Source organism: Streptomyces sp. NBC_01176 (genome assembly GCF_045039825.1).
In the GTDB taxonomy this organism is placed as follows: domain Bacteria; phylum Actinomycetota; class Actinomycetes; order Streptomycetales; family Streptomycetaceae; genus Streptomyces.
In genome coordinates this window covers 5340021-5455363 of sequence record NZ_CP108600.1, presented here as the reverse complement: position 1 = coordinate 5455363, position 115343 = coordinate 5340021, and the positions used below count along the sequence as shown (strand labels likewise).

Below are 115343 nucleotides of genomic sequence, written 5' to 3'. Positions count from 1 at the left end.
GACAAGCACGGGATCGAGCCCGGCGAGGCGGCGCTGGCCTGGCTGCTGACCCGGCCCGGCGTCACCGGCCCCATCGTCGGCCCGCGCACCGCGCAGCAGCTCGACTCCGCCCTGCGCGCCGTCGAGCTGGAGCTGTCGCCGGAGCTGCTGTCCGCGCTGGACGAGATCTTCCCCGGCCCGGGTCCCGCGCCGGAGGCCTTCGCCTGGTAGCACGCCCCCACAGGGCGTCCAGGGAGTCGTCAGGGGTGCGGGAACCATGCGGCCTGTCCCACGGGACCGGGGCGCGCGGTTCCCGCGCCACCCGGCGGGTCCGGGCTGTCCCTGGTTCTCCCGGGGGGTGCCCGGTTCTCCCGGGTGCTCCCCGGTACTCCCGGTGGCTCCCCGGTGGAGCGCGCCGATCGCGGGCGGGCCGCCTACTTGACCGCCGCCGCCAGCGCCACCACGACGAACATCAGCACGAGCACACCGGCCATGATTTGGTTTCGGGTCTTGGGATTCACGCCATTGAGGTTAACCGGCGGTCCCCGGCCCCCTTCAGCCGCCCGCCCCGGCCAGCGCCCACCGCGCCACCGTCTCGTAGCGCGGCTGCTCCCCCGGGACCCCCGACCTCGGCAGATTGCTGCGTACGAGACACAGCTCGCCCGCCGTCCAGGGATGCCCGGCGAAGTCGTCCAGGGCGGTGACGTACGCCTCGAAGTCCGCGGCCTGCCTGCTGCGGGCCACCGTCAGATGCGGGCGGTAGCGGCGGTGCTCGCCCATCGGGACGCCCGCCCTGCGCGCCGCCGCCTCCGCGCGGTCGGCGAGCAGGCGCAGGGTGGTGACGTCTCCCGACACTCCGGCCCACAGGGCCCGGCCGCCGAAGTGGCCCCCGCCCCGGAGGGCGAGCGGGACGGGCGGCGTGCGCCGGGCGGCCCGGGACAGCCGGTCCGCGAGGGGACCGGTGAGCTCCTCCTCGACCTCGCCGTAGAAGGCGAGCGTGAAGTGCCAGCCCGGACGGCCCGTCCACCGCAGACCGTCCGCGCCCGGCAGCCGGTGCAACGCGTCCACCGCCGCGCCGAGTTCACGTACCGCTTCCTCGGGTGGCAGCACGGCCGCGAAGAGTCTCATGGCCCCACTGTCCCAGGATCGGGGGCCACGGTCGCCGGTCAGACCGCCGTCGCCAGCCGTTCCTTGGGGACGAAGCGCACCTGCGGATGGCCGCGGTGCCAGCCGACCGACAGGCGCAGCCCGCCCACCCGGGCCAGGACCAGGCCGACGGCCGTCGCGGCGGCGGCCGAGACCAGACCGCCGAGAGCGAAGCCGACGCGCGGACCGTAGGCGTCGGTGACCCAGCCGACCAGCGGCGCCCCGAGCGGCGTACCGCCCACGAAGACCATCATGAACAGCGCCATGACACGGCCGCGCATGACGGGGTCGGTGGCCATCTGGACCGTGGTGTTCGCCGTGACGTTGACCGTCAGGCCGAAGACCCCGATCGGGACCATGAGCAGCGAGAAGAGCCACAGCGACGGCACCACGGCCGCCACCGCCTCCAGCAGACCGAAGGCCAGGGCCGCCGCGATCAGCACGCGCAGCCGGGCCGTGCCGCGGCGGGCCGCGAGCAGCGCGCCGGCCACCGAGCCGACCGCCATCAGCGTGTTGAAGAGGCTGTACGCGCCGGCGCCCGCGTGGAAGACGTCGTCCGCGTAGGCGGAGAGCCAGACGGGGAAGTTGAAGCCGAAGGTGCCGATGAAACCGACGAGGACGATCGGCCAGACCAGGTCGGGGCGGCCGGCGACATAGCGGAGGCCCTCGCGGAGCTGCCCCTTGCCGCGGGGCGCCCGCTCGACCATGTGCAGGTCGCGGGAGCGCATCAGCAGCAGACCCGCGATGGGGGCCACGAAGGACAGTCCGTTGAACAGGAACGCCCAGCCGGTGCCCACACCGGTGATCAGCACGCCCGCGACGGCGGGGCCGACGAGGCGGGCCGACTGGAAGTTGGCGGAGTTGAGGCTGACCGCGTTCTGCAGCTGGCCGGGGCCGACCATCTCGGAGACGAAGGACTGGCGGGCCGGGTTGTCGACGACCGTGGCGAGGCCGACGGCGAAGGCCGCCAGGTAGACGTGCCAGACCTGGACGTGGCCGGAGAGGGTCAGGAAGGCGAGCGCGAGCCCGGTGAGGCCCATGGCCGTCTGGGTGGCCAGCAGGGTGGGGCGCTTGGGGAGCCGGTCGACCAGGACGCCGCCGTAGAGCCCGAAGAGCAGCATCGGCAGGAACTGCAGCGCGGTGGTGATACCGACCGCGGCGGAGGATCCGGTGAGGCTCAGCACCAGCCAGTCCTGGGCGATGCGCTGCATCCAGGTGCCGGTGTTGGAGACGACCTGGCCCAGGAAGAACAGCCGGTAGTTCCGGATCTTCAGGGAGCTGAACATCGAGGACGACGAGGCCGCCGAGGGCGCGCGGGGTGCCGGGGGTGCCTGGGGTGCCGGGGTCGGCGAAGAAGACGGGGAGGCCGCCGTGGCCGAGGGGGTCCGGGATCCGGGTGTGCGGGACGGGCGGGTGGCGCCGTCAGGGGTGGGCGGGGAGTCGTGGGTGGCTGGTGCGGGGGCGGAGTCTGCTCCGGATCCCGTACTCAAAAGGGCTCGCCTCCTTGGGGGCACGGACGACGGTGTCCAGGGTGAGGGCGTGCCGGCCGGACGTCGGTCGGCACGCCGGGCGGGGCATCAGATCTGCGCGAGTTTCTCCAGGACGGGAGCGGCCTCGCGGAGCTTCGCCCACTCGTCCTCGTCCAGGGCCTCGACCAGGCCGGCCAGCCACGCGTTCCGCCTGCGGCGGCTCTCTTCGAGCATCGCCTCGGCCTTGTCGGTCTGCGTGACGACCTTCTGTCGCCGGTCCTCGGGGTGAGGCTCCAGCCTGACCAGGCCCTTGGCTTCCAGCAGCGCGACGATGCGGGTCATCGAGGGCGGCTGCACATGCTCCTTGCGGGCGAGTTCACCCGGCGTGGCGGAGCCACAGCGGGCCAGGGTGCCGAGCACCGACATCTCGGTGGGGCTCAGCGACTCGTCGACCCGCTGGTGCTTGAGTCGACGTGACAGCCGCATCACTGCGGAGCGCAGGGCGTTCACGGCGGCAGCGTCGTCGCCATGGGTGAGGTCAGGCATGTATTTAGCTTAACTCATTACTCTCGCTAAAGAGCATCGGGGTGCCCGTGACACGGACCACTGAACCCTTACGTCACTCATACGAGTGAGTCCCGTGCGGAAAGTGACCCGTTCCGCGGCGAAGTCCGGCGACCCTCGACTCCATGGGGACCACTGTGCTCAGCCTGCGGATAGACGGGGAGCTGCTCGACCGGCTCCGAGACCACGCCGCCAAACGCGGAATGAGCGTCCAGGACTATGTCGTCCGGACGCTCATTCGCGATGACTTCGACGAGCGGTTCCAGACCGCGGTCGAGGAGACGGAGAAGTTCTACGGGGTCACGTGAGCCGGGGAGCCCGGGAGATTCCGGGAGTGCCCGAGGACGGGGACGCCGGGACGCGTGGCCCCGCCCGTCAGGTGAGGCCGAGGGCCGGCATGAGGTAGTAGAAGGCGAACACCGCCGACACCACGTACATCGCGACCGGGATGTCGCGGCCCCGGCCTGCCGCCAGGCGCAGCACCACGAAGGTGATGAAGCCCATGCCGATGCCGTTCGTGATCGAGTAGGTGAACGGCATCATCACCATGGTCACGAAGGCCGGGATAGCGATCGTGTGGTCGGCCCAGTCGATCTCACGGACCGAGCCCGAAAGGATCAGGAAGCCGACCGCGAGCAGCGCGGGGGTGGCGGCCTGGGACGGGACCATCGTGGCGATGGGGGTCAGGAAGAGCGCCACGGCGAAGAGCGCGCCGGTGACGACGTTCGCGAAGCCGGTGCGCGCGCCCTCGCCGACGCCCGCCGTGGACTCCACGAAGCAGGTGGTGGCCGAGGAGGAGCTGGCGCCGCCCGCGGCGACCGCGATGCCGTCGACGAAGAGGACCTTGTTGATGCCGGGCATGTTGCCCTGTGCGTCGGTCAGCTTGGCCTCGTCACTGACGCCCATGATCGTGCCCATCGCGTCGAAGAAGCACGACAGCAGCACGGTGAAGACGAAGAGGATGCCCGTCAGCACGCCGACCTTGCCGAAACCGCCGAAGAGGCTGACCTTGCCGACGAGTCCGAAGTCCGGGGTGGCGACCGGGTTGCCCGGCCACTTCGGGGTGGTCAGACCCCAGGACGGGATCGTGGCGACGGCGTTGACGATCACCGCGAGCACCGTCATGGTGACGATCGAGATGAGGATCGCGCCCGGCACCTTGCGCACGATCAGCGCGAGGGTGAGCAGCGTGCCGAGGACGAAGACCAGCACCGGCCAGCCGTTGAGGTGACCGTCGGAGCCGAGCTGCAGCGGCACGGTGGTCTGGGCGACGTCCGGGATGCGGGAGACGAAGCCGGAGTCGACCAGGCCGATCAGCATGATGAACAGGCCGATACCGATCGAGATGCCCTTGCGCAGCCCCAGCGGCACGGCGTTCATGACGCGCTCGCGCAGCCCGGTGGCGACCAGCAGCATCACGATGAAGCCGGCCAGCACGACCATGCCCATGGCGTCCGGCCAGGACATCCGCGGGGCGAGCTGGAGCGCGACGACCGTGTTCACACCGAGGCCGGCCGCCAGCGCGATCGGCACGTTGCCGATGACGCCCATGAGGAGGGTGGTGAAGGCCGCGGTCAGGGCGGTCGCGGTGACCAGCTGGCCGTTGTCCAGGTGGTGCCCGTACATGTCCTTCGCGCTGCCCAGGATGATCGGGTTCAGCACGATGATGTAGGCCATCGCGAAGAAGGTGGCGAGACCGCCGCGGATCTCGCGCGGGATGCTGGAACCGCGTTCGGAGATCTTGAAGTAGCGGTCGAGGGCGTTCCGCGCGGGCCGGGACTCCGGCTCCTGCGGGGCGGGGGCCTTGGTGGCGGCCGAGGTGGACATGCGGGTCCTCAAGCGTGCGGGGGGGACGGGGAACATGATCGAGTCCGGCCGGCGGTCGATCGCCACCAACGGGATTCCCCGGTCGCTGTTGGTGTTTCCTACGAATACAACTGGCCAGACTCGGACTGTTTCAGTATGAACATATGAATCGGAAATCGCTATCTCCGCGCGTAGACCGTTGGTAGGCCACGGGAACACGGGTGCGAGCATCGTCCGGTCCGCGGCCTCGTAAGCTGTGCCCATGGCGAAGTGGACCCCCAAGCACGAGGCGCCGGAGCCCCTGGAGGGGCCCGTCGTCGCCACCATCACGGGCGGCACGATCCTCTGGTTCGTCCTCTTCCTGGTGCAGCTGCCGTTCTACGGCTGGTACGACGACCACGGGCACACCTGGTGGGTGTGGACCTGCCTGGCCGGCGCGGGCCTCGGACTGATCGGCATCTGGTACGTCCGCAGGCGCGACGCCGCGATCAAACGGGCCGCGGCGGCCGGCACCGCGCCGTCGTCCACCGCCGCGGAGTAAGCGGCCCCGCCCGGCACCCTCCGCCCTCCGGCCCGCAGACTCCGACCAGGGCATCACGGCCCGCCGTCCCCCGTCCTCCCCTGGTCGGATCTCCGGGGCACTCGGCAGGTGAAGCCCCCCTTCCGCACGTACCGTCGAATGCATGACGCACATCGACGCGGGCGCGGAACTGGATCCGGTGCACCCCGTGCCCCTCCCCGCCCCCGGGCGGGCCAAGGGGCTGTCCGCCGCCGAAGTGGCCGAAAGGGTGGCGCGCGGCGAGGTGAACGACGTCCCGGTGCGCAGCAGCCGCTCACTGGGCGAGATCGTCCGCGCGAACGTCTTCACCCGGTTCAACGCCATCATCGGTGTGCTCTGGCTGATCATGCTGTCCGTGGCTCCGTTCCAGGACAGCCTGTTCGGGTACGTGATCATCGCCAACACCGGGATCGGCATCATCCAGGAATGGCGGGCCAAGAAGACCCTGGACTCGCTCGCGGTGATCGGCGAGGCGAAACCGACGGTGCGCAGGGACGGGGTCGCCGCCGAGGTCAGCACCTCGCGGATCGTGCTCGGGGACGTGATAGAGATCGGCCCCGGGGACAAGATCGTCGTCGACGGCGCCTGTGTGGAGGCCGACGGCCTGGAGATCGACGAGTCGCTGCTCACGGGTGAGGCCGACCCCGTGGTCAAACGCCGCGGCGACAAGGTGATGTCGGGCAGCTTCGTGGTGGCGGGCGGCGGCGCGTTCACCGCGACGAAGGTGGGCCGGGAGGCGTACGCGGCACAGCTGGCCGAGGAGGCGTCGCGGTTCACGCTCGTCCACTCCGAGCTGCGCAGCGGTATCTCCACGATCCTCAAGTACGTGACGTGGATGATGATCCCGACCGCGATCGGTCTGGTCATCAGCCAGCTCGTGGTCAAGCAGCACGGCTTCAAGGACTCCGTCGCGCGGACGGTCGGCGGGATCGTGCCGATGGTCCCCGAGGGTCTCGTCCTCCTCACCTCCGTCGCCTTCGCGATCGGCGTCATCCGGCTCGGCCGGAAACAGTGCCTCGTGCAGGAACTTCCGGCCATCGAGGGCCTCGCCCGCATCGACACCGTCTGTCTCGACAAGACCGGCACCCTCACCGAGGGCGGCATGGACGTCACCGAGCTGCGGCCGCTGGGAGGTGCCGACGAGTCGTACGTACGCAAGGTCCTCGGCGCGCTCGGCGAGTCCGACCCGCGGCCGAACCCCTCCCTCCAGGCGATCATCGACGCCTACCCGGACAGCGAGGACTGGCGCTGCGTCGAGTCGCTGCCCTTCTCCTCCGCCCGCAAGTACAGCGGGGCGTCCTTCAGCGAGGGCAACGGCGAGTCCGGTACGTGGCTGCTCGGCGCCCCCGACGTGCTGCTGCCCGCCGGGGACCCGGCGCTCGCCGAGACCGATCGGCTGAACGAGGAGGGGCTGCGGGTCCTGCTGCTCTGCCGGGCCACCAGGGACCTCGACGATCCCGAGGTGAAGAAGGGCGCCCGGCCGACCGCGCTGGTCGTACTGGAGCAGCGGCTGCGCCCGGACGCGGCGGACATCCTGCGCTACTTCGCCGAGCAGGACGTCAGGGCGAAGGTCATCTCCGGTGACAACGCGGTCTCGGTCGGCGCGGTGGCCGGGAAGCTCGGTCTGAGCGGCGAGGTCGTGGACGCGCGCCGGCTTCCCGACGAGCGGGAGGAGATGGCGAAGTCACTGGACAAGGGCACGGTGTTCGGGCGGGTCACCCCGCAGCAGAAGCGCGACATGGTGGGCGCGCTGCAGTCGCGCGGCCACACGGTGGCGATGACGGGCGACGGCGTGAACGACGTCCTGGCCCTCAAGGACGCCGACATCGGCGTGTCCATGGGGTCGGGTTCGGAGGCGACCCGGGCGGTCGCCCAGATCGTGCTGCTCAACAACAGCTTCTCGACGCTGCCCTCGGTGGTGGCGGAGGGCCGCCGGGTCATCGGCAACATCACCCGGGTCGCGACCCTGTTCCTGGTGAAGACCGTCTACTCGGTGCTGCTGGCGGTGCTGGTGGTGTGCTGGCGGGTCGAATACCCCTTCCTGCCCCGGCACCTGACCCTGCTGTCCACCCTGACGATCGGCATCCCGGCGTTCTTCCTCGCGCTCGCCCCCAACACGGAGCGGGCGAGACCGCACTTCGTACGGCGGGTCATGCGCTACTCGATCCCCGGCGGTGTCGTCGCCGGGGTCGCCACCTTCGTGACCTATCTGGTGGCCCGTCACCACTACACCGGGCCCGACCAGTTGAACGCGGAGACCAGCGCGGCGACGCTGACACTGTTCCTGATCTCGATGTGGGTGCTGGCGATCATCGCCCGGCCGTACACCTGGTGGCGGATCGTCCTGGTGGCCTCGATGGGGCTGGCGTTCCTCGTCGTACTGATCGTGCCGTGGCTCCAGCACTTCTTCGCGCTGAAGCTGGTCGGCACGCAGATGCCGTGGATCGCGGTGGGCATCGCCGCGGTGGCGGCGGCCTGCCTGGAACTGCTGTGGAGAGCGGTGGACCGCCGCATTCCCACGTGAACCACCCGGTGGGTCACGCGGCGAACCACACGGTCCCCGCACCCCTGGCGGGGCGGCGCGGGGACCGCACGGTGGAGTACCGCGAGCCGGTTACTGCACGTCGACGTAGTCACCCGTGGCGCTGACGCCCGGGGTGGTCGTCGTGCCCGCGAAGGAGTAGCGGTAGGTGCCGTCGACGGACGCCGTGACCGTCGTCTTCAGCGCGCCACCCGTGGTCGTCTTGACCGTCTTGACCGTGGTGTAGGTGCTGGCGCCCTTCTTCTTGAACTGCAGCTTCACCGGCTGGCCGGTGTAGCCCGGGTACTTCCCGGTCTGCCAGCTCGCGCGGGTCAGGGCGCCGGTGACCGTGATGGTCTTGCCCTTCTTCACCGGCTCCGGGGCGGCGTTCACCGTCAGCTTGGAGGCGCGCTGGATGTAGAAGCTCTTGGCGTTGTCCTTCTGGACGTAGTTGGCGTCCTTGCCCTGCGCGATCGCCCAGACCTTCCAGGTGCCCGCGTGCGCGTCGAGCAGGTCCTGGTTGGCCTGGACCGTGAAGGTCTCCTTGCAGTTCGAGGTCGTGCTGCTGACCGCGGTGCAGGAGGCCTTCTGGCCCTCGTTCGGTACGGCGCCGTTGTCGGCGTCGTCGATGTTCGCGCCGTGGTACAGCACGGCGAGCGCCATGGCGATGCCGGAGTTGTCGGAGGCCGTGAAGGTGACCGTGAAGGTCTTCTTCGTGGTCGGGCCGAGGACGATCGCCTTGCCGCCGTTGACGACGACGTTGGAGATCTTGGTGTCACCGTGGGTCTCGTCGGTGGGTGACTTCACCGTGTTCGTCTGGACGCTGCGGGTGAGCGCGGCGGCGCCCGGGGCGTCGGCGGCCTGAGCGGCCGGGACGACAAAGGCGGAAAGGGCCAGGGCGCCGGAGACGGCGGCCACAGTGGCGCGTGTGCGCATGCGATCCCCAAGTGGAGAAAGGGGCCCCGGTGGTGAGTGATCGTTCCTCACGGCTCGTCTTCCCTTGGGGCCCAAGTGATCGTGGAGTCTGTTGACTCGGGTGATCAGATTCGCGGCGGTGACGAATGGTTGTACGGGTGGTGAAACTTTTGTGCGGTCATGACGCAGGTCGCGCCGCGGGACCGCCGGAGGGGGCACGGACGAGCGCGCACACCCTCCGACGGGCCGGTACCCGGCTCCCTCCGACGGACCCCGTATCCGGCCTCAGTCGAACCAGCGGTCCCGGGCCAGTTCCGCCGTGCGGGACGGGTCCTCCAGCAGGGCCGCGACCTCGAAGCGGCGCGGCCACTGTCCGGCCGCCCAGGCGAGGCCGGCCGCCACGCCCTCCAGGGTGGACGCGTGCAGCACCCCGTCCCGGGTGCGGCGCCAGTCCAGCTCGGTGCCGTCGACGACGAGTTCCTCGTGCTCGACGTACGAGGCGGGGGCCGAGGGGCCCAGCAGGATCCGAACGGACTCCGGTACGTCGTGTTCGGCGCCCTCGGAGGTCACCTCGCCGGTCACCGACTCGCTGAGGCGTCGCACCTGGAACAGTTCGGCGAGGTCGGCGGCGCGGGACGGGCGGACCGGGAGCAGGGGCATCCCGCCGGTGAAGGGCAGCAGGTCGGGCGAGTCGACGACCACGGCGTCGGCGGCGTCCACCACGGTCACCCGTCCGTCCAGCACGGCGCGCAGTTCGTCCGGCAGGGTCACGCGCTCGGGCTCCAGATCGGCCAGGGCGCCGTACAGGGCGTGCAGTTGGGCACCCGAGACCTCGCGGTCGGGGTCGGCGAGCCGTTCGAGGAGCTCGGCGGCGCCCCCGGGTTCGTCCAGCAGGGCGGCGACGGACGTGCGGACGCCCAGCGCCCGCAGCACCTGCTCGTCGTCGAAGCCGGTCGCGTCGGCCTCGTCGTAGAGCCCGCGCAGGAGCGGGTCGCCGCCCGCGGCGAGCAGCCCGGCCGGGTGACGCCCGTCCAGGACCGGGTGGCCGCGCAGCCACCACGCGGAGTACGGCCGGACGATCTCATGGGTGCCGTCCGGGAGCAGGATGCGCACCGGCTGGGTCAGCGCGTCGCGCAGCGGCGGACGGGACAGCAGGGCGAGCGCCTGCGGCCACCGCTCGTCGTCCACCAGGTCCAGGTCCCGTACGGCGACGATCTCGGTGGCGACGGGCGGTACGGGGGTGTCGGGCAGCCGGTCGAGGACGTCCTCGCACCACACGTCGACGGCGTCCAGCAGCCCCGCGTCGTCGGGTTCGGCGAAGTCGGTGTCGCGGGGCTCCAGTTCGTCCGGGTCGAGGACCACGTCGGTGGCGCGCACCAGGGCGAAGTCGGCCAGCACGCCACAGGCGGCGAGCGGCTGCTCGCTCCACCGGTCGGCCCATTCCGAGTCCACGAAGGCGAGTTCGCCCTCGCGCATGACCTGCGCGAACGGGCTGCCGGGCAGCACCAGTTCACCGGCGGGAGCGAGTTCGCCCTCCTCGTCCGGCAGGGCGAGGGCGCCGAGCCAGGGCTCGTCGCCGGGTTCGAGCGCGGCGTCACGGACCAGGGCGAGGACCAGTTCCGCCACCTCCTCGGCGTCCGGCGCCTCCTGGTCCCAGCCGACCCCCTCGTCGTCGAGCGAGGCGGCGACGGCGGCGCGCACCTGCGGGGTGGTGAGGACCGCGCGGGGAGTGGCCGGGAGGGCGCCCAGCTTCTCCAGCAGCGGGTGGGCGGCGTCCGAGTGGGCGACCTTGAGGCCGAGGCGGGCGAGGGTGTCGGGCGCGGCGGCCCGCATGTCGTCGGAGCCGGGCAGCAGGATCTGCCGGGGCCCCACCGCCGTCCGGCCGTCGGCGAGCGGCACGGGCAGCCCGGACAGCCGGTCCGGGTCGACCCCGGCCAGGCTCTCGTACAGCCGCCACCACCAGCCCGGGTCCTTCTCCAGCCCGGCCAGCCGGTCCACCGCCTCGGCGAGCGGGACGCGGGCGACGCCCAGCGTCCGCAGCTCCACCCGGCGCTCCAGGCCGGCGGGCAGCAGGCTGGGCAGCACCTCGGCGAGCACCCGGACGGTCTCGGCACCGGCGCCCTCGACGACCTCGGCGTCACGGGGGCGCAGGGCGGCCGGGTGCTCCGTGGCGCTGCTCTCGGGCCAGTCGGCGACGTCGTCCTCGCCGGTGTTCTCCGGCGGGGCGGCCGGCGGCAGGAAGGCGGTGCGCGGCAGCCGGTCGAGGATCGCGCGGCGCAGCACGCCGTCCAGCTCGCCCTTCCCGAGCGGGCCCGGCACCAGGTCGATGATCCCGGAGTCCACCGGGCTCCAGGCGGCGAGCAGTTCCGCGTACGCGTCCGCCGCGCGCTCCACCAGGAAATCGGTGAGCGGGCCCGGGGCGGCGTGCCGCCGGCTGGTGTCGAGCGGCAGGGAGGCGATGAGCAGGGCGGGCACGCCGAGCGGCTCGTCACTGGGGGTCGGCGCGTGGACGACCGGGCTGGTGCGGGGGCGGCCCGGGGTGCCGTCGGTGTCGACCGGGACGGCCCAGGTCACCGACCAGTGCGGACGCAGCCGTTCCTCGACCGGACGGTCGGCCAGCAGGGCGGGGTCCAGGGGGCCGTGGTGGGAGACGGTGCGCCAGCGGGTGGCGCCGTCCCGGGAGTCCTCCAGGGTGACGCCGTGCTCCTCGGTCCTGCGGCGCAGCGTCCGTACGTCGCCGCCCGTGCCGCCGTCGCCGATCTCGACGACCACTTCCTCCAGGCCGGGCAGGGCGAGCAGGAGCGCGTCGTCGAGCCCCCGCAGCAGGCGCTCGGCGAGATCCTCGGCGGCGGTGTCCCGCAGCGGCAGGATGACGGCGGTGTCGTACGGGTCGGGGGCGGTGCCCTCGGCCGCGAACGGCAGCCGCAGCAGGGGCACATGGCCGTCGCGGCGACGGATCTCGTCGCCCAGGCCCGGACTGTGGCGGGCGGTGTCCGCCGCCAGTTCGCGGGCCTCCGCGAGGGACCAGCGGATACCGCCGTGTCGGCCGACCACTGCGGGCTCGTCGGTGACCGCGACGACCGCGGCGAAGCCGACGCCGAAGCGGCCGACGGCGGTGTCGTGGGCGTCGCGCTTGGCGGAGGCGCGGAGGGTGGAGAGCGACTCGACGCCGGCCGCGTCGAGGGGGGCGCCGGTGTTGGCGGCGACGAGGACCCCGTCGCGGAGGGTGAGCCGGAGGCGGCCGGGGACGTGGGCCCGGGCCGCCGCGTCGGCGGCGTTCTGGGCGAGCTCGACGAGGAGACGGTCACGGTATCCGCCGAGGACGAGGTCCTCCTCGGCGTTGGCGTCCTCGCGGAACCGGGCCGGGCTGGTGGCCCAGGCGTCCAGCACGCCGCGGCGCAGGCGGGCCGTGCCGAACGGGTCCGCGCCCTCGGGTGCCGGTTGCACGAACTTGCTCACGGTTCACTCTCCCTCTCGCTTCGCGCGACCGCGAGCGCTGGGCTCGGTCGCGGCACGAAGGTACCGTGCGGGGCGGTGGGGGGCGGTCGCGCGTTGCCCTGCCGGGGGCGCCCGGGGTCCGGTGGTGGGCTGTGCGACGGGGCCGGCTGCGGGTGGGTGGGGGTTGAGCGCGCAGTTCCCCGCGCCCCTTCAGGGCAGCACCCGGCAGGCACGCCACAGGGGTGGCCGGGAGCCGATGGCGGACTGCACCACGTGCCCTGCCTGCGGGCCCGTGAGGGCTGAGCGCGCAGTTCCCCGCGCCCCTTCAGGGCAGCACCCGGCAGGCACGCCACAGGGGTGGCCGGGAGCCGATGGCGGACTGCACCATGTGCCCTGCCTGCGGGCCCGTGAGGGCTGAGCGCGCAGTTCCCCGCGCCCCTTCAGGGCGGCACCTCAGGAGGTCGTCTTCAGGGCGGCGCCTTCAGGCGGTCGTCTCAGAGGGTCGCCTTCAGGGGGTTCTCCGAAGGGGCGGTGCGTGGTGTCAGCCCGTCCGGCGTTTGAGGACGAGGCCGTTCAGGCCGGAGCGGGGGGCCGGGGGCGGCGGCCCCCGGTGACGGGACACCGGGGTTACGAGTGGCCCAGTTCGGACGACGGCTCGTCCGGGGTGATCGAGACCGAACCGGAATCCGGCGAGGGCCGGAGCGGGAAGGGATCGACCCGGGTCTCGTCGATGACCGGCGGCGCCGGCCGCGGCGGCGTCGGCATGACCGCGGCCTCGGAGTGCCCCCCGCACCCGTACGAGAGCGCCACGACCCGCCCGTCCGCCGGCGAGAACTCATTCGCACAGACACCGAACGCCTGTCCGAGCGAGCCCCCGATCGGATTCAGGAAGCCGCAACTGACGCACGACGCGGGCGCCGCCTGCGCCATCGCCGTCTTGGGCCCGTACGACTCCTCCCACCGGTCGGCGGCGACATGCAGCCCGTACCGGGAGAGCACCCGTGCCCGGCGCAGCCCGAGCTCCTCCGCCACCGCCGCGATCGAACCGCGGCGCGGCGCGAACGGAAGGTGCGCGGGAACGCCCTCCGTCACCTCCGCGTCCTCCGCCTCCACCAGCTCGGCCATGTCCTGCGAGACGGCGGAGTTCGGCGCGGGCTCGTCCTCACCGGAGAAACCGGGCTCGAGCCGCAGATCCTCGGCGTCCGTGGGCAGCAGGTCACCGGGGCCCATGTCACCGGGCCGCAGCCGCTCGCTCCACGGCACCCACTCGGGCGCGAGAAGGGCGTCGGCACCGGGCAGCAGCACCGTCTCGTCCAGGGTGACGATCTTCGCCCGGGAGGCACGGGCGACCGTCACGGCCCAGCGCCAGCCCCGGTAGCCGAACTCCTTGCACTCGAAGTAGTGCGTGACGACACGGTCCCCCTCGGAGACCACCCCCACATGTTCGCCGACGACGCCGGGGGCGGCTGCCTCCTCGGCGGCGGTGCGCGCGAGGTCGACGGCCTCGGCGCACAGACGGTCGGGGGTGCGGCTTCGCGTGGTCGCTGCGCTCACAGGTATCGCTTCTCTCCTACGCCGTCTCACGGGTGCGCCCTTCCTCGGCGGCGGTGCGGACGGAGCGGACCGGTGGGCCGCGTCGACGTCCGCGCCCGATCGCGCTCGGGCGCACCTACGCCATCCATTCTGCGGGATGGCCGAGAGGCGCGCGGCCGAGAACAACCGCCGCAGGCGCGTTACGCACGCTACCTTCTCCTGAGCCCTGGGCCCACACCGGCGGGGCGCTTCCGCACTCCGCGCCGGTGTTCTTCGCCGCCGCGAGGCGCCGTTTTCCCACCCTCCGCCCCATCTCGGCCGGACCGGAAGGGACATTCGCCGCGCCGCTCCCGGTCGGCCGGAGAGCCCGCCCGGCCCCTTCACGGGCGGCCCGGCACGGGCCCGCACCGGCCCCACTCGGCCTCTATACGCGCGGTAACCGCACTACCCACGCCATTCTCGGGGCACTATTGCGGAGTGGCAGCCGCGAGGTCGCCCCAAGGAGCCGCCGGAATCGGCAGCGCCAAGGGGAACATTCGAAGCGGCGGATCGGGCCGGATGAGCGGGTCCGTCCGCGCGGTCGGCCGTGCCCTGCACTTCCCGTTCACCGGCACGGCCCGCGGAATCCGCAAGGCGACGCACGCGCACGGGGCGGGCGAGTCGGGCCTCGGCAAACTGATCGAGCTGCACGCGGTCAACGGCGCCGGCGACGTCATGATCACCATCGCCCTCGCCTCCACCGTCTTCTTCTCCGTGCCCACCGACGAGGCCCGCGGCCGCGTCGCCCTCTACCTCGCCATCACCATGGCGCCCTTCACCCTCCTCGCCCCGGTGATCGGCCCGCTCCTGGACCGCCTGCCGCACGGCCGCCGGGCCGCGATGGCCGGCGCGATGCTCGCCCGGGCGATGCTCGCGCTGCTGCTGTCGGGCGCGGTCGTGAGCGGCAGCCTGGAGCTGTATCCCGCCGCGCTGGGGGTGCTCGTCGCGTCCAAGGCGTACGGGGTGGTGCGCAGCGCCGTCGTGCCCCGGCTGCTGCCGCCCGGGTTCTCCCTGGTGAAGGCCAATTCACGGGTCACCCTCGGCGGACTCCTCGCCACCGGCGTCGCCGCGCCCGTCGGAGCGGGACTGCAGGCCCTCGGTCCGCGCTACCCGCTCTACGGCGCCTTCGCGATCTTCGTCGCGGGGACGTTCCTGTCGTTCACCCTGCCACCGAAGGTCGACTCGGCCAAGGGCGAGGACAGGGCGCTGCTGGCCGCAGACGAGGACCATGTGCGCGGGCCGCAGCGGGAGAGGGCACCGCGTCCGGGGCTGCGCACCGTCGGTACGGCCGTCACCCACGCCCTCGCCGCCAACGCCGCCCTGCGCTGCCTCTCCGGCTTCCTGATCTTCTTCCTCGCCTTCCTGCTGCGCGAACATCCGCTCGCCGGCGAGAGCGCGGCCGTCTCGCTCGGGATCGTGGGCGTGTCGGCCGGCGCGGGCAACGCGCTCGGCACCGCGGTCGGGGCCTGGCTGAAGTCCCGCGCCCCCGAGATCATCGTCGTGACCGTCGTGGCGTGCGTGCTCGGCGCCGCGATCACCGCCGCCCTCTTCTTCGGGGCCGTCCTGGTGGCCTGCCTCACGGCGGTCGCCGGGTTCTCGCAGGCGCTCGCCAAGCTGTCCCTGGACGCGCTGATCCAGCGGGACGTGCCGGAACTCGTACGGACCTCCGCCTTCGCACGCTCCGAGACGCTGCTGCAGGTGGCCTGGGTGTTCGGCGGCGCGATCGGCATCGTGCTGCCCCTCAACGGCACGCTGGGCCTCTCCGTGGCGGCCGCGATCGTCGCCGTCGGATGGCTCACCACCGTCCGGGGGCTGATCGGCGCGGCCCGGCACGGGGGCACGGCGCGGCCACGCGTGGCATGACTGCGGCACGCCGCACCCCACGTGGGGAGAGCGGTGGACGTGCCCGATAGCCTTCGGCCATGACCTCCCTGCCCCGCGGCAGAGCCGCCAATGGACATCACCGTCGCGCCGTTGCCGCTCTCGGCGCCGTTTCCGCCGGACTTCTCGTCCTGTCCGCCTGTGACAAGCCGACGCCGCTGGCCACGATCACGGTCGGCAAGAGCTCGGTGAGCTCCGAGACCGACTGCTACAACGACGGCAAGGCGGTGAGCAGCGCGGACCTGGCCAAGTGCCTCAAGGCCAAGGACATCAAGTCCATCAAGGTCGACCCCGACGACACCGTGCGGTTCGGCGTGGACCCGAAGATCGCGGACAACGGCTGGACGATCCTGATGAACGGTCAGCCGCTGACCGAATCCAGCAAGAAGACGTACCGGACGATCCCGGGAAGCGTGTTCTTCAACGCCCAGTACGGAGCCAGCGGCAACTCCACGCTCGTCTCCGTCAAGGAGGGCGACAAGACGGTGACCGGACTGTGGTCGTTCAAGCTCGAGAAGGACGCCTGATCGCGGCCGCTGGGCCGAAGGTGCTGGTGGCCACCGCCGTCCCGGTCGAACGGGACGCGGTGGCCGGGGCGTTCGCGGGCCCGCACCATGAGGTGCGGCTGCCCGGGGTGACCCTGCACCGGCTGTCGCCCGCCCTCGTCGTCACGCCGCCCGGCGCCGCCTCCGCCGCCGGGCCGACCCTCGATCTGCTGGCCGCCGGTGTCGGCCCCGCCCTCGCCGCCGCCTCCACCGCCGCCGCGCTCACCGCGGCCGCCCTCGAAGGCGCCCCCTACGACCTGGTCGTCTCCGCCGGGATCGGCGGCGGTTTCCAGCCGGACGCACCCGTCGGGTCCCTCGTCGTCGCCGACGAGATCACCGCCGCGGATCTGGGCGCCGAGACCCCGGACGGGTTCCTCCCGGTGACGGAACTCGGCTTCGGCACCGTCACTCACCGTCCGCCGGAAGCACTCGTACGAGAGCTCGTGGCGGTCACCGGCGCACGCGCCGGGGCCGTACTGACCGTGTCCACCATGACCGGCACCGCCGAGCGCACCGCCGCGCTGCGCGTCCGGCATCCCCATGCCCTCGCCGAGGCCATGGAGGGCTTCGGTGTGGCCGAGGCCGCCGCCGCCCACGGCGTGCCCGTACTGGAGCTGCGCGCGGTGTCGAACGCCGTCGGCCCGCGCGACCGCGCCGCCTGGCGCATCGGCGAGGCTCTCGCGGCCCTCACCGAGGGTTTCGGGAAGCTCGCGCCCGTCCTGGAGAGTTGGAACCCACATGAGCCCTGAGAAGCTGCCCGAGCCCCTGCGGATCGCGTACTCGCCCTGCCCGAACGACACCTTCGTCTTCGACGCCTGGGCCCACGGCCGCGTCCCCGGCGCGCCCGCCCTCGACGTGACCTTCGCGGACATCGACATCACCAACGGCATGGCCGAGCGCGGCGAGTTGGACGTACTGAAGGTGTCGTACGCCGTGCTGCCGTACGTTCTCGACGAGTACGCGCTGCTGCCCTGCGGCGGCGCGCTCGGCCGGGGCTGCGGCCCGCTGGTGCTGACCCGGGAGGCGTCGGGCGGGGACACCACCCAGCCCGAGCGAAGCCGAGGGCTCGGGGGGCTCACGGGCGCTACGGTCGCCGTGCCGAGCGAGAGGTCGACGGCGTACCTGCTCTTCCGTCTGTGGGCGGCGGACCAGGTGCCGGGCGGCGTGGGCGAGATCGTCGTGATGCCGTTCCACGAGATCATGCCCGCCGTACGGGACGGGAAGGTCGACGCCGGACTCGTCATCCACGAAGCCCGTTTCACGTACCAGAACTACGGCCTGCACAAGCTCGCCGACATGGGGGAGCACTGGGAGCTGACGACCGGGCTGCCCATCCCGCTCGGCGCGATCATCGCCAAACGCTCGCTCGGGCAGGAGCGCCTGACCGAACTCGCCGACGCGACCCGCGCCTCGGTCCGCGCCGCCTGGGACGACCCCGAGGCCTCCCGCCCGTACGTCCTCGCGCACTCCCAGGAGATGGATCCCGCCGTCGCCGACCAGCACATCGGCCTGTACGTCAACGAGTTCACCGCCGACCTCGGCGAGGACGGCTACGCGGCGATCCGCGGCCTGCTCACGCGCGCCGCGGCCGAGGGACTGGTGCCGCCCCTCGGCCCGGACGCGCTGAGGTTCCCGTAGTCCGGCGTCGCCGTGACCAGGGGTTCCCGTGACCGGGGCTATACGTCGAGTTGGTCGGCGACCGCCCGCAGCAGGCCCGCGATCTTCTTCCCGGAGGTCTTCTCCGGGTAACGGCCCTTCTCCAGCATCGGTGTGATGTTCTCGAGGAGGGTCGTCAGGTCCTGCACGATGGAGGCCAGTTCGTCCGGCTTGCGGCGCTGGGCGGCCGCGACGGAGGGGGTCGGGTCCAGGATGGTCACCGAGAGCGCCTGGTCGCCGCGCTGACCGGCGACGACACCGAACTCCACACGCTGGCCCGGCTTGAGAGCATCGACTCCGGCGGGCAGGACCGAGGAATGGACGAAGACGTCGCCGCCGTCGTCGCGGGAGAGAAAGCCGAAGCCCTTCTCGCTGTTGAACCACTTGACCTGGCCAGTCGGCAAGGCACACGCTCCCTCTATCGGTCCCGGACGCTCCTGGGCGCCGGTTGAACTGCCGTTGAAGCAGCCTACCGGGGGTCTCTCCAACCGAACACGCCTTAAAACGAGAGTGAGCCCCTGCCGTGATGACAGAGGCTCAAAGTGGTGCAGGAAGCGGGACGGCCACCGCTCCAGTCGCAGATCATGATCTTCATACGTTGATGACGGCGCTGTCGCCGGACGGACGAGCCGAGGTGATGCGGCGGGGCGGGCGAGGGTGGTCAGCGCGGCGAACAGGTGCTGGATCCCGTCGCAGGTGAGCGGGATCAGGGGGCTGAGCATGTGGTCGACCACTTCACGGCCAGTGTGCCGGCGCCAGGGGCTCTCTCGTGTTGTCAGCGGCCCACAAGAGCTTCCACAACCTCACGCCGGCACCCCTCCGGGGCGTTGTGGCTGAACACCCTTGTGATCCCGGTCTTTCCAAGGCGGTCGGGGAAGAGCTCTTCCGCCATGGTGCGGATATCTCCCAGGTCCATGACCATTCCTGCCGCGCTCTCGTCCCTTCCCTTGCCCCAGGCCCAGACCCTGACTTGATAGGTGCGCAGGAACTCCCTACGGTCCTCCTGGTCCTTGACCGCCCAGACTTCCCCGTACTTCCTCCCCGTGGCCTTCAGATCCGGGTGCGCCCTGTCGGCTTCCTGCTTCGCCAGGAGAGCGACCCTTCCAGAAAGGCTCTTGTGCATACGACGGTAGGACTCCTCCTGTCCCTCTCCGTCGTACTCTCCTGACAGGAATTCAGTTTCAAGCTTCTCCAGACGCGCCTTTGCCGACTGCAGTTCCCCTGCCTGAGAGGGTCCGACTCCCGCCCTCTCGTACATGTCCCACGTACCCACGCTTCCCCGGATCTCCTGGTCGACCCATGCATCCAACACATCCGCACGGACGTAGAGACCCTGCACACAGGCTCCGCCCTTGAACTTGTTGGAGCAGCGGTAATACCTGTGACCAGGAACCTTCGTACCGTCTTTCCTGGTATGGCCGGAGCCCAGCAGAGAGGTGACCGGCGCTCCACATTCTCCACAGTGGGCAACACCGGAGAGGAGACTCTTAGCGCCGTTACGGCTTCCCGTGGAGACTCTTGCGGGATTCCCCGCGGGCTTGATCCGGTCCACCAGGTCTGTCCATTCATCCATCGTGGCCAGAGGGCGTACAGGGAGGATCACAGGCTCTCCGTCATCGCCCAGGACGGCTTCTCCCTTGTAGGTGTAGAACCCTGGCACCCAAGGGGAACGGATGAACTTGTTGATGATGGTGGACTGCCACTGAGTTCCTTTGGTGGCTTCCCCCTTCGACTTCCGCAGATGGTCACCCCACGTGAGGATTCCACGGGAGTTGAAGTCACGTGCGATCCGGTGTGTGGACTGACCCTCTCGGATGCGGGAGAAGATCTCTTCCACGTAGGGGGCGAACTCCTGGTCGATCTCCAGAATCTTGCGCTTCCCGCCTTCAACTGCCTTGATTCTGTAGCCAGTCGGCGGAGCACCTGTCAGCCACGAACGGTTCTCCAGGCGTGCCTGTACGCCGTTGATGATCCGGGCTTGGATCGTGTCCCACTCGGCCTCGGCGAAGACGGCCGTCATGCGCGCCATCATCTTTCCCGGAGGAGTGGAGAGGTCGAACCCCTCCTCCACGCACACGACGAACTTGCCGTTCCGCTGCGCCCACTCCAACAGTTCGCTGAAGTGCATCGAGCGTCGGGTGAGCCTGTCCATCCTAGCCGCGATCAGGACGTCGAACTCATCAGCCCTGGACGTGAGCCACCTGCCCAGCTTCGGACGCCTGAACGGGGAGACGGACCCTGAGATGTCCACGTCCTCCGCCTCCCCCACCAGGACACCGGACAGGAGCGGAGAGGCCACGTGGTGGCGGATCACGCCACGCTGCCACTCGATGGAGGTGGAGCCGTCCGCGTCGCCGGAGAGCCTGAGGCAGGAGAGGTAGCGCAGACCAGGTGTCATGGCAGCGAGGTTAGCCACCCTGTGCTTGATCGACCACCGACTTCGGACCGGTAGGCACGCCTGTCTGCTGATCGCTCGTACGCGTCGGGCAACCCCTGGGAAACTGCTCCGGACAGCACTGCGGCGGGCCGTCCGACCCGCCGGTACCAAGGCTGATGGCCCGGGGGCCACTGACAAGACGTCGCCTGACTGTTCCTTCGCGCTGGGAACTACCCTGGTCCGGTGCGTGACAAAACCCAACCGAATTCCGCGGAACCGGGTGACCGGCTGATCCGCGCCGGTGCTCTCGTGTTCTTTGCCGGTGCCGTGGCCACACTCGTCACCGTGGCCCCGCTGCTTCTCGACACCACACCCTTTCCGACCTACATGTTCGGATTGAGCATGCTCATGGGCGTCGGTTTCCTGATCGCCGGAGCCGGGGTGTTCCGGTCGGTCGCGGCCGGCCGCCGCCGGGCCCGCGCGGTTCAGGCGGGCGCGGCCTCGCGGTAGCCGCCCAGCCACGCCGGGAAGTGCGTCAGGTCGGTGAGGACGACGTCCGCGCCGGCCGCGCGCAGCTCCGCCGCGTCGCACGGCCCGGTGGCCACGGCGACGGAGTACGCGTCCGCGGTGCGCGCGCCGCGGACGTCGCCGGTGTGGTCACCGACGTACACGCCCGCGCCGTGCTCGCGCAGGGCCTCCGCCTTCCGCTCGGCCCACAGGTTGCCGACGACCGCGTCCGCGCCGATCCCCAGGTGCCTGAGGTGCAGCCTGGCGTTGGGCTCCCACTTCGCCGTGACGACGACGGCACGCCCGCCCGCCGCCCGCACCGCCTCGACGGCCTCGTGGGCACCCGGCATGGCGAGCGTGCCGGTGATGGCGTACTCGGGATACAGCTCGCGGTAGAGGTCGGCGACGGCCGGGACCCGCTCCGCCGGGAACCAGTTGACGAGTTCCTCCTCCAGCGGCGGTCCGAGCCGGGTGACGACGAGGTCGCAGTCGATGTACGTGTCCGTGCGTGCCGAGAGCGCCTGGTAGCAGGCGTGGATGCCGGGGCGGGAGTCGATCAGGGTCATGTCGAGGTCGAAGCCGACGGTCAGCCCGCGCGAGGGCATCGGTGCTATCTGCATATGGACCATTGTGCCCAGGCGGCCGCGGAGCGGTCCGGGGCGGCCCTGGGGTCCTGGGCTCCTGGGGCGGCCCGAGGCGCGGTCCGGGGTGCGAGGCCCTTCAGCGGCGGCGCTGGGAGCGCCACACCAGGTACAGCGCCGAGGCGACCGCCGCGCCGCGCACCACCCACGGCCAGGTCTCCGCGAGCGCCTCGTCCATGTGGCCCGCGGCGATCGGATCGCCCCAGCGGCCGTCCGTACGGCCCCACAGCCAGACGATGCCGGCCACGGCCACCAGGCCCGGCATGCCGAGGACGGCCCACTTCGACTCGTGGGGGCTCAGCCGGCGGGACGCGTAGGCGATGAGCCAGCCGAGCCCGAGCGCGAACCAGTTGCCGAGAGCGGCGCCCGCGACGAGGAGGACGGCGGCGAGCAGGAGCAGGGGGTTGCTCCACGTACGCGGGCGGGGGAGCCGCACCCGGGGCGTGCGGCCCTCCGCCTCGGTGACGGGGACCGCCTTCCCGGCCTTCGGCGCGCTCGTCGCCCGCACCGGTTGCGCCCGTGCCTTCCGCCACCGCCACGACGAGGCCGGTTTCGGCGCGGCGTTCGCCTCTTCACCGGAATCGGCGTCCGCTTCGACGCCGGCATCGGCATCGGTGGCGGAATCGGTGCCGGTGCCGGAATCGGCCTTCCGGGGCCTCGGCGGTGGTTTGAGCAGTCCGGGGATCTCCACGCCGCCCACGAAACCCGGTACTCCGTCCCCGAGTTCGAACGTCTCGCCCTCCACGCGCCACCAGTCCTGTGGGGTGGAGGCGTCGCCCGGTGCGTAGGAGCCGGCGTGGTGGGGCGGTGAGAGGCTGTCGCCGGTGGCGGCCTCGGTGCCGTCCGCGTCGGAGGTGCGCCGCGGCCTCGGGACGACCCTGCGCAGACCCTTCGGGCGGGACTCCGGTTCACCGGCGCGCTGGGTGGGCACGGCGGCCTGGGAGTCCGTGCCCGCCTCGGACGCGCCCTGACGGGCCGAGGTGACGATCTCGTCCGGTGTGCCCAGGCGGGAGAGGATGCGGCGGACGGCCGCCGGGTTGTCGACGGGAGCCTTCGACCGGCGGCGGTCGATCTCGTTGCGCAGCTCCGAGACGAGTCGCATCCGGGTGGCCGAGGGCAGCTGGCGCTGCTGGGCCAGGTCTCCGACGCGGCTCAGATAGTCGAATACGAGCTGGTCGCTCTCAATCCCCACGAAGTCCCCTCCGGGGCGCGTGCGTTGGATACCCCGTGGCCACGACGGTACCGTGTCGGGCCCCGTTCCCGGGGGCTGCCGCCCCCGGACCCCCGCATCGGCCTGGACGGCCTCGTCCTCAAGCGCCGGACGGGCTGGAGACGCGGGCCCGCGCCGAAAGGGTGCTGGAAGGCCGACGCCCGGCGTCATGTATTGCCGGGGCCCCGGGGTCACGTATTTCCGACGCCGGGGGTCATGTATTGCAGCCCGTCCGGCGTTTGAGGACGAGCCCTTCGGGCGATGCGGGGGTCCAGGGGGCGCGGCGCCCCTGGCGGGGGTCCGGGGGCGGAGCCCCCAGGGACGGGACGGGACGGGACGGGTCGGGTAGGGGCGGCGGGGGCGAGGAACCACTACCGTTGAGCGGATGAGGACAGAGGAGCAGCGCGACCCGGACCCCGCCCCGGCGGGCAACCCCCCGCGCTCACTGGCGGAAGCCCTCCGCACGAGGGACGACACCTCCCTGTCGACCCTCCTTCGCATCCGCCCGGATCTCATCACCCCCGTCCCCACCGACCTGACGCAGCTCGCCACCCGCGCCGGCACCCGCGCCTCGGTCGTCCGGGCCCTGGAGCGCCTGGACCGGTTCGCCCTGCAGACGGCGGAGGCACTGGCGGTGGCGTCGGACCCGGCGACGTACGACGAACTGATGGGCCTGATGGCGGGCGACGACCGCGACCCCGCGGTCACGGCGGCGTTCCCGCGCGCGCTCGCCACCCTGCGCGAGCAGGCCCTCGTCTGGGGCACCGACGACCGCCTCCGGCTCGTACGCACGGCGCGCGAGCTGCTCGCCCCGGCCCCCCAGCACCCCTCCCCCACCGGCCTCGGCCCGACGGTCGCCGAGGCCACGGCGGGCATGTCCCCGGGGCGTATCCAGGAGATCGTGGCCGCCTGCGGTCTGCCGACCACCCACGACTCCGTCTCCGCGGTGGCCTCGCTGGCCGCCCTGTTCACCGACCGGGAGCGGATGCGGGTGCTGCTCGACACGGCGCCCGCCGAGTCGCTGGAGGTCCTGTCACGGCTGGTGTGGGGGCCGCCGTACGGCCAGGTGACCGCCGATCCGGCGCGCCATCTGCGCTGGTTGATCGACCGTGCGCTGCTGCTGCCGACGGCGCCCGGCACGGTCGTCCTGCCCCGTGAGGTGGCCCTGCATCTGCGGGCGGGCCGCGCGCACCGGGAGACGGACCCGGTGGCACCCGCCCTCGAACCGGCCCGCACGCACCGTCCGCAGATGGTGGACACGACGGCGGCCGGCCAGGCCTACACCGCGCTCGCCACCGTCGAGGAACTGCTCAAGGACTGGCACGAGGGCGGGCCGTCCGTGCTGCGCGCGGGCGGTCTGAGCGTGCGGGACCTGAAGCGGACCGCGGTGGCGCTGGACGTGGTGGAACCGGTGGCAGCGTTCTGGGTCGAGCTCGCCTACGCGGCGGGGCTGCTGGCCTCGGACGGCGAGGCCGACGAACGGTACGCGGCGACGCCCGGTTACGACGAGTGGCTGGAGCTGCCCGCCGGTGAACGCTGGGCGCGGCTCGCCTCGGCGTGGCTGGCCGCGACCCGCACGGCCGGCCTGGTCGGCGGACGGGACTCCAAGGACCGTACGTTGTCGGCGCTGGGGCCGGGTCTGGACCGCTCCGCGGCCCCCGAGGTACGCCACCGGGTCCTCGCTCTCCTCGCCGGTCTCCCCGAGGGCTCCTCCGCCGTCCCGGACTCCGTCATCGCCCGGCTCCACTGGGAGCGTCCCCCGCGCGGCCCCCGGACCGCCGCCGGCGACGACCTGCGCGGTCGGCTGGCCCGCTGGACCCTGTCCGAGGCGGAGCTGCTGGGCGTCACCGGCCGAGGCGCGCTGTCGGCGCAGGGGCGGGCCCTGGTGGGCCTGCCGCCGGCGCCGGACCACGACACGGCGTCCGGGTCCGGGTCCGTCGGAGCCGGAAGAGGGGCGGGAGCAGGGGCCAAGCTTCCCGTCCACAGGCACCACCGCCCGGTCGCCGAACCGGCCGCCCTTCTCCCGCGCACCCCGGCCGAACAGGCCGCCGCCGCCGCACAGGCCGCCCGGATCCTCGGGCCGCTGCTCCCCGAGCCGCTGGACCACGTCCTCCTCCAGGCCGACCTGACCGCCGTCGCGCCCGGCCCCCTGGAACGCCCCCTGGCCGACACCCTCGGTGTGCTCGCGGACGTCGAGTCGAAGGGCGGGGCGACGGTCTACCGCTTCACCCCGGGGTCGGTACGGCGGGCCCTGGACGCGGGCCGTTCGGCCTCCGACCTGCACGCCTTCCTCGCCGCGCACTCCCGCACCCCGGTGCCGCAGCCGCTCGCCTATCTGATCGACGACGTGGCCCGCAGGCACGGCCATCTGCGGATCGGCGCGGCGTCGGCGTACGTCCGTTGCGACGACGACGCCCTGCTGAACGAGATCCTCGCCGACAAGCGTTCCCAGGGGCTGCGGCTCAGACGCCTCGCGCCCACCGTGCTCGCCGCGCAGGCCGATCCGGCGGCCCTGCTCGAGGGCCTGCGTTCCATGGGGTTCGCGCCGGCCGCCGAGTCCGCCGAGGGGGATGTGCTGATCACCCGCGCGCACGCCCACCGCACCCCGCCGCGCTCCGCCCCCGCCCCCGTCCCGGACGGCCCGCCGGTGCCCGACACCACGCTCCTGGACGCCGCGATCCGTGCCATCCGCGCCGGTGACCTGGCCTCCACGACCCCGCGCAAGGCGGCCCAGGCCGATCTGCCGGGCACCGGTGAGCTACCGCGCACCAGCTCCGCCGAGACCCTCGCCACCATGCAGGCCGCGGTCATGACCGGCGAGGCCGTGTGGATCGGGTACGTCAACGCCGAGGGCGCCGCCAGCCAGCGCGTGATCGCCCCGATCCGCGTCGAGGGCGGCTTCGTGACGGCCTACGACCACACGGCCGACGAGGTCCGCACCTATCCGCTGCACCGCGTCACGGGGGTCGCGGAGCTGGCGGACGACCAGCGGTGATCACCCGTTCGTAAGGCACACTTGAGGTTTGGCCGTGCGGAAGGGATAGGTACGTACGTGAACGGTCCCCTCATCGTCCAGTCCGACAAGACCCTGCTCCTGGAGGTCGACCACGAGCAGGCAGACGCCTGTCGCCGGGTCATCGCACCGTTCGCCGAGCTGGAGCGGGCGCCCGAGCACATCCACACCTACCGGGTGACACCGCTCGGGCTGTGGAACGCGCGGGCCGCGGGCCACGACGCCGAACAGGTCGTGGACGCCCTCGTCGAGTTCAGCCGCTACCCGGTGCCGCACGCGCTGCTCGTCGACATCGCCGAGACGATGGACCGCTACGGCCGGCTCACGCTCAGCAAGCATCCGGCGCACGGTCTCGTCCTGACCAGCACCGACCGGCCCGTTCTCGAAGAGGTGCTGCGGTCGAAGCGGATCGCGCCGCTGGTGGGCGCCCGGATCGACCCCGACACCGTGGCCGTGCACCCCTCCGAGCGCGGGCAGATCAAGCAGACGCTGCTGAAGCTGGGCTGGCCGGCCGAGGACCTCGCCGGGTACGTGGACGGCGAGGCGCACCCCATCGAGCTGGCCGAGGACGGATGGGCTCTGCGGCCGTACCAGAACCAGGCCGTGGAGAACTTCTGGCACGGCGGGTCCGGGGTCGTGGTGCTGCCCTGCGGTGCCGGCAAGACGCTCGTCGGCGCCGGGGCCATGGCGCAGGCCAAGGCCACCACCCTGATCCTCGTCACCAACACCGTCTCCGCCCGGCAGTGGAAGCACGAGCTGGTGAAGCGGACCTCGCTGACCGAGGACGAGATCGGCGAGTACAGCGGGACGCGCAAGGAGATCCGGCCGGTCACCATCGCGACCTACCAGGTGCTGACGACGAAGCGGAAGGGCGTCTATCCGCACCTCGAGCTCTTCGACTCCCGCGACTGGGGCCTGATCGTCTACGACGAGGTGCACCTGCTGCCCGCGCCGGTCTTCAAGTTCACCGCCGATCTCCAGGCGCGGCGCCGGCTGGGGCTCACCGCCACCCTGGTCCGTGAGGACGGGCGCGAGTCGGACGTCTTCTCGCTCATCGGACCGAAGCGGTTCGACGCGCCGTGGAAGGAGATCGAGGCGCAGGGTTACATCGCACCCGCGGACTGTGTGGAGGTGCGGGTCAACCTGACCGACTCCGAGCGGCTCGCGTACGCCACCGCCGAGGCCGAGGAGAAGTACCGCTTCTGCGCGACGACCGCGACCAAGCGGAAGGTGACGGAGGCGCTGGTACGGAAGTTCGCCGGGCAGCAGATCCTGGTGATCGGCCAGTACATCGACCAGCTCGACGAGCTGGGCGAGCATCTGGACGCGCCCGTCATCAAGGGCGAGACGAGCAACGCGCAGCGCGAGAAGCTGTTCGACGCGTTCCGTGAGGGCGAGATCAGCGTGCTCGTGGTCTCGAAGGTCGCCAACTTCTCCATCGACCTGCCGGAGGCGACCGTCGCCATCCAGGTGTCGGGCACCTTCGGGTCGCGCCAGGAGGAGGCCCAGCGGCTGGGACGGGTGCTGCGGCCGAAGGCCGACGGCCACCAGGCCCACTTCTACTCGGTCGTCGCCCGCGACACCATCGACCAGGACTTCGCCGCCCACCGGCAGCGGTTCCTGGCGGAGCAGGGGTACGCCTACCGGATCCTGGACGCGGACGAGCTGCTGGCCGACAGCTGAGCCAGCACCAGCAGCCCCAGCAGCGGGTACGGCGAGGCCAGCGGCTGCTGCCACCAGGGGAGCCGGAGGTCCAGGTCGCCCTGGTGCGGGATCAGCCAGAGGGTGCGGGCCGTGAAGACCGCGGCGACGGCGGCGGCCGGACGCGGACCGTGTCCGGCGTACAGCACGGCGATCAGCGGCACGCACCACACCCAGTGGTGCGACCAGCTGATGGGTGAGACCAGAAGGGCCGTGAACGCGGTGCCGAGCACCCCCCAGCGGTCGGGATGCGGACCGGCGGCCGGGGCGGGCCGTCCGCCGCGCACGGGGACGCGATCCGGGGCGTACGTGGTCCTCGACCCGTAGGTGGCCGGGGAAACGGGCACGGTCTCCGGGGCGTGCGGGGGCCGCGACATGTGCGGGGGGCCGGAGGTGTACGGGAGCCCGGACGTGCACGGGATCCCTGAAGCATGCGGGGGCTCGGAGGCGTACATCGTCGCGGAGGTGTGCGGGGCCTTCGCGGCGCGCTGGGCCCGGGCCGCGTACGGGCTCTGCTCGGGGGACGGGTCCCTCTCGGCGTACGGGCTCTGCTCGGCGTAGGGGCCCTCGTCGGCGTGCGGCGCGCGGGCCGCGTGCGCGCTCTTCGCGGCGGTGGTGGTGCGGGTGCAGGACAGCCAGAGGCCCGCGCAGCCCACGGCGGCGGCCGGCAGGGCCCACGCCGGTCCCGGTGACGGCTCTCCCAGCATGCGGGCGATCAGCCCCTGGAGCGACTGGTTGTCGACGATCCACGGCTTGCCGACGCGGCCGGTCTCGTAGAGCCGCCGGGTCCAGAAGTCCACGCTGGCTGCGGGCAGCACGAACGCGCCCAGCAGCACGGTCCCGGCGAAGGTGCCCGCGGCCGTGCCCGCCTCCCGGCGGCGGCCCGTGCACAGCAGATACGCGATGAACGCGACGGGGGTCAGCTTCACCCCGGCCGCGATCCCGAGCGCGACACCCTTGCCGCGGGCGCCGGGCGGCCGGGACAGGTCCCACAGGATCAGACAGACGAGGGCGAGATTGATCTGGCCGAAAAGGACGCTCTGGAAGACGGGTTCGAGCCACAGGGTGAGCGCGGTGGCGGCACAGACCGCGGGGAGCCGGGCGGAAAGGCCCGCGAGGCGGAAGGAGAGCCGTACGAGCACCGCCAGCAGGACCGCGTTCCCGAGGACGAAGACCACCTTCAGGGTGGGCGGAGCGAGCCAGGCGGCCGGGACGAACAGGAGCGCCGCGAAGGGCGGGTACGTGGCGGGCAGCCGCCACTCGGTGACGGTGAATCCGTAGAGGTCCGTGCCGTGCGCGACGGCCGCGCCCTCGGCCCGGTAGACGAGCGCGTCGGCCATGGGAGCGCGCTGGAGGACGCACAGCGCGGCGAAGGCGGCGAGGGAGACGGCGAGCAGGGCGGCCGCGGCGGCGCTCGCGAGCGGGCGGCCGGCGTCGGCTCCGGTGGGTGAGCGAGTGATCACGTTCCGCTGAAGCACGGGGTGACCCTAGTGCCGCGGCACTTCGCTCCGGCGTACGGCTCACCGCGGTGGGCGGGGCGTACGACAGCGGCGGTGGCCGCGGCTCAGTGGCGCCGTACGCCCGCCTCCTCTCCGTACTCGCCGAGGATGACCACGTCGACCGCCGCGCCCGCGAAGACCTTGACGGCGCGCAGGGCGTCGCCGAGGAGGTGGCGGTGATGACCGACGGAGAAGGCGGTCGCACCGCGGGCGGCGGGACCGTGCTGGGCTGGACCTGGGGTGAAAGTGGCTGCGCTCATGTATCCATCATGGGAGCGTCCGCCCCTTATGGCGTCGGTCCATGGACCGAACCTCGGCGCCCCCTCGTACGCCCCCGGGCCTCCGTGTGTCCGCCTCACGACGGACGGCGACCCCTAGGGATCCGGGCTCCGCGACCCTGACACCGCCGGCCCACGCCCCCGGCGCCGTGGAACCCGCCGCCCCGGCGCCACGAAAAAACCGGTTGGCCCGTGTCCGCCCCCCTGACCTAGAATCTCCGCTCTTGCCCGCCTCCCTCGACGGAGTGCCGCCGCCCGGACGGAAACCGGCCGGCTCCCAGGAACATCCAGGATCCAGTCACGCCGCAGGTCTCCGGAGGCAGCCCCCGTGTCCACCCCGCCCGCCGACCCCCACGCCGACCACGCCGACCACGCCGACCGCTCCGGCCGTGGTCCGGACACCCAGGACGATCCCCTGCTGCGCGAGCGCACCCACCTCGGAGAGTCCCGCGCGGCGCTGCGCGCGATGCGCGAGGACGTGGAGAACCTCGACATCCGCGACGTCACCGCGAACTGGGTCAACGCCGCGGTGCTCCAGCGCCAGATGGACGAGCGGATCAGGGCCCTCGCCGATCTCCGTCACACCCCGCTGTTCTTCGGCCGTCTCGACTACCTGCATGCGCCCGGCGCCGACAGGGCGGAGGGTGCCGAGGGTGAGCGTTTCTACATCGGGCGGCGGCATGTGCACGACGCCGAGGGCGACCCGATGGTCATCGACTGGCGCGCCCCGGTGTCACAGCCGTTCTACCGGGCCTCGAAGAAGGACCCGATGGACGTCGGGCTGCGCCGCCGCTTCGGGTACACCGGCGGCGACCTCACGGCGTACGAGGACGAGCACCTCTCCGACCCCTCCGAGACCGCGGCCACCAGCAAGCTGCTCCAGCAGGAGATCGAGCGGCCGCGCGTCGGCCCGATGCGCGACATCGTGGCGACCATCCAGCCCGAGCAGGACGAGATCGTCCGCAGCGGGCTGAGCGGAAGCGTGTGCGTCCAGGGAGGTCCCGGCACCGGGAAGACCGCCGTCGGCCTGCACCGCGTCGCCTATCTCCTCTACGCCCACCGGGAACGGCTGGCCCGCACCGGCACCCTCGTCATCGGGCCGAACAAGTCCTTCCTGCACTACATCGAGCAGGTGCTGCCCGCCCTGGGCGAGCTGGAGGTCAAGCAGGCCACGGTCGACGACCTCGTCGCCCATGTGGAGGTGCGCGGCGCCGACGCGGCCACCGCCGCCGTCATCAAGGGCGACGCGCGGATGGCCGAGGTGCTGCGGCGCGCGGTGCGCGCGCACGTGACAGCGCCGAGCGAGCCGGTCGTCGTGGTGCGCGGCTCCCGGCGCTGGCGGGTACCGGCGTACGAACTGGAGGAGATCGTCCGGGAGTTGCTGGACCGCGACATCCGGTACGGCGCCGCCCGCGAGGCCCTTCCGCAACGGATCGCGCACGCCGTGCTGGTGCAGATGGAGCGGGCCGGGGAGGCACCGGACGACCGGGTGCAGGACGCCGTCGCCCGTGACAGCGCGGTGAAGGCGGCCGTGAAGGCGATCTGGCCGCCCGTCGACCCGGCCCGGCTGGTCCTGCGGCTGCTCACCGACGCGGACTTCCTCGCCCTGCACGCCGAGGGTGTCCTCGACGCGGACGAGCAGAAGGAGATCCTCTGGGCGAAGCCGGCCCGGTCCGTGAAGGCCGCCAAGTGGTCCCCCGCGGACACCGTGCTGATCGACGAGGCGACCGACCTCGTACAGCGCACGCACTCCCTCGGACACGTGGTGCTCGACGAGGCGCAGGACCTCTCCCCTATGCAGTACCGCGCCGTGGGCCGCCGGTGCACGACGGGTTCGGCGACCGTGCTGGGCGACCTCGCGCAGGGCACCACCCCCTGGGCGACCCGGAGCTGGGGCGAGGCGCTCGCCCATCTCGGCAAGGAGGAGGCCGTCGTCGAGGAGCTGACGGCGGGCTTCCGTGTCCCCACCGACGTCATCAGCTACGCCTCCCGGCTGCTGCCGCACATCGCGCCGGGGCTGACCCCGGTGGCGTCGGTCCGTGAGAACCCGGGCTTCTTCGAGCTGCGGGCCATCGCGACGGACCCCGAAGTGGTCGACTCCTGCCGGGAGTTGCTGCGCCAGGAGGGCTCGGTCGGGCTCATCGCCGCCGACGCCCGCGTGCCGGCGCTCGCCGAGGCGCTGACCGCCGCCGGTCTGACGTATCTCGGTCCGGGCGAGGAGACGACCCCGGACACCCGGCTGACGCTCGTCCCGGCCTCCCTGGCCAAGGGCCTGGAGTACGACTACGTGGTCCTGGACGAGCCGCGGGCCGTGGTCGACGGCGAACCGGACGAGCGGACCGGGCTGCGCCGTCTGTACGTGGCGCTGACCCGCGCGGTCTCGGGACTGATCGTGACCCACGCGGCGCCGCTGCCATCCCAACTGAGCTAGCCCGGCGGGCCTCGGGAACGGGAACGCGGGGACGGCGGGTCCCGGCGCGTCCGACGCCGACCGGGGGAACCGCCCCTACGCGTCCAGCGCCGCCCGCCACTGCCGTACCGCGTCCGCGGACACCGGGGTCTCCCACCCGCCGGGCCGGGCCGCTCCACCGATGTGGAAGGCGTCGACCCCCGCGGCGCGCAGCCTGGGCACGTGGTCGAGGCGCAGGCCGCCGCCGACCATGACGCGCGGCTCGTAGCCGGGCTCGCCGGCCCGGGCGGTCTCGGCGAGCAGGGTGGGGAACCCGTCGTCGACGCCGTCCGGCGAACCCGCCGTCAGATAGGCGTCCAGGCCCGGCAGTTCGGCGAGCTGCTTGCGCAGCGAGTCACGGTCGGCGGCGCGGTCGATGGCGCGGTGGAAGGTCCAGGGGCAGCCGTCCAGTTCGACGACGATCCGCTCCACGGCGGACAGGTCGGGTCCGCCGTGCTCGTCGAGGAAGCCGAGGACGAACTCGTCGGCCCCCGCGGTCCGCATCTCCCCCGCCACGCGGACGAGCGCGTCGACGTCCCCGGCCGCGAAACCGTCGGCCAGTCTGAGCATCACGCGCAGCGAGATGTCGACGGCGGCGCGGATCCCGGCGAAGGTCTCCACCGCCGGGGTCAGCCCATCGGCGGCCATGTCGGTGACCAGCTCCAGCCGGTCCGCGCCTCCGTCCTGGGCGGCGACCGCGTCCTCCACGCCGAGGGCGATCACCTCCAGGGCCGCACGCCTGTGCTCACTCATAGGACCTCTTCCCTCGGACGGCTACTACAGGTCTAGTCCAATCCCAAGCGTACGCCGGGAACAGCCACCGCCGCGAGAAGATCCCCCGAGGGCGTCCCCGCCGCACCCTGTGGTCCGCCGCCCCGGCGCGGGAGAATGCGCACATGCCCGACCTCGACGCGTTGCGCGCCCGCTGGACCCATGCCCTGGAAGGCGCCCGCCCGCCCGGCGGACCCGACCCGGCCCCGTACGCGGACAACCTCCTCGCCCGCTGGCAGGAGCCGCAGCGCCGGTACCACTCCATCGCGCATCTCATGGCGGTCCTCGACCACATCGATCTGCTGGAGAAGTACGCGGACGATCCGGACCTGGTACGCCTGGCCGCCTGGTTCCACGACGCCGTCTACCATCCGGACCGCTCCGAGAACGAGGAACGGTCCGCCCGGCTCGCCGAACGCGCCCTCGCCGAACTGGGCGGCGACGCGTCGCGCACGCGGGAGGTCGCCCGTCTCGTCCGCCTCACCGTCACCCACGACCCCGCCCCCGACGACCGCAACGGCGCGGTCCTCTGCGACGCCGACCTCGCCGTCCTGGCCTCGCCGCCGGGCGCCTACGCCGCCTACACCGCCGCGGTCCGCGAGGAGTACGCCTTCGTCCCGGACGAGGCCTTCCGCGTGGGCCGGGCGGCGGTGCTGCGCGAACTCCTCGACCTGCCACAGCTGTTCCGGACGCCGTACGGACAGCGGGAGTGGGAGGAGCGGGCCCGGCACAACGTCGGGCACGAGCTGGGCCGGCTGGATCCGGCCGCGCCCGGCGGGGCCGGCGCATGACCGGCGCGCGTACCCGTATGCCGCTCGCCGTCCACATCCTCGCCCTCTCCGTCTTCGCCCTCGGGACCAGCGAGTTCATGCTCTCGGGGCTACTGCCGCCGATCGCCGACGACATGGGCGTCACCATCCCGCGGGCGGGCCTGCTGATATCGGCGTTCGCCGTCGGGATGGTCGTCGGGGCGCCGCTGCTCGCCGTGGCCACCCTGCGGCTGCCGCGCCGCACCACCCTCGTCGCGCTCCTCGCCGTGTTCGGTCTCGGGCAGGTCGCGGGGGCGCTCGCTCCGACGTACACCGTGCTCTTCGCCTCCCGCGTGGTGAGCGCGCTGGCCTGCGCGGGCTTCTGGGCTGTCGGCGCGGCGGTGGCGATAGCGATGGTCCCGCGGACCGCCCGGGCCCGCGCCCTCTCGGTGATGATCGGCGGGCTCTCCATCGCGAACGTCCTGGGCGTCCCGGCCGGCGCGTTCCTCGGGGAGCACCTGGGCTGGCGCTCCGCGTTCTGGGCCGTCGGCGCCGCCTCGGCGATCGCCCTGGTGGGCGTCGTCACCCTGATCCCGCGCATCCCGCCGCCGGCCGAGAAGCCACGGCTGCGGCGGGAGGTGGTCGTCTACCGCGACACGCAGGTCTGGCTCGCCGTCTCCGTCGTGATGCTCTCCGCGGGCGGCGTCTTCTGCGCGTTCAGCTATCTCTCGCCGCTGCTCACCGACGTCGCCGGGCTCGACGACGGCTGGGTGCCCGGCGTCCTGGCGCTGTTCGGGGTCGGCGCGTTCATCGGTACGACGATCGGCGGCCGGATCGCCGACGCGCACCTGTTCGGGGTGCTCCTCACCGGTATCGCCGCCTCCGCCTCCGTCCTCGTCGCGCTCGCCCTGCTCGGGCAGTTCGCGATCGCGGCCGTCACCCTCTCCTTCCTGCTCGGCGTCTCCTGCTTCGGCACCGCCCCGGCGCTCAACGCCCGCCTGTTCGACCTCGCCGGTGCCGCCCCCACCCTGGCCGGCGCCACCACGACGGCCGCCTTCAACCTCGGCAACGCGGGAGGCCCCTGGGTCGGCGGCGCGGTCATCGACGCGGGCCTCGGGTACACCGCGACGGCCTGGGCGGGCGCCGCGATGACGGTGGCCGGGATGGCCGTGGCGGCGGTCTCGCTGCGACTGCACCGGCGGGGCGGGCCGTCCCGCGTGGTGGCGGCCGGAAACGCGAACAATCCAGTACGCACACAGGCCTGAGCGCACTTATCCTCACCCGCATGCGAGACATGGGTGGGGACCAGGTGCAGGAAGCCGTCGCCGGGGCCGTGGCACTGCTGCGGACGGTGACCGGACAGGACTGGGACGGGGTCCGGGCGGGCCGTCTGGAGTGGAGCTGCCGCAGGACGGCCGAGCACATCGCGTCCGACCTCATCGCGTACGCGGGCCAGTTGGCGGGCCGCGCGACCGGGGCCTATCTGCCGTTCGAGATCGTCATGGACGACGGCACCGACGCAGCGGCCGTCGTCGACGTGATCGAGGCGACCGGCACGCTGCTGGCCGCCGCCGTCCGTACGGCACCCCGCGAACTGCGCGCCTTCCACCCGTACCCGTTCCGCAGCGCCGGCCGCGAGGGCTTCGCCGCGATGGGCGTCACCGAGGTGCTGGTGCACACGCACGACATCGCACAGGGGCTGGGGGTCGCCTACGAGCCCCCGGCCGAGCTGTGCGAGGACGTCCTCGCCCGGATCTTCCCGCAGGTGCGGCCCGGCCACGCCCCCTGGCCCACCCTGCTGTGGGCGACCGGCCGCGGCGGACTGCCGGACCGCGCCCCGCTCACCGAGTGGCGCTGGAACAACAACCTGGTGATCGAGGCCGAGCGGCTCACCCTGCAGGGCGTCACGCCCGCGGCCGCCGCCGATCTGCTCGCCGGCGGCACGGGCGGCTTCCGGTGGATCGAGGGCGGCCCCTTCGAGGGCACCCGGGACGCCGCCGGGATGATCGTGAAGGGGTACGAGGCGGGCGTGCACCGCCCGGAGTGGGGCATGTTCGTGCTCGTACGGACCGCGGACGGCCTGGCCGTCGGCGCCCTGGGCTTCCACGGCGCACCCGACGAGGAGGGCCGCGCCGAGGTCGGCTACGACCTCACGGAGGGCGCCCGCGGTCACGGCTACGCGACCGAGGCGCTCGGCGCCCTCGCCGCCCAGTACCTCGCCCGCGACGACGTCAAGGTCCTCTTCGCGGTCATAGACAGGGACAACGCCGCCTCCCAACGGGTCGTCGCACGCGCCGGTTTCACCCGGGTGAGCGAGGACGCCGGTCAGTACGCGTACGAGCTGGCCGGCCCCGACCCGGCCCTGCGGGTGTACGCCCGCGAGCACTGACCCGCGCCCACGGACGCGGTCCCGTCCGCCCCGCGTCATCCGCCGCGCCCGGCCCACGCTCCTCCGGAACACCGGGGCCGGCCCCGATGACGGTCACCGGCCGACGGCACACCCGTGGACCCGCTCCTCACCGGCCGGCGTGCTTGCGCCGGCGCAGCCCCGCCCCGTGCAGCAGCCGCACCACCTCGCGGCTGCCGACCTCCACCGCGCCGGCGCGCACGGCGTCCGCGTAGCGGTGTGCCGGGAGGTCGTAGTGGTCGCGTTCGAAGGCCCGCGACGGGACGCCGAGTCCGGCCGCGAACCGGTGCAGTTCGTCGTACGACAGGTCGCTGATCAGGTGGGACCACAGGCGGCCGTGGCCCGGCCAGGTGGGCGGGTCGATGTAGACGGTCACGAGGACGGGGTGTCGCCGGCGGCGGATCCCAGGGTGCCCACCGAGGCGACCTTCACACCGGCCTTGTGGCACACCCAGTGCGGGTCGGGCCCCAACTCGGGCTCCACGTCGAGCGCGTGCGGGTCCCCGGAGCCGCAGACCGGGCACAGCGGCCACCGCCCGTAGCGCTCCAGGAGCGCGTCCTGGACGTCCTGGGCGACCAGCCCGGCGACATAGCCGACGCCCTCCGGCCACTGCTCGACCCACCAGCGGCGCTGCACCACCGAGTCCTCGACGAGCGAGACGACGTCCGCCTCGGCCACCTCCCCGGCGACCAGGTCCGCCAGGACGAGGGCACGGGCCGCGTGCAACGCCTGCTCCAGGGGGCTGATGGGATCACTGTGGGGGGGCATGCACCCATTGTGCGCACTCTTGACCGGATACCCCAGCAGAAAATATCTTTCAGAGGTGACCCAAGAAGTGAAGGAAATTTTCGCCGGTGAGGCCCCGCCCGCTCCGGCCGCCCTCGCGGCCAAGGTGCGGACGCTGGCCCCGTCGATGACCCGCTCCATGCAGCGGGTGGCCGAGGCCGTCGCCGCGGACCCGGCCGGCTGCGCGTCCCTCACGGTCACCGGCCTCGCCGAGCTCACCGGCACCAGCGAGGCGACGGTCGTGCGCACCGCCCGCCTCCTGGGCTACCCCGGCTACCGCGATCTGCGCCTGGCGCTCGCGGGCCTCGCCGCCCAACAGCAGTCGGGCCGCGCCCCCGCGGTCACCGCCGACATAGCGGTCGACGACCCGATCGCCGACGTCGTCGCCAAGCTCGCCTACGACGAGCAGCAGACCCTCGCCGACACCGCGGCCGGGCTCGACACGGTCCAGCTCGGCGCAGCCGTCACCGCGCTCGCCGCCGCCCGCCGCGTCGACATCTACGGGGTCGGCGCGTCCGGCCTCGTCGCCCAGGACCTCGCCCAGAAGCTCCTGCGCATCGGGCTGATAGCCCACCCGCACAGCGACCCGCACCTCGCCGTCACCAACGCGGTGCAGCTGCGCGCCAAGGACGTGGCCGTCGCGATCACCCACTCCGGCTCCACCGGCGACGTCATCGAGCCGCTCCGGGTCGCCTTCGAACGCGGGGCGACCACGATCGCGATCACCGGCCGCCCGGACGGGCCCGTGACGCAGTACGCGGACCACATCCTCACCACCTCCACGGCCCGCGAGAGCGAGCTGCGTCCGGCGGCGATGTCCTCGCGCACCAGCCAGCTGCTGGTGGTCGACTGCCTGTTCGTGGGGGTCGCCCAGCGGACGTACGAGACGGCGGCGCCCGCGCTGGCCGCGTCGTACGAGGCGCTGGCGCACCGGCACACCCCCAGGGGGCGTACGCGGTAGCGCGCCACCGCAGGCCGGGAAGGACCGAAGGCCGTACGAGAACCCCGGACCGTTCCCGCCCGGCCCGCCCACGCGACCGAGCCGCACGAGTCACAGCCCAGCGCCCCCGAAGGGCACCCCCTTGTCACCCCGCACCGGAAAGAGCCGCTCCACATGACCTCCACCGCCGACGCCTCCTCCAACTACCGCGATCTGCGTGCCGAGCTGGAGACGCTGACCACCGAGGCGTTCCGCCCCGAACTCTCCGAGATCGACCGGCTGCCCACGCTGGAGATCGCGCAGCTCATGAACGCCGAGGACGCGACCGTGCCGGCGGCCGTCGCGGACCGGCTCCCCCTCATCGCCGCCGCGATCGACGACATCGCGGAGCGGATGTCCCGCGGCGGCCGGCTGATCTACGCGGGCGCGGGCACCGCGGGCCGCCTCGGAATCCTGGACGCCTCCGAGTGCCCGCCCACCTTCAACACCGACCCGTCCGAGGTCGTGGGCCTCATCGCGGGCGGCCCCGGCGCCATGGTCACCTCGGTCGAGGGTGCCGAGGACTCCAGGGAGCTGGCGGCGGCCGACCTGGAGGCGCTCTCCCTGACCCCCGACGACACGGTGGTCGGCATCTCCGCCTCCGGCCGCACCCCGTACGCCGTCGGCGCCGTCGAACACGCCCGCGCACGCGGCGCGTTGACCATCGGCCTGTCCTGCAACGCGCACAGCGCCCTCGCGGCCGCCGCCGAACACGGCATCGAGATCGTCGTCGGCCCGGAGCTGCTGACGGGCTCCACCCGTCTGAAGGCGGGCACGGCCCAGAAACTCGTCCTCAACATGTTCTCGACGATCACGATGATCCGGCTCGGCAAGACGTACGGGAACCTGATGGTCGACGTCCGCGCCTCGAACGAGAAGCTCCGCGCCCGCTCCCGGCGCATCGTCGCGCTGGCGACCGGCGCCTCGGACGAGGAGATCGAGCAGGCCCTCGCGGCCACCGACGGAGAGGTGAAGAACGCCATCCTCGCCCTCCTCGGCGGGGTGGACGGACCCACGGCGGCCCGCCTCCTGGAGGAGAGCGACGGCCACCTGCGCGCGGCGCTCGCGGCGGCACCCCGCTGAGCGGCACCTGTCGCACCGGCCTCACCGAGTTGTCGGTGCGGCGTGGCAGGGTGGACGCATGAACCACGCACAGCTGACCGCCCTCGGCCGGGCCCTGCGCGTCCTCGGCGAGCACGGCGACGCGCTGAACGCCGACACCCCCGACGCGAAGCTGCACGAGGTCAAGGCCGACCTCAAGCGGGCCCTGGACCTGCTGGAGGAGACGGTCACCACGGCGGTGCCCACGACCCGCTGCGCCGAGCACCCGAACGGCCCGGTGGACGAGGGTGCCACCGACCTCTGTCTGCTCTGTGAGACGCGCCGTCGCGCCGCCCGCCGCACCGAGGTCAACGACGCCTACGGGCACGCCCGCACCGCCGGCCCCGACGAGTCCCCCGAGCGCACGATGTCCCGGTACGGCGTGCGCGCCGACCGCCCCCAGCCCCAGCAGCGCTGGCTCCCGGAGGTGTGGACGGGGCAGGCCTGGGCGCTGTGCGGCACCCCGCGCCGCGACCGCCAGGAGGCCGAGCGCTATCTCGCCGCGGAGCGCCGCACCCCCCGGCCGGGGATGGCCTACCGTCTGGTCCACGAGTTCACGGACTACGAGGTGCTGCGCATCTGGGGCACCCCGGTCAAGGTCGACATCGAACCGATGGGGAACCTGTAGCGGCCCGTCGAACACCTGTCGCCGCCACCCTTCGCGGCGTGTTGCGCGGCCCGCGGCGGCGTGAAGCTGGCTGGTCAGGAGGTCGAGCGCCTCCCGTAGCACCGCGCGGTACACCGGACACCCCGGTACGTCACGGGTGGCACTCCCCTTGCGAGGGGTGCCACCCGTGACCCGCCGCTCACCGCGCCGACGCGGCACCGGGGAGCGCGCCCCTGGGCGGGCACCAGCGCGCCGGGGTCCCGGCCCGGCCAGGGGAACGGGGTCAGCTGAGCGTCCGCAGCGCCGCCGGGTCGTACGCCTTCAGCTCGTCGAAGCGGCCGGCGAGCACCTTCTGCGCCCACTCGGGGTCCTGGAGCAGCGCGCGGCCCACGGCGACGAGATCGAACTCGTCGCGCTCCAGACGGTCGAGGAGGTCGTCGATGCCCCGCACGGAGGAGCCCTCGCCCTGGAAGGCCTTAAGGAACTCGCCGTCCAGGCCGACCGAGCCGACGCTGATGACCGGCTTGCCCGTCAGCTTCTTCGACCAGCCCGCCAGGTTGAGGTCGGAGCCGTCGAACTCGGGGAGCCAGTAGCGGCGGGTGGAGGCGTGGAAGACGTCCACGCCGGCCTCGGCCAGCGGGGTCAGGATCGCCTCCAGCTCCTCCGGGGTCTCGGCGAGCCGGGCGTCGTACGCCTGCTGCTTCCACTGCGAGTAGCGGAAGATGACCGGGAACTCCGGCGAGACCGCGGAGCGGACCGCGGCCGCGATCTCCGCCGAGAACCTGGCCCGGGCCACGGGGTCGCCGCCGTACGCGTCGGTGCGGCGGTTGGTGCCCGACCACAGGAACTGGTCGAGCAGATAGCCGTGGGCACCGTGCAGCTCGACGCCGTCGAAGCCGATGCGCTCGGCGTCGGCGGCCGCCTTCGCGAACGCCTCGATGACGTCGTCCAGGTCCTGCTGGGTCATGGCCCTGCCGGTGACCTCGGCGCCCTCGTTGGTCAGACCGGACGGGCCTACCGGCGGGGCGTCGGCGAACGGCGGCTGGCCCGCCTCACGCACCATGCCGATGTGCCACAGCTGGGGCACGATCGTGCCGCCCGCCGCGTGCACCGCGTCCGCGACCTTCGTCCAGCCCGCGAGCTGCTCCTCGCCGTGGAAGCGCGGGACCCGGTCGCTCTGCCCGGCCGACTCGTGACCGACGTAGGTGCCCTCGGTGACGATGAGGCCGACGCCCGCGGCGGCACGGCGCGCGTAGTACCCGACGACGTCCTCGCCCGGAACACCGCCCGGCGAGAACTGCCGGGTCATCGGCGCCATCACGATCCGGTTCGGGACGGTCAGGCCGTTCAGGGCGACGGGGCGGGACAGGATCTCGGCGGCACGGGAGGCGGCGTTGGCAGTCACGTACGGGACTCCTCGGAGAGGTCGGTCGGTCATCGGGCGGACGACTGACGGGCATTCCACTCGGTATGTGCATGCGCATCAACGCCCGTCCCTACAACCGCCGGGTCCGGCGCGGCATTCCGGCGCTCTCCGAGTCCTTGTGTGACCCCGGACACGCCCGAGGGCGGCACCCCCTGGGAGAAGGGGTACCGCCCTCGGAACGTCAGGACAGTGATCAGCCGGAGGCGGATCAGAAGTCCATGTCACCGCCCGGCATGCCGCCCGGAGCGGCCGCGGCGGCCTTCTCCGGCTTGTCGGCGATGACGGCCTCGGTGGTCAGGAACAGCGCGGCGATGGAGGCGGCGTTCTGCAGGGCAGAGCGCGTGACCTTCGCCGGGTCGATGATGCCTTCCGCGATCATGTCGACGTACTCACCGGTCGCGGCGTTGAGGCCGTGGCCGACGGGCAGGTTGCGCACCTTCTCGACGATGACGCCACCCTCGAGACCACCGTTGACGGCGATCTGCTTGAGCGGGGCCTCCAGCGCGAGCTTCACGGCGTTGGCGCCGGTCGCCTCGTCGCCGGTGAGCTCGAGCTTCTCGAAGACCGAGGAAGCCTGGAGCAGGGCCACGCCACCACCGGCGACGATGCCCTCCTCGACGGCCGCCTTCGCGTTGCGAACGGCGTCCTCGATGCGGTGCTTGCGCTCCTTGAGCTCGACCTCGGTGGCGGCACCGGCCTTGATGACGGCCACGCCGCCGGCCAGCTTCGCCAGGCGCTCCTGGAGCTTCTCGCGGTCGTAGTCCGAGTCCGAGTTCTCGATCTCGGCACGGATCTGGTTCACGCGACCGGCGACCTGGTCGGCCGAGCCGGCGCCGTCGACGATCGTGGTCTCGTCCTTGGTGATGACGACCTTGCGGGCACGGCCCAGCAGGTCCAGACCCGCGTTCTCCAGCTTGAGGCCGACCTCCTCGGAGATGACCTCGCCGCCCGTGAGGATGGCGATGTCGCCGAGCATGGCCTTGCGGCGGTCACCGAAGCCCGGGGCCTTGACGGCGACGGACTTGAAGGTGCCACGGATCTTGTTGACGACCAGGGTCGACAGGGCCTCGCCCTCGACGTCCTCGGCGATGATCAGCAGCGGCTTGCCCGACTGCATGACCTTCTCCAGGAGCGGGAGCAGGTCCTTGACGTTGCCGATCTTGGAGTTGGCGATGAGGATGTACGGGTCGTCGAGCGACGCCTCCATCCGCTCCATGTCGGTGGCGAAGTACGCCGAGATGTAGCCCTTGTCGAAGCGCATACCCTCGGTGAGCTCGAGCTCCAGACCGAAGGTCTGGGACTCCTCGACGGTGATGACGCCTTCCTTGCCGACCTTGTCCATCGCCTCGGCGATGAGCTCGCCGATCTGGGTGTCGGCGGCGGAGATGGAGGCCGTGGAAGCGATCTGCTCCTTGGTCTCGACATCCTTGGCCTGCTCCAGCAGGGCACCGGAGACGGCCTCGACGGCCTTCTCGATACCGCGCTTGAGGGCCATCGGGTTGGCGCCGGCGGCCACGTTGCGAAGGCCCTCGCGGACCAGCGCCTGGGCGAGCACGGTCGCGGTGGTCGTTCCGTCGCCGGCGACGTCGTCCGTCTTCTTGGCGACTTCCTTGACCAGCTCGGCGCCGATCTTCTCGTACGGGTCCTCGAGCTCGATCTCCTTGGCGATGGAAACACCATCGTTGGTGATCGTGGGGGCGCCCCACTTCTTCTCGAGGACGACGTTGCGGCCCTTGGGGCCAAGGGTGACCTTGACGGCGTCGGCGAGCTGGTTCATCCCGCGCTCGAGACCGCGCCGTGCCTCCTCGTCGAACGCGATGATCTTGGCCATGTGAAGTGGTCCTCCCGGACTGGGGTGGATTGCTCCGGACCGCGCTGGCGCCCGCGACGGACGGCCTGCCTGCCCCGTGGTTCCTTGCACCACCTGGCCTGCGGGCCTCACCGACCCGGTCCTTCGTTATCACTCTCACCTTCAGAGTGCTAACGCAATGATTAGCACTCGCCCCTGCCGAGTGCAAGCGACTCCGGAGGATCCCCAGGTGGACAGGGGCGGCACGACCGCCCTCCCGAGGGGGTGGCGCGGACGTCCCGAAGGGTCACGCGGACGCCCCGGGCAGACCGAAGGGCTCGCACCCCAGAGGGATACGAGCCCTTCGTCACGTCGAACAGTCAGTCGGCGCGTGCTTCAGCCGGTCGCGAGCCGGACCATGTCCGCCTGCGGCCCCTTCTGGCCCTGCGAGATCTCGAAATCGACCCGCTGACCCTCTTCCAGGGTGCGGTAGCCGTCCATCTGAATCGCGCTGTAGTGGACGAAAACATCCGCACCACCGTCGACCGCGATGAAGCCGTACCCCTTCTCCGCGTTGAACCACTTGACGGTGCCCTGAGCCATGCCTAACTCCCCTATTACTGGCCCTTGCACAGGACCGCACTTCGCGGGCCCGGGTCAGACCTCCACCCCCCAACGGATTGGGGGTGTGCGCCGGAACGCGTCGACCGCGGCTGAATGTATCTGCCCAACTGCCGTCTGCAACAGGTCAATCGGACGAGAATTCTGGGCAGGCCCGATCGGGAATATAGGGAGAATTCGCGAAGATTTAGGGCAACTCGGGCCCCATAAAGGCCACATAAGGCTCAAAAGCGCCGGGCACTTTGGCCACTTCTTATCGCAGGCCGACGCGCACTCATATGCATCCGGCATGGATAAGGCGGCGGGTTCCCCAACTGTACCCCGCTCAACCATGCAGAATTGCCCCCTCCGCTTCTCTCACGGAGGGGGCAATTCGATGAACTCTCAGTGATTGGCATTACCCACGGTAATGATTTCACCGTGGGTAACCGCCCGTCAGCCTCCGGCGACGGCCGGGATGATCGAGACGCCCGCGCCGTCCGGCGTCGCCGTCTCCAGGCCCTGCTCGAAGCGGACGTCGTCGTCGTTGACGTACACGTTGACGAACCGGCGCAGCTTGCCCTCGTCGTCGAGGACGCGCGCGGCGATGCCCGTGTGGTTCTTCTCGAGGTCGGAGATCACCTCGCCGAGGGTCCCTCCCTCGGCGGTCACCTCGGACCGGCCACCGGTGTAGGTGCGCAGGATGGTGGGGATGCGGACGTTGACGCTCATGCGGTGACCTCCCGGTCGGATGGTGGCGTACGGCGGAGAGCGCCCCGGCAGGGGCGCGTGGAACTGCGCGACCAGCCCCCGCGGGCCCGTGGCCGGGGAGGATCCTCCCCGGCCGGGCGGCTACGCGAGGCCGGCCTCGCGGAAGGAGTCCAGGCTGGGGCGGATGGTCGCGGTCAGTCCCGTGCCGGCCACCGCGTCCAGCGTCTTGAGGCCGTCACCGGTGTTCAGCACGACCGTGGTGAGCGTCGGGTCGAGCAGCCCGTTCTCGATCAGCTTCCTGGCCACCCCCACCGTCACACCGCCGGCGGTCTCGGCGAAGATCCCCTCGGTGCGCGCCAGCAGCTTGATCGCGTCGACCACCTGCTCGTCGTTCACGTCCTCCACGGCCCCGCCCGTCCGCCGCGCGATGTCCAGCACGTACGGGCCGTCGGCGGGGTTGCCGATGGCGAGCGACTTGGCAATGGTGTTCGGCTTCTGCGGCCGGACGACGTCGTGGCCGGCCTTGTAGGCGACGGACACCGGCGAACAGCCCTCGGCCTGCGCGCCGAAGATCTTGTAGGGCTTGTCCTCGACGAGGCCGAGCTTGATCAGCTCCTGGAGCCCCTTGTCGACCTTGGTCAGCTGGGACCCGGAGGCGATCGGCACGACGAGCTGGTCGGGCAGCTGCCAGCCGAGCTGCTCGCAGATCTCGTACGCGAGGGTCTTGGACCCCTCCGCGTAGTACGGCCGCAGGTTGACGTTGACGAAGCCCCAGCCCTCACCGGCCGGGTCGCCGATCAGCTCGGAGCAGAAGCGGTTCACGTCGTCGTAGTTGCCCTCGATGCCGACGAGCTCGCCGCCGTAGACCGCGGCCATGACGACCTTGCCCTGCTCCAGGTCGTGCGGGATGAACACGCAGGAGCGGAAGCCGGCACGGGCCGCGGCCGCGCCCACCGCGCCGGCGAGGTTGCCGGTCGAGGAGCAGGAGAGGGTGGTGAAGCCGAAGGCGCGGGCGGCCTCGATGGCCTGGGCGACGACGCGGTCCTTGAAGGAGTGCGTCGGGTTGCCGGAGTCGTCCTTGACGAAGAGCCGGCCGGGGTCGACGCCCAGCTCGCGGGCAAGGTTGTCGGCCTTGACCAGCCTGGTCCAGCCGGGGTTGATGTTCGGCTTGTCGGCGACGTCGGCCGGGACGGGGAGCAGCGGCGCGTAACGCCAGATGTTCGCGGGGCCCGCCTCGATGCGCGCCCGGAGTTCTTCGGTGTCGTAGGCCGAGAAGTCGTAAGCGATCTCGAGCGGTCCGAAACACTCCTCGCAGGCGAAGACCGGACCGAGCGGCACCCGGTGGCCGCACTCGCGGCAGGAGAGCGCCGCGGCGGGGCCCAGATCGACGGTGCCGGTGGAGGTGGTGGAAGCCGACGGGTTCGCGGAGGTCGCGGTGTCCGGAGTGCTTGCAACAGTCTGCGCAGCCATGGAGGCGAGGCCCTTTCTCCTCATCTTCCTCACGACGCACTTCGCCGTGAGACGGATTTGGCACCTTCCCGAGCCGGGAGCCCCGCGACGCGATCGGCAATGATCGGTACAGGACCGGCTGGAGGGTTGCCGGGGCTTCATCGGGCCGTATCCCTCTGCCCCTCTGGATGAGCGGTATTCGGTTGTTGGTCTTCAGTTCGGGATGATCTACGACATGCGATGGTCATCCGCGTTGTTCAAGACTGTAACCGAAGGCCAGGACAGTTGAGATAGTCGTCCGAACCGCGAGATGGATCACACCGTGAGACACCGGGTGATCAGACAGTGAGGAGCCGCAGACTGTGCTGAAGGAAGTCGAGCGCTGGCTGAACACACGCTCCTGGTCCGTGGCCGATCGCCCGCTCCACAGAATCATGTCCGCCAAGCGCGCCTCGGGCTCCACGGTGAGCGTCGTGCTGCCCGCGCTGAACGAGGAGGAGACGGTCGGCGAGATCGTCGCCGTCATCCGCCACGACCTGATGCGGCAGGTGCCCCTCGTCGACGAGATCGTCGTCGTCGACTCGGGTTCGACCGACCGCACCTCGGAGGTGGCCGCCGCGGCGGGCGCGCGTGTCGTGCACCGGGACGAGATCCTGCCCCGCATCCCGGCCGTGCCCGGCAAGGGCGAGGTCCTGTGGCGGTCGCTCCTGGTGACGAGCGGGGACATCGTCTGTTTCATCGACGCGGACCTGAGGGAGTTCTCGTCGGAGTTCGTCTCCGGGATCGTGGGCCCGCTGCTCACCGAGCCGGGCGTGGACCTCGTCAAGGGGATGTACGACCGTCCGCTGGCCGGCGCCGCCGGGCAGGGCGGTCGCGTCACGGAACTCATGGCCCGCCCACTGCTGAACATGCACTGGCCCCAACTGGCCGGCTTCGTCCAGCCGCTCGGCGGTGAGTACGCGGCCCGCCGCTCGCTGCTTGAACAGCTGCCCTTCCCCGTCGGATACGGCGTCGAACTGGGCATGCTCGTCGACGCCCTGCACCTGGTGGGTCTCGACGCGCTCGCCCAGGTCGACGTGGGCGAGCGCAAGCACCGCCACCAGGACGGGCAGGCGCTGGGCCGGATGTCCGCCGCGATCTACCGCACGGCGCAGCTCCGGCTGGCCCGCGGTCATCTCGTCCGGCCCTCCCTCACCCAGTTCGAGCGGGGCGAGGACGGTTTCGAGCCGCGTACGTACTCGGTGGACACGGAGGAACGCCCCCCGATGGCCGAAATCTCCGAGTACGTCGCACGCCGGGCGGCGTGAACCGCGTCCCTGGTGAGGGGGTGGTGGACGGCACGACCGGCGCCACCGCCCCGCGGTTCGTGTCCTTCGTCGCATACGGCCGACGGGAACGTTTGAGCGTTTCGGTGCCGGGCTAGGTTTCGAGGCATGGCTTCAACGGCTTCAACGCATGGCACCCACCGGATCCTCGTCGCGTCCAACCGCGGCCCGGTCTCCTACGAGGTGCGCGAGGACGGCTCGCTCCAGGCCCGGCGCGGCGGGGGCGGGCTGGTCTCCGGCCTCTCCGCGATCGGCCCGGACGCAGGCGCCCTGTGGGTGTGCTCGGCGCTCGGCGAGGGGGACCGCGAGGCGGTCCGGCGCGGGGTCGGCGAGGTCGGCGTGCGGATGCTGGACATCGACGCCGCGGTGCACGCGGACGCCTACAACGGCATCGCGAACTCCGTGCTGTGGTTCGTCCACCACATGCTGTACCAGACGCCGCTGGAGCCGGTGTTCGACCAGGAGTTCCGGCGCCAGTGGGCGTCGTACGAGGCCTACAACCACGCGTTCGCGCGCGCCCTGGCGGACGAGGCGGCCGAGGGCGCCGTGGTGATCGTGCAGGACTACCACCTGACCCTGGTCCCCGGCATGCTCCGGGAACTCCGCCCCGACCTGCGCATCGGTCACTTCTCGCACACTCCGTGGGCCCCGGTCGACTACTTCCGGATGCTGCCCGACGACATCGCGGAGCAGGTACTGCGCGGCATGCTCGGCGCGGACCGGCTGGGCTTCCTGACGCACCGCTGGGCGAACGCGTTCACCGCCTGCTGCGAGGCGCTCGTCGGCGGGCTCGGCGACACCCGGGTCGGGGTGCACGGGCTCGGCGCGGACGCGGACTTCCTGCGCGGGCGCTCCCACGAGGCGGACGTCGCCGAGCGGATGGACGCGCTGCGCGAGCAGATCGGTGAGGGCCCCGACGGCCGCGCCCGCAGGGCGATCGTGCGCGTCGACCGCACCGAGCTGTCGAAGAACATCGTGCGGGGCCTGCTGGCGTACCGGCAGCTCCTGGAGGACCGGCCGGAGTGGCGCGAGCGGGTGGTCCACGTGGCCTTCGCCTACCCCTCCCGCCAGGACCTGGCGGTCTACCGGGACTACACGGCCGCCGTGCAGACCCTGGCGGACGAGATCAACTCCGAGTACGGGACGCCGGGTTGGACCCCGGTGGTGCTCCACGTCAAGGACGACTTCGCCCGCTCGCTGGCCGCCTACCGGCTCGCCGACGTCGCCCTCGTCAACCCCATCCGGGACGGCATGAACCTCGTCGCCAAGGAGGTGCCCGTCGTCTCCGACGAGGGGTGCGTGCTGGTGCTGTCCCGGGAGGCCGGGGCGTACGAGGAGCTGGGCGAGGACGCGGTCGTGGTGAACCCGTACGACGTGGTCGGCACCGCGCGGGCGCTGCACGAGGCCCTGTCCCTGCCGGCCGGTGAGCGGGCCGAGCGTACGAAGCGGCTCGCCGCGGCGGCGACGGCCCTGCCTCCGGCGCAGTGGTTCCTGGAGCAGTTGCGCGCGCTGGAGGAGTGAGGGCGCCGTCCGCCGCGGCGGGCCGGGGCTACCGGTCCAAGCGGTCGGCCAGGGACCTCAGCAGGTGGACGACCCCGGCGGGGCCGTCCACCACCAGGTCGGCGCGGTCGGCGAGTTCCGCGACCTCCGAGCTGCCGCTGCACACCAGCAGGCCCGGGACGCCGTCCGAGCGGAGTTTGTCGACGGCGGCGAAGGCGGGGAGGTCGCCGAGGTCGTCGCCCGCGTAGAGGACCGCTTCGGCGCCGACCTCGCGGACGTACTCCAGGAGGGCGACGCCCTTGTCCATGCCCGGCGGGCGCAGTTCCAGGACCATCCGGCCCGGTTCGACGATCAGGCCGTGCCGGGTGGCGAGATCGGCGAGGGGTTCGCGCAGCGACTCGAAGGCGGCCTGCGGGTCCGTGGCACGGCGCGTGTGGACGGCGAGCGCGCGGCCCTTCTCCTCGATCCACGTGCCCTGCCAGGCGCCGACCCGGTCGAGGACTCCCGGCAGCTCGGCGCGGACGGCTGCCACGCCGGGGTGGGGGGCGGGGGCGCTGACGGTGCCCGTGCGGGCGTCCCAGCGTTCGGCACCGTAGTGGCCGAGGACGACGAGGTGGTCGAGGCCCGGGACGCCCGCGAAGCCGCCGTGGCGCACCGCGACGCCGGCGGGTCGGCCGGTGACGACGGCGACGGAGGCGACCTTCGGGGCGAGGGCCGCGAGGACGGGGACCGCGGCGGGGTGGGCGCGGGCCTGTTCGGGGTCGGGGACGATGGGGGCGAGGGTTCCGTCGAAGTCGAGTGCGATCACCGTCCGGGCGGGGCGCGCGAGGATGGCTCGCAGGCCGTCCTGTCCCGCGGCGGTCGCCGGTGTCGGGACGGTGTCCGTGGTCTCGGGGTGTTCCGGGGATTCCGCATGACTGCCCATACGCCGACCCTATCGGCGCCGCCCCGAACCCTCCCACGCTTCGTTCGCCCCCGCCGCCCCTAGGGCCTTGTCCTCGAACGCCGGACGGGCTGAAAATCTGCGGCCCACGCCCGCGTCATCAGCCCGTCCGGCGTTTGAGGACGAGCCCTTCGGGCGAAGCGGGGGTCCAGGGGGCGCAGCGCCCCTGGCGGGGGTCCGGGGGCGGGAGCCCCGATACGGGATGGGTAGGGGCGGCGGGGGCGAGAACCCCGGGTCAGCGGTCGTCGCGGCGGGACTCCCGGACCCGGCGGAGCCGGTTCACCGTGACCGGATCGTGGGCCAGCGCCCGCGGATCGTCGAGCAGGGCGTTGAGAAGCTGGTAGTAGCGCACCGGCGCCAGCCCGAGCTGCTCCCTTATCGCCCGCTCCTTCGCCCCCGGCCCGGCGAAACCCCGCCGCTCCATCGCGAGAACCGCCCGCTCCCGCGCCCCGAGCTCCTCCATGGACGTCATGGGAAGCACCGTAACCCCGGCCACCGACACCCGCGCCGGTCCACCGGTGCCGCGGTCCTAGTCCGTGCTCTCCCTGATGGTCGCCGTCCGCTGGAGCGCGCCGAGGACCCCGGCCGGGCTGCCCTCCGGAGCGACCGCCTTGCCGATGTCCTGCTTGATGTCCGCGCTCACGGACGCCCAGGAGGTCTTGCCGACCGGGTAGAGCTGGGACGTGGGCAGCTCGTCGAGGAACGGCACCAGATCCTTGTCGTGCGGGTCGGCGCTCATCGCCTGGGACGCGGACGTCGTCACGGGCAGCAGGTCGTACTCGTGGGAGAAGGCGAGCACGTTCTTCTGGCTGTACACGTAGTCCAGGAACGAGCCGATCTGCTCCCGGTGGCCGTTGTGCTTGAACGCCATCATCCAGTCGGCGACACCCATCGTCGCCTTGGCCCTGCCGTCGACGCCCGGCATCGGCACCATGCCGAACTTCACGCCCTTGTCGGCGGCCGCCTTCATCAGCGTGGGGTGCCCGTTGAGCATCCCGACCTCGCCCCGGGCGAACGCCGCGAAAGCGTCCGCGCGGTTGAGCTTGGCAGGTGCGACGGGTCCGGTGAGCCCCTTACCGACCAGTTCGTTCTTGAGCCAGGTGAGGGTGTCGACGTTCTCCGTCGAGTCGAGGTGGTACGTGCCGACGTCGTCGGTGTAGCTGTCGCCGCCGCTGAGCAGCCACTGCATGGTCTCGGCCTGCGCCTCCTCCGGGCCCAGCGGAAGGGCGTAGGGGAACTTCACGCCCCGCGCCTTGAGCGCCGCGGCGTCGGCCGCGAGCTCGCTCCAGCTCTGCGGCGGGGTGAGACCGGCGTCCGCGAAGAGCTTCTTGTTGTAGAACAGCAGCCGCGTGGAGGCCGCGAAGGGCATGCCGTACTGCACCCGGTTCATCTGCCCCGCCTCGGTGAGCTGGGAGACGAAGTCGGCCTGGACCGGAATGGAAAGCACCTGATCGGCGCTGTAGAGCTCACCCTTGGCGGCATAGTCGGCGTACGCGCCGATCTGCGCCATGTCGGGCGCCTGGCCCGCCGCCACCCTCTCGCCGACCTTCCGGTCGACGTCGGTCCAGGGGAACACGCTGACCTCGACGCGCACACCCGGGTGGGCGGACTCGTATCCCTCGACCAGCGTGTCCCAGTACTTCTGGGAGCTGTTGGCCTTGGAGTCGCCGTAGTCGGCGGCCACGAGTTCGAGGGTCACGTCTCCGGACCCGTCCGAGCTGCCGCAGCCCGCGAGGGTGGCTGTCATGCCCAGTGCGGACATCACCGCGACCAGTCCTGTCCTACGTCGCTGCACGCTGTTGTCTCCCACCCCTGCGCCGGCTTGCCGTCTTTGCTTCTGCGTCCATTGCATCCGTCTCGGAATGCGGATACAAGGTCTACACCACGTGAGTGGACTAGACCTCTCCTGGGGTAAGGGGCGAGACTGTCCCCGTGAGACATGTCATCGCCCTCGATGTGGGCGGCACCGGGATGAAGGCCGCCCTCGTCGGGCCGGCGGGCGAGCTGCTCCACCAGGCCCGCCGCGCCACCGGCCGGGAACGCGGCCCGGACGCCGTGGTCGACGCGATCCTCGACTTCGCGGCCGAACTGCGCGCCGACGGCGAGCGGCGGTTCGGCGTCTCCGCCGCGGCCGCCGGGGTCGCCGTCCCCGGCATCGTCGACGCCGACAGCGGTACCGCCCTCTACTCGGCCAACCTCGGCTGGCGCGACGTGCCGATGCGCCGGCTGCTCGGCGAGCGGCTGGGCGGGGTGCCGGTGGCCCTCGGACACGACGTGCGCACCGGCGGTCTCGCGGAGGGCCGGATCGGCGCGGGGCAGGGGGCCGACCGCTTCCTGTTCGTCCCCCTCGGCACCGGCATCGCGGGCGCCATCGGCATCAACGGCGCGGTCGAGGCGGGCGCGCACGGCTTCGCCGGCGAGATCGGCCACATCGTCGTACGCCCCCGGGGCACCGCGTGCCCGTGCGGACAGCACGGCTGTCTGGAGCGGTACGCGTCCGCGGCGGCCGTCAGCCAGGCCTGGGCCGAGGCCTCCGGATCTCCCGACGCCGACGCGGCGGACTGCGCGAAGGCCGTGGAGTCGGGCGACCCGCGGGCCGTGCGGGTCTGGCAGGACGCCGTCGACGCGCTCGCCGACGGTCTCGTCACCGCGCTCACCCTGTTGGACCCGCGCACCCTGATCATCGGTGGCGGTCTCGCCGAGTCCGGGGAAACCCTGTTCACACCACTGCGGGCCGCCGTGGAGCGACGCGTCACCTTCCAGAAGCTGCCCTCCGTCGTCCCGGCGGCCCTCGGGGACACGGCCGGCTGCCTGGGCGCGGGCCTGCTGGCGTGGGACCTGCTCGACACCGACATCACCGACCGCTCGGAGGTAACCACCTGATGGCCCCTAGCAAGGTTCTCTCCGGCGCCCGGGTGGTCCTGCCCACCGGAGTCGTGGACGGCGGACGCGTGATCGTCGACGGCACGCGCATCGCCGGGAGCGCGGCCGAGGACAGCCCGGCCACCGATCTCTCGGGCCACTGGCTCGTCCCCGGTTTCGTCGACCTGCACAACCACGGCGGCGGCGGCGCCTCCTTCACCTCCGGCACCGTCGAGGAGGTCCTGCGGGGCGTGCACACGCACCGGCTGCACGGCACCACCACGGTCGTCGCCTCGACCGTGACCGGTGACATGGACGGCCTGGCGCAGCGCGCCGGGCTGCTCTCCGAGCTGGCCGAGCAGGGCGACATCGCGGGCATCCACTTCGAGGGCCCGTTCATCTCGCCGTGCCGCAAGGGCGCCCACTCCGAGGAGTTGCTGCGCGACCCGGACCCGGCCGAGGTCCGCAAGCTGATCGACGCCGCGCGGGGCCGGGCCAGGATGGTCACCCTCGCCACCGAACTGCCGGGCGGCCTCGACTCCGTGCGCCTGCTGGCCGAGCACGGGGTGATCGCGGCGATCGGGCACACGGACGCGACGTACGAGCAGACGGTGGAGGCCATCGACGCGGGCGCGACCGTGGCCACGCACCTGTTCAACGCGATGCCCCCGCTCGGCCACCGCACGCCGGGGCCGATCACGGCCCTCCTGGAGGACGAGCGGATCACCGTCGAGCTGATCAACGACGGCACCCATCTCCACCCGGCCGCCCTCCAGTTGGCGTTCCATCACGCGGGCGCGGACCGGGTGGCGTTCATCACGGACGCCATGGACGCGGCGGGCTTCGGCGACGGCCGCTATCTGCTCGGTCCGCTGGAGGTCGAGGTCAGCGAGGGTGTCGCGCGGCTGGTGGAGGGCGGCTCGATCGCGGGCTCGACGCTCACCCTGGACCGCGCCTTCCAGCGGGCGGTCACGGTCGACCGGCTGCCGGTCGAGGACGTCGTCGCGGCCCTGTCCGCCAACCCGGCCAAGCTGCTGGGCGCGTACGACAGGGTGGGCTCGCTGGAGCCGGGCAAGGACGCCGACCTGGTGGTTCTCGACGCGGAGTTCGCGCTCAAAGGCGTGATGCGCAAGGGCGATTGGGTGGTCGATCCCCAACTGGGCTGATTCATCCGTTTGTTGCCGTGCGGCGGTCGGCCCGGGGGACTGGGCCGACCGCCGTCGCGTTTGGCATGATCGTGCCTCCGGAACTGTCGGCAAGCGCATCGGGGGAGGTCGGCCCAGGTGATCCTCACGGTCACACTGAACACCGCTGTCGACATCACCTACCGCGTGCGGGCCCTGCGGCCGCACGCCTCGCACCGGGTGACCGAGGTGACCGAACGCCCCGGCGGCAAGGGGCTGAACGTGGCCCGGGTGCTCGCCGCCCTCGGCCACCGGGTGACGGTCACGGGCTTCACGGGCGGTGCCACCGGACGTGCCCTCAGGGATCAACTCGCCGCCGGACCCGGCCTGGTGGACGCGCTGGTCCCGGTGTCCGGCTCGACGCGCCGCACGATCGCCGTGGTCGACACGGCGACGGGCGACACCACCCAGCTCAACGAGCCCGGTCCGGAGATAACCCCGGCCGAGTGGGCGGCCTTCCAGGAGACGTACGACCATCTGCTGGGCTCCGCCTCGGCGGTGGCCCTGTGCGGCAGCCTGCCGCCGGGGGTGCCGGTGGGCGCGTACGCGGGGCTGATCCGCGCGGCCCGCGCGGCGGCCGTCCCGGTCCTCCTCGACACCAGCGGCGAACCACTGCGCCGGGGGGTCGCCGCCCGCCCCGACATCGTCAAGCCGAACGCCGACGAACTGGCCGAACTCACCGGCTCCCACGAGCCGTTGCAGGCCGCCCGGGACGCCCGCAGGCGCGGCGCGCACGCCGTGGTGGCCTCACTGGGTCCGCAGGGGCTGCTCGCCCACACGGCGGAGGGCCTCTGGCGGGCCGCCCCGCCCCACCGCGTGCACGGCAATCCGACCGGCGCGGGCGACTCGGCGGTCGCGGGCCTGCTGTCGGGCCTGGTGGAACATCTGCCGTGGCCGGAGCGCCTGGCCCGGGCCGTCGCCCTGTCCACGGCGACAGTACTGGCGCCGGTGGCGGGCGAGTTCGACCGGGCGGCCTACGAGGAACTGGTGGAACGGGTGTCACTGACCGGGGAGATCAGCGCGGCCTGAGACGGACCGGCGTTCCCGGCGTCACCCCGGGTGCCGTCGGAGGCCGGGGCCTCCGACGCCCGCCAGGGCCGGCACGCCCCCGGGAGCTCAGCCGCCGGACTTGACCCAGCCGTTGACCAGCCACATCTGGTCGATGAGGGCGTCGCACTGGTTGCCCTGCTCGCACGAGAGCTTGATGGTGTTCGTGCCCTTGTCGAGCTGGATCCAGTTGTAGGTCTTCGTCCAGCCCTTCGCGTAGTCGCCCGCGGCGCCGCCCGCCCAGTTCTTCAGGCCGACAGGCGTCTTCGAAGCCGTGCCGTTGACCGTGAGGGTGGCGGTGCCGTCCTTGCCGGGGACGCTGTAGCCGACGTACACGCTGTACTTGCCGGACTTGGGGATGCCGTTGACGGTCCAGGTGACGGAGGCGCCGGCCTGGTTGAAGCCGGTCACGTAGACGCCGCCGTCCGCCTTGGCGCCCTCGACGTCCGACGCGGTGGCGGTTCCGCCGTCCAGCCGCAGGGCCTTCGCGTCGATCGTCGGGAGGTTCTCCTCGGCGGCGGCGCTGTTGCTGTTCGAGGGGCTCGGCTCCGAGCTCTGGGCGGCCGTGGGGGACGAGCCCGCCTGGTCACCGGTCTTGTCGTCGTTCGAGTCGCCGCCCATCATCGCGATGCCGATGCCGATGACGACGGCCGCGACCACGGCGATCGCGCCGATCAGCAGGCCCTTGGTGTTCGGGCCGCGACCGCGGCCGCCACCGCCGGCCGACGACTGCCGGGAGGTGGGCGCACCGCCGGGCACCGTCTCGGGTGCCGCGTAGTGCGCGTTCGGCTGGCCGTAGCCGGGCTGCTGCTGCTGGCCGGGCTGGCCGTAGGGCCCCTGCTGCGGGACCTGGCCGTAGGGCGCGGTGGGGGCGGCGGCCTGCTGCTGACCGTGGCCGGGCTGCTGCTGCTGACCGTAGTTGGGCTGCTGCTGTCCGTACTGGCGTTCACCGACCGCTCGCACCCGGTTGACCGAGCCCGGGTAGCCGTAGCCGCCACCTCCGCTGGGCGGGGTGGCGCCGTTGGCCTGACCGTCGGCGTACAGGTAGCCGAACGGGTCGTCGTCCTCGGGCGTGCTCGCGCCGTTGTTGCCGGGCGTCATCCCTAGGTACTCCTCAACAGGTGCGGTACAGATGCGGTACACGAAATGAAGCACGTGAATGGCGAGCCTACCCGCTCCCAGGGGGCCAAACGGGTGGCCTTCACCGCATCAACCCACTGACCTGTGACTTATCCGGCACGCCGATGCTGTTTGGGACGAGAACGTTTCTCGACGTACATCCGTTCGTCAGCGGATTTCAAGACCTCGTCCGCCGTCATGCCGCAGTGTGCCCATCCGATGCCGAAGCTGGCGCCCACCCGGACCGCCCGGCCGTCGACCCGGATCGGCGGAATGATCGCGTTCCGCAGCCGTACGGCGAGGTCCGCCGCGTCCGCCCGGCCGAGACCGTCGGCGAGCACCACGAACTCGTCACCGCCGAGCCGGGCGACCGTGTCGCCGTCGCGGACGCCGTTGGTCAGGCGCCGGGCGACCTCGATGAGCACGGCGTCGCCCGCGTTGTGCCCGAACCGGTCGTTGATCGACTTGAAGCCGTCGAGGTCGCAGAAGAGCACCGCGAGCCCCTTGGCGCCGTCGTCCGTCTCGTCCTCGGGCGCGATCGTGTGCACGTGGTGGTCGAAGGCGTCGTACGCCGCCGCGCCCGGTCCGAAGTCGAAGCCGTGCGCCGCGGCGTGTCCGTCGAAGCCGCCGTGCTCGGCCGCCTGCTCCGCGTACGGCCCGTGCCCGTAGGCGGCGTCCAGCGACTCGACCGCGCCGGGCTGGAGGGCCTGTGGGCGCTGGCACAGCCGGGAGCCGAGGCGGGAGCGCAGCTCCGCCGAGTTCGGCAGGCCGGTGAGCGAGTCGTGCGAGGCGCGGTGGGCGAGCTGCAGCTCGCGCCGCTTGCGCTCCTCTATGTCCTCGACGTGCGTGAGCAGGAAGCGCGGGCCGTCGGCGGCGTCCGCGACGACGGAGTTGCGCAGCGAGACCCAGACGTAGGTGCCGTCGCGGCGCCCGAGCCTGAGCTCCGCGCGGCCGCCCTCGGCCGAGGTGCGCAGCAGGGTGCCGATGTCCTCGGGGTGCACGAGGTCGGAGAAGGAGTAGCGGCGCATCGCGGAGGCGGGGCGGCCGAGCAGACGGCACAGGGCGTCGTTGGTGCGCAGGATGCGGCCGTGCTGGTCGCCGCCCATCTCGGCGATGGCCATGCCGGAGGGCGCGTACTCGAAGGCCTGGCGGAAGCTCTCCTCGCTGGCGCGCAGGGCCTGCTGTTCGCGCTCCAGGCGGACCAGGGCGCGCTGCATGTTGGCCCGCAGCCGCGCGTTGCTGATCGCGATGGCGGCCTGGAAGGCGTACATCTGCAGGGCCTCACGGCCCCAGGCGCCGGGCTGTCGCCCGTTGCGCGGCCGGTCCACGGACAGGACGCCGATCAGTTCGCCCGTGTTGCCGCCGACGCCGGGGGTGTACATCGGTGCGAAGAGGCGGTCGGAGGGGTGCCACTCGTCCTCGAAGCGGGGCGCGGGGCCGTCGGTGTACCACTGCGGTACGTCGTCGTCGTCGAGGACCCAGCCCTCGGTGTGCGGTATGAAACGCAGGTCGCCCCAGGCCTCGCCCATGTTCAGCCGGCGGTCCCAGGAGGTGCGGGAGCCGACCCGGCCGGTGATCAGCGCTTCGGCGGCGGAGTTGCCGGCCAGCGCGGCGACCACGAGGTCGCCGTCGGGGCGTACGAGGTTGACACACGCCAGCTCGTAGCCGAGGCCCGTGACCACGCCGTCGGCGACGGTCTGCAGCGTGTCCGCCAGGCTCCGCGCGGTGTTCATGTCCGCCATCACCTGATGCAGCTGCCGCAGGGTCGCAAGGCGGACGTAGGGCTCCGACTCGGTCTCCATTCGCCCTCCCCTCGAGACCTCGCAGCTACTCCAGGGTTGTCTTCGGCGTACCTGGTTCTCTGTACCGGTTCTCTGTACCTGAGTTCTCTTGCGCGTACTGGTTGGTAGCTTCCCGCATAGCTTCCCCGCCACTGAATCACAGCGCGCTGCCCACTCGGTACACAGGGTCAACAAAATATGGCTCCTGTGACTCAAGTCACAGCGTAAGATGAACAATTGAGTGGGGTTTCTGCATTTTCCCCGTGTGTTAACTGAACACATATTTAGATGCCGTGCAGACACTGTGAGCGGTTGTGTCCGTCCTGGGACCTAGGACCCGGCTCGGGCCGAGGTCCGATGTGGACGCCCCGGGTCGGAGACTAGCGTTTCGGCGTGCTGAACACTCCCCCTGCCGTTCCTTCCACCCCCTCCGTGCATGCTGAGGGGGTGAGCAACGACGAGTTCCGCGCCGCCATGTCCCGGCTGGCCGCGGGCGTGGTCCTGGTGACCGCGCACGAGCCCGCCCTGGACCCGGAAGGACCGGGCGGCGAGGACGTCGGCATGACGGCGACGGCGTTCGTGTCCGTCTCCCTCGACCCGCCGCTGGTCCTCGTCAGCCTGCGCGAGGGCTCCCGTATGGACGACCTCCTCGACGAGCAGCCGCTGTGGGGCGTCTCGGTGCTCGCCGAGAGCCAGCGCCACATCGCCGGCCGCTTCGCCATGAAGGGCCGCATCAGCGACCGTCTGCTCTTCGAGGACATCCCGTACGTCCGCGGCGAGGCCGCCGGCGCGCCCCTGGTGGGCGGCGCCCTGGCGACCCTGGAGTGCCGCACCGAGCAGCGGGTCACCGCCGGCGACCACACGCTGGTCGTCGGGCGGGTGCTGACGGCGTCGGTGCCGAGCGCGGACGGAGGGCCGCTGGTGCACTTCAAGGGGCGCTACCGGCAGCTGGGCTGACACCCCGGCAGCCGACGCGCGGGAAGGCGGCGTCCCGGCAACGGGCGCCCCGAAAGCCGACACCCCGGCAGCCGCCGCCTCGGAACACGGCACCCGTGGGGCTCCGGGGGCCGCCGGCCGCGGGTCACCTGTCGAGGACCGTGACGTCCACCCGGGCCAGCCGCTGCGGATCGTTGAGGATGTCGATCACCGCGATCCGCCCCCGTACGACCGTGAACGCGAGGACGCCGACAGGGCGTCCCTCCTCGATCACCACGACTCCCGCGGCGCCGTTGACCAGGGCGGGCCGCGCGACCCGGGCCAGATGGGCGAAACGGCTCGCGTTCGAGGCCACGTTCACCGCACCGGTCGTCACCCCGCCCTCGGACCGTGCCACCACGTCCGGGTCGAGCACCGCGACGAGGGCCGTGAGGTCGCCCTCGCGCGCCGCCGCCAGGAACGCCTCCACGACCTCCCGCTGCTGCGCCAGGTCCGGATCGGGCGCCGGGGCGCCGCCCTGGACACGGCGCCTGGCCCGGCTGGCGAGCTGCCGGGAGGCCGCCGGTGTACGGCCCACCAGGGGCGCGATCTCGTCGAAGGGCACCGCGAACAGGTCGTGCAGCACGAAGGCGAGCCGCTCTGCGGGCGTCAGCGTCTCCAGGACCACCAGCAGCGCGAGACCCACCGAGTCGGCGAGCAGCGCCTCCTGTTCGGGGTCGACACCGCCGAAGGGGCTGAGCACCGGCTCGGGCATGCGCACTCCGGGCCGCTCCTCCAGCGGCTCCTCCCCGCGGGTCCTGCGGGAGCGGAGCATGTCGAGACAGACCCGGCCGACGACCGTCGTCAGCCAGCCGCCGAGGTTGTCGACCCGGCCGGCGTCGGCGCGGCTGAGCCTGAGCCAGGCCTCCTGGACGGCGTCGTCGGCCTCCGCGAGCGAGCCGAGCATGCGGTAGGCGACGGCGCGCAGACGGCCGCGATGCGATTCGAAACGCTCGGCGAGGAATTCGCTCCCGCTCCCGGCATCGTTCCCGACACCGCTCCCCGCGCCACCGCCGTATTGATTCGCTTTCGCATTCCCGGACGTGTTCCCGGACGTCTTCTCGCCCGTGTTCTCGCGCGCGTCAGGACTGTTCTCATGGTTCTCGTTCAGAAATTCGCTGTCGGTCATCCGTCACATCTCCCCGTCGGGCCCGCGGTCCTTCGTCCGTCGGTGGATTGACGGATCGCGGGCCCGGGATGTGACGTCAGGCCTCCGGCACGGCGCTCAGCCGCAGCCGGCCGGGGTCTCCCGCCCGCTCCACTTCGACCTCCGTCACGGAATCGTCGCCGAAGCGAAGGGTGAAGTACGGGCTGGCCTCGATCAGGAACTGCATGTCCTCCCGCGCGCCTCTGTCCAGCGGCGGCGAGACGACGGCGTCCCACGCCCGGGAGTCGGGCCCGGCCGCCAGCCGGACGGGGATCCGTGCCAGGCAGCTCGATCGGTTGGCCCACCACTCCAGATGCGCTCTGTCCTCATTTCCGTCCATTCCCCGAGCGTAGCCACGAGTGACCGACTCGGCCCGCCGCTCAATACGCGTACGGCGCCGGGCGTTTCGCACGGCGCCGCCGGAGCGCGATGTCCGGAATGTGACGATCTGGTGTTGCGGCCCTAGAGCGTGTTACGAATCCCGTCGTCCGCCCGGAGGCGTGCCAGGCGTCGCGAGGCAGGCGGGACTTTCACCACCCGCCCTAAGACGACGTTTCCTTTGGCGGGGGATGTCGTTGTGTTGGTATGACGAGTCTTGCTGAGCATCTGGTCTCGGACGAGTTGTGGGAGTTGTTTCGGCGGGTGGTGCCGGAGACGGTGGTGGTGCGTCCGCAGGGCGGAGGCCGTCGGCGGGCCGGGGACCGCGAGTGCCTGACCGCGATCGTGTTCGTGGCCACGTCTGGGTGCTCCTGGCGGCAGTTGCCGCCGGTGTTCGGTCCGGCCTGGCCCACCGTCTACCGACGGTTTGCGCGGTGGAGTCAGCAGCGTGTCTGGGCCCGACTGCACCGCGTCATCCTTGACGAACTCGGTGCTCAGGGGGGATTGGACTGGTCACGATTCGCTGTTGACTCCGTCAGTGTCCGCGCCCTCAAAGGGGGCAGTTGACCGGACCGAATCCGACCGACCGCGGCAAGTTGGGATCGAAAATCCACCTCGTCGTCGATCGTGCCGGCCTGCCCGTCTCTGTCGCTGTCTCTGCCGCCAACACCCACGACAGCGTGGCCCTGCAATCCCTGGTCATGGGGATCCCGCCCGTCCGCAGCCCCCGCGGACCGCGGCGTCGCCGACCGGCAAAGCTCCACGGCGACAAGGGCTACGACTATCCCTACCTGCGGCGATGGCTCCGCGAGCGGAACATCGTTCCTCGCATCGCCCGCCGCGGCGTCGAGAACTCACAACGACTGGGCCAACACCGCTGGGTGGTCGAGCGCACCATGTCCTGGCTCGGCGGATGCCGCCGCCTCCACCGACGCTACGAACGCAAGGCCGAACACTTCCTAGCCTTCACCGCCATCGCCACCAGCCTCATCAACCACCGCCGACTCACCAAGTGAAACGACGTCTAAGGGCTGTCCCGTAATCCCCGGCGGGCGCACGACGACAGCTACGGCACCTCGCCGCGTTGTCGGATCGCCCGAATACACCCGGTATGAGGACGACCCTCCGCCTTGCGATGCACCGCATCTGACGCCGCGCGCTGATCCACCGGGGATTACGGGACAGCCCTTAGCCCCAGTCGCGCCCGGAACGCCCGCGCTTGGTGTCCGAGCGCTGCTTCTTCTCGCGCAGCCGTCGCTCGTTGATGCCCCTGGGGATACGGGTCGCCCGGCGCGGCTTGGGCGGCACCGTCGCCTCGGCGAGCAGGGAGGCGAGCCGTACGGCCGCGGTCTCCCGGTTGCGCCACTGCGAACGGTGCTCCGAGGAGCGCACGCTGATCACGCCGTCGACCAGCCGGCCGGCGAGCTTCGCGAGCGCCCGCTCCTTCCAGACCGGCGGGAGCGCCTCGGTCTTCGCGAGGTCGAACCGCAGCTCCACCTGCGAGTCGGTGGTGTTGACGTGCTGTCCGCCCGGCCCGCTGGACCGCGAGAAACGCCACATGAGCTCGGCCTCGGGGAGGGAGACGGAGCCGCGGATGACATAAGGACCGGACATGGGGTTCATGGTCTCCCGGATGTCCGGTCCACGTCACCCGTTTTTCGCGCGGGAGTCCGCCCGGCGCAAAGGTAAAGAAAGTAAAGACAGCCGGAACCTTCGGCACCCCTCTTGGCGTTCTTAGGGGTAGCTGTAGCTTCGTGGCCGTAAGAAGCCCGACGTACGGGCACACCGCACGTACGCAACGAGGGAAGGGACTCCCAACAATGGCTGTAAGCCTGTCCAAGGGTGGCAACGTCTCGCTCACCAAGGAGGCTCCGGGCCTGACCGCCGTCACCGTGGGCCTCGGCTGGGACGTCCGCAGCACCACGGGCACCGACTTCGACCTCGACGCCTCGGCCATCGCGGTCAACCAGCAGGGCAAGGTCTACTCGGACGCCCACTTCGTCTTCTTCAACAACAAGCAGACCCCGGACCAGACCATCGTCCACACCGGTGACAACCGCACCGGCGAGGGCGCGGGCGACGACGAGGCGATCAACGTCAACCTGGCGGGCCTCCCGGCCGACGTCGACAAGATCGTCTTCCCGGTCTCCATCTACGACGCGGAGACCCGCTCGCAGAACTTCGGCCAGGTCCGCAACGCCTACATCCGCATCGTCAACCAGGCCGGCGGCACGGAGATCGCCCGCTACGACCTCTCCGAGGACGCGGCGACGGAGACGGCGATGGTCTTCGGCGAGCTCTACCGCAACGGCGCGGAGTGGAAGTTCCGCGCGGTCGGCCAGGGCTACGCCTCGGGTCTGGCGGGCATCGCCCAGGACTTCGGCGTCAGCGTCTGATCCGTACGCGCGAGTCGACAGAGCCCCTGACCCGGGAACCCGGGCCAGGGGCTCATCGCGTGGACCCGGGGCCGCCCCTGGCGGGGGTCTGGGGGCGGAGCCATCCACGACGTCCCCTGATCAGGCTTCGACTCGGCCCGGCTCCAGCTCCGGCTCCGGCCCCGCCCACTAACCTGCACCGCGTGATCCTCGAATCCCTGCCCCTCACCCCCGACCACGACATCCCGGGCCCGCTCCTGACCGAACTCACCGCCCTGCACGTCTCCAACCGCGACTTCAACGCCCTGAGCGGCGACTTCCCCGACCCGGACGACATCCGCCCGGAGCAGGTCGCGGAGGCGCTCGCCGAGGAGGCGGCCCACCCGGGCGTGGAGTTGCTGCTCGCCCGTGGCGCCGGGCGGCTCGCCGGGTTCGCCATCACGCTGGCGCACCATCCCGACCCGGCGGATCCGGACCCGTGGATCGGCCTGCTCCTCGTGGACGCCCGCGAGCACGGCAAGGGATACGGCAGGGCACTGGCGGCCGGTGTCGAGGAGCGGTTCCGGGCCGCCGGCCGCACCGGCGTGCGCCTTGCCGTCCTCGACAACAACCCCAAGGGCCTCGCCTTCTGGACCGCCCTCGGGTACGAGGTGATCGACCACCGCGAGGACCGGCGGCTGGGCCGTCCGTGCGCGGTCCTGCGCAAGGCGCTCGACTCCCCCGGCCCCGACCGGGCCGACGCTCCCTGAGGGCTGTCCCGTGATCGCGACGGGGCGAGCGTCGCCTGCTGCGGAACTGGTCCTTCAGGCGCCCGGGAGGAAGAGGCAGAACGGGTGGCCGTGAGGGTCGCGGAGGACTCGTACCTCCTTCTGGGGCTGGTGTTCCTCCAGCGTCGCGCCGAGGGCGCGGGCCCGCTCGGTCTCCGCCTCCAGATCGTCGACCTGGAGGTCCAGGTGGGCCTGCATCTGCTGCCGGCCGGGGCGTTGTGGCCACACGGGGGGCGTGTGGTCGGTCTCCAGCTGGAAGCTGAGGCCGGGGCGTTCCTGTCCGGGAGCCCGCAGGCGGACCCAGTCCGGCTCGCGGTCGACCTCCTCCCAGCCCAGCAGGGCCCGGTAGAAGTCGGCCAGCGCCGGCGGATCGGGAGTACCGAGGACAAAGGCACCGAGCGTCGTCGTCATGCCTCCCACCCTGCCCCCGGCGCGCGCCCCCACGCTTCCGCCCGCGCCCGGCGAGCCCCACGCCGGTCGAGGGCCGGATCGGTCTAGGGCCGGGCGGGTCTGCCCTCGCCGTACAGCCAGTCCTTCCAGATGCCGCCGAAGTCCTTGCCCGGCGCCTTCCTCTCGACGTACGCGGTGAAGTCGGCGGTCGTCGCGTTGCCGTGGCGGTGGGTGGCGGCCCAGCCCTGGATGATGTCGTAGAAGGTGTCGTCGCCGACGGTCCTGCGGATCTTGTGGAGGACCATGGCGCCGCGGTCGTAGACGGGACTGTCGGCGATGTGGGCCGCGCCGGAGGGCTTGGCGGGCGGGAAGTCCCAGATCGCCTCGTTGTCGGCGGCGTCGTCGTAGTAGTCGCCCCGGTAGAGGGCGTTGAAGATCTCGTCGGCCGTGTCGCCGTCGTGGTCCTCCTGCCAGAGCCACTCCGCGTACGTGGCGAAGCCCTCGTTGAGCCACATGTCCTGCCAGGACGCGGGGGTGACGGAGTCTCCGTACCATTCGTGGGCCAGCTCGTGGACCAGCGTCTCGATGTCGGGGGCGCCGGGGAAGACGGGGCGGTTCTGGGTTTCGAGCGCGTAGTCGGCGACACCGGCGCGCTCGACGATCGCGCCGGTCGAGGAGAACGGGTACGGGCCGAAGTTGTACGCCTCCCAGTCCATGATCTCCGGAATGCGGGCCAGCACCTTCGCGCTGGCGGCGGTCTGTGTCGGGTCGACGGCGACGTACACGGGCAGACCGCTCTTCGTCGCACTGCGGGTGATGTCGTACGCCCCGACGGCGAGCGTCGCGACATAGCTCGCCATCGGTTCGGCCGTGTGCCAGGCGAAGGTCCTCCGTCCGTCGGCGCCCGTCGTCTCGCTCCTCAACTCCCCGTTGGAGACCGCGCTCAGGCCCTTGGGGACGGTGATCGTGATGTCGTACGACGCCTTGTCGGAGGGGTGGTGGTTGCCGGGGAACCAGGTCATCGAGCCGACGGGTTCGCCGAGGGCGAGCGCGCCGCGGGCCGTGGGCAGCCAGCCCTCCTGCGAGCCGTCCGGGTCCGTGAGCGTTTCCGGGGTGCCCGCGTAGCGGACCGTGGTACGGAACGTCTCGCCCTTGCCGAGGCGCGTGGGCGGGCGCACCGTCAGTTCCTGGCCCGCCCGGCTCCAGCGGGCGTCCCGGCCGCCGACGGAGACACCGGCGACGTCCAGGCCCTTCAGGTCGAGGTCGAAGGCGTCGAGGCTCCGGGTCGCCCGCGCGGTGATCCGGGCGGTGCCCCGCAGCCGCTTGCTCCCGGGGTCGTAGGAGAGGTTCAGGGCGTAGTGCGTGACGTCGTAGCCGCCGTTGCCCATCTTCGGGAAGTAGGGGTCGTGCAGGACCGGGGCCCCCGCCGGGCCGTCCCCGCCGCCGCACGCGGTGAGCGCGCAGGTGAGGGTGAGAGCCAGGGCACAGGGGACGATCGCGGAAGATCGGGGCACGTCCGCGATCCTACGAGGCCATGACACCATCACGTACGTGCTCGACATCGGCTACGCCCTCTCCAACCGGTTCCCGGACCCCCCGCAGACCGACTACCGCCGCGCGGACGTCCACGCCCTGCGGCACGACCTGTTCTGCGGCGACGTGTACCTCGCCGACACCAAGGCGGACCGGGAAGTGTCGACGGCCTGGGGATGGGTGCCGGTGCTCGACTTCGCGTGGGCGCTGTGCGACATCGTGGAGCAGCTGGACCGGGATCCGCGGGGCAGCCGGGCCTCCCGTCCCCAGCACGCGGAGCTCGACTTCACCGAGTCGACGGACCGCATGCTCTTCGAGCGCCGCTTCGGCTGGGTCGACATCGAGGCCGACTGGATGCACCGCGACGAGGAGCCGCTGACCTTCTCGCACTCCGCGCTGCGCCGGGAGGCCCGCGACTTCCTGCACGACCTGATCGCGGACCTCACCGACCTGCACGACGACCTCGCCGAGAACCCGGCCCTGTGGACCCTCCAGGCCCGCTTCCCCCGCGTGACCTGATCCCCCCGCGGGCCTGCCCCGTCTCCGCGTGGACGCCCCCATATCCCACCCCCGCGGACCTCGTCTCCCCCTCAGCTCGCCCTCAGCCTCAACTCGCCTTCACCCTCAGCCCGCCTTCACCCTCAGCCCGCCTTCAGCCTCAACTCGCCTTCACCCTCAGCCCTCACGCGTCGCCGTGCACCCGCACGCCCAGCGCCGCCGCCAGCACCGGTGCCAGGTCGAACAGCTGGGCCGGGCTGATCACCGCGCCCGCCAGGCGGTCCACCCCCCGCGCGATGTCCAGCTCCGCGGCACGGCGCAGATCCACGTCGACCAGGGTCGCCGCGGTGAGGTCGGCGCCCTTGACGACACAGTCCACGAATTCCACGCGCTCCAGCCGGGCGGCTCCGAAGTCCGGCTCCACCAGCACACAGCCCTCGAAGACGACGTCCTTGAGGCGCGCCTTGCGCAGATTCAGGTAGTCGATCTTGCCGCCGCGGATCAGTACGCGCTCCAGCACGGAACCGTGCAACTGCACTCCGCCCAGGCGGGCGTCCACCAGCTCGACGTCGCGCAACGTCGACTCGGCCAGATCGGTGCCCACGCCCCGCAGGCCCGTCAGGACCGAGTCCAGCACACGCGCGTGGTGCAGCCGCGTCTCGTCCAGCGCGCACCCCGTCAGAGCGCAGTCCATGAAGCGCGCGCCCCCGCCGTCCTGCCCGGCGAAGTCCGTCTCCCTGAACTCCAGCCCGTCGTAGTCCCCGTCCGGCTCCAGAGCGGAACCCTCGTGGGGCTCCAGCGACGGCAGCCGCACCTCCGGCCGCCGCGCCCCCTTCACCGGCCCGCTCGCCCTGCCCGTCGCGCCCGCCGCTTTCCGCACCATGCCCCCATCCTGCACTCCCCCACTGACAACGCCTCCGACCTGCGGTCCTGCCCTCCGATGTCACATTCCGGCCCCGCGAACAGTCGTACCCGACAAGACGACCCCGACCGCAGGGAGAGGCCCACCATGCACCACCTGACCGTCATCGGCGGCGGCCTCGCCGGACTCACCGCCGCGATCACCGCCGCCGAGGCAGGCGCCAGGGTCACGCTGTACGAGGCCCACCACACGCTCGGCGGCCGGGCCCGCACCGCGGACGGCCCGTACCGGACGGACAACGGGCCGCACACCCTGCACGCCGGCGGCCCGCACTGGACCTGGCTCAAACAGCGCGGCCTCACCGGACCCCTCGCCCCCGTACCGGCCCGGGAGACCGCGCGGCTGCGCCTGCACCACCGGGGTGTCCTGCGCCGCACCCCGCCCCTCGCCCTGGTCAGACTGCTGCGCCGGGACGCCCGGCAGGCGCCCGTGGACGCCGACTTCCTGAGCTGGGCGAGCGCGCGGACGGGCGAGGAGGGCGCCCGCGCCGCCGCGCACTACTCGGCCGTCACCCTCTTCCACCACGATCCGGGGGCGCTTTCCGCGGCCTTCGTGCAGGAACGGCTGCGCAGGGCCGCCCGGCTGCCCGCGGAGGCCCGCCACCCGCGCGGCGGCTGGGCGAACCTCGTCGACCGCATGGCCGCCCGCGCCTGGAACCTGGGCGTCCGGGTGGAGACCCTCGCCCGCGTCGACGCGCTCCCCGACCGTCACGGACCGGTCGTCGTCGCCACCTCCCTCGACTCCGCCCGCCGCCTCCTGCGGGACGACTCCCTCAGCTGGACCGGCGGCCGCACCGCCCTCGTGGACCTGGCCCTGCGCACCCGGCGCGGCGACCCCTACGCCCTCTCCGACCTGGACGCGCCGGGCCGGCTGGACCGTCCCACGGCGCGGGACCGCACCCTCGCCCCGGCCGGGGAGCAACTCGTCCAGGGGCAGATCCCGATCGCTCCCCACGAGTCCCGCGGCGACGGCGCCGCCCGCGCCGAACACCTCCTCGACCTCGCCTTCGAGGGCTGGCGCGAGCGCGTGACCTGGCGGCGGGACGCCGTGTCGCTGGGGCGCACGGGAGCGGTCGACCCGCCGGGCACCACCTGGCGCGACCGCCCGGCCCTCGACCGCGGTGACGGCGTCTACCTCGCGGGGGACCAGGTGGCCGCGCCCGGCATGCTCTCGGAGGTCTCCTTCAACAGCGCCCTCGAAGCCGTCGCCCTGGCCTTCGGGATCCGGGAACGTCTTGACCTCAAGCACGCTTGAGGTCAAAGGCTGGGGCCCGTCACCGCCCGCCCCACCCGAGGAGCGCTCCCGATGCACGCCGTCCGCCTGCACACCTTCGGCCCGGCCGAGAACCTCACCTACGAGAGGACCGAGGACCCCGAGCCGGGACCGGGCCAGGTCCGGGTCGCCGTGGCCGCGGCCGGTGTCCACCTCCTGGACGCCGCCCTGCGCGAAGGCGCCCGGGGCCCCGCGCCCGCCCCCGTCACACTCCCCACCATTCCCGGCCGCGAGGTCGCCGGCACGGTCGAGTCGCTCGGCGACGGCGTCCCCGGCCACGTGCTCGGCAGACGCGTCGTCGCCCACCTCGGCTTCGCGCCCGGCGGGTACGCCGAACTGGCCGTGACCGATGCCGGCCGCCTGCACGAGATACCGGAGAACCTCGGCTTCGCCCAGGCCGTCGCCATGATCGGTACGGGCCGCACGGCGATGGGGATCGTGCAGTTCGCCGAGTGGGGCCCCGGCACCGTGGCCGTGATCCCCGCGGCCGCGGGCGGCATCGGCACCCTTCTCGTGCAGTACGCCCGCAACGCGGGCGCCACCGTGATCGGCGTCGCGGGCGGTCCGGAGAAGGTGGCCCTGGTCCGGGGGAACGGCGCCGACCTGGCCGTCGACCACCAGGACAGCACCTGGCCGGCGCGGGTGCGCGAGTACCTCGGCCGCCGCACGGCGTCCCTCGTCCTCGACGGTGTCGGCGGCGCCACCGCCCGCGCCGCCGTGGACCTGCTCGGCCCCGGCGGCCGCCACCTCGTGTTCGGCTGGTCCGCCGAGGGCATCCGGGACGGCGGGCCGCTGATCGTGCCGGGTGTCACCGAGCAGGTGCTCGGCCCCGCGATGATGCGCAGGGCGGGCGGCCCCGACCCCCTGCGCACCCTGGAACTGCGGGCCCTCGGCGAAGCGGCCGCCGGCCGCCTCACCCCGGCCCTGACCCGCTTCCCGCTCGCCTCGGCGGCCGCCGCCCACCGTGCTCTGGAGACCCGCGCCACCATCGGCAAGGTGGTCCTGGAACCGTGAGCGGGAAGGCCTCACCGACGTGAGCGGAAGGCCTGACCGAAAGGTGCGCCGACCACCGATCCATGGTCTTCTGGGCAGGTGAGTGTCACCCGAACAGGTGAACCCGCAGGCGCCGATCCCCATCGTTGGTGGGGTCTGGTGATCATCGCTCTCGCCCAGCTGATGGTCGTCCTGGACGCGACCATCGTGAACATCGCGCTTCCTTCCGCACAGCGTGACCTGGGCATGTCCGACGGCAACCGTCAGTGGGTCATCACCGCGTACACCCTGGCCTTCGGAGGCCTGCTCCTGCTCGGCGGCCGGATCGCCGACCTGGTCGGTCGCAAACGCACCTTCGTCATCGGGCTCATCGGTTTCGCGGCCGCCTCCGCGCTGGGCGGGGGCGCCACCACCGCCAGCATGCTGTACGGCGCCCGCGCCCTGCAGGGCGCCTTCGCCGCGCTCCTCGCCCCGTCCGCGCTCAGCCTGCTGACGACCACCTTCACCGACCCGAGGGAACGCGGAAAGGCCTTCGGCATCTACGGCGCCCTGGCCGGCAGCGGCTCGGCGATCGGACTGCTCGCGGGCGGGCTGCTGACCGAGTACCTGAACTGGCGCTGGTGCCTGTACGTCAACATCCCCATCGCCGTCGTCGCGGTCGTCGGCGCGTCCGCCCTGCTGCGCGACCGACCCGGCTACCGGGGCGCCCGCCTCGACGTACCGGGCGCGGTACTCGGCTGCGGCGGCCTCGTCGCCATCGTCTACGGCTTCAGCGAGGCGGAGCCGCGCGGCTGGACGGACCCGGTGGTCCTCGCGCTGCTCGCGGCCGGCCTCGCCTTGATCACGGCCTTCGTGTGGTGGCAGAGGCGGGCCCCGAGCCCCCTGCTGCCCCTGCACATCGTCGGGGACCGCAACCGCGCCGGCTGTTTCCTGACCATGGCGCTCGCCGTCATCGGCATGTTCGGGATGTTCCTGTTCCTGACCTACTACCTGCAGGTCGTCCTCGGCTACTCGCCGGTGCGGACGGGACTGGCCTTCCTGCCCCTGACGGTCGCCATCGTCGTCGCCTCGACACAGATCTCCGCGCGGCTGCTGCAACACGTGGCACCGCGCGTGCTGATGGTCCCCGGCACGCTCCTCGCCGCGTCCGGGATGCTGGTCTTCACCCGGCTGAGCGTGCGCCCCGACTACGCGGGCCTGATACTGCCCGGCATGCTCCTGATGGGGCTCGGCATGGGCCTGATCTTCATGCCGATCTTCGCCACCGCCACCGCCGGGGTCGCCGCGCAGGACTCGGGCGTCACCTCCGCGACCGTCAACACCTCACAGCAGGTCGGCGGTTCGATCGGCACGGCCCTGCTGAACACCGTCGCCACCACCAGCGGCGCCACCTACATCGCCGCACACCTCACCGACCCGGCGCGCAGGGCGCTGGTCGTCCGTGAGGGCGTCGTGCACGGCTACACGGTCGCCATCTGGTGGGCCTGCGGCATCATGCTCCTGGCCGGTCTGATCGCCGGCCTGCTCGTGACCGCGAAGGCCCCCAAGCACACGCTCGGGGCGGCTCCCGTCCCCGAGTCAGTCCCGTGAACCCAGCTCCCGCAGCGCCCCGTCGGTCAGCCGGTACACCGTCCACTCGTCCTGCGGCCGCGCGCCGAGCGCCTCGTAGAACTCGATGGACGGCCGGTTCCAGTCCAGCACCGACCACTCCAGCCGCTCGTACCCGCGCGTCACGCAGATCCGCGCCAGTTCGGTGAGCAGCGCCTTGCCGTGCCCGCCGCCACGCGCCTGCGGACGCACGTACAGGTCCTCCAGGTAGATGCCGTGCACCCCGCGCCAGGTCGAGAAGTTCAGGAACCACAGCGCGAACCCGACCACCTCCCCGGCCTCCTCCGCGAGGTGCGCGAACGCCGCCGGGTGCTCGCCGAACAGCGCCTCGCTCAGCTGCGACGGGGTCGCCCGCGCCTCGTCCGGCACCTTCTCGTACTCGGCCAGTTCACGGACCATCGCGTGGATCACGGGGACGTCGGCGGGGGTGGCGGTGCGAATCATGGGCGCAGTGTCACACACCCGCCGTGCGGCCGGCCGGGCGCGGTCCCGCCCCGTCAGTGGCGCCCGGTCAGTGCCGCCCGGCCACCCGGTCCGCCATTCGCGCCAGCCGGGACGACTCCGCGCTGCGCGTGGTCAGTTCGCGGCGGTCCGCGGTGCGGTAGGTCGCGTACATGCCGTGCACGCCGATCCAGCGGAAGGGCTCCGGCTCCCACTTGCGGACCTTGTGGCCGACCCAGGGCAGGCCGGTCAGCCCGGTCGGGCCCGCCTCACCCGAGTCCAGCCGGACGAGGTCGCGCAGGGTGCGGGCGGCGAGGTTGGTGGTGGCGACACCGGAGCCGACGTAACCACCGGCCCAGCCGAGGCCGGTCGCGCGGTCCAGGGTGACCGTGGCGCACCAGTCGCGCGGCACACCGAGCACGCCCGACCAGGCGTGCTCCACCCGGACTCCGGCCAGGGACGGGAAGAAGCGGACCAGGATCCCGTACAGGGCCTCGACGGTCGCCTGCTGCGTGCCGCCGTCGTGGTCGGTGCGCGAACCGAAGCGGTACGGGACACCCCGGCCGCCGAGCGCGATGCGGTCGTCGGCGGTGCGCTGCGCGTACATGTACGCGTGCGCCATGTCGCCCAGCGTCTCGCGGCCCTCCCAGCCGATCCGCGCCCACTGCTCGGGCGTCAGCCGCTGCGTCGCGATCATCGACGAGTTCATGGGCAGCCAGGTGCGCCGCTGGCCCTTCAGGGAGGCGGTGAAACCCTCCGTGCAGCGCAGCACGTAGGGGGCGCGGACCGTTCCGTACGGCGTCACCGCGTGCCGCGGACGGATCTCCGTCACCGGCGTCCGCTCGTGGATCGTCACCCCGAGCGCCTCGGCGGCCGCCGCCAGGCCCTTGACCAGCTTCACCGGGTGCAGACGCGCCCCGTGCGGCGTCCAGGCCGAGCCCACCGCGTCCGCGACCCGGACCCGCTCGGCGGTCTCGCGCGCGCCGTACAGCTCGCGGTCCCGCTCCCCGTACGACAGCTCGTGCTCGTGGAAGGACTTCAGCCGGGCCAGCTGCGCGGGTGTGTACGCCACCTCCAGGACTCCGCCGCGGTGGACGTCCGCCTCGATGCCCTCCTCGGCGGCGACCCGGACGACCTCGTCGACCGTGTCGTTCATCGCCCTCTGCAGACGGACCGCCGCCTCGTGGCCGTGCAGCCTCGCGTACCGGTCGCGGCCCGCGACGCCGTTGTAGAGCCAGCCGCCGTTGCGCCCCGACGCGCCGTACCCGCAGAACCTCTGCTCCAGGACGGTGACGCGCAGCGAGGGCGCCGCCTTCTTCAGGTAGTACGCGGTCCACAGACCCGTGTAGCCGCCCCCGACGATCACGACATCGGCGGTCGCGTCGCCCGGCAGGGGCTCGCGCGGGACGGGGAGGCCGTCGTCCGCGTACCAGAAGGAGATGCCGCCGTTGACCGTGCCGCTTCCCGTGCCGCTGCTGCTCATGGCCGGGACGTTAACCCCTGGGAGCGGCCAGTGTCTCCTTCGGATTCCGTGCTTTTCCACGGCCTCTGACCAGCGGATAGCAGCCCAGACCGATCATCACGGAGAGGAAATGTCCGCATTGGGTGAGGGTGGGGGTGCCGAGGACCGGCACCCCGTAGAAGACCAGGACCGCCGCCAGATACGGATACCGCCAGGGCGCCGGGATCCGGTACGTGAGCACGGCGATCACTCCCGCCAGCGAGTAACTCACCCCGATGTCGAGGGTGTTCACGGAGGACTCCGGTGCGATGCCGCGCCGTACCGACTCCAGCAGCGCCCCCTCGCTGGCCAGCGTCGCCAGCACGTGCGAGGCCACGCACACGGTCAGCCAGCGCAGGGTGCCGAGCCAGCGCTCCGCCTGCGCGTGGAACACCGTGAAGAGAAAGGCGTACGGGAACCAGTAGCCGCCGTCGATCCACATCGCGCTGGAGACCATCACCCGCAGCGGGTCGTTCGACAGCTCGTGGATGTTGGTGGACCGCTGCCGCAGGAAGTCCTCCTCGAAGTCCGGCGACATGTGGTGCAGGGCCACGGTGGTGAAGAAGAGGACGCCCAGCCATATGTAGGTGCCGGGAGCGGCGCGTAGGTAGCTCCCCACGGAGCGCAGCATCCGGTCAACGCGCATGGGCCACCGCCCCTTCGCGCGTAGGGTCGGCCGGGTGATCGACGTTCCGGACGCCCTGGCCGCCTCCCAGCACCGGTACAACGGAGCGGCGGGCCGTGCCTTCGTCGCCGCGCTCCCGCGGCGGGCGGCCCACTTCCTGGACCGCTGGGAACTGCGCCCCGACGGCCCCTCGATGCACGGCGTGACGGCGCTGGTGCTGCCGGTGCGCCGGGCCGACGACACCCCGGCCGTGCTGAAGCTCCAGTTCCTCGACGAGGAGAGCGCGGGTGAGCCGCTCGCGCTGCGCACCTGGGCCGGCGGCGGCGCCGTACGGCTTCTCGACCACGACAGGGACACCTGCACCCTGCTGCTCGAACGGCTCGACCACACCCGTATGTTGACGCACCTCGCCGACACGCGCGAGGCCGCCCTCGTCATCGCGCGGCTGCTGGTCCGGCTGACGGCCGTGGCGGCGCCGGAGGGCGTGCGGCGGCTCGGGGACGTCGCGGCGGACATGCTGGAGCGGGTACCGGGTGCCCTTCGGCGGATTCCGGACCCGTCCGACCGGCGGCTCGTCGAGGACTGTGCCGCGGCGCTGCGCGAGGTGGTGACCGAGCCGGGCGACCGTCTCCTCCACTGGGACCTCCACTACGACAATGTCCTGCGCGGCCTCCACCACGACGACGAACATGACGACAACCGCGACGACAACCACACCGACCACGCCGACCACGCCGACGACCGTGCCGCCGGGCGCGCGCCCTGGGTCGTCATCGACCCCAAGCCGCTCGCGGGCGACCCCGGGTTCGAACTCTGTCCCGCGCTGCGCAACCGCTTCGAGCCCGGCGAGATCCGCTGGCGCTTCGACGCGATGACCGACGTCATGGGTCTGGAGCGCGCGCGGGCCCGCGCCTGGACCCTCGGCCGTGTCCTACAGAACACTCTGTGGGAGATCGAGGACGGCCGCCCGCTGGAACCCGTTCAGCTGGAGATCGCCCGCCGGTTGCGGGAGGTCACGTAGTCCGCGTGTCCGCCATTCGAGTCACGGGCGCGGCGACGCGGCCGGCACCGGAAGTGCCCCGGCCGAGCCCGCCCCGCGACTCACTCCGCATCCGCGGGAGCGAGGGCGCGGCCCAGTTCCAGCGGGTCGGCGCGCCCGTCCAGGGCGGTGTGCAGGGCCATCGCCAGCTCCGGGTGGGTCAGCAGGCCCTCGCCGGCCCGGTCCCCGGCGGCCCGCGCCGCCAGTCCGAGTCCCACCCAGGCATCGGGGTCGCCGCCGCGGGCCGCCCGTGCGTGGAACGCGTCAAGGGCCTCCGGTGTACGGCCCTCCACCAGGGCGACGTCCGCGCCGACCGCGCCCGTGACCACGGCACCCGGGTCGTCCCGCAGTGCCACGAAGCCCGCCGGGTCGGCCAGCAGCCACCGCAGCAGCACCGCCCGTGTGTCGAACCCGCGGAGCGGTCTGCCGTACGGGCTGCCGTACGGGCTGCCGGGGACGGGTGCCGTGTCCGGAGCCGGGGGCAGCGGTGCACCGCGGGACCAGTCCGCCGCGTACGCGCGGACGGTGTCCGCCGCCGGCCGCAGATGGTGGGCGCGCCAGCTCGCCCGGTGGTCCGCGACCGCGAGGGCGGCCGCGGTCCTGGCCCGCACGTCGACCGGTTCGTCCAGCCAGGGTTCGACGCGCCGCGTCAGCTCGGCCACCAGTCGCCGCCCCAGCTCGTTGAGCCCGTCCGCCGAGCCGATCGCGCGCAGCGCGTGCGCCGTCTGGCAGCGCCACAGCGCGAACTCGAACTGCCCGAGCACATGGACGCGCCGCCGCCAGAACGCGGTGACCCCGAAGAAGGCGTACACGCCCTGGAGCAGGCCGCCCAGCGGTCGTGGATCGTCGCGCCAGGGGGCGTAGTGCAGCCGCTCGTCACGGTCGTCGTACAGGGTGAACAGGTGCATGAACGCGCTGAGTTTGTTGTGCTGGAACTCGTGCACCAGTGTCGAGGCGAACTGCTCGGCGTCGTCCGGCGCCGAGGCCAGTGCGCCGCCGAAGGCCTCGCCCGACGACGCGCTGTGCGGCCGGAACCGCTCGGCGCGCGGACGGGGCACCACCGACACCAGCCCGCCCGCCAGCGCCCGGGCGCCCTCGGTGTCGGTGCGCCGGAGGATGTCCCAGGCCGGGGCGAACAGTTCCTGCCACTCGCGGGCCGAGGCGACGGGTTCGACCCGGCCCGGTCTCCGCAGGTCGCGGTAGGGGTCGGTGTCGTCGAGGAGCAGGGTGCAGCCGGCCGCGCGCAGCTCCGTCAGGGCGTGCCAGTCCGGTCCCTCCAGCGGGCGCCCGGCGATCCGTACGCGTCCGGCGGTGGCGGAGACCTCGGCCACGTCCCAGTCCGCCGGGCCGGGTACCCGCATCGCCCCGAGCGCGGGCAGGACCGCCCATCCGTGCCGGACCGGGATCTCGGCACGGAACTCCAGGCCGGCCCGGATCGCCGCGGCCGCCGCGATGGCGTGGAGGTGTCCGGTGTCCGCCCAGAGGGGCGCGTCGTCCTGGGCGGTCCCCCGCAGCCGGCGCAGCGTGTGGGACGCCCAGACGCCGACCGCCGGATATCCCAGCAGTTCCTCCACCGCCTCCCGCGCCTGCTCGGACACGGTCCAGGCGCGGGACAGCAGCCGCCAGCCCTCCGTCGGAGGAGGCAGCGGGCCGGAAGATGCCGTCGCCGCCGAGTCCAGCAGGGCCCGTACGACGAGCAGCCGCCAGCTCCGCTCGCTCCTGCGCAGCAGGTCCACCGTCGCGGGGCCGCCCCCGCCGCCCAGCAGTTCGTCGAACGACTGCGGTGACAGGACGTGGGGTCGGGCCGTCTGCTGCATGGGGGAGCCTGTTCGTTGCTGCTGGCGAGGGGGCGGCGACGCTTTCGGGCGGTCGCTGCGGCCGTCAGTCCTCGCGCTGCGGGTTGTAGCCGCCGAGGCTGCTGGCGGGGTCGTCGATGCGGCTGAGCAGCCGGCGCATGGAGCCCGACGCGGACGGCAGGTCCAGCTGTGGCCAGGCGTCCAGCGGAACGTCGCTGAGGTCGATCAGCTCGGACTCGACTCCGGACTTCTCCATGGCGGCGCCCCTGTGACGGTGAAGGTGTGCGGTCAAGGTCGGTGATGCAACGTCTATGCGACGCCTGCGATCAATGCCCTATCTATCACTGAAATATGGCTTTCTCAGTGATTTGAGGCTGCTTGAGTGACCCTAGTGCATCGGAGAGGTCACACAGAGCCACATCGCGCAATCGACCCGGATCGGGTGACGCCCCCCGGACCGAGTGACGCGTGGGCGCCGAGGGTAGGGAGCCGGTGTGATTGAACTCGCTGAACTGATCGAGGAGTTGCGCAGGGAACTGACCGCGGCCCGGACGGCGGCGGAGGGGGAGGATCTGTACTTCGAGGTGGGTCCGGTGGAGCTGGAGGCGGCCGTGGTCGTGGAGCGGTCCGCGACGGCGGGCGGGAAGATCCGCTTCTGGGTGGTGGAGGCCGGCGCGGACGGGCGCGTGGCCGACAGCGTCACGCACCGGGTGAAGCTGACGCTCGATCCGCGCACCCACAGCGGCGGCGGACGGGCGCCATGGGTGGGCGGGGCCGAGGCCGACCGGGAGCGCTGAGCCGTGCCGGGGCAGGAGCCGCGCCACGGACTGGATCCGGTCCGGGTGGCGGAGGTGATGGTGCGACCGGCGGGCCGGGGTCCCGGGCGGCGCGGTTCCGGGTACCGGGTCGGGCTCCGCTGGGTGCTCACCGCCGCGCACGTGGTCCGCGACGCCGAGGCGGGAGCCGCGGGCGTACGGTTCGAGGCCGACCGCGCCGCGGAGTGGACGGCGCCCGCACGGGTGCTGCTGGCCTCCGACAAGGCGGACGTGGCGCTCCTGGAGATCACCGGGTCCGTACCGCAGGGCGTGCACGCGGCCGCGACCGGATCCCCCTCGTACGGGACGTTGCCCGACACGGACGTCGTCCTGCCGTGCGGCGCGATGGGCTTTCCGCGCTTCAAGCTGCGCGAGGACCGGATGCGGCTGCTCGACGACGGTTCGGCCTCCCAGTACCGCGACTCCTGCCACGCCACGGGCATGACCTCGGTGCTGTCCAACCGCCGCGAGGGCACCCTCGAACTCGCGGTCACCCCACCGGAGTCGGACACCGAACCGGACCGCTCCCCCTGGGAGGGCATGTCGGGCGCGGCCGTCTGGCACGACGGCACACTCGTCGGCCTGGTCAGCGCCCACCACCGCGCGGACGGCCTCGGCCGGCTGGCCGCGGTGCGCGTGGACCGCTGGTACGAGCTGCTGACCGGGGCCGAACTGGCTGTGCTGCACGAGTGCGCCGGCCTCCCCGCCTCGGCACCCGGGCTGGTCCGGTTCTCGCCCGAGAGGAGCACCGCGGCGGTCCCGGTCACCCTGGCGAACCTGCCGGACGACCTTCCACTGCGCGAACTCGCGGGCCTCGCCGAGGCGTTGACCACGCTGCCCACGGTCAGCGACCGCACCACCCTGGCCCTGGTCCTGGGCAGCATCGACCCGGTCGTCGCGGCGATGAGTCCCAGGGCGCCCGCACTGCGCCCCGATGTGTTCGGGATCCTGCGGACCTGTCTGCGCTACCCGGGGACCCTGGATCAACTCCTCGAAGCGATACGGTTGATGGAGGGCGACTCCGCAGGGGTGGCCCGCATGGACCAAGAGGCGGTGGAGTTGTCCCGGCGCCACCGTCGAGCCGATGGGCGCCGCTGACCTGATATCGCGCCGCCCCGCAGGTGCGGGGTTTCATCCCCCGTACGGCGGGCCATTATCAGGAGGATGTGAGCAGCCCGCATCCACAAATGCAGCCGGGGGGAAGGGGTTTGGCCGTCATGGAGCCGTCTGTGGCCGCCGTCGAGTCCAGCCTGGTCGATCTCGCGGGGGTATCCCTTGAAACGCTGCGCTCCATTGACCGCCGGGTTCTCGCCGCGTCGCTGGAGGAGCTGCAACAGCGCATCGACCTGCCGCAGGCCAGTGTCAGCGACTTCAACCCCGCGGAGCGTTTCGACTGACGACGCCAGGGCCGCCCATGCGTGCTGACCCGTCCCCGCCCCATCATCACCTGCCCTCCGCCGCGCTGGCCGAGTTGGCCCGTGGCGAAGGCGGTCCGGCCACCGTGGACCTCCTGCTCGAAGCCGAACGCAGCCGCCGTCTGCTGTTGCTGCGGATGCTCGACGACGCCATGGGCCCCGGTCCCGCCTGGGACCTCCTCAGCGAGGCGCAGCGACGTGCGCCGTCCGTCGTCGACGAACTGCTGATGTATCCGCAGACGGGAATGTGGCTGGCCACCGCGTTGCGTCGGCTGCGCGGGTCGGTCCCGCAGGACGAACCGCCGCTGTGGGTGGTGCTCGGCCATTTCTCGGCGCTCGCCGCCGTGGCGGCGCTACGCGCGGAGCTGGACTTCGGCATCGAGGTCCCGGTTCGGCACGGCCGGGTGCCGCTGCCGACGCTCGGCTGCGCGGTACTGCCGGCGACCGAGCCGTGGACGACGGCCACCGTGCGCGCCCAGGGCGGACGCGCGATGGTGGAGGGGGCCGGCGTCACGATCGGCGTACCGTCTGCGCCCGGGTCGGCCGGACCAGGGTGGCATGACATGCGCAGGCTCGCGGTCGGCCCCGCCGGGCGACAGCTCGACGTGGCACTGGACGACCTGGACCCGTATCGCACGTATCCGCAGCCGACCGAGCCGCGCCCGCTGCCCGAGGAGGCGGTGACGCAGTGGCGGCAGGAGCTGGAGCGGGCCTGGGGGGTGCTGCTGCGGGAACTGCCCGGGACCGCCGAGGCCATGCGGCGGGGAGTGTTCTCGCTGACTCCGACCCCGGCGAGGGAAAGGTTTCGGCCGCGCAGCGTGACGTCCGGGGACGCCTTCGGCGGCATCGAGGCCTCGGAACCCGACGACGCCGTTCAGCTCGCGGTCACACTCGTGCACGAGTTCCAGCACACCAAACTGGGCGGCCTCCTGCACCTGACACCTCTGCTGACCGACGGTGCCGACGCGGGTACGGAGCTGTGGTACGCGCCCTGGCGCGACGACCCCCGGCCTCTCGACGGGCTGCTCCAGGGCGTCTACGCGTTCATGGGGATAGCCCGCTTCTGGCGCGCCCACCGGGAGAACGCCGACGCCCACGAGGCCATCGCGCACTTCGAGTTCGCACTGTGGCGGACCCATGTGGCCACGGCGCTGGACCAGTTCGACGGCCATCCGCGCCGCACGCCGCTCGGTGCCGCCCTGCTGGACACCCTGCGCGACCACTGCGCGCAGTGGCTCCGGGAACCGGTTCCCGAGGAGCAACTGGCCCTGGCCCGGCTGTGCGCCGCCGACCATGTCGCCCGCTGGCGGGTCCACCACCTGCGGCCCCCCGCCCCCGCGGTGGAGGCGACCGTACGCGCCTGGCTGGCGGGGGCGGCCGGACCGCCCGCGGCCCTGGCGACCGAGCCCGAGCTCGTCCCCGACCCGTCCGCACGCTGGCTGGACAGCATGGCCATGCTCGCCCGCCACCACCTCAGCACCGCCCCGGGCGAACATCCGCCGTCCGAAGACCCCGAGAAGGCCGCGGCCCACGTCACCGGGGCCCTGCCCGGCGACGCACTGCTGGCGGCGGGAGATCCCACGGCGGCCCAGCACGCCTACGCGGCCCACCTGGCCGTCGAACCCGAGCGGGCCGGCGCCTGGGCGGGCCTCGGCCACGCCCTGAAGGCGACGGGCACGGAACCCGCGGCGGCCCACCTGCTCTGCCACTGGCCCGAGCGGGCACGGGCGGTCCACCGAGCCGTGGCACGCGCCACCGGTACCGCACCGGACCCCGTCCGCCTGGCCGCCTGGCTCGCCTCACCCTCGGGTTCGCGGTAGCCGGCGGCGGTCACGCGGCCTTGGCCCTCACCTCACAACGGCATCGGGTCGATGTCACAGTTGGCCCGCTTCATCGCCCGGGTCTGCAGCGTCGCCGGGTGCGGCGTGGGTTCGGCGGAGTGCAGCCGGGGCCCGTCGAGGACCCGCTCCATCCGCTCCAGCGTGGCCGCGTGCAGGGCCGCGGCCTCCGTTTCCTGTCCGACGGTGCCGAGGTCGAGGGAGAGGTTGGCCGCGCACACCAAGGTGGTGGGGTGGTCCTCGCCCAGTCGCTCCCGGCACAGCTCCAGTGTCTTCTCGCCGAGTTGGCGGGCCTCGGCCGACCGTCCCTGCGCGCTCAGATCGCTCGCCAGGTTGATGGCGCAGGCCAGCGCGATCGGATGGCTCGCCCCGAGGCGCTCGGTCAGCGACGCCAGCGCCGTCTCGTCCAGCTGCTGGGCCTCCTGCGCCCGGCCCAGCAACCGCAGCGTCACGGCCAGGTCGATATCGGCCGCCAGGACGTGCGGGTGGTCGGGCTGGAACAGCCTGCGGTAGCGCTCACGCGCCTTCTCCCCGCGGTCACGGGCCGCCTCCAGCTCACCGTTGTGCCGCAGCGCCACCGACAGCGCGAGGGACGCGGTCAGGGACTCGGGGTGCGTGTCCCCGTACCGACGGGTGAACTGGTCGAACGCCTCGCGTGCCAGTTCCAGCGCGGTGACCGGGTCGCCCTCCTTGCGGCATGCCTCACCGAGCTGGCGCACGGTACCCAGGGTCGAGGGGTTGCCCGCCCCGAAGACCGCGCGGAAACCGTCGACGACCGCCTGCTGCAGGGACCGGGCGCCGACGTAGTCGCCGGTCTCGCGCACGTCGACGGCGATGCTCGCCTCGGTGATCAGCGACTGCTGGTGGTCACGTCCGAACAGCCGCGCCTTCAGGGCGTGCGTGTGCTGGTCCAGTTCCAGCGCGCGCCGGAACTCTCCGACCAGCCGTAGACTCACGCCCAGGTTGTGGGCCCTGTCCAGGGTGGTGGGATCGTCCTCGCCGAAGGCACGGCGGGCCCGGTCGTAGGCGGCCTCGTCCAGTTCGGCCCCGGCGGCGAAGTCCCCCTGGACCCGTCGCACGGCGGCTTCCAGGTTCAGGGTCTCCAGCGCGTCCTCACGGGTGTCCTCCCGGTCCGCGGGCGCGGTGCGGGCATAGACGTCCTTGAGCTGGGCCACGAGCTGCGAGGCATCGTCGTAACGACCCACCTTGAGATAGACGAAGCTCAGCCACCATGCCATCAGCCGCGTCTGCTGGTCCTCCTCGCCGAACAGCTCCCGCCAGGTCTGCCAGGCCTGCTCCATGAACTCGCGCGCGACCTTGTGGTCCCCCCAGTACCAGAGGTACTTGGCGACGTTCATCACGAGCTCGCGCACCCACGGCTGGTCGGACTCGACGGCGCCCGACGCGATGACGTGACCGTAGAGCTCGGCGTAGCGCGGCCAGTTCGCCGACTGGTTGGGTCCCTTGGGGTCGGAGGCGGCCAGAAGGGTGTGGGCCCCGTTACGCATGCGGTTCTGTTCCTCGGGGGTCATGCGGTTGATCAGCACGGCCTGGACCAAGCGGTGCATCTCGATCGAGTTGGTCCGGTGGTCGATGCGGGCGAGGGAGTAGCGGTTGATCTCCCGAATGGCGCGGGCGAGCCGCATCGGGTCGTTGAGAGCCCGGTCGAGTTCGGGGTCGATGCTGGAACCGCCGAGGCCGGAGAAGATCGAACGGGAGATGGGGTCCGGCGCGAAGTAGGAGCACAGCTGGAGCAGGCGCAGGGCGGCGAGGCTGCGCGTCTCCAGGTGGTCAAGGGAGACGTTCCACGCGGCCGCCACCGGGAGCTGGTAGTCCGGGGGCGGGGACACCTCGAGGAGTTCGCTGCGCTTGTCCTCGAACAGGCGCAGGTACTCGGAGACCGGCATCCCGGTCTCGGCGCGCCAGGCGGCGGCCTGCTCGAGCGCGAGCGGGAGGTCTCCGAGGGCATCGGCGAGGCGATCCGCCTCGGCGTCGTCGAGGTCCCCCGGCGAACCCGAGCGGCGCAGCAGCTCCTTGCTCTCCTCGCGGGTGAAGACGTCGACCTCCAGGGAGGGGCCGACGACACTCCAGCGCCGGTTGCGGGAGGTGACGAGGATGGTGCCGCTGCCGCCGGTGGGGAAGTAGTCGCGGACGCGTTCCGGGCTGTCGGCGTTGTCGAAGATCAGCAGCCAGCGGGAGTACGGCCGGCCCTCGCGCAGTGCCTCGCGCACCGCGGGACCCGCGATATTGGCCTCGGCGCTGGTGCCCAGGCCCAGCCGCTGGGCAAGCTCCACCAGTGCCTGGCCGATCTGTCCCGGGCGCTCGGCGGGGATCCACCAGACGACGTCGTACTCGGACTGGTGCCGGTAGGCGTACTCGATCGCCATCTGGGTCTTGCCGACACCGCCCATGCCGTGGATGGCCTCGGGAAGCACGGTGGTCGTGCCTTCCTGAAGGCGCTCTCGCAGTCGTTCCAGAAGGTCCACGCGGCCGGTGAAGTTCGGATTGCGCGGGGGGATGTTCCCCCAGATGCGCGGCTGCGTCGAGCGCGCGCTCTCCACCGTCGGCTGCTGCGTGGTCGCCATGGTCGTGGCTCCTTCTGAAGTTGTCTCGGGCCCCCTCGGGGCGTGTGCGGCATCCCGGCGGGCCCGGGTGGCGGGGGCCTGGTCCCGCGTATGGGTACGTGCGTCCTTGCCCAGGTTGACGGTGTTCTGCCGGTCGTACGCGCGCAGAACCTGCGCGAGACGCTCGGCCCGGGGCAGGAAACGTCCGGACAGGGCGCGCAGCGCGGTCAGTTCGACGCGCAGGAACGCCACGTTGCGTGGGGTCACGGGCGGCACGCCGGTCGCCTCGACGGGTTCGTCCGGGGCGGGCAGGACCGGCTCGGAGCCCTCCGGGGCGGTCGCCATCAGCACCCGTACGTCGTGCAGCACCCGGACGGTGTCCCGGCGGCGGGCCAACGCCAATAACTCCTGGCGGATGTTCGGACCGAAGGCGAAGACCATCTCGGCCGTGCGCTCGGCCTCCGCGCCCGCCGGCCGCACCAGGCCGCTCATCAGCAGCTCGGTGAGGTGGGCGGGGCCGGCACCCGGCACCGAGGCCGTCAGGGCGCTCATCACGGACAGCGTCAGCGGAGCCGCCGCGAGACGGGTGGCCAGGGCGAACGCGGTGGGCGACGCGGCGGCCCGGAACTCCGAGACCCGCTCCCACGGCGGCACCGCGCTGGCGGGGTCGGGAACGTCGTCGACCCACGGGACGGCACGGGCGGCATCGGGCCGCCGCTTCCAGTCCCGGGCCCGGACGCCCGACATCTCCACCCAGTCACCGGCCCTGGCCGCCACCAGGTCGGCCCAGTCGGAGAGCGAGTGGTCGGTCCGCTCCAGGACGGGGACCGGCACCACGCCGGAACGCGCCGCCGGATCGTCGTCCACGGGTTCGAGCGGGGAGGTGCGCAGCTCCCACCGCAGGGAGTCGTTCGGCGCCCAGGGACGCCCGGACTTCAGTCGCATGCGATGCACGTCGAGGCCGGTGCGGAACCAGAGCCGTTGCGGCAACAGGTGGAGCACCGCGAGAGGTTCGGAACGGCCGAGTTCCCTCAGCAGCGGCAGTACCGCGTCCGACCGCCAGCCCGCCGCCAGACCGTCGGTCAGCACCAGCACCACCCGGTGTTCACCCACGGGCGGGGGAAGGTGCTCCAGCCGGATCCGGCCCGGCTCGGTGTCGTCGGAGCCCAGCAGCCGTAAGCGCGTGACCGGGCCGGACGACTCCTGGGCGGCGAGCTCCTCGGTCAGCCGGTCGACCGTCTCGTCCCAGACCCGCATGGTCACGTAGTCGTCCACGACGAGCAGGACGGACGCACGGTCCGCGGACCCGGCCCGCTCCAGTCCCCGCAGAGCATGCGCCACCGCGCACGGTGACGCGTCGCCAGAAGCCCGTCCCGCTGGTGGTCGTGGGCCGTCGTCACGCTGCATAAGCGCCCTCAGAGCGTCCGGTCATGCCCGACGACGGAGGGAGCACCGAGGAGGAGTCCCGCAGTCCGCGGGCATGCGTGACATCCACGTGCCAAGCCTGGCAGTGGTCTGCGTGCGGTGCAAGACGGCAGGCCACAGGGGGCGGCAGGACCGACGGAAACTCAATCACCGGGCGGTACCCACCCGTTCGGCGGTACCGGCCCCCTGTGGACAGCCGGTGAGTCTGTCTCGGCACCAGCGTGGCACTCGGCGATGGCGCATGCAAGACCACGGGGTACCCGCCTCCGCGCGCCGGTCGGAGGCCCGTTCCTGGCCGCGGGGGCATGACGCCCTACACCGGTCCGGGTGGGCTCGGCTTGCGCTCGGGGTCGTCGAGCAGAATGGCCAGATGGCGACCGACGTGCCCGTCCCAGGCCGCGGGGCCGAGGGCCAGCGCCTCCCTGCGCCACTCCCCGACCCGTTCCGCCAGACTGCCCAGCCCCCGGTCCTGCAGGATCTCGCCGATGGCGTCCTTGAACTTCGGGTCCGCGCAGTCGCTGCGGTGCCAGATCATCGCGGGCACCCCGGCCCGCAGCCCGGCCAGGACCTCACGGCGGCCGGTGCCCGAGTCGTCGCCCGGCGGCTGGCTGAGCACCAGGCACACCGCGTGCTGGTCCTCCTTCAGCTCGCGCTCCAGGTGGAAGAAGTACGCCCCGTCCCGCTCCGGACTGCTCCAGTGCGGATGGCTGTCCGCCGGGCGCTCCCGCAGTTGCCGCCACTTGTTGTGCCAGGGCCGGTGCCAGGCGGCACGCTGTAACCGCTCGATGCTGCGCACCACCACCGGATAGTCCAGGACCAGCGGGGTCGGGGACCCGGAACCGGACTCCTTCGACCACCACTCCACCGGCTCGTTGAGCAGTTCCCACGGCAGTATGAACTCGAGGATCACCGGCTGCCGCAGGTCGGCCCACTTCTCCTCGGCCTCCTCGATCAGCCGCTCCACCGCGCCCGGGAGCTCCTCCCGGCCCAGATGGGCGGTCTCGCCGCGCACGGGGTGCCAGCCCTCGGAGTCGGACTGACGCCAGTGCGACAGGTAGTAGTGGTCCGCCTCGATCCGGTCCGGCTCGAACTGGATCATGAGATAGGCGGGGACGAGGGACGGCGCGGGATGCGGGAAGTCCGCCTGCTGCCGTTCCGCCAGCACGTTCTCCACTCCCAGGGCGGCGGCCTGGCCGCGGTTGAAGCGGCGCAGCACCTCCGCGGCCTCGGCCTGGCCGTCCTCCACCAGCCGGTCGGCCGACAGCGCGAGGAAGGCCATGCTGGGCGGGAGCTCACCGGCCGGGGAGTTCTCCCCCGCCAGCCGCAGGAAGACCTGCCATCCCGTACGGCACCACGCGGGCAGCTCCTGCACCCGGGAGCGGCTGGAGCGGCGCGCCATGACCGCCAGATCCGAGGAGCCCATCGACAGCAGGACCGGGCGCAGATGGCCGAGATCCGCGTTGTTGAAGAAGTCGACGGCCTCCCACTCGTCCACGAGCGGCCACAGTTCCACGACCGTCGCCGACTGCTGCTCCACGTACTCCAGCGACCGCACCAGGCAGGCCAGGCCGTCACCGACGGCGGTGCACGCCTTCACCACCTGCAGCAGCCAGGGCCGCAGCCGGTCCCCGCCGAAGGGTTCCACGGGCGAGGCCAGTTCATCGGCCAGCATCTCCCGCCAGATCTCACGGCTGCCGGCCTGGCTCACCGTCGCCGAGTTCTGCAGCGCGTCCACGATGGACACGATGAGCTCGTTGCGGACCCGATCCGGACTGCGCCCTTTCACCCCGTATACCTCCACACAGCTGGCGCGGCTCCCTGATGGTGCCCAACAGGGTAAGGCCGCGCCACGGGGCATGGCAGCGAAAGCACGGGCATCGGTGCTGGATGTGGGTGCCGTATGCTCGCGCGTCCCGGAGCGGACCGGAAAGCACCGCGCCGTTCGAGGCGTACGGGGCGTACGGGGCGTACGGGAAGTACTGCATGCGGTGCGAGCACCTGCGGGTTCATGCGGGTCGTTGCCGCAACGCCCTTGGGTTCGCGTGGTGTTGGGGACCCGTCGGACGGGCCGCGGCCCACTCGGAAGCGGTGCCGGCGCGCTTCACCGGAGGACCGTTCCGGGGCGCGAGCGAAAGAAGTGCCGGGCGGGTTGTCCGGCGAGCCGGGGCTCACGGCCACGGGCGGCTCGTGCCTCCGGGCGAGGGTGGAGCGAGCGCCTCCTCGGTGAGGACCGACGCGGGGGAAGGAACCGCGGACGGCGGGTCGCCGCCCAGGACCGCTCGTGGCGATCCGGAGCCGAGACCCGCGTGTCCGTGCGCTGCCCGGGACGTCGTCAGACCGTCGGGGCTATGCCGTTGTTCGGCACCTCGGACAGCGCCCTCTTGATGGTGACCTTCGCGAAGTAGCCGGCGCCGAAGAAGATGCACTGGACGACGTACCAGAACTTCTCGGCACCGGTCATCTCGACCAGCCCGTACTCGCTCAGCGCCTTCTTCACCGGGACCTTCTGGAAGTAGGCGGCACCGAAGTAGATGCAGCCCAGGACGTACCAGAACTTCTCCCACGAGGTGTTGGTGCCCTGACCGAGGTACTGCCGTTCCGCCATGACGTGCTCTGCCTTCCGATGACCATGTGGTGCCGGGGGACACGCCGATCCGGGCCCCTGCGAGCAGCCTCGGGGCAGCGGTCGGCCATGGGCGCCGACGTCTGCTGGCATGCTCGGGCTCAAGATGAGATGGCGTGGGTGATGCGCACTTGGTCACGGTGTCGGCCGTCATGAACGGCCGGCGGCCCCCCCGGACGCGCAAGCCGCAGTGTATAGGCAAGATCCATCGATCTTGCCTCTCTCCCGGGTGAAGTTAGTGCAACTGTTCGGTTTCGAAAGGTGCGCGCTTCCGGAAGGCCGGGCGGCGGTCGCCGCGCTGGTCGGCCCGGCCCCGCCGGGGGCGCACACGGCGCGGGACCGGTGCGCTCACAGATCGCGGTGACGGCGGACGTCTGCGCCCACGTGAGTGACGGCGGCCGGAGAGAGGCCATGGGCCGGTGGTCCGTGGAGCCCCCTGTCGGATTCGAACCGACGACCTTCGCTTTACAAGAGCGGCGCTCTGACCAGCTGAGCTAAGGAGGCCTGCACGCGCGCGTGCGGCGTGCCTGCCGCGTGCGTGCCCGTGCAGTGTACCCACGTCACCGTGGGCCCCTGTCGAAAATTTCCGCGAAGTTCACAGGGCTGCGGGTACTGACAGAGCACGTGAACGGGAGGTACCGTCCAGAACCAGTTCACTCTTGTGGACTACACCACCGCGAAGCTTCGCGGTGGTCACCACCTTTACAACGGATCGTCCGGCACGTTCCTGCCGGTGAAGGGGGCCCCTCACCATGGCCACTGTCTCGTTCGACAAGGCGACCCGGATCTACCCGGGTTCCGAGAAGCCCGCCGTCGATGCCCTGGAGATCGACATCGAGGACGGCGAGTTCCTCGTCCTCGTCGGTCCCTCCGGCTGCGGCAAGTCCACCTCGCTCCGCATGCTCGCGGGGCTCGAGGACGTGAACGCCGGCGCCATCCGCATCGGTGACCGCGACGTCACGCACCTGCCGCCCAAGGACCGGGACATCGCCATGGTGTTCCAGAACTACGCGCTGTACCCGCACATGACCGTCGCCGACAACATGGGCTTCGCGCTCAAGATCGCCGGCGTCAACAAGGCCGAGATCCGCCAGAAGGTCGAGGACGCGGCGAAGATCCTCGACCTCACCGAGTACCTCGGCCGCAAGCCGAAGGCCCTCTCCGGCGGTCAGCGCCAGCGTGTCGCGATGGGCCGCGCGATCGTGCGTGAGCCCCAGGTCTTCCTCATGGACGAGCCGCTGTCGAACCTCGACGCCAAGCTCCGCGTCTCCACCCGTACGCAGATCGCCTCGCTGCAGCGCCGCCTCGGCATCACCACGGTGTACGTCACCCACGACCAGGTCGAGGCCATGACCATGGGCGACCGGGTCGCCGTGCTCAAGGACGGTCTGCTCCAGCAGGTCGACTCGCCGCGCAACATGTACGACCGCCCCGCGAACCTCTTCGTCGCCGGGTTCATCGGCTCCCCGGCCATGAACCTCGTCGAGGTCCCGATCACGGACGGCGGCGTGAAGTTCGGCAACTCCGTCGTGCCGGTCAACCGTGAGGCCCTGAAGGCCGCCGCGGACAAGGGCGACCGCACCGTCACGGTCGGTGTCCGTCCCGAGCACTTCGACATCGTCGAGCACAACGGCGAAGCCGCCAAGTCGCTGACGAAGGACACCGAGGACGCCCCGGCCGGCCTCGCCGTCTCGGTGAACGTCGTCGAGGAGCTCGGCGCCGACGGTTACGTCTACGGCAGCGCCAAGGTCGACGACACCCTCACCGACCTGGTCGTCCGCGTCAGCGGCCGCGCCGTCCCGGACAAGGGCGCCACGCTGCACGTCGTGCCGCGGCCGGGCGAGACCCACGTGTTCTCGACCTCCACGGGCGAGCGCCTCTCCGACTGAGGCAACCCGGACGGCTCCGACACCCCCGGAGCGGGTGAATTCACCCAAGTTGACGAGGAGGGCCCCGCAGCCTGCTGCGGGGCCCTCCTCGTTGTCGACAAATACCCCGGCAAGCCGGTCATTTCGATACGTGTACGTCAACGCGCTACCCGGAAACCATCACTTCCTCATCCCCCGAACCGGTGACTAAATGTCGCCAAATCATCACCCCGCGCTACCCTCACTCGCGTGAAGCACTCCACCACTAACCAACGGACCCGGCGTGGCCGTGGCCCCGCCCGCCGGATCGGCCGCACCCTCGCCCTCGTTCTGCCTGTCGTCCTGGTGCTCTCCGGGACCCTCGCGGTCACCCGAGTCAACTGGTCGGGGAACTCCTCGGAGTCGGTGCTCACCGCCTCCTCCTCGGACGTCTCCTCGCGCGCCGTCTCCCGGGCCCCGCAGGACGTCCTGCGCGACCGGCTCCTGCTGGAACTCCAGGAGAAGGACCCGGGAACCGCCCTCACCCACCTCCAGGAGGCGGTGAACGGCCGCCCGTCGCTGGCGAAGCACTGCGTCTCCATCGCCCGCGCCCTCGGCCGCGCCGCGGTCCGCGCGTACGGCCCGACGCGCGCCCAGGCGTTCGCCCGCCCGGTCTGCGACACGTCCTTCGCATCGGGGGTCGCGGCCACGCATCTCTGAACCCGGGGACCTCGTCCGAGGCCGGAAAGGCCCCTTCCCGCCCGCCAGGTAACAGCTGCTTAAGGGAACGGTTGCCGACAGAAGCCACCAGCGGGGCGCCACGTACAGTTCGGGCATGACCGATCCGAACGCCGCGTCGCGCCCCGTTCAAGCCGTTGTCCTGGCCGGTGGTCAGGGCTCCCGACTGCGCCCCTACACCGACGACCGGCCCAAGCCGATGGTCGAGATCCCCGGCACCGGGACACCGATCATCGGCCATCAGCTGACCTGGCTCGCCGAAGAGGGCGTGACCGACGTCGTCGTCTCCTGCGGCCACCTCGCCGAAGTCCTCCAGGAGTGGCTGGACGCGGCCCACCTTCCGGTCAATGTCATAACGGTCGTGGAGAAGGAGCCCCTGGGCCGGGGCGGCGGCCTCAAGTACGCCGCCGCGCACCTCCCCTACCCGGACCGGCCCTGGTACGCGACCAACGGCGACATCTGGACCCGTTTCTCGCTGCGCGACATGGCGGACTTCCACACCGAGCGCGACGCCGTCGCCACCCTCGCCCTCGCCCGCCCCCGCATCCCGTGGGGCGCCGTCGAGACGGACGACTTCGGTCGTGTGACGGACTTCATCGAGTCACCGCCGACCACCTACGAGATCAACGCGGGCGTCTACGTCTTCTCCGCCGAGTTCGCCGGCCTGCTCCCCGAGCGCGGCGACCACGAGCGCACCACGTTCCCGCACCTGGCCCGCGAACGCCGCCTGGCGGGCTTCTCCCTCCCGCAGGGCGCCTACTGGCGCGCCATCGACACCGCGAAGGACCTCACGGAGGCCGCCAAGGAGCTCGCCGCGCTCGGGCGCTGAACAGCCCCACGGCACACGACGGGGCCCCGCACATCGGATGTGCGGGGCCCCGTCGTCGTACCGTCCGGGAACCTACCCGAGCAGGCCGCCGACCAGCTTGTCGGAGCCGCCGGTCGTCCCGCCGCCGGAGCTCGAACCGCCGGACGTCCCGCCCGTACCGGCGCCCGTGGAGCCACCGCTGCCGCTGCCACCGCCGCTGCCGCCGGTGGACGTCGGACCCGCGCTCGTGCTGGGGGCCTGATGCACCGGCGCGGAGTGCTGCGGCGGCGCCTGACCGCCGCCCTGCGTCCGGCTGGGGCCGCTGCTGACCGTGCCGCCCGTCCCGCGGGTGGCGCCCGGCGTGGCGGCCGGGCCCGACGGCGACGAGGAGCCGCCGTGGGTGGGCGCCTTGGCGGAGGCCGACGGGGTGCTGGTCCCGCGCTGGGGGGTGCCGGGCTCCTGGGGAAGCGGGGAGCCGGGCAGCTCGTTGCGCGGAGCCTCGCCCGGTCCCGGCACGACCACCCGGTCGGCGTCACGCACGGCGCCGCCCAGCAGCGAGCCGACCAGCAGCGTGAGCCCGATGACGACGGCCGAGACCAGCGCGCCGCGGCGCAGCACACGCGCCCGCAGATCCCAGATCTCGGCGCGCGGCCCGAGGGTGCGCCAGGCCTCGGCCGCCAGACGTCCGTCCACCGAGTAGACGGGGGCGCCCGCGATGATCAGCGGGGACCAGGCGGCGAGGTAGATGATGTCCGGCGCGTCGTACGCGGGGACGGTCTTCCAGCTGACGGTGACGATGAGCGCGGCCGACAGCATCGCGCCGACCACCGCGGCGACCCGCTGCCACAGGCCGAGCACCGTGAGCACGCCTACGATGACCTGGAAGAAGGCGATGACGAGCCCGGAGCCGACCGGGTGCTGGAGCGCGAACTGCCGCAGCGGCTCGGCGACTTCCCAGGGATGCAGCGTGTTCAGCCACTTCACCATGGAGCCGCGCTTGCCGCCGTCGAAGTAGACGGGATCGCACAGCTTGCCCATGCCGGCGTAGATGGAGATGAACCCGAGGAAGACGCGGAGCGGAAGCAGCACCACGCCGAGGTTCATCCTGCGGCCGGGGTAGTACCCCTGCCGCACCGAGTCCGTGGCCTGCCGTCTGACCGGCGGTTCGGCCGCCTCGTCCTCGTAGCCGTAGGCGTAGGCGTCGTCACCCTCGTCGCCCGCGAACTCCCCGCCCCCGTAGCGCGGTTCGTCGTACGCGCTGTCGACGCTGCGCATGTTCGGCAGCAGCCGGCCCTCGCCGGCGAGGGAGGATCCTGCGGTCCGGCCGGAGTCGAACCCGGGCGAGGAGCTGGTGCGCTGGCTGCCGACGAGCGGCGTCTCGACCGTCTCCACGGTCATGTCGCCCTCGTAGCCGTGGTGTTCGTCGTACCGCGGGATGACCTGCGTCGCGCCGACGTCGCCCACCGGGGCTGCCCCGCCGTGACCGACGCTCGTGCTCCGCACGGCCTGGAGCAGACGGTGCGCGCCGGTGTCGTCGGGCGCGGACTTCCCGCTCCAGACGACGGGCGCGCGGCGACGGGTACCGGCGGCGCCCTGGCCGGCCGCGCCCGCTCTGCCCGCCGGACCGCCGGCGGGCATCCGCGCGGAGGCGCCGCCGACGCTCAAGTGCCGTGCGACGCGCGAGGATTGGGGTCGCGACGCAGCGCCCAGCTGCACGCGGAAGCTCGCATGATTGACGATGACCTGCGCCGGATCGCTCGGCACCTTCACCATGCTCAGCGCGGGAGCGTCGTCGAATCCCGACGAGCGGTCCCCCGTGGGTGTGCGGGGTGTTCTGGTGTCCACACTCATCTAACCGAGTGACGTGTGTTTAGGACACTGCTTTGACCTCGCCGATCTGTCCGGACCGCGTCAAGGCCGTCCGGACCGCCTCGATCACCCCACGGGGGTGACAGCGCGCACGCCTGTTCAGGCGCGTCGCCGAGCCGCCTCGTACAGGACAACTCCCGCCGCCACACCGGCGTTCAGCGACTCCGCGCCGCCCGGCATCGGAATCCGCACCCGGAAGTCGCAGGTCTCCCCGACGAGCCGGGACAGCCCCTTGCCCTCACTGCCGACGACGATGACGACGGGGCCGCCGAGGGCCTCCAGGTCACCGACCTCGACCTCGCCGTCCGCGGCGAGCCCGACGACGACGAGCCCGGCCTTCTTGTACGACTCCAGGGCGCGCGTCAGGTTGGCGGCGCGGGCGACGGGCGTACGGGCGGCGGCGCCGGCCGAGGTCTTCCAGGCACCGGCGGTCATCCCGGCCGCGCGCCGCTCGGGCACGACGACACCGTGGCCGCCGAAGGCGGAGGTGGAGCGGACGACGGCGCCCAGGTTCCGCGGGTCGGTCACACCGTCGAGCGCGACGATCAGCGGGTCCTGGCCCTCGTCGTACGCGGCGGCGGCGAGGTCCTCGGGGTGCGCGTACTCGTACGGCGGGACCTGCAGGACCAGACCCTGGTGGTTGAGCCCGTTGGTCATGCGGTCCAGCTCGGGACGCGGAGCCTCCATGAGGTGGATGCCGCCGCGTTCGCCCGCCAGCTGGAGGGCCTCCCGCACCCGCTCGTCGTTGTCGATGAACTGCTGCACGTACAGCATCGTCGCCGGCACGCCCTCGCGCAGCGCCTCGACCACGGGGTTGCGCCCGACCACCATCTCGGACGTGCCCTTGCCGCCACGCCCGCGCGGCGCGGGACGGCGGGCGGTCTGCTTCGCCTTGACGTTGGCGATGCGGTTCTTCTTGTGTCCCTTGCGCATCTCGGCGGGCGGGGTCGGGCCCTTGCCCTCCAGGCCCCGGCGTCGCTGGCCGCCACTGCCGACCTGCGCGCCCTTCTTGCCGGACATGCGGCGGTTGTTAGCGGCCATGACCTACCTGTTCTGTGTGAGGTGTGCAGACGCTTCGCGTGCACGTTCGTCTATGCAGTGTGCCGCCCGGAGAGCCGGGCGGCACACTCGATCAAGGAACACTCAGCGCGGGCCGAGTGTCCACCGGGGTCCCTGCGGGCCGTCCTCGATGACGAGACCCGACTGGTTGAGCTGGTCACGGATGGCGTCCGCGGTGGCCCAGTCCTTGCGGCCCCGCGCCGCCTCGCGCTGCTGGAGCACCAGGCGTACGAGGGTGTCGACGACCCCGTGCAGGTCCTCGCCGCGGTCGCCCTCGCCGGCCCACGCCGGGTCCAGCGGGTCGAGACCGAGGACCCCGAGCATGGCCCGGACCTCGGCGAGCCGTGCCACGGCGGCTTCCTTGTCGTCGGCGGCCAGGGCGGAATTGCCCTGCCGCACGGTGGTGTGCACGACGGCGAGCGCCTGGGGCACGCCCAGATCGTCGTCCATGGCCTCGGCGAACGCGGGCGGCACCTCGGCGACGGGCTCGACGACGCCCCCCGCCATCTCCGTCACCCGCTGCACGAAGCCCTCGATCCGCGCGAACGCCGACTCGGCCTCACGCAGCGCCTCTTCGCTGTACTCGATCATCGAGCGGTAGTGCGGGGTGCCGAGGTAGTAGCGCAGCACGATGGGGCGCCACTGCTTGACCATCTCGCTCACCAGCACGGAGTTGCCCAGGGACTTGGACATCTTCTCGCCGCTCATGGTGACCCACGCGTTGTGCACCCAGTACTTCGCGAACTCGTCCCCGAAGGCCTTGGCCTGCGCGATCTCGTTCTCGTGGTGCGGGAAGATCAGATCCAGCCCGCCGCCGTGGATGTCGAACGCGCTGCCCAGGTACTTGTGCGCCATCGCACTGCACTCCAGGTGCCAGCCGGGCCTGCCGCGCCCCCACGGCGTCTCCCAGGTGGGCTCACCGGGCTTGGCGGCCTTCCACATGGCGAAGTCGCGCGGGTCCCGCTTGCCGGTCTCGCCGACGCCGGACGGCTGCTGGAGGTTGTCCAGCTCCTGGTTGGACAGCTGCAGATAGCCCGGGAAGGACCGCACGTCGAAGTAGACGTTGCCGTCGGCCTCGTACGCGTGACCGCGCTCGATGAGGCCGCGCATCATCTCGACCATCTCGGTCACGTGCCCGGTCGCCCGCGGCTCGTAGCTGGGCGGAAGGCAGCCCAGCACGTCGTAGCCGTCGTTGAAGGCGCGCTCGTTCTCGTACCCGATCGACCACCAAGGGCGGCCCTGCTCGGCCGACTTGGTGATGATCTTGTCGTCGATGTCGGTCACGTTCCGGATGAACGTGACGTCGTATCCGCGGTACTCGAACCAGCGGCGCATGATGTCGAAGTTGAGACCCGAGCGGATGTGCCCGATGTGCGGGGCGGCCTGCACGGTGGCGCCACAGAGGTAGATCGAGACACAACCCGGCTTGAGCGGGGAGAAGTCACGGATCTGCCGGGCGCTGGTGTCGTACAGGCGAATGGTCACGCCTCCAGGGTAGTGGGCCCTGGGTAGTGCCCCGCGACCCTTCCCGCGCAAGGGGCACGTATTCGTGACATACGACCCTCACGGACGACACCTGCGTCCCGGGTCCCTCTTCGGTCCCGGCCCGCTCCTGGGGGCTGCCGCCCCCAGACCCCCGCTTCGGCCTGGACGGCCTCGTCCTCAATCGCCGGACGGGCTGAAAGACATGCGCCCGCGCCGGAGCCGTCGGCACGCCCCCGGAACCTTCCAGCCCGGGCCGGCAGCCTCAGCCCGTCCGGTGATTGAGGACGGGCCCTTCGGGCGAAGCGGGGGTCCAGGGGGCGGCAGCCCCCTGGTCGGGGCACGCACCTCAGACCGCGCGGGCCACCAGAGCCGTCGCCACCGCCATCAAACCCTCGTCGCGGCCCGGGAACCCCAGCCCGTCCGTGGTGGCCCCGGACACCGACACCGGCGCCCCCACCGCCTCGGACAGCACCTTCTGCGCCTCGTCCCGCCGCTTCCCGATCTTGGGCCGGGGCCCGACGACCTGGACGGCGACGTTGCCGATGACGAAACCGGCCGCCCGCACGATCCGCGCGGCCTCGGTCAGCAGCGTCACCCCGGACGCACCGGACCACTCGGGCCGCCCGGTGCCGAAGTGCGCGCCGAGGTCGCCGAGCCCGGCCGCGGAGAAGAGGGCGTTGCAGGCGGCGTGCGCGACGACGTCCGCGTCGGAGTGCCCGGCGAGACCGGTCCCCTCCCCCTCCCACAGCAGCCCGGCGCACCACAGCTCCCGGCCGTCCTCGAAGGCGTGGATGTCGGTACCGACACCGACCTGCGGCAGCGCCGGCACACCGGGGGCCGACGGTGTCCCGACGGCAGCCGGCCCGGAGACCTCAGAACCCATCGTTCGCCCTCCTGCGCGCGAGGACCGCCTCCGCGAGGACGAGGTCCAGGGGGCGCGTCACCTTGAACGCCTCCTCGTGCCCCGGCACCACCACGACCCGCTCCCCGAGCCGCTCGACCATGCTCGCGTCGTCGGTGACGTCGTCGGTGACGGTGTCGTGGGCCCGTACGAGGGTGGCCCGGTCGAAGCCCTGCGGCGTCTGCACGGCCCGCAGCCGCGCCCGCTCGGGCGTACCGACGACGGGCTCCGGCGTCCCCGGCACGCTCGCCGGCTCGACCTGCTTGACGGTGTCCGCGAGCGGCAGCGCCGGTACGACGGCGGGCGCGCCGTCCCGTACCGCCTCGATGACCGCGTCCACCGTGTCCACCGGCACCAGCGGCCGGGCCGCGTCGTGCACGAGGACGATGTCGATCCCGGGCGGCAGCGCGTCGAGGCCGTACTTCACGGACTCCTGGCGGCTGTCCCCGCCGGCGACGACCAGGAAGTCGGTGCGCTCGGGCAGCGCGTGCGCGTCGAGCAGGGTCTTGACCTCGGCCGTCCCGTCGGGCGGCGCCACGACGACGACCAGCGAGACGGCACGCGAGGCGGCCATGGCCCGCACCGCGTGGATGAGCATGGGCGTGCCGTTCAGCGCCCGGAGCGCCTTGGGGGCGCCCGGACCGAGGCGCACGCCCCGGCCGGCGGCCGGAATCACGGCCGCGACGGGGGTCCCGGACGGCGAAGGGCGCGAATCGTCAGACATCGGTTCCTGTCAGGTTTGTGTACTCGGCCTGCTTGGGTATGGCCCTGGCGTGCCTCCCGCTCGCGGAGCGTGGGGGAGTGCCCGGCGCGACGTCCTGACCGGACCCTTCCGTGACATCCGGTCGAGTCGGCCGCCCGGGCCCGGCACATCAAGTATCGGGGCATCGAGTCTCGGGGCGGGGACACCGGGGAGACCCGGGTTCCCGAAGAGATGCGGGTACGAACATGCCGCAGCGCCCGGCGACAGCAATTCCCATTGCGTCATCGGGCACCGCGGCATTTCATTGCACAGCTGCGCGGCCTTGTGCTTACGTCAGAACGACTACCGTCCGAACGACAGAAGAACCAGCCCACCGTCCGAACGACCACCGTCTAGGCGCTGTATGCGTCAGGACGCGAGAACCTCGTCGAGCAGAGCCTCGGCCTTGTCCTCGTTCGTGTTCTCCGCGAGGGCGAGCTCGCTCACCAGGATCTGCCGGGCCTTGGCAAGCATCCGCTTCTCACCGGCGGAGAGTCCGCGCTCGCGCTCACGACGCCACAGGTCACGTACGACTTCCGCGACCTTGATGACATCGCCGGAGGCGAGCTTCTCCAGATTTGCCTTGTAACGACGCGACCAGTTCGTGGGCTCCTCGGCGTACGGCGCGCGCAGCACCTCGAAGACCCGGTCCAGCCCGTCCTGACCGACCACATCACGCACGCCGACGAACTCCGCATTGTCCGCTGGCACACGTACCGTCAGGTCGCCCTGGGCGACCTTCAGCACCAAGTAGGTCTTGTCCACGCCTTTGATCTGGCGAGTTTCGATGGCCTCGATCAGCGCGGCCCCGTGATGGGGATAGACCACGGTGTCGCCAACCTTGAACGTCATGTGACAGGTACCCCTTCCGTGGCTATCCAGGGTAACACGGAAACTGCGTCTTCTGAATGGCGTTTTCGCAGGTCAGGGCATATCTCGGGGCTTGACAACCGCGACAGGAACGTGCTGCGAGGGGCGAGCGGAAGAGGGTATTCGCAGGTGGGAGCGGCTGTCCAGGGCAAGCGAAACGCGTACGGTACACACACCTGTACCCCCTGACCAGGGTCTGAACATCCCGTTTTGTCCTGCTCCAGGAGCTCGACTTCCGCTACTCCGTTCGGTTCCCGGAGTCGGGTACGAGACGAATCCGGAATTGATCACGCCCGCCACCGAACTGTCGATGATCAATTTTCCGGTCCACCACGGATTCCCTACCGGAAAAACCCAAGCGGATCTCCTGGCTACTTATGTGAATGGCGGACGAGCCGATGCCCAAAGGAGCCGTCGAGGCGGCTTCCGACGGCGCACGGGGCGGCGTGCGCGGACGGCGCGACGGGGCTCGAGGGGGCGAAGGGGCGGGTCGGGTGCGGTGGCGCGGGAACGGCTCGGTAACCTAAGGCCGCTGACAGACCCTTAGGGCGGCTTTACACAGAAGTCGCCCTGCTTCGCCCACGTTCAAGGAGTTGCCGCCGCCGTGAGCAGCAGCCTTCGACGCGGCGCCCTCGCCGCCGCCGCCATTGCGTTCTCGATCGCCTCGCTCGCCGCGTGCGCTGCCGGCAACGACGCACAGACGCTGGAGGTCAAGCCGGACAACGCGGCGACCAGCGTCGGCGACATCAAGATCCAGAACGCCCTCGTCATCACCCAGCCCGACACGACGTCCACGGGCCCGGCGGTGATCTCCGCGACCCTGTTCAACAACGGCCGCACCGCACAGACCCTGGACTCGGTCAGCGTCGCCGGTGACGGCACCGCCCAGCTCACGCCCGCCGCGGGCAAGGGCAAGCTGACCATCCCGGCCGGCGGTTCCGTCATCCTCGGTGGCAAGGGCAACGCCTCCGCGGCCCTGTCCTCCCCCGGGACGGCCGTCAAGGACGGCAACGCGCAGAAGATCACCTTCACCTTCAGCAAGACCGGTGCCGTGAGCCTGCGCGCCTTCGTCGTCCCGGCCGCGAGCTACTTCAGCAAGTGGGGTCCGAGCGACATCCCGGCGGCGCCCGGCGCGACGGCGACCGGCTCCGCGACCGCGTCGCCGGATGCGTCCACCTCGCCGTCCGACTCCGCCTCCGGCGCGCCGTCGGACTCGGCGTCGTCCGGCGCGGACGACGCCGGGACGGCCACCGCGACGGCCACGGAGTCCGCTTCCGGCCAGTGACCGGCGTCCCGGCGCACACCGCCGGGACGATCACCGTAGAAGCCCGTACGACGCCGAAGGGCGGTACCCCCGATGGGGTACCGCCCTTCGGCGTCGTCGTGCCGCCACACGCGCGGCGGCCGCTGCGAGCCGGCCCGCGGAGCCTCGGTTTCCCGGGCGTCCGTTCGCCGGCGGGCCGGTCTACGGCTCGAACTTGTAGCCGAGCCCGCGTACCGTCACCAGGTACCGCGGCGCACCCGGGTCCGGCTCGATCTTCGCGCGCAGGCGCTTGACGTGGACGTCGAGGGTCTTGGTGTCGCCCACGTAGTCGGCGCCCCACACCCGGTCGATGAGCTGCATACGGGTCAGCACGCGGCCCGCGTTGCGCAGCAGCATCTCCAGCAGGTCGAACTCCTTCAGCGGGAGGTCGACCTTGGAGCCGGAGACGGTGACCACGTGGCGGTCGACGTCCATCCGGACCGGACCGGCCTCCAGGGCGGCCGGGGTGACCTCCTCCGGCTCGCCGCGGCGGCGCAGGACGGCCCGGATACGGGCGACCAGCTCACGGGAGGAGAAGGGCTTCGTGACGTAGTCGTCGGCTCCTATTTCCAGCCCGACAACCTTGTCGATCTCACTGTCCTTGGCGGTGACCATGATCACCGGAACGTTGGAGCGGCCGCGCAGCTGACGGCACACCTCCGTGCCGGGCAGCCCCGGCAGCATCAGGTCGAGGAGGACGAGGTCGGCGCCGTTGCGCTCGAACTCGTCGAGTCCGTCGGGCCCGGTGGTCGCGATGGCGACCTCGAAGCCCTCCTTGCGGAGCATGTACGACAGGGCGTCGGAGAAGGACTCCTCGTCCTCGACGACGAGCACTCGGGTCACGGAAGGACCTCCGGGGCAGGAAGCGGTTCATACGGGGATGAGACGGTGGTCGTCCCGTCGGGCTGCTCGGTCTCGTCGTCTTCGTCGAGTCCGGGCATGTGGTGATCGGTCACGCGGTCGCGGGCCGCACCCGCCTCCGGCAGCCGCAGGGTGAACGTGGAGCCCTGACCCTCGGAGCTCCACACCGTGACCTCCCCGCCGTGCGAGGCGGCCACGTGCTTGACGATCGCGAGGCCCAGGCCGGTACCGCCGGTCTGGCGGGAACGGGCCGGGTCGACGCGGTAGAAGCGCTCGAACACGCGCTCCCGGTCCTTCTCGGAGATGCCGATGCCCTGATCGGTCACGGCGATCTCGATGAGGTCTCCGCCGGGCGCGGTCACCCGGCGCGCGGCTATGCCCACCCGGGTACGGGCGGGCGAGTAGTTGACGGCGTTCTCGACGAGGTTGCCCAGGGCCGCGGCCAGCTGGCCGCGGTTTCCCCAGATGCTCAGCTCGGCGGTCCCGCCGGCGGCCATGGTGATCTGCTTGGTGCCGGCCTGGTGGCGGCACCGGTCGATGGCCTCGGCGACGAGTTCGCCGACCCGCACGGGCTCGGCGTCCTCCAGGGGGTCGTCGTTCTGCACCCTCGACAGGTCGATGAGCTCCTGCACGAGATTGGTGAGCCGGGTGGCCTCGATCTGCATGCGCCCGGCGAAGCGCTCCACGGCCTCCGGGTCGTCCGAGGCGTCCATCACGGCCTCGGAGAGCAGCGAGAGCGCGCCGACCGGCGTCTTCAGCTCGTGGCTCACGTTGGCGACGAAGTCACGCCGTACGGCCTCGATGCGCCGCGCCTCGGTGAGGTCCTCGACCAGCAGCAGGACGAGCCGGGAGCCGAGCGGCGCGACGCGCGCGGAGACGGCCAGTGCCTCGCCGCGGCCCGTCCCCCTTCTCGGCAGATCCAGTTCGACCTGGCGTATCTCGCCGTCCCGGCGGGTGTCACGCGCCATCTGCAGCATCGGCTCGACGGCGAGCTTGCCGCCGCGGACCAGCCCGAGGGCGTACGCGGCGGAGCTGGCCTTGACGACGGCGTCGGCCTCGTCGAGTACGACGGCGGAGGAGCGGAGCACGGAGAGAACCGTGTCGACACCTGGCGGAAGCACCGGGTCCGTGTGAAGAGAGGTGCGGGTGGGGCGTTTCTGGTCGCGCTCGCTCCAGCGGAACGCCAGCATGGCGATGACACCGGTAAGCACTCCGGCGATCGCTGCCGCTGCGGCGACCGCCGCGTTCACGTCCATGCCCCCAGGTTAGGCATGTCGTCGCGCCAGGCCACAGCCATCCGAGTGCGACCTCGAACACTCGTCGCCCAGAGTTCACCCAGGAGCCAGTGGTGGTTCATTTGGGATGCCGGAAACGGACGCGTACGAGCCGGAACGTGGGAGCGTGGGGTTCACGGGGCCCGTCCGGCGGTCATTAGATGCCTCTGGGTGCCCGGCCCCCAGGCCCCCAAAGGTGACGTAGGAGAGGGACAACACGATGCGTGACGCGTACCACGAGGAACTTGACTCGATCGGCGAGGGTCTGGTCGAGATGGCCCGGCTCGTCGGGTCGGCGATCGGACGCGCCACGACGGCCATCCTCGACGCCGACCTGAAGCTCGCGGAGAGCGTGATCGCGGCCGACCAGAAGGTCGACGATCTCCAGCACGAGCTGGAGGCCCGCGCGATAGCCCTGCTGGCCCGCCAGCAGCCGGTGGCGACGGACCTGCGCATCGTGGTCACGTCCCTGCGGATGTCGGCGGACCTGGAGCGCGCCGGCGACCTGGCGCAGCACGTCGCGAAGCTGGCCCGGCTGCGCTTCCCCGAGCGCGCGGTCCCGCACGACCTGCACGCCACGATCCTGGAGATGGGCCAGCTCGCCCAGCGCCTGATGGCCAAGGCGGCCGAGGTCGTCATCACCAAGGACGTCGACCTCGCGCTCCAGCTGGAGCAGGACGACGACGACATGGACCTCCTGCACCGCACCCTCTTCCAGCACCTTCTCGACGACCGCTGGAAGCACGGCATCGAGACGGCCGTGGACGTGACCCTGCTCGGCCGCTACTACGAGCGCTTCGCCGACCACGCGGTGTCCGTGGCCAAGCGCGTGGTGTACCTGGTGACGGGCGAGCACGCGGACGAGCTCCAGGCGGACATCCACCCCGTCACGGGGGCGGAAGGCGTCTGAGACCGGGGCGGGGAGGCCGGGACCCGGGCGGCAGGGACCGCGACCGGGGCGGCAGGGACCGGGACCGGGGCGGGAAAAGACCTGCTTCTGGGCTCCGGGGGCGCTCGCGAGCCTCAGTGCGCCGTTGATGCGCCCAGGGGAGCGGGCATGGAATAGGCGTAGGCACCCATGCCTCGATGCCTCGCCGAGGCCTCATTGAGGGAGGACCCCATGGCCGAATCCCCCGCCACCGACCCGACCCTGGACCGGGACACCGAACAGCCCGCCGACATCAAAAGCCTCCCCCTGTTCGGCGCCTGCGGCTGCGGCTCCGGCTGCGGGTGCGGCTGCCAGTCCGGCAACCCCTGCCAGTGCGGCTGACCGGACACCCGGGCCCACCAGGGCACACGGATCCAGAGGGGCCCCGTCGTCACGGCGGGGCCCCTCCTCCGTGGACGGACCTCGCGACCGCGGGTACGGACCTCACGACCGGAGGAAGTGCGCCGAGCGCCGGGTCGTACCGAACAGTAAAATAAGGCGCGAAAGGCACATCTCCGCAACAAATGGGAGACGTTCCATGCGCAAGCTTCGTCCACGCAGTCCGAGCGCGACCGCGGGTCTGGCCGCCGTCCTCCTCATCACCGCCCCCACGGCGTCGGCCGCCTGGTCGGCCACCCCGTCAGCCTCCGACACGGGCCGGAGAATCCACCAGCACACGGAGATCATCCAGCTGGACGCCAGACAGACCCGTTCCGAGAACCTCGATGTGGGCAAGAAGGGGCTCAGTCCGGGAGACGAGATCCTCATCGCCGAGGACCTGTACCGCGACGGCAAGAAGATCGGTGACCACACCGTCGTCTGCACGTACGTCCAGACCAAGCCGGGCGAACTCCAGTGCCTCGGCACCTTCGCCCTGCCCCAGGGGCAGATCACCTCGCAGGCCCTGCTGCACCTGCCCGCCGCCCCCTCGGTCGACATCGCCATCACCGGCGGGACGGGCGACTACCGCTCGGCCCGGGGCTTCGTGCACACCGTCCCGGCGGGCACGCACACCGTCCCGGCGGCCGTGACGGAACGACGGCTCACCTTCCACATCCTCGTGGACGACCAGCAGGAGGGCTAGCGACCATGACCGACGCGCCCGGCGCCCCAGGCCCCGACCGCCCGTACGACCTCGTCGGCCGGACGGTCGTGGTGATCGGCGGCAGCGCGGGCATCGGGCTGGAAACCGCCCGCCGGGTCCGCGCGGACGGCGGTCAGGTGATCCTGGTGGGGCGCGACCCCGAGCGGCTGCGGCAGGCGGCGCGCACACTCGAGCCGCTCGACACGGCGGCGTTCGACGCCGGTGACACCGAGCGGCTGAAGCGGTTCTTCGAGGACCTTCCCGGACCGGTCGACCATGTGATGGTCACCGCCGGCGGCCCCTTCTACATGCCCTTGGCGGACATGGACCCCGTCGTCGCCGGCGCCCACATCGGCGAGCGGCTCGCCATGACACTGGCGGTCGGCCTCTACAGCCGCGCCAAGGTCCGGGCCGGAGGCACCCTGTTGTTCGTCGGCGGCACCGGCGGCCGACGCCCCGGCATCGGCATGTCCGTCGCCTCCGCACTCACCGCCGCACTGCCCGCCCTCATCGCCAATCTGGCACTGGAACTGGCGCCGGTCAGGGTGAACCTCATCGCCGCCGGGTTCGTCGACACGCCCCTGTCGGCCGCACTTCTCGACGATCAACTGGAGTCCCGCCGCGAGGAGTTGCGTGCCACGCTGCCCATCCGACGGGTCGTCGGGCCGGCCGACGTGGCCGCCCTGGCCGTACACATCATGGGCAATGACGCGCTGACCGGCGGCACGTACGACATCGACGGCGGGCAGCAACTCGTAGCGCACTGACGGGATCGCGCACGGACGAGATCGGTGGCGCGCTCACGGTTGGCGTACCCGGTTGGCGTACCCACGACGCCCCTCCGCACGTCCGCGGGCCCGTGTGCTCAGATCAGCCCGCTCAGATCAGGCCCGGCCGCCCGGCCAGTTGGGGATACAAAGCCCCCGGGCCCTCGGCGAGCGCCGCCTGGACCTGCCTGCTGGCGTCGTCCGCGAGCACCTCGTGCAGTCCGGCCTCGACACCGTCGAGCGCCGCACGCGCCACCGCGACCGGATCGGCCTTCGGAGCCGTCACGCTCGCGGCCATGTCCGTCGCCATGTAACTGACGTGCAGGGCGGTGACCTGCGTGCCCTGTTCCGCGAGAGCCAACCGCAAGGAGTTGGTCACCGACCACTCGGCGGCCTTGGCGGCGGCGTAACCGGCGCTGGCCGGGATCGACAGCCAGGACAGTACGGACAGCACGTTGACGAGCGCGCCGCCCCCGTTGCGTCCGAGGGCGGGGGCAAAGGCCCTGCACATGGCGAGGGTGCCGAGAACGTGCGTCTCGAACTCGGCGCGGAACGAGTCCAGTCCGGCCGTGAGCACGTCGGCCCGGGTCGTCGAACCGGCGTTGTTGACGAGCAGCGTCACGTCCTGGGCCAGGTCTGCCGCCGCACGCACGGATTCCGGGTCGGTGATGTCCACGGCGACCGGAACCACCCCGGGCACCGTGACCTTCCCGGGGTCGCGCGCTCCCGCGTAGACCTTGGCCGCTCCGGCGGCGACCAGCTCCCGCGCGAAGTGCTCACCGAGCCCGCGGTTCGCACCGGTGACGAAGGCGATCGACTCCTGGATCTTCATGGGGGCACCTCACGGCATGGGTTGCAGGGCCGAACCGGCGCCACGACCAGGCACGACCGCGCGACGCCACCCCTTCTTCGAACGTATACCGCCCCCTGCACGGTCACCACCCGAACCGCACCCGGTCCGAACCCGAACCCGGCCCCGAACCCGAAGGGCTCGGGTGAGTAGATGTACTCATGACGCGTGCCGCGACGCGGGGGAGGATCGGGGGTATGACGGTGATCAGGACGACGGGGGTCCGGTTCGGGATGGTGCCGATGGTGGTACCGGCCGTGCTGGCGGTGCTGACGGTGGGGTGCGGAACGCAGCGGGCCGGGGACGAGGCCGGTGCGGCCGGGGTGGCCGGACCATCACGGGCGGCGGTGACGCCGAGCGCGCCGGTGGACTTCCCGTGCCCCGGCGAGAGCCCGAAGCCGACGCCGACGCCGACCCCGAGCACCTCGGGGCCGGCCACGCCGCCCACCGACCACTACGCCGAGAACCACGGCTTCATGGTGCCCTTTCCGCTGCACGGCCAGGAGCGGTGCGAGGGGCTCGCGGCCATCGCACGGATCAAGGGCGCGCTGGAACCTCTGCGTGAGCGAGGCGACTTCGCGCCGGACAGCACCCTTGGCGCGCTCACCGGCCTCGGCTACCCCGCCTCGAAGGTGCGGACGTACCAGGACGGTCCCACCGGGGTCGGCTTCCTCATCGACACCTACCCGCTGTGCGTCGAGGGCGGGATGAACCGCGTCTCCACCCAGGCGGACGCCTTCGGCGGCTACCCCGACCACTCCGCCTGCGACCGCCCCTCCGGCGGCCACTGACCCCGGCCACCGACCCCGGCCACCGACCCCGGTCACCGCTACGGACGACCGGCGAGCACGGCACCGGAGCCGGACGCGCAGCGCGGAGGGAGCCTGACCGTACCGGGCTTGTGCGCGAACGTGTCCATCACGAGCCACTCGTCCAGCTGGGGATCGTAGAGATTCTGGACGCCGAACTGCAGCACCTGCCAGAACGTACCCGGATCCTTCTGATCGACGTAGATGTCGCCCAGCGCGAGGGGGAACCGCAGGTAGTTCCCCGGAGGGCGCTCCGGCAGGACGACACCGACCCGCCAGTGGTTCACGTACCGGTTCGGGTTCCGCTGGAGGATCTCCCGCCCGACGAACCGTGCGCCTCGGAATGCCTGGTTCAACTGGTCGAGGTCGAAGCCGGGGATCCGTGAGCACGGATGTTCGGTCAGGCCGGGCCACTTGTAGGTCAGCGTGTAGAGCGTGCCGTGGTGGATCAGGTTGGTGAACCAGATCGGGTACTGCGGGCCGCCCGCGATCATCTGGCTGTCGCCGTCCCTCCCCTCCCAGGTGAACGGGACCGTGATGCCCAGGTCCCGGACGACCCACTTGCCCTTCCCGCGAAAGTCTCGAGGGAGCCGAGGGGGACGCGGCGTGGGCGGGCCGGGCCGTTTCGCCGCCACCGTCGCGAAGGACCGCGCGGCCCCGGTCCGCGTTCCGGCGTGGGCCGGCGACAGCATCGTCGAGACGATGGCGATCGCTCCGACGAGAGCCGCCGACGCTGCCGCCCGACGTGTGCGTGTCCAGCCCATGGTCTCCCTCTACCTCTTCTGTCGCGTCAGGTGCCGTCGTGGCGCGGGTTCGAACCCAGAGATGCCACCTGGTCGCGCTCTGCGGGGCAAGAGCGCACCAGGTGGGACATTCCCTATCAGATGACGGCAGGGTTGACGCTGAGGCGAGCCGTAGGCCGTGCCCCTGCTTTCGCTCATTCCTCTTTACGGCGGGCGGCCGGGGCACGAGCTTCCTCTTCACGACGGGCGGCCGGGGCGCGAGCGACGTACGCGGCATTCCCGTGAACGCGGTGGAAGAGCCGGTTCCGGCGGCGGGGGCCGGGGGCAGGCGGCCGGCAAAAGACGACGGCCGGCAAAAGACAAAGGCAAGGAGATCTCTCTCCCTGCCACTCTCAACGTATAGCGCACCGGGGGGCTTGCGGCAAGACCCGGGTGGTAGCGCAAAATCGTCGGCCGAGGCCACAACCTGCGGAAACGGGGCACGACGTGCGTGTGTTGTCGACATATGGGGGACGCGGTGACGTGGAACCGGTGACACGAGGTTCGACGGAGTGGGAGCCGCCGGTGATCCGATCGGCCGGTGCGGTGCAAGGGGACACGACTGCCTCGGGGGTGTCGCGGTGATCGAGCAGTACGTGTGGGACCTTCAAGAGGCCGACGAGACCCGGGGCGCGGTCGTCGGCGGCAAGGGTGCGCACCTGGGCGGCCTGACACGGATCGAAGGCATCCGCGTGCCGGCCGGCTTCTGCGTGACGACCGACGCCTTCCGGCGGATCATGGCGGAAGCGCCGTCGATCGACGATCGGCTCGATCAGCTGTCGCGCCTGAACCCGGACGACCGGGAGGCGATCCGCACGCTCAGCGCGGAGATCCGCGGGACCGTCGAAGCGATCGCCGTCCCGGGCGATCTCGCGGCGGCGATCACCCGCGCGCTCGCCCGGCTCGGTGAACAGGCCGCCTGCGCCGTCCGATCCAGCGCGACGGCGGAGGACCTGCCGACGGCCTCCTTCGCCGGCCAGCAGGACACGTACCTGAACGTCGTGGGGCCCGCGGCGATCCTCCGGCACGTCAGCCGGTGCTGGGCCTCGCTGTTCACCGAGCGGGCGGTGACCTACCGCCTGCGGAACGGCATCGACCACCGTACGGTCCACATGGCCGTGGTCGTGCAGCGGATGGTCTTCCCGCACGCCGCCGGCGTCCTGTTCACGGCCGACCCCGTCACGGGCGACCGGAAGGTCGCCACCGTGGACGCGGGCTTCGGCCTCGGCGAGGCCCTGGTCTCCGGCCTGGTGAACCCGGACGTCTTCAAGGTGCGGCACGACGAAGTCGTCGCCAGGGCGATCGCCGTCAAGCAGCGTGCCGTTCACGCCCTGCCGACCGGCGGTACGCGCGAGGTGGCGATCGACGCGCGGCGGCAGGAGCAGCCGGCGCTGACGGATGCGCAGGTCATACGGCTCGTGCGGCTCGGGCGACGGATCGAAGCGCGCTTCGGCCGCCCGCAGGACATCGAATGGTGCCTGGACGACGCCGGCTTCCAGATCGTTCAGAGCCGGCCGATCACGACGCTGTTCCCGGTCCCCGAGACCGGCGACCAGGAGAATCACGTCTACGTCTCCGTCGGTCACGGGCAGATGATGACCGACCCCATGAAGCCCCTGGGGCTCTCCATGTGGCAACTGACGGCCATGGTGCCCATGCACGAGGCCGGCGGGAGGCTGTTCGTCGACGTCACGCGGCGCCTGTCCTCGCCCGCGAGCCGCGCCGGCCTCCTGGAGGTCCTGGGGAGGGGCGATCCGCTGGTCAGGGACGCGCTGGAGACCGTTCTCGACCGCGCCGACTTCGTCCCGTCGCTTCCGGACGCGGGTCCCGGCCGGCCGCCGGTCGGCGGCACGTCCGCCCCGGGCGAGCCCGATCCGGCCATCGTCACCGAGCTGATCGAGCGCAGCCGGACGTCCGTCGCCGCCCTGGAGCGCGACATCCGGACGAAGACCGGACCGGCGCTGTTCGACTTCCTGCGGGGAGCGTTCGAGGAGCACAAGCGAGTCCTCGGAGATCCGCTGAACCTTCAGGCGATCATGGCGGGGATGGAGGCCACGTGGTGGCTCAACGACAAGCTGCAGGAGTGGCTGGGCGAGAAGAACGCGGCTGACACGCTCACGCTGTCCGCTCCCGGCAACATCACGTCGGAGATGGGACTGGCGCTGCTCGACGTCGCGGACGTGATCCGCCCGCGGCCGGAGGTGGTGGCGTTCCTGGAGGGCGTCGAGGACGAGGGTTTCCTGGACGAGCTGGCGAAGCTCGCGGGCGGCGCCGAAGCGCGTGACGCCGTGGAGGCCTACCTCGACCGGTACGGCATGCGCTGCGTCGGCGAGATCGACATCACGAGGCCGCGTTGGCGCGAGCGCCCCACCACGCTCGTGCCCGTGATCCTCGACAACGTCAGGAACTTCGAGCCGGGCGCCGCCGAACGGCGCTTCGAGCAAGGGCGGCAGAAGGCGCTGAAGAAGGAACAGGACGTGCTGTCGCGCTTGCGGGCCCTGCCGGACGGGGAACGGAAAGCCGAGGAGGCCAAGCGGATGATCGACCGGGTCCGCACCTTCATCGGGTACCGGGAGTACCCCAAGTACGGCATCGTCAGCCGCTACTTCGTCTACAAGCAGGCCCTGATGGAGGAGGCCGAGCGCCTCGTGCAGGCCGACGTGCTTGCCGAGAAGGAGGACATCTTCTACCTCACGTTCCAGGAACTCCACGACGTCGTGCGCTCGAACGAGGTGGACGACCAGCTCATCCAGCGGCGCAAGGACGCGTTCCGGTCGTACCACGCGCTCACCCCGCCGCGGGTGCTCACGTCGGACGGCGAGGCCGTCACCGGGGCGTACCGTCGCGACGACGTGCCGGACGGCGCCCTGATCGGCCTGCCGGTCTCCGCCGGGACCGTCGAGGGGAGGGCCCGCGTCATCCTCGACATGGCGGAGGCCGATCTCGAGGCGGGCGACATCCTGGTCACGACCTTCACGGACCCCAGCTGGTCACCGCTGTTCGTCGGAGTCGCGGGCCTGGTGACGGAGGTGGGCGGCCTGATGACCCACGGCGCGGTGATCGCCCGGGAGTACGGCTTGCCTGCTGTCGTGGGCGTGGAGCGGGCCACCCGGCTGATCCGGGACGGGCAGCGGATCCGCGTCCACGGAACCGCCGGGTACGTCGAGATCCTGCCTTCCATGTGAGCGTTCTGATTGCCGTTCATGTCGACGCACCCGTCCTCGCCGTGGGAAGAACCCGCTGATCCGTACGGGGAGCCCCGGGATCAGCAGTACGAACTCCCGTACGGCCAGCAGTACCCGGGTCCGCACGGGCAGCAGTACCCGGGTCCGCACGGGCAGCCGTGCCCGAGTCCCGAGCAGCCCCTGTACGGCCAACCCGAGGGCCAGCCGTACGACATGGGGCAGCCGTACCCGAGTTCGCGCCGTGCGCGGTGAGCGATTGGTCGATGAACTCGCACAGTGCTCGCGCTCGTCGGTCGACGTGAGCAGTTTCTCGGGGGGAACGGTCCCGCCATTCACGCGCACTCAGGGTCCAGGGTGCCGGCGGCAAGCTCTTCGGCATCTTTGGCTGTGCAGTTGCGCCAGTTCGTCGTAGGTCTCTCAGCCGGGGAGCGGACCGTACAGCGCGAATGCTTCTCGAGGAGCAGGGTCAATGGCCCTCTGCTCACTGGAGACCGGCGGACGGTGCCTGGATCAACGACGGTGCGCGGTTCAGAGGTGGTTGCCCCACTTGGTCGGTATAACCGTCACCCAGGCCGTCCATCACACCCCGCAAGTCCCCCGCTTGCCCCCCCGAGTGCCGCGAACCAGGGGCGGAACCTCTGGGCTCCACCCCCCTTCTCGTCATCTCCTGGCTTTACAATCCGCGCCTGATGTCGGCGCACGGTCGGTGCGCCGAGAAGGAGGGGGTTGTATGACACGTCAGAGGTTCAGGGGGAGATGGAGAGCCGTAGCCGTGGTCGTCGCGCTGGGGACCACGGCCCTGGGGCCGGTCACCCCTGCGGTGGCCGTGCACGGCGCGGTGCCGGGTGACTTCAACGGGGACGGGTACCGGGACGCGGTTCTGCCCGCACCGGGCGCGAACGTGGCCGGCAAGGACGGGGCCGGTGCCGTCGTCGTGCTGTACGGGTCGAAGTCGGGACTGTCGGCCAGCAGGCGGCAGACCATCACGCAGAACAGTGCGGGCGTGCCGGACTCGGCCGAGGCGGGCGACGGGTTCGGGGCGGCCACTGCCACGGCCGACATCAACCGCGACGGCTTTGCCGACCTGGTGGTCGCCGCCCCCTACGAGGACACGTCCAAGGGCAACGACTCGGGCGCGGTCGTGGCGCTGTGGGGCAGCAAGAACGGGTTGACGAGCGCCACCGACCTGCCGAATCCCGCCAGACCCCACGACGGGGCGAGAGAGTACGGGCGCGACGTCGCAGTGTTCGCCGGCGGCCCCGGAGCCAAGACGCAGGTCGCGGTCGCCGGTACCGACGGTTCCGTCTACTTCACCGGGCCGTTCAGCCGTACCGGCACCTACGGGTCCAGGGAGTACAACCGGGACACACCCTCCGTCGCGAGCGTCGCGCTCGGCGACTTCAACCACGACGGTGCCCCCGACCCGGTTGCCATCACCGTCCGTCTGGCCGGCCTCAGCGGCGGCGAGGTCTACGGGGGCCCTGGGATGATGTACGACGACTACATGACCCAGGGCAACGGCCTCATCGCCGCCACCGGGGACATCAACGGCGACTCGTACGCCGACCTGGTGGTCGGCGACCCCGACGAGCCCGCCAAGGACGGCGTGGACGGGGCGCACGGCGGGCGGGTCCTGGTCTGGTACGGGGCGAAGCGGGGCATCCCCTTCGACACCAAGCCGGTGCAGCTGACCCAGAACACTGCCGGAGTGCCCGGCACGAGTGACAAGGGCGACGACTTCGGCGGCGCACTCGCCGTGGCCGACCTCAACCGGGACGGACTCGCCGACATCGTGGTCGGGACCCCGTACGAGGGCAAGTCCCACGCGGGGCAGGTCACCATCATTCCGGGCCGCCGCTCCGGTGCGCTCGGCGCCGGATCGTACTCCTTCACCCAGGACACGGCCGACGTCCCGGACACCTCGGAATCCGACGATGCGTTCGGCACGACGGTCGCCGTCGGAGACGTGAACGGGGACGGCAGGCCCGAGCTGTTCGTCAGCGCGGCATTCGAGAACATGGGCCCGGGTGCTGTCTGGGTCTTCCCCGGCACTACCACCGGCCCGACGGCACGGGGCTGCCACGAGTTCACCCCGTCCTCCGTCGGCCTCAGCGGCCGCAGTCCCAGTTATCTGGGCGGCGCGGGCCTGCTCTGGATGATCTGACGCACTGCGCGTGATGGAGGTCGTCCAGGTCGTGTGTCGGCCGAAGAGGCTGAGCCTCTGGTACAGCAAGGTTCTGGTGAACGGGCTCCCGCCGTGATCCTCACCGGCGTGTCCGAGGAAGCCGCGGCGGCGGCCGTCTCGGCCCTCCGCGACGCGGGAGCCCGGGCGGAGACGAGAGAAACAGCCGGAGCCGGACTCCTGAAGCGCTGAGTACGGCCCGGTCAGCCGACTAACGGGCCCAGAGACGGCCCCAGCACAGCAACAAGCCCCCTACCGGCGGAGAACCCGCAGATAGGGGGCTTGATCAGTCCGCCCTACTTCTTCTTGCCCTGGTTCTTGACCGCCTCGATCGCCGCCGCGGCAGCATCCGCGTCGAGGTACGTGCCGCCGGGGTTGAGGGGCTTGAAGTCGGCGTCCAGCTCGTACGTGAGGGGAATGCCGGTCGGGATGTTCAGGCCCGCGATGTCGGCGTCGGAGATGCCGTCGAGGTGCTTGACGAGGGCGCGCAGCGAGTTGCCGTGGGCCGCGACCAGGACCGTGCGGCCGGTCAGCAGGTCGGGGACGATGCCGTCGAACCAGTACGGCAGCATGCGCACGACGACGTCCTTGAGGCACTCCGTCTGCGGGCGCAGCTCCGGCGGGAGCGTCGCGTAGCGCGGGTCGTCGAACTGGGAGTACTCGGCGTCGCGGGCGAGCGGCGGCGGCGGGGTGTCGTACGAACGGCGCCACAGCATGAACTGCTCCTCGCCGAACTCGGCGAGGGTCTGGGCCTTGTCCTTGCCCTGGAGCGCACCGTAGTGCCGCTCGTTCAGGCGCCAGGAACGGTGGACCGGGATCCAGTGGCGGTCCGCGGCCTCCAGCGCGAGCTGGGCGGTGCGGATCGCGCGCTTCTGGAGCGAGGTGTGGACCACGTCGGGCAGCAGGCCGGCGTCCTTGAGCAGCTCACCGCCGCGGACTGCCTCCTTCTCGCCCTTCTCGTTGAGGTTGACGTCCACCCAACCGGTGAACAGGTTCTTCGCGTTCCATTCGCTCTCGCCGTGGCGGAGGAGGATCAGCTTGTACGGTGCGTCGGCCATGCGGTCGAGCGTAATGGAACCGGTTGACGCGCCGCTCCCCCGGTCGGCAGACGGACACCGACGCTCGGGCGAACGTCGGCCGGTTGACGGCATCTGTTAATCGAGTGGCCCTCCCGAACCGGATTCTCGTAAGTTGTGCCCACCGCCCGAGCCGCTTACGCGCCTGCCTGACCTGGGGTCCGCCATGCCACTAGCCGTGATGAGACGTGCCGTCCGAGAGACCGTGTCAGGGCTCCCCCGTGAGTTCTGGTGGCTGTGGACCAGCACCCTGATCAACCGGCTCGGGGCCTTCGTCGCCACCTTCATGGCGCTGTACCTGACGCTCGACCGCGGCTACTCCGCCTCGTACGCGGGCCTGGTGGCGTCCCTGCACGGCCTCGGCGGCGTCGTCTCCTCGCTCGGCGCGGGGGTGATGACCGACCGGCTCGGGCGGCGGCCCACCCTGCTCATCGCGCAGACCTCGACGGCGGCCTCCGTCGCGCTGCTCGGCTTCATGCACGACCCGGTGAGCATCGCCGCCGTCGCCTTCCTCGTCGGCATGGCCAGTAACGCCTCCCGGCCGGCCGTGCAGGCGATGATGGCCGACATCGTGCGGCCCGAGGACCGGGTCCGGGCGTTCTCCCTCAACTACTGGGCGATCAACCTCGGGTTCGCGGTCTCCTCGATGGCCGCCGGGTTCATCGCCGAGTTCAGCTACCTCGCGGGCTTCCTCATCGAGGCCGGCATGACACTGGTCTGCGCGCTGGTCGTGTTCGCGAAGCTGCCGGAGTCCCGGCCGGTGCGGACCGCCAAGGAGACGGCGGACGAGGCCGGCCTCGGGACCGTGCTGCGCGACCGGCGCTTCATGAGCGTCGTCGGGCTGTCCTTCCTGGTCAGCCTCGTCTTCCAGCAGGGGTCCGTGGGGCTCCCGGTGGCGATGGGCGAAGCAGGGTTCACCCCGGCCGACTACGGCCTGGCGATCGCCGGGAACGGTGTCCTCATCGTCGCCCTGCAGATCCCGGTCACCCGCTTCATCCAGCACCGGGATCCACGGCGGCTGCTCGTGGTCTCGTCGCTCCTCGCCGGGTACGGCTTCGGGCTCACCGCCTTCGCCGGATCGGTCGGCGTCTTCGCGCTCACCGTGTGCGTGTGGACCCTGGCGGAGATCGTCAACGCGCCGACGCAGACGGGGCTGGTCATCCGGCTCTCCCCCACACATGGCCGCGGTCGGTACCAGGGCATGTACACCATGTCCTGGTCGCTCGCCGCGCTCATCGCGCCCCTGATGTCCGGCGTCGTCATCGACCGGCTCGGCGCGGAGTGGCTGTGGGGGCTGTGCGCGGTGGTGGGCACGGCCGCGGGGCTCGGGTACGGGATGCTGATGAGCCGTCTCCCGGCGGAGGAGCCCGCGGCCCAGGTGCCCGCGGCGGAGTCGCCCGTGGTGAAGGTGTCCGTGGTGGAGGCGCCCTCGGTGGAGGCCGGACCGGCGGTGGAAGAGATCCTCTTGGAGGCGGAGGCGGCGGCAGGACCGCCGCCGCAGGTGATGCCACCGACGCCCGCAGGTCCGACAGCGGTGACAGGTCCCCCGCCGACGGCGAAGTCCCGCGCCGGGACGGTGTGAACCGGACGGGACGCACCGGCCCGGCAGGCCCCTCCCCCCTCCCGAGGACCTCCCATCCCGACATCCCGAGGACCTGTCCCCCATCCCGACATCCCGAGGACCTGTCCCGCATCCCCAGGACACGTCCCCCATCCCGAGGGCGTGGCAACCCGCCCGGCCGCCCGCCCGGCCGCCTCAGGGATGCATCCGGGCTCCCTTGAACACCTTGTCCACCCCGTTCCGCGGCCCGTACACTGCGAGCCCCACCAGATCCAGTTCCGCGGTCGGCACGGCCCGTACGGCGGCCCGGTTGTCCCGGTCGTTGCCGGTGGCGAACAGGTCGGACGTGAAGACCGCCCGCGGCAGCGCCCGGACCAGCGCGCGTCCGTGCGCCGCGGTCAGCGTCTCCTTGCCGCCCTCGAAGATCATGACCGGCTGGCGGAACATGGGCAGGTACGGGACGCCGTCCGCGTCGGCATAGGGCTCGCCGACCACCTCGGGGACGGTCGCCCCGAGGCCGCTGACCAGGAAGGCGGTCACGTTGAGCCGCTGCCAGGGCTCCAGCTCGTCCCTCAGCAGCACGGCGATCTTGGTGTCGAAACGGATGGGCTCGTTGTCCGGTGTGCTCATGCCTCGAGACTGCCGACCGCCGTACGCCGTCGTCTTGTACGTTGTTTGCATGGCGGCCCAGCGGGAGATCTCCGCATGGCGCCCGCGGATCCCGGGCGTCGTGGAGGTCTTCCACGCCCACTACACCGAGTACGCGTACCCGATGCACGTCCACGAGGCGTGGACGCTGCTGATCGTCGACGACGGTGCTGTGCGCTACGACCTCGACCGGCACGAGCACGGCACCCCGCACGACACGGTCTCGCTGCTGCCGCCGCACGTCCCCCACAACGGTTCGCCGGTCACCGAGGACGGATTCCGCAAACGGGTCCTCTACCTCGACCTGAGCCGGCTCGACGAGAGTCTCATCGGCCCCGCGGTGGACGGTCCCGACCTGCGCGACCCTCTGCTGCGCCAACGCGTCGGGCAGCTGCACACCGCTCTCGCGCACCCCGGTGACGAGCTGGAGGCCGAGAGCAGGCTGACGCTGGTGGCCGAACGGTTGCGCGGCCATCTGCGGCCGCGCCACGTCGAGGAGACGCGTCCCGACGCCACGCTCGCCGACCGGCTGCGCGAGCTGCTGGACGCGCGGCTCGTCGACGGGGTCTCCCTCGACGAGGCCGCCCGGCTCCTGCACGCCCATCCCGCCCATCTCGTACGGGCGTTCAGCGGTGCCTTCGGGATCGCGCCGCACCAGTACCTGATGTCGCGGCGCGTCGACCGCGCGCGCCGGCTGCTCCTGGACGGCGGCAGACCGGCCGAGGTGGCCACCACGACCGGTTTCTACGACCAGTCCCACCTCACCCGCCAGTTCAAGCGGCTGGTCGGTGTCGCCCCGGGGCGCTTCCGCGGCGGCGCACGGCGGTAGCCATCCGCCTCAGAGGTCGCGCTGTGCCTCGTACAGGTTCCGCGGCCGTACGACGTCCGTCGTCCCGTACAGCTCCAGACGGGAGTGCAGGTCGCCGGTGAAGTCGGGTACGTCGATCTGGTCGAACTCCGTGCAGGTGTTGACGCCGACCGTGGCGCTGTAGGGCGCAAGGCCGTCGATCTTGACGAGGCCTGCGCGGTTGTTGGTGTCGCGGATGTTCCAGTGGGTGAAGCGGGCGCCGAAGAGGGGCCCGGCGGAGGCGTCGCCGCCGTGGCGGCCGTTGTTGTCGACGGTGATGTCGGTGCGGACGTTGGCGAAGGGCATCCCGCGGTGGGAGTCGAAGGTGCCCATCCGCATGTCGCCGCGCGACCAGACGTTGTGGGAGGAGAGCCCCTCCACGTTGATGCCGTGGAGCTGGGTGTCCGCCGGGGCCGGGACCGTGCGCTGCTCGATGGTGAAGTCCTCGACGAGGTTGTCGTGCGAACCCTCGCGGCAGAAGTAGGGATGGTGCGAGCCGCGGCCGGCCACGCGGGTGCGGCGCAGGGTGCAGGCGGAGGCGGCCACGAGTCCGAAGCCGTTGTCCACATGGCGTACGACGACGTCGTCCGCCCAGCAGTCGTACGCGCACTGGAAGACGACCCCGTTGTAGCCCTTGTCCAGGAGGTGCGGGGACTGCGGGGTCTCGACGACCTCCAGGGTGAGGCCCTCGACGCCCGAGCCCGTCAGCGGCTCCACGAGGGTGGTCAGGCGCGGGTCCCACTCGGGGCGTATGTCGAGCGGGAGGGGACGTTCCAGGGTGACCTTCGTGCCCCGCACGCGGCTGACGCGCACGGGCCACTCGTAGGGGACGTAGCTGGTCAGTTTGGTCTTGTCGTCCCAGTAGTAGGCCTCGGGGCCGGGGCCGCCGCCCGCCATGTGCTCCAGAAGGGTGTGGCCGGCGTCGTCGGCGAGGCGGAGCAGGACGAGCCGGCCCGCCTTCAGCCGGTGCGGATCGGTGACCGTCACCGTCCATGAACCACGGGTGGCGGGTGCCACCGTCGTCAGCGTCTCCCACTCGTCGCGACGGTTGCCGGTCCAGCCCTC

102 protein-coding genes, 1 tRNA gene, 2 pseudogenes and 1 riboswitch (2 of these 106 cut by a window edge) are annotated in these 115343 nt (G+C 71.8%); of the genes and pseudogenes, 50 read left to right on the top strand and 55 right to left on the bottom strand.

Features of this window, described 5'->3' with window-relative positions; all coding sequences use genetic code 11:
* A protein-coding gene (locus OG199_RS23585) for an aldo/keto reductase (protein ID WP_356806544.1) crosses the window boundary here: on the top strand, positions 1-210 show its 3' portion. Its footprint begins 783 nt before the window's first position; only the last 210 of its 993 coding nucleotides appear in the window; its start codon lies off the left edge, out of view; it ends in the stop codon at positions 208-210.
* 324 nt (positions 211-534) lie between these two features.
* Here OG199_RS23585 and thpR read toward each other — a convergent pair whose 3' ends face one another.
* From thpR to OG199_RS23570, 3 genes are all read right to left on the bottom strand, one after another.
* Positions 535-1107, bottom strand: coding sequence for an RNA 2',3'-cyclic phosphodiesterase (gene thpR, locus OG199_RS23580; protein ID WP_356806545.1), 573 nt, complete (start codon positions 1105-1107; stop codon positions 535-537).
* 38 nt (positions 1108-1145) lie between these two features.
* Positions 1146-2411, bottom strand: a complete 1266-nt coding sequence (locus OG199_RS23575) for an MFS transporter (protein ID WP_405831122.1) — start codon at positions 2409-2411, stop codon at positions 1146-1148.
* Between the two features lie 291 nt (positions 2412-2702).
* Entirely contained in the window at positions 2703-3140 is a 438-nt protein-coding gene (locus OG199_RS23570; RefSeq protein WP_266699923.1) for a MarR family winged helix-turn-helix transcriptional regulator, read from the bottom strand.
* A gap of 143 nt (positions 3141-3283) precedes the next feature.
* On the opposite strand from OG199_RS23570, the gene OG199_RS23565 reads away from it, so the two are divergent.
* Entirely contained in the window at positions 3284-3466 is a 183-nt protein-coding gene (locus OG199_RS23565; RefSeq protein ID WP_356806548.1) for a ribbon-helix-helix protein, CopG family, read from the top strand.
* A 67-nt stretch (positions 3467-3533) separates the two neighbouring features.
* Here the strand turns inward: OG199_RS23565 and OG199_RS23560 are convergent, their stop codons facing one another.
* Positions 3534-4985, bottom strand: coding sequence for an NCS2 family permease (locus OG199_RS23560; protein ID WP_356806549.1), 1452 nt, complete (start codon positions 4983-4985; stop codon positions 3534-3536).
* 241 nt (positions 4986-5226) lie between these two features.
* On the opposite strand from OG199_RS23560, the gene OG199_RS23555 reads away from it, so the two are divergent.
* A complete protein-coding gene (locus OG199_RS23555; protein WP_266699925.1) occupies positions 5227-5505 on the top strand; it encodes a DUF2530 domain-containing protein in 279 nt (92 codons plus the stop codon).
* 142 nt (positions 5506-5647) lie between these two features.
* Positions 5648-8047 (top strand): HAD-IC family P-type ATPase, encoded by a 2400-nt coding sequence (locus OG199_RS23550; RefSeq protein ID WP_405831119.1) that lies wholly within the window; start codon positions 5648-5650, stop codon positions 8045-8047.
* A 90-nt stretch (positions 8048-8137) separates the two neighbouring features.
* On the opposite strand, the gene OG199_RS23545 is transcribed toward OG199_RS23550, so the two are convergent.
* The 3 genes from OG199_RS23545 to OG199_RS23535 all read right to left on the bottom strand — a co-directional run bounded on the left by OG199_RS23545 (position 8138) and on the right by OG199_RS23535 (position 13951).
* Positions 8138-8980, bottom strand: a complete 843-nt coding sequence (locus OG199_RS23545; RefSeq protein ID WP_356806552.1) for a DUF5707 domain-containing protein — start codon at positions 8978-8980, stop codon at positions 8138-8140.
* Positions 8981-9244: 264 nt separating this feature from the next.
* Positions 9245-12418: a sacsin N-terminal ATP-binding-like domain-containing protein gene (locus OG199_RS23540; protein ID WP_405831117.1), complete on the bottom strand. Its 3174-nt coding sequence runs from the start codon at positions 12416-12418 to the stop codon at positions 9245-9247.
* Between the two features lie 606 nt (positions 12419-13024).
* Positions 13025-13951, bottom strand: coding sequence for a DUF3027 domain-containing protein (locus OG199_RS23535; RefSeq protein WP_401800353.1), 927 nt, complete (start codon positions 13949-13951; stop codon positions 13025-13027).
* Between the two features lie 456 nt (positions 13952-14407).
* On the opposite strand from OG199_RS23535, the gene OG199_RS23530 reads away from it, so the two are divergent.
* Genes OG199_RS23530 through OG199_RS23515 form a run of 4 tightly spaced genes read left to right on the top strand, consistent with a single transcriptional unit; the run spans position 14408 to position 18033 of the window.
* Positions 14408-15832: an MFS transporter gene (locus OG199_RS23530; protein ID WP_356808086.1), complete on the top strand. Its 1425-nt coding sequence runs from the start codon at positions 14408-14410 to the stop codon at positions 15830-15832.
* Between the two features lie 59 nt (positions 15833-15891).
* Positions 15892-16377 carry a DUF2771 domain-containing protein gene (locus OG199_RS23525; RefSeq protein WP_401800351.1) on the top strand — a complete coding sequence of 162 codons (486 nt, stop codon included), beginning with the start codon at positions 15892-15894 and terminating at the stop codon, positions 16375-16377.
* Between the two features lie 26 nt (positions 16378-16403).
* Positions 16404-17144 carry a futalosine hydrolase gene (locus OG199_RS23520; RefSeq protein WP_356808083.1) on the top strand — a complete coding sequence of 247 codons (741 nt, stop codon included), beginning with the start codon at positions 16404-16406 and terminating at the stop codon, positions 17142-17144.
* On the top strand, positions 17134-18033 hold the full coding sequence (locus OG199_RS23515; RefSeq protein ID WP_405831114.1) for a 1,4-dihydroxy-6-naphthoate synthase: 900 nt from the start codon (positions 17134-17136) through the stop codon (positions 18031-18033). The genes OG199_RS23520 and OG199_RS23515 overlap by 11 nt, the downstream gene beginning before the upstream one ends.
* A gap of 38 nt (positions 18034-18071) precedes the next feature.
* Here OG199_RS23515 and OG199_RS23510 read toward each other — a convergent pair whose 3' ends face one another.
* Together OG199_RS23510 and OG199_RS23505 are read right to left on the bottom strand one after the other, a co-directional pair.
* Complete coding sequence (locus OG199_RS23510; protein ID WP_323138390.1) at positions 18072-18455, bottom strand: cold-shock protein; 384 nt, start codon at positions 18453-18455, stop codon at positions 18072-18074.
* Positions 18456-18826: 371 nt separating this feature from the next.
* A complete protein-coding gene (locus OG199_RS23505; protein WP_405831112.1) occupies positions 18827-20449 on the bottom strand; it encodes a recombinase family protein in 1623 nt (540 codons plus the stop codon).
* A 222-nt stretch (positions 20450-20671) separates the two neighbouring features.
* On the opposite strand from OG199_RS23505, the gene OG199_RS23500 reads away from it, so the two are divergent.
* Entirely contained in the window at positions 20672-20938 is a 267-nt protein-coding gene (locus OG199_RS23500) for a hypothetical protein (RefSeq protein ID WP_356808077.1), read from the top strand.
* Here OG199_RS23500 and OG199_RS23495 read toward each other — a convergent pair.
* Positions 20914-21555 carry an HAD family hydrolase gene (locus tag OG199_RS23495; RefSeq protein ID WP_401800342.1) on the bottom strand — a complete coding sequence of 214 codons (642 nt, stop codon included), beginning with the start codon at positions 21553-21555 and terminating at the stop codon, positions 20914-20916. The genes OG199_RS23500 and OG199_RS23495 overlap by 25 nt on opposite strands.
* Before the next feature lie 100 nt (positions 21556-21655).
* On the bottom strand, positions 21656-22768 hold the full coding sequence (locus OG199_RS23490; protein ID WP_405831109.1) for a hypothetical protein: 1113 nt from the start codon (positions 22766-22768) through the stop codon (positions 21656-21658).
* 403 nt (positions 22769-23171) lie between these two features.
* Between OG199_RS23490 and OG199_RS23485 the strand changes: the two genes are divergently transcribed.
* Complete coding sequence (locus OG199_RS23485) at positions 23172-25781, top strand: helicase-associated domain-containing protein (protein ID WP_405831108.1); 2610 nt, start codon at positions 23172-23174, stop codon at positions 25779-25781.
* 57 nt (positions 25782-25838) lie between these two features.
* Positions 25839-27482, top strand: a complete 1644-nt coding sequence (locus OG199_RS23480) for a DNA repair helicase XPB (protein ID WP_266699937.1) — start codon at positions 25839-25841, stop codon at positions 27480-27482.
* Here the strand turns inward: OG199_RS23480 and OG199_RS23475 are convergent.
* From OG199_RS23475 to OG199_RS23465, 3 genes and pseudogenes are all read right to left on the bottom strand, one after another.
* Positions 27440-27754: pseudogene (locus tag OG199_RS23475) on the bottom strand (transferase); the annotation flags it as partial. The gene OG199_RS23480 and the pseudogene OG199_RS23475 sit on opposite strands and share 43 nt — an antisense overlap.
* 375 nt (positions 27755-28129) lie before the next feature.
* Positions 28130-28897: pseudogene (locus OG199_RS23470) on the bottom strand (glycosyltransferase 87 family protein); the annotation flags it as partial.
* Positions 28898-29064: 167 nt separating this feature from the next.
* Positions 29065-29259 (bottom strand): hypothetical protein, encoded by a 195-nt coding sequence (locus tag OG199_RS23465; RefSeq protein ID WP_356802157.1) that lies wholly within the window; start codon positions 29257-29259, stop codon positions 29065-29067.
* 346 nt (positions 29260-29605) lie between these two features.
* Here OG199_RS23465 and OG199_RS23460 point away from each other — a divergent pair, with 346 nt between their 5' ends.
* Entirely contained in the window at positions 29606-31708 is a 2103-nt protein-coding gene (locus OG199_RS23460; RefSeq protein ID WP_401800335.1) for a HelD family protein, read from the top strand.
* A 75-nt stretch (positions 31709-31783) separates the two neighbouring features.
* On the opposite strand, the gene OG199_RS23455 is transcribed toward OG199_RS23460, so the two are convergent.
* Positions 31784-32479, bottom strand: coding sequence for a copper homeostasis protein CutC (locus OG199_RS23455; protein ID WP_356802158.1), 696 nt, complete (start codon positions 32477-32479; stop codon positions 31784-31786).
* 143 nt (positions 32480-32622) lie between these two features.
* On the opposite strand from OG199_RS23455, the gene OG199_RS23450 reads away from it, so the two are divergent.
* From OG199_RS23450 to OG199_RS23440, 3 genes are read left to right on the top strand one after another with little or no spacing between them, the layout of a single operon-like run.
* Positions 32623-33288, top strand: coding sequence for a hypothetical protein (locus OG199_RS23450; RefSeq protein WP_405831105.1), 666 nt, complete (start codon positions 32623-32625; stop codon positions 33286-33288).
* A gap of 17 nt (positions 33289-33305) precedes the next feature.
* Entirely contained in the window at positions 33306-34511 is a 1206-nt protein-coding gene (locus tag OG199_RS23445) for a Cmx/CmrA family chloramphenicol efflux MFS transporter (protein WP_405834646.1), read from the top strand.
* Between the two features lie 20 nt (positions 34512-34531).
* The gene (locus tag OG199_RS23440) at positions 34532-35635 is read left to right on the top strand and encodes a GNAT family N-acetyltransferase (protein WP_405831103.1); all 1104 of its coding nucleotides are present in this window, start codon (positions 34532-34534) and stop codon (positions 35633-35635) included.
* A gap of 127 nt (positions 35636-35762) precedes the next feature.
* On the opposite strand, the gene OG199_RS23435 is transcribed toward OG199_RS23440, so the two are convergent.
* Together OG199_RS23435 and OG199_RS23430 are read right to left on the bottom strand one after the other, a co-directional pair.
* The gene (locus OG199_RS23435) at positions 35763-36029 is read right to left on the bottom strand and encodes a DUF4031 domain-containing protein (RefSeq protein ID WP_356802163.1); all 267 of its coding nucleotides are present in this window, start codon (positions 36027-36029) and stop codon (positions 35763-35765) included.
* Positions 36026-36421 carry a hypothetical protein gene (locus OG199_RS23430; RefSeq protein ID WP_405831101.1) on the bottom strand — a complete coding sequence of 132 codons (396 nt, stop codon included), beginning with the start codon at positions 36419-36421 and terminating at the stop codon, positions 36026-36028. Before OG199_RS23430 ends, OG199_RS23435 begins: the two co-directional genes overlap by 4 nt.
* Before the next feature lie 55 nt (positions 36422-36476).
* On the opposite strand from OG199_RS23430, the gene OG199_RS23425 reads away from it, so the two are divergent.
* The 3 genes from OG199_RS23425 to OG199_RS23415 all read left to right on the top strand — a co-directional run bounded on the left by OG199_RS23425 (position 36477) and on the right by OG199_RS23415 (position 39147).
* Positions 36477-37400: a MurR/RpiR family transcriptional regulator gene (locus tag OG199_RS23425; RefSeq protein ID WP_356802166.1), complete on the top strand. Its 924-nt coding sequence runs from the start codon at positions 36477-36479 to the stop codon at positions 37398-37400.
* Positions 37401-37553: 153 nt separating this feature from the next.
* Entirely contained in the window at positions 37554-38501 is a 948-nt protein-coding gene (murQ, locus tag OG199_RS23420; protein ID WP_356802167.1) for an N-acetylmuramic acid 6-phosphate etherase, read from the top strand.
* 58 nt (positions 38502-38559) lie between these two features.
* On the top strand, positions 38560-39147 hold the full coding sequence (locus tag OG199_RS23415) for a hypothetical protein (protein ID WP_356802168.1): 588 nt from the start codon (positions 38560-38562) through the stop codon (positions 39145-39147).
* Positions 39148-39409: 262 nt separating this feature from the next.
* Here the strand turns inward: OG199_RS23415 and OG199_RS23410 are convergent, their stop codons facing one another.
* From OG199_RS23410 to thrC, 5 genes are all read right to left on the bottom strand, one after another.
* Positions 39410-40564, bottom strand: coding sequence for an NADH:flavin oxidoreductase (locus tag OG199_RS23410; RefSeq protein ID WP_401800327.1), 1155 nt, complete (start codon positions 40562-40564; stop codon positions 39410-39412).
* A gap of 196 nt (positions 40565-40760) precedes the next feature.
* Entirely contained in the window at positions 40761-42383 is a 1623-nt protein-coding gene (groL, locus tag OG199_RS23405) for a chaperonin GroEL (RefSeq protein ID WP_401800325.1), read from the bottom strand.
* 354 nt (positions 42384-42737) lie between these two features.
* Entirely contained in the window at positions 42738-42944 is a 207-nt protein-coding gene (locus OG199_RS23400; protein ID WP_007493268.1) for a cold-shock protein, read from the bottom strand.
* 453 nt (positions 42945-43397) lie between these two features.
* Positions 43398-43673, bottom strand: a complete 276-nt coding sequence (locus OG199_RS23395; protein ID WP_168528719.1) for a MoaD/ThiS family protein — start codon at positions 43671-43673, stop codon at positions 43398-43400.
* A gap of 120 nt (positions 43674-43793) precedes the next feature.
* Positions 43794-45122, bottom strand: coding sequence for a threonine synthase (gene thrC, locus OG199_RS23390; RefSeq protein ID WP_356802173.1), 1329 nt, complete (start codon positions 45120-45122; stop codon positions 43794-43796).
* A 17-nt stretch (positions 45123-45139) separates the two neighbouring features.
* A riboswitch (SAM riboswitch) is annotated at positions 45140-45296 on the bottom strand.
* 167 nt (positions 45297-45463) lie between these two features.
* Here thrC and OG199_RS23385 point away from each other — a divergent pair.
* Together OG199_RS23385 and OG199_RS23380 are read left to right on the top strand one after the other, a co-directional pair.
* Positions 45464-46408, top strand: a complete 945-nt coding sequence (locus OG199_RS23385) for a glucosyl-3-phosphoglycerate synthase (protein WP_405831100.1) — start codon at positions 45464-45466, stop codon at positions 46406-46408.
* Positions 46409-46534: 126 nt separating this feature from the next.
* Positions 46535-47947, top strand: coding sequence for a trehalose-6-phosphate synthase (locus tag OG199_RS23380; protein ID WP_356802176.1), 1413 nt, complete (start codon positions 46535-46537; stop codon positions 47945-47947).
* A 28-nt stretch (positions 47948-47975) separates the two neighbouring features.
* Here OG199_RS23380 and otsB read toward each other — a convergent pair whose 3' ends face one another.
* The 3 genes from otsB to OG199_RS23365 all read right to left on the bottom strand — a co-directional run bounded on the left by otsB (position 47976) and on the right by OG199_RS23365 (position 50664).
* A complete protein-coding gene (gene otsB, locus OG199_RS23375) occupies positions 47976-48851 on the bottom strand; it encodes a trehalose-phosphatase (protein WP_405831098.1) in 876 nt (291 codons plus the stop codon).
* Positions 48852-49104: 253 nt separating this feature from the next.
* Positions 49105-49332 carry a DUF3263 domain-containing protein gene (locus tag OG199_RS23370; RefSeq protein ID WP_356805387.1) on the bottom strand — a complete coding sequence of 76 codons (228 nt, stop codon included), beginning with the start codon at positions 49330-49332 and terminating at the stop codon, positions 49105-49107.
* Between the two features lie 66 nt (positions 49333-49398).
* Positions 49399-50664, bottom strand: a complete 1266-nt coding sequence (locus OG199_RS23365) for an ABC transporter substrate-binding protein (protein ID WP_405831097.1) — start codon at positions 50662-50664, stop codon at positions 49399-49401.
* A gap of 137 nt (positions 50665-50801) precedes the next feature.
* Between OG199_RS23365 and OG199_RS23360 the strand changes: the two genes are divergently transcribed.
* The 3 genes from OG199_RS23360 (at position 50802) to OG199_RS23350 (ending at position 53944) form a co-directional block, all read left to right on the top strand.
* The gene (locus OG199_RS23360) at positions 50802-51752 is read left to right on the top strand and encodes an ROK family protein (RefSeq protein ID WP_356805383.1); all 951 of its coding nucleotides are present in this window, start codon (positions 50802-50804) and stop codon (positions 51750-51752) included.
* Positions 51752-52897, top strand: a complete 1146-nt coding sequence (nagA, locus tag OG199_RS23355) for an N-acetylglucosamine-6-phosphate deacetylase (RefSeq protein ID WP_401800311.1) — start codon at positions 51752-51754, stop codon at positions 52895-52897. The genes OG199_RS23360 and nagA overlap by 1 nt, the downstream gene beginning before the upstream one ends.
* Positions 52898-53014: 117 nt before the next feature.
* On the top strand, positions 53015-53944 hold the full coding sequence (locus OG199_RS23350) for a 1-phosphofructokinase family hexose kinase (RefSeq protein WP_405831094.1): 930 nt from the start codon (positions 53015-53017) through the stop codon (positions 53942-53944).
* A gap of 87 nt (positions 53945-54031) precedes the next feature.
* Here the strand turns inward: OG199_RS23350 and OG199_RS23345 are convergent, their stop codons facing one another.
* Together OG199_RS23345 and cdgB are read right to left on the bottom strand one after the other, a co-directional pair.
* On the bottom strand, positions 54032-55063 hold the full coding sequence (locus OG199_RS23345) for a CBM35 domain-containing protein (protein ID WP_356805378.1): 1032 nt from the start codon (positions 55061-55063) through the stop codon (positions 54032-54034).
* Positions 55064-55191: 128 nt separating this feature from the next.
* Positions 55192-56883 (bottom strand): diguanylate cyclase CdgB, encoded by a 1692-nt coding sequence (gene cdgB / locus OG199_RS23340; RefSeq protein WP_266699959.1) that lies wholly within the window; start codon positions 56881-56883, stop codon positions 55192-55194.
* 372 nt (positions 56884-57255) lie between these two features.
* On the opposite strand from cdgB, the gene OG199_RS23335 reads away from it, so the two are divergent.
* Positions 57256-57819, top strand: coding sequence for a flavin reductase family protein (locus OG199_RS23335; protein WP_266699960.1), 564 nt, complete (start codon positions 57256-57258; stop codon positions 57817-57819).
* A gap of 124 nt (positions 57820-57943) precedes the next feature.
* Here OG199_RS23335 and OG199_RS23330 read toward each other — a convergent pair whose 3' ends face one another.
* Positions 57944-58966, bottom strand: a complete 1023-nt coding sequence (locus OG199_RS23330) for a sigma-70 family RNA polymerase sigma factor (RefSeq protein ID WP_405831092.1) — start codon at positions 58964-58966, stop codon at positions 57944-57946.
* Between the two features lie 76 nt (positions 58967-59042).
* Entirely contained in the window at positions 59043-59324 is a 282-nt protein-coding gene (locus OG199_RS23325) for a hypothetical protein (RefSeq protein ID WP_356805373.1), read from the bottom strand.
* A gap of 245 nt (positions 59325-59569) precedes the next feature.
* Here OG199_RS23325 and OG199_RS23320 point away from each other — a divergent pair.
* Positions 59570-60378 (top strand): IS5 family transposase gene (locus OG199_RS23320; RefSeq protein WP_405831090.1). Its coding sequence is split into 2 segments (ribosomal slippage): positions 59570-59917 and positions 59920-60378, totalling 807 coding nucleotides; the frame shifts between segments, so codons are not numbered across the junction.
* A gap of 172 nt (positions 60379-60550) precedes the next feature.
* On the opposite strand, the gene arfB is transcribed toward OG199_RS23320, so the two are convergent.
* Entirely contained in the window at positions 60551-60985 is a 435-nt protein-coding gene (arfB, locus tag OG199_RS23315) for an alternative ribosome rescue aminoacyl-tRNA hydrolase ArfB (protein ID WP_266699963.1), read from the bottom strand.
* A gap of 197 nt (positions 60986-61182) precedes the next feature.
* Between arfB and OG199_RS23310 the strand changes: the two genes are divergently transcribed.
* Both OG199_RS23310 and OG199_RS23305 read left to right on the top strand, forming a co-directional pair.
* Entirely contained in the window at positions 61183-61758 is a 576-nt protein-coding gene (locus OG199_RS23310) for a TerD family protein (RefSeq protein WP_148009033.1), read from the top strand.
* 182 nt (positions 61759-61940) lie between these two features.
* Entirely contained in the window at positions 61941-62486 is a 546-nt protein-coding gene (locus OG199_RS23305) for a GNAT family N-acetyltransferase (protein ID WP_356805371.1), read from the top strand.
* Between the two features lie 54 nt (positions 62487-62540).
* Here OG199_RS23305 and OG199_RS23300 read toward each other — a convergent pair whose 3' ends face one another.
* Entirely contained in the window at positions 62541-62915 is a 375-nt protein-coding gene (locus OG199_RS23300; protein ID WP_405831087.1) for a VOC family protein, read from the bottom strand.
* An 83-nt stretch (positions 62916-62998) separates the two neighbouring features.
* Positions 62999-64408 carry a M1 family metallopeptidase gene (locus tag OG199_RS23295; RefSeq protein WP_405831085.1) on the bottom strand — a complete coding sequence of 470 codons (1410 nt, stop codon included), beginning with the start codon at positions 64406-64408 and terminating at the stop codon, positions 62999-63001.
* A 37-nt stretch (positions 64409-64445) separates the two neighbouring features.
* Between OG199_RS23295 and OG199_RS23290 the strand changes: the two genes are divergently transcribed.
* Complete coding sequence (locus OG199_RS23290; RefSeq protein ID WP_356805365.1) at positions 64446-64946, top strand: hypothetical protein; 501 nt, start codon at positions 64446-64448, stop codon at positions 64944-64946.
* Positions 64947-65109: 163 nt separating this feature from the next.
* Here the strand turns inward: OG199_RS23290 and OG199_RS23285 are convergent, their stop codons facing one another.
* Entirely contained in the window at positions 65110-65808 is a 699-nt protein-coding gene (locus OG199_RS23285) for a pentapeptide repeat-containing protein (RefSeq protein ID WP_401800296.1), read from the bottom strand.
* Positions 65809-65934: 126 nt separating this feature from the next.
* Here OG199_RS23285 and OG199_RS23280 point away from each other — a divergent pair, with 126 nt between their 5' ends.
* From OG199_RS23280 to OG199_RS23270, 3 genes are all read left to right on the top strand, one after another.
* Positions 65935-67101 (top strand): NAD(P)-binding protein, encoded by a 1167-nt coding sequence (locus tag OG199_RS23280; RefSeq protein ID WP_405831083.1) that lies wholly within the window; start codon positions 65935-65937, stop codon positions 67099-67101.
* A 51-nt stretch (positions 67102-67152) separates the two neighbouring features.
* Entirely contained in the window at positions 67153-68133 is a 981-nt protein-coding gene (locus tag OG199_RS23275; protein WP_405831081.1) for a zinc-binding dehydrogenase, read from the top strand.
* A 78-nt stretch (positions 68134-68211) separates the two neighbouring features.
* Entirely contained in the window at positions 68212-69702 is a 1491-nt protein-coding gene (locus tag OG199_RS23270; protein WP_401800291.1) for an MFS transporter, read from the top strand.
* Here the strand turns inward: OG199_RS23270 and OG199_RS23265 are convergent.
* The 3 genes from OG199_RS23265 to OG199_RS23255 form a co-directional block, all read right to left on the bottom strand.
* The gene (locus OG199_RS23265) at positions 69691-70164 is read right to left on the bottom strand and encodes a GNAT family N-acetyltransferase (protein WP_356804298.1); all 474 of its coding nucleotides are present in this window, start codon (positions 70162-70164) and stop codon (positions 69691-69693) included. The two genes, OG199_RS23270 and OG199_RS23265, sit on opposite strands and share 12 nt — an antisense overlap.
* Positions 70165-70231: 67 nt before the next feature.
* On the bottom strand, positions 70232-71644 hold the full coding sequence (locus tag OG199_RS23260; protein ID WP_356804300.1) for an FAD-dependent oxidoreductase: 1413 nt from the start codon (positions 71642-71644) through the stop codon (positions 70232-70234).
* Between the two features lie 10 nt (positions 71645-71654).
* Positions 71655-72308 (bottom strand): rhomboid-like protein, encoded by a 654-nt coding sequence (locus OG199_RS23255; protein WP_356804302.1) that lies wholly within the window; start codon positions 72306-72308, stop codon positions 71655-71657.
* On the opposite strand from OG199_RS23255, the gene OG199_RS23250 reads away from it, so the two are divergent.
* Positions 72307-73308, top strand: a complete 1002-nt coding sequence (locus tag OG199_RS23250) for an aminoglycoside phosphotransferase family protein (RefSeq protein ID WP_405831079.1) — start codon at positions 72307-72309, stop codon at positions 73306-73308. The two genes, OG199_RS23255 and OG199_RS23250, sit on opposite strands and share 2 nt — an antisense overlap.
* 80 nt (positions 73309-73388) lie before the next feature.
* Here the strand turns inward: OG199_RS23250 and OG199_RS23245 are convergent, their stop codons facing one another.
* A complete protein-coding gene (locus tag OG199_RS23245) occupies positions 73389-75143 on the bottom strand; it encodes an HEXXH motif domain-containing protein (protein ID WP_405831077.1) in 1755 nt (584 codons plus the stop codon).
* A 64-nt stretch (positions 75144-75207) separates the two neighbouring features.
* Positions 75208-75378: a hypothetical protein gene (locus OG199_RS23240; RefSeq protein ID WP_356804307.1), complete on the bottom strand. Its 171-nt coding sequence runs from the start codon at positions 75376-75378 to the stop codon at positions 75208-75210.
* Between the two features lie 238 nt (positions 75379-75616).
* Between OG199_RS23240 and OG199_RS23235 the strand changes: the two genes are divergently transcribed.
* The 4 genes from OG199_RS23235 to OG199_RS23220 all read left to right on the top strand — a co-directional run bounded on the left by OG199_RS23235 (position 75617) and on the right by OG199_RS23220 (position 79172).
* Complete coding sequence (locus OG199_RS23235; protein WP_266699979.1) at positions 75617-75919, top strand: trypco2 family protein; 303 nt, start codon at positions 75617-75619, stop codon at positions 75917-75919.
* Positions 75920-75922: 3 nt separating this feature from the next.
* A complete protein-coding gene (locus OG199_RS23230; protein WP_405831075.1) occupies positions 75923-77035 on the top strand; it encodes an effector-associated domain 2-containing protein in 1113 nt (370 codons plus the stop codon).
* A 131-nt stretch (positions 77036-77166) separates the two neighbouring features.
* Positions 77167-77334, top strand: coding sequence for a hypothetical protein (locus OG199_RS23225; RefSeq protein WP_159055260.1), 168 nt, complete (start codon positions 77167-77169; stop codon positions 77332-77334).
* A gap of 17 nt (positions 77335-77351) precedes the next feature.
* The gene (locus OG199_RS23220; RefSeq protein ID WP_405831073.1) at positions 77352-79172 is read left to right on the top strand and encodes an aKG-HExxH-type peptide beta-hydroxylase; all 1821 of its coding nucleotides are present in this window, start codon (positions 77352-77354) and stop codon (positions 79170-79172) included.
* 32 nt (positions 79173-79204) lie between these two features.
* Here the strand turns inward: OG199_RS23220 and fxsT are convergent, their stop codons facing one another.
* The 4 genes from fxsT to OG199_RS23200 form a co-directional block, all read right to left on the bottom strand.
* Positions 79205-83095 carry an FxSxx-COOH system tetratricopeptide repeat protein gene (gene fxsT, locus OG199_RS23215; RefSeq protein ID WP_405831071.1) on the bottom strand — a complete coding sequence of 1297 codons (3891 nt, stop codon included), beginning with the start codon at positions 83093-83095 and terminating at the stop codon, positions 79205-79207.
* Positions 83096-83492: 397 nt separating this feature from the next.
* Positions 83493-84923 (bottom strand): effector-associated domain 2-containing protein, encoded by a 1431-nt coding sequence (locus tag OG199_RS23210; protein WP_405831070.1) that lies wholly within the window; start codon positions 84921-84923, stop codon positions 83493-83495.
* A 588-nt stretch (positions 84924-85511) separates the two neighbouring features.
* Entirely contained in the window at positions 85512-85784 is a 273-nt protein-coding gene (locus tag OG199_RS23205; RefSeq protein ID WP_356804313.1) for a hypothetical protein, read from the bottom strand.
* Positions 85785-86229: 445 nt separating this feature from the next.
* Positions 86230-86306: transfer RNA gene (locus tag OG199_RS23200), tRNA-Thr, on the bottom strand.
* Positions 86307-86554: 248 nt separating this feature from the next.
* Here OG199_RS23200 and OG199_RS23195 point away from each other — a divergent pair.
* The 3 genes from OG199_RS23195 (at position 86555) to OG199_RS23185 (ending at position 89216) form a co-directional block, all read left to right on the top strand.
* Positions 86555-87691: an ABC transporter ATP-binding protein gene (locus OG199_RS23195; RefSeq protein WP_266699986.1), complete on the top strand. Its 1137-nt coding sequence runs from the start codon at positions 86555-86557 to the stop codon at positions 87689-87691.
* A gap of 228 nt (positions 87692-87919) precedes the next feature.
* Positions 87920-88369, top strand: a complete 450-nt coding sequence (locus OG199_RS23190) for a hypothetical protein (protein WP_266699987.1) — start codon at positions 87920-87922, stop codon at positions 88367-88369.
* A gap of 115 nt (positions 88370-88484) precedes the next feature.
* A complete protein-coding gene (locus tag OG199_RS23185; protein ID WP_266699988.1) occupies positions 88485-89216 on the top strand; it encodes a nucleotidyltransferase family protein in 732 nt (243 codons plus the stop codon).
* Between the two features lie 72 nt (positions 89217-89288).
* Here OG199_RS23185 and OG199_RS23180 read toward each other — a convergent pair whose 3' ends face one another.
* The 6 genes from OG199_RS23180 to OG199_RS23155 form a co-directional block, all read right to left on the bottom strand.
* Entirely contained in the window at positions 89289-91040 is a 1752-nt protein-coding gene (locus tag OG199_RS23180) for a DoxX family membrane protein (protein WP_401800870.1), read from the bottom strand.
* 123 nt (positions 91041-91163) lie between these two features.
* Positions 91164-92105 carry a 23S rRNA (guanosine(2251)-2'-O)-methyltransferase RlmB gene (rlmB, locus tag OG199_RS23175; protein ID WP_266699989.1) on the bottom strand — a complete coding sequence of 314 codons (942 nt, stop codon included), beginning with the start codon at positions 92103-92105 and terminating at the stop codon, positions 91164-91166.
* A 102-nt stretch (positions 92106-92207) separates the two neighbouring features.
* Positions 92208-93608: a cysteine--tRNA ligase gene (gene cysS, locus OG199_RS23170; RefSeq protein ID WP_356809179.1), complete on the bottom strand. Its 1401-nt coding sequence runs from the start codon at positions 93606-93608 to the stop codon at positions 92208-92210.
* 346 nt (positions 93609-93954) lie between these two features.
* Positions 93955-94491: a 2-C-methyl-D-erythritol 2,4-cyclodiphosphate synthase gene (gene ispF / locus OG199_RS23165; RefSeq protein ID WP_401800233.1), complete on the bottom strand. Its 537-nt coding sequence runs from the start codon at positions 94489-94491 to the stop codon at positions 93955-93957.
* A complete protein-coding gene (ispD, locus tag OG199_RS23160) occupies positions 94481-95233 on the bottom strand; it encodes a 2-C-methyl-D-erythritol 4-phosphate cytidylyltransferase (protein ID WP_356804414.1) in 753 nt (250 codons plus the stop codon). Before ispD ends, ispF begins: the two co-directional genes overlap by 11 nt.
* A 387-nt stretch (positions 95234-95620) precedes the next feature.
* Positions 95621-96103 (bottom strand): CarD family transcriptional regulator, encoded by a 483-nt coding sequence (locus OG199_RS23155; protein ID WP_003953493.1) that lies wholly within the window; start codon positions 96101-96103, stop codon positions 95621-95623.
* Positions 96104-96725: 622 nt separating this feature from the next.
* Between OG199_RS23155 and OG199_RS23150 the strand changes: the two genes are divergently transcribed.
* On the top strand, positions 96726-97406 hold the full coding sequence (locus OG199_RS23150) for a DUF461 domain-containing protein (RefSeq protein ID WP_405831067.1): 681 nt from the start codon (positions 96726-96728) through the stop codon (positions 97404-97406).
* Positions 97407-97586: 180 nt separating this feature from the next.
* Here the strand turns inward: OG199_RS23150 and OG199_RS23145 are convergent, their stop codons facing one another.
* Complete coding sequence (locus tag OG199_RS23145) at positions 97587-98267, bottom strand: response regulator transcription factor (protein ID WP_009340348.1); 681 nt, start codon at positions 98265-98267, stop codon at positions 97587-97589.
* Positions 98264-99541, bottom strand: a complete 1278-nt coding sequence (locus OG199_RS23140; RefSeq protein ID WP_356367497.1) for an ATP-binding protein — start codon at positions 99539-99541, stop codon at positions 98264-98266. Before OG199_RS23140 ends, OG199_RS23145 begins: the two co-directional genes overlap by 4 nt.
* A 238-nt stretch (positions 99542-99779) precedes the next feature.
* Here OG199_RS23140 and phoU point away from each other — a divergent pair, with 238 nt between their 5' ends.
* The 4 genes from phoU (at position 99780) to OG199_RS23120 (ending at position 102338) form a co-directional block, all read left to right on the top strand.
* On the top strand, positions 99780-100469 hold the full coding sequence (gene phoU / locus OG199_RS23135; protein ID WP_351717296.1) for a phosphate signaling complex protein PhoU: 690 nt from the start codon (positions 99780-99782) through the stop codon (positions 100467-100469).
* 210 nt (positions 100470-100679) lie between these two features.
* The gene (locus OG199_RS23130) at positions 100680-100829 is read left to right on the top strand and encodes a hypothetical protein (protein ID WP_266699996.1); all 150 of its coding nucleotides are present in this window, start codon (positions 100680-100682) and stop codon (positions 100827-100829) included.
* 196 nt (positions 100830-101025) lie between these two features.
* On the top strand, positions 101026-101571 hold the full coding sequence (locus OG199_RS23125; RefSeq protein WP_401800227.1) for an allene oxide cyclase barrel-like domain-containing protein: 546 nt from the start codon (positions 101026-101028) through the stop codon (positions 101569-101571).
* Positions 101572-101576: 5 nt separating this feature from the next.
* Positions 101577-102338 (top strand): SDR family oxidoreductase, encoded by a 762-nt coding sequence (locus OG199_RS23120; protein ID WP_405831064.1) that lies wholly within the window; start codon positions 101577-101579, stop codon positions 102336-102338.
* 112 nt (positions 102339-102450) lie between these two features.
* Here the strand turns inward: OG199_RS23120 and OG199_RS23115 are convergent, their stop codons facing one another.
* The gene (locus tag OG199_RS23115) at positions 102451-103170 is read right to left on the bottom strand and encodes an SDR family oxidoreductase (RefSeq protein ID WP_356804408.1); all 720 of its coding nucleotides are present in this window, start codon (positions 103168-103170) and stop codon (positions 102451-102453) included.
* A 215-nt stretch (positions 103171-103385) separates the two neighbouring features.
* Between OG199_RS23115 and OG199_RS23110 the strand changes: the two genes are divergently transcribed.
* Positions 103386-103979 (top strand): hypothetical protein, encoded by a 594-nt coding sequence (locus tag OG199_RS23110; RefSeq protein ID WP_405831062.1) that lies wholly within the window; start codon positions 103386-103388, stop codon positions 103977-103979.
* A gap of 38 nt (positions 103980-104017) precedes the next feature.
* Here the strand turns inward: OG199_RS23110 and OG199_RS23105 are convergent, their stop codons facing one another.
* Positions 104018-104761, bottom strand: a complete 744-nt coding sequence (locus OG199_RS23105) for a hypothetical protein (protein ID WP_356804405.1) — start codon at positions 104759-104761, stop codon at positions 104018-104020.
* Between the two features lie 599 nt (positions 104762-105360).
* Between OG199_RS23105 and rph the strand changes: the two genes are divergently transcribed.
* From rph to OG199_RS23090, 3 genes are all read left to right on the top strand, one after another.
* Positions 105361-107964, top strand: a complete 2604-nt coding sequence (rph, locus tag OG199_RS23100) for a rifamycin-inactivating phosphotransferase (RefSeq protein ID WP_405831060.1) — start codon at positions 105361-105363, stop codon at positions 107962-107964.
* Between the two features lie 18 nt (positions 107965-107982).
* On the top strand, positions 107983-108216 hold the full coding sequence (locus OG199_RS23095) for a hypothetical protein (RefSeq protein ID WP_405831059.1): 234 nt from the start codon (positions 107983-107985) through the stop codon (positions 108214-108216).
* A gap of 478 nt (positions 108217-108694) precedes the next feature.
* Positions 108695-110128, top strand: coding sequence for a VCBS repeat-containing protein (locus tag OG199_RS23090; RefSeq protein ID WP_405831057.1), 1434 nt, complete (start codon positions 108695-108697; stop codon positions 110126-110128).
* A 314-nt stretch (positions 110129-110442) separates the two neighbouring features.
* Here the strand turns inward: OG199_RS23090 and OG199_RS23085 are convergent, their stop codons facing one another.
* A complete protein-coding gene (locus OG199_RS23085; protein WP_168528774.1) occupies positions 110443-111204 on the bottom strand; it encodes a phosphoglyceromutase in 762 nt (253 codons plus the stop codon).
* Between the two features lie 184 nt (positions 111205-111388).
* Between OG199_RS23085 and OG199_RS23080 the strand changes: the two genes are divergently transcribed.
* Positions 111389-112804 carry an MDR family MFS transporter gene (locus tag OG199_RS23080; RefSeq protein ID WP_405831055.1) on the top strand — a complete coding sequence of 472 codons (1416 nt, stop codon included), beginning with the start codon at positions 111389-111391 and terminating at the stop codon, positions 112802-112804.
* A 174-nt stretch (positions 112805-112978) separates the two neighbouring features.
* On the opposite strand, the gene OG199_RS23075 is transcribed toward OG199_RS23080, so the two are convergent.
* Positions 112979-113464, bottom strand: a complete 486-nt coding sequence (locus OG199_RS23075) for a DUF2000 family protein (RefSeq protein ID WP_405831054.1) — start codon at positions 113462-113464, stop codon at positions 112979-112981.
* On the opposite strand from OG199_RS23075, the gene OG199_RS23070 reads away from it, so the two are divergent.
* Positions 113463-114260: an AraC family transcriptional regulator gene (locus tag OG199_RS23070; RefSeq protein ID WP_405831052.1), complete on the top strand. Its 798-nt coding sequence runs from the start codon at positions 113463-113465 to the stop codon at positions 114258-114260. The two genes, OG199_RS23075 and OG199_RS23070, sit on opposite strands and share 2 nt — an antisense overlap.
* Before the next feature lie 9 nt (positions 114261-114269).
* On the opposite strand, the gene OG199_RS23065 is transcribed toward OG199_RS23070, so the two are convergent.
* A protein-coding gene (locus OG199_RS23065) for a glycosyl hydrolase family 28-related protein (RefSeq protein WP_405831050.1) crosses the window boundary here: on the bottom strand, positions 114270-115343 show its 3' portion. Its footprint extends 690 nt past the window's final position; only the last 1074 of its 1764 coding nucleotides appear in the window; its start codon lies off the right edge, out of view — the gene reads right to left on this strand; the stop codon is at positions 114270-114272.

Bases quoted from the DNA above. Each gene is read 5' to 3' on its own strand.
- thpR (WP_356806545.1), bottom strand. From the start codon at position 1,107: ATGAGACTCTTCGCGGCCGTGCTGCCACCCGAGGAAGCGGTACGTGAA.
- OG199_RS23575 (WP_405831122.1), bottom strand. From the start codon at position 2,411: ATGTTCAGCTCCCTGAAGATCCGGAACTACCGGCTGTTCTTCCTGGGC.
- OG199_RS23570 (WP_266699923.1), bottom strand. From the start codon at position 3,140: ATGCCTGACCTCACCCATGGCGACGACGCTGCCGCCGTGAACGCCCTG.
- OG199_RS23565 (WP_356806548.1), top strand. From the start codon at position 3,284: ATGGGGACCACTGTGCTCAGCCTGCGGATAGACGGGGAGCTGCTCGAC.
- OG199_RS23560 (WP_356806549.1), bottom strand. From the start codon at position 4,985: ATGTCCACCTCGGCCGCCACCAAGGCCCCCGCCCCGCAGGAGCCGGAG.
- OG199_RS23555 (WP_266699925.1), top strand. From the start codon at position 5,227: ATGGCGAAGTGGACCCCCAAGCACGAGGCGCCGGAGCCCCTGGAGGGG.
- OG199_RS23550 (WP_405831119.1), top strand. From the start codon at position 5,648: ATGACGCACATCGACGCGGGCGCGGAACTGGATCCGGTGCACCCCGTG.
- OG199_RS23545 (WP_356806552.1), bottom strand. From the start codon at position 8,980: ATGCGCACACGCGCCACTGTGGCCGCCGTCTCCGGCGCCCTGGCCCTT.
- OG199_RS23525 (WP_401800351.1), top strand. From the start codon at position 15,892: ATGACCTCCCTGCCCCGCGGCAGAGCCGCCAATGGACATCACCGTCGC.
- OG199_RS23515 (WP_405831114.1), top strand. From the start codon at position 17,134: ATGAGCCCTGAGAAGCTGCCCGAGCCCCTGCGGATCGCGTACTCGCCC.
- OG199_RS23505 (WP_405831112.1), bottom strand. From the start codon at position 20,449: ATGACACCTGGTCTGCGCTACCTCTCCTGCCTCAGGCTCTCCGGCGAC.
- OG199_RS23495 (WP_401800342.1), bottom strand. From the start codon at position 21,555: ATGCAGATAGCACCGATGCCCTCGCGCGGGCTGACCGTCGGCTTCGAC.
- OG199_RS23485 (WP_405831108.1), top strand. From the start codon at position 23,172: ATGAGGACAGAGGAGCAGCGCGACCCGGACCCCGCCCCGGCGGGCAAC.
- OG199_RS23465 (WP_356802157.1), bottom strand. From the start codon at position 29,259: ATGAGCGCAGCCACTTTCACCCCAGGTCCAGCCCAGCACGGTCCCGCC.
- OG199_RS23455 (WP_356802158.1), bottom strand. From the start codon at position 32,479: ATGAGTGAGCACAGGCGTGCGGCCCTGGAGGTGATCGCCCTCGGCGTG.
- OG199_RS23450 (WP_405831105.1), top strand. From the start codon at position 32,623: ATGCCCGACCTCGACGCGTTGCGCGCCCGCTGGACCCATGCCCTGGAA.
- OG199_RS23445 (WP_405834646.1), top strand. From the start codon at position 33,306: ATGCCGCTCGCCGTCCACATCCTCGCCCTCTCCGTCTTCGCCCTCGGG.
- OG199_RS23440 (WP_405831103.1), top strand. From the start codon at position 34,532: ATGCGAGACATGGGTGGGGACCAGGTGCAGGAAGCCGTCGCCGGGGCC.
- OG199_RS23430 (WP_405831101.1), bottom strand. From the start codon at position 36,421: ATGCCCCCCCACAGTGATCCCATCAGCCCCCTGGAGCAGGCGTTGCAC.
- murQ (WP_356802167.1), top strand. From the start codon at position 37,554: ATGACCTCCACCGCCGACGCCTCCTCCAACTACCGCGATCTGCGTGCC.
- OG199_RS23415 (WP_356802168.1), top strand. From the start codon at position 38,560: ATGAACCACGCACAGCTGACCGCCCTCGGCCGGGCCCTGCGCGTCCTC.
- OG199_RS23410 (WP_401800327.1), bottom strand. From the start codon at position 40,564: ATGACCGACCGACCTCTCCGAGGAGTCCCGTACGTGACTGCCAACGCC.
- groL (WP_401800325.1), bottom strand. From the start codon at position 42,383: ATGGCCAAGATCATCGCGTTCGACGAGGAGGCACGGCGCGGTCTCGAG.
- OG199_RS23400 (WP_007493268.1), bottom strand. From the start codon at position 42,944: ATGGCTCAGGGCACCGTCAAGTGGTTCAACGCGGAGAAGGGGTACGGC.
- OG199_RS23395 (WP_168528719.1), bottom strand. From the start codon at position 43,673: ATGAGCGTCAACGTCCGCATCCCCACCATCCTGCGCACCTACACCGGT.
- thrC (WP_356802173.1), bottom strand. From the start codon at position 45,122: ATGGCTGCGCAGACTGTTGCAAGCACTCCGGACACCGCGACCTCCGCG.
- OG199_RS23380 (WP_356802176.1), top strand. From the start codon at position 46,535: ATGGCTTCAACGGCTTCAACGCATGGCACCCACCGGATCCTCGTCGCG.
- otsB (WP_405831098.1), bottom strand. From the start codon at position 48,851: ATGGGCAGTCATGCGGAATCCCCGGAACACCCCGAGACCACGGACACC.
- OG199_RS23370 (WP_356805387.1), bottom strand. From the start codon at position 49,332: ATGGAGGAGCTCGGGGCGCGGGAGCGGGCGGTTCTCGCGATGGAGCGG.
- nagA (WP_401800311.1), top strand. From the start codon at position 51,752: ATGGCCCCTAGCAAGGTTCTCTCCGGCGCCCGGGTGGTCCTGCCCACC.
- OG199_RS23345 (WP_356805378.1), bottom strand. From the start codon at position 55,063: ATGACGCCCGGCAACAACGGCGCGAGCACGCCCGAGGACGACGACCCG.
- cdgB (WP_266699959.1), bottom strand. From the start codon at position 56,883: ATGGAGACCGAGTCGGAGCCCTACGTCCGCCTTGCGACCCTGCGGCAG.
- OG199_RS23330 (WP_405831092.1), bottom strand. From the start codon at position 58,966: ATGACCGACAGCGAATTTCTGAACGAGAACCATGAGAACAGTCCTGAC.
- OG199_RS23325 (WP_356805373.1), bottom strand. From the start codon at position 59,324: ATGGACGGAAATGAGGACAGAGCGCATCTGGAGTGGTGGGCCAACCGA.
- arfB (WP_266699963.1), bottom strand. From the start codon at position 60,985: ATGAACCCCATGTCCGGTCCTTATGTCATCCGCGGCTCCGTCTCCCTC.
- OG199_RS23310 (WP_148009033.1), top strand. From the start codon at position 61,183: ATGGCTGTAAGCCTGTCCAAGGGTGGCAACGTCTCGCTCACCAAGGAG.
- OG199_RS23300 (WP_405831087.1), bottom strand. From the start codon at position 62,915: ATGACGACGACGCTCGGTGCCTTTGTCCTCGGTACTCCCGATCCGCCG.
- OG199_RS23285 (WP_401800296.1), bottom strand. From the start codon at position 65,808: ATGGTGCGGAAAGCGGCGGGCGCGACGGGCAGGGCGAGCGGGCCGGTG.
- OG199_RS23280 (WP_405831083.1), top strand. From the start codon at position 65,935: ATGCACCACCTGACCGTCATCGGCGGCGGCCTCGCCGGACTCACCGCC.
- OG199_RS23275 (WP_405831081.1), top strand. From the start codon at position 67,153: ATGCACGCCGTCCGCCTGCACACCTTCGGCCCGGCCGAGAACCTCACC.
- OG199_RS23265 (WP_356804298.1), bottom strand. From the start codon at position 70,164: ATGATTCGCACCGCCACCCCCGCCGACGTCCCCGTGATCCACGCGATG.
- OG199_RS23260 (WP_356804300.1), bottom strand. From the start codon at position 71,644: ATGAGCAGCAGCGGCACGGGAAGCGGCACGGTCAACGGCGGCATCTCC.
- OG199_RS23250 (WP_405831079.1), top strand. From the start codon at position 72,307: ATGGGCCACCGCCCCTTCGCGCGTAGGGTCGGCCGGGTGATCGACGTT.
- OG199_RS23255 (WP_356804302.1), bottom strand. From the start codon at position 72,308: ATGCGCGTTGACCGGATGCTGCGCTCCGTGGGGAGCTACCTACGCGCC.
- OG199_RS23245 (WP_405831077.1), bottom strand. From the start codon at position 75,143: ATGCAGCAGACGGCCCGACCCCACGTCCTGTCACCGCAGTCGTTCGAC.
- OG199_RS23240 (WP_356804307.1), bottom strand. From the start codon at position 75,378: ATGGAGAAGTCCGGAGTCGAGTCCGAGCTGATCGACCTCAGCGACGTT.
- OG199_RS23220 (WP_405831073.1), top strand. From the start codon at position 77,352: ATGCGTGCTGACCCGTCCCCGCCCCATCATCACCTGCCCTCCGCCGCG.
- OG199_RS23205 (WP_356804313.1), bottom strand. From the start codon at position 85,784: ATGGCGGAACGGCAGTACCTCGGTCAGGGCACCAACACCTCGTGGGAG.
- OG199_RS23195 (WP_266699986.1), top strand. From the start codon at position 86,555: ATGGCCACTGTCTCGTTCGACAAGGCGACCCGGATCTACCCGGGTTCC.
- OG199_RS23185 (WP_266699988.1), top strand. From the start codon at position 88,485: ATGACCGATCCGAACGCCGCGTCGCGCCCCGTTCAAGCCGTTGTCCTG.
- rlmB (WP_266699989.1), bottom strand. From the start codon at position 92,105: ATGGCCGCTAACAACCGCCGCATGTCCGGCAAGAAGGGCGCGCAGGTC.
- ispF (WP_401800233.1), bottom strand. From the start codon at position 94,491: ATGGGTTCTGAGGTCTCCGGGCCGGCTGCCGTCGGGACACCGTCGGCC.
- ispD (WP_356804414.1), bottom strand. From the start codon at position 95,233: ATGTCTGACGATTCGCGCCCTTCGCCGTCCGGGACCCCCGTCGCGGCC.
- OG199_RS23155 (WP_003953493.1), bottom strand. From the start codon at position 96,103: ATGACGTTCAAGGTTGGCGACACCGTGGTCTATCCCCATCACGGGGCC.
- OG199_RS23140 (WP_356367497.1), bottom strand. From the start codon at position 99,541: ATGGACGTGAACGCGGCGGTCGCCGCAGCGGCAGCGATCGCCGGAGTG.
- phoU (WP_351717296.1), top strand. From the start codon at position 99,780: ATGCGTGACGCGTACCACGAGGAACTTGACTCGATCGGCGAGGGTCTG.
- OG199_RS23130 (WP_266699996.1), top strand. From the start codon at position 100,680: ATGGCCGAATCCCCCGCCACCGACCCGACCCTGGACCGGGACACCGAA.
- OG199_RS23125 (WP_401800227.1), top strand. From the start codon at position 101,026: ATGCGCAAGCTTCGTCCACGCAGTCCGAGCGCGACCGCGGGTCTGGCC.
- OG199_RS23120 (WP_405831064.1), top strand. From the start codon at position 101,577: ATGACCGACGCGCCCGGCGCCCCAGGCCCCGACCGCCCGTACGACCTC.
- OG199_RS23115 (WP_356804408.1), bottom strand. From the start codon at position 103,170: ATGAAGATCCAGGAGTCGATCGCCTTCGTCACCGGTGCGAACCGCGGG.
- OG199_RS23110 (WP_405831062.1), top strand. From the start codon at position 103,386: ATGACGGTGATCAGGACGACGGGGGTCCGGTTCGGGATGGTGCCGATG.
- OG199_RS23105 (WP_356804405.1), bottom strand. From the start codon at position 104,761: ATGGGCTGGACACGCACACGTCGGGCGGCAGCGTCGGCGGCTCTCGTC.
- OG199_RS23095 (WP_405831059.1), top strand. From the start codon at position 107,983: ATGTCGACGCACCCGTCCTCGCCGTGGGAAGAACCCGCTGATCCGTAC.
- OG199_RS23090 (WP_405831057.1), top strand. From the start codon at position 108,695: ATGACACGTCAGAGGTTCAGGGGGAGATGGAGAGCCGTAGCCGTGGTC.
- OG199_RS23085 (WP_168528774.1), bottom strand. From the start codon at position 111,204: ATGGCCGACGCACCGTACAAGCTGATCCTCCTCCGCCACGGCGAGAGC.
- OG199_RS23080 (WP_405831055.1), top strand. From the start codon at position 111,389: ATGCCACTAGCCGTGATGAGACGTGCCGTCCGAGAGACCGTGTCAGGG.
- OG199_RS23070 (WP_405831052.1), top strand. From the start codon at position 113,463: ATGGCGGCCCAGCGGGAGATCTCCGCATGGCGCCCGCGGATCCCGGGC.
- OG199_RS23075 (WP_405831054.1), bottom strand. From the start codon at position 113,464: ATGCAAACAACGTACAAGACGACGGCGTACGGCGGTCGGCAGTCTCGA.